The organism is Salinicola sp. CR57, from assembly GCF_003206585.1.
Classification (GTDB): Bacteria; Pseudomonadota; Gammaproteobacteria; order Pseudomonadales; family Halomonadaceae; genus Salinicola; species Salinicola lusitanus.
Map to the genome: position 1 here is coordinate 1 of NZ_PZJL01000006.1, position 114,367 is coordinate 114,367.

Below are 114,367 nucleotides of genomic sequence, written 5' to 3' on the forward strand. Positions count from 1 at the left end.
TGGGGTTTTTTTATGCTGGATTGATTTCGAGCAAGTATCAGGAGCGAGGTGGTTGTGAATCGAGTGCCCAATGAGTGGCTGCTGTATTGCCGAGCCGGTTTCGAGCCGGATCTCGCGGCCGAGGTCACGCAGCGCGCTTCCGAAATCGGCGAGTTCGGGCAGGTGGTCATGGCAGAGACCAATAGCGGTTTTATCCGCTGGCAAAGCCATGATTTTCAGCCCGCGAATGATATCCATCGCGAGCTGCCGCTGAGGTCACTGGTGTTCGCGCGACAGTCACTCGTCGCGTTCGAGCCGCTCGCCCTCTCTCGCGAGGACCGAATCTCCCCCATTGCGAATCTGGTCAAGGAGAGCGGATGGAATTTCGAATCGATCTGGCACGAGACCCCGGATACCAACGACGGCAAGGCGCTCGGGCGCTTGGCGAAGTCACTCAGTCGGCCGCTGGAGAGTGCGCTGAAGCGAGGTGGGGGCCTGCGCCGCAAGGCCGGCGGACGAAGGCTGCATCTGTTCTGGCTGGCCGGCGATTCGATCCAGGTGGGAATCAGCTTTCCGGGCAATCGGAGTGATCATCCGGGCGGGATCCTGCGTCTCCGCCATCCGGCCGATGCCCCGAGCCGCTCGACGCTCAAACTCGAGGAAGCCTGGCATACCTTCGTGCCGAAAGAGGCCTGGGAAGCGCGTCTGCACGACGGCATGCAGGCCGTGGACCTGGGCGCAGCGCCGGGGGGCTGGACCTACCAATTGGTGCGGCGCGGAATGTTCGTGTATGCCATCGACAACGGTCCCATGGCGCCAGGATTGATGGCGACGGGGCAGGTCGAGCACCTGCGCGAAGACGGCTTTGTCTGGGAGCCGCCGTACCGGCTCGACTGGCTGGTATGCGATATCGTCGACAAGCCGATGCGAGTGATCGACATGGTCGAACGCTGGCTGATCAAGCGCTGGTGTCGCGAGGCGATCTTCAACCTCAAGCTGCCGATGAAGAAAAGGTGGGAGGAGGTTCGGCGCTGTCTGATACGACTCGAGAATGCGTTGAAGGCGGCGGGCGTGAGCGCTAGCATCGCCTGTCGCCACCTGTATCATGACCGTGAAGAGGTCACCGTCCATGTGAGACTGGATGGATGAACGACGATAGCTTGCGCGAGGCAACCATGAACGACGCTAGGCTCCAGCAAGGGGAAATACTGGATACACGGGGGCTCTACTGTCCGGAGCCGATCATGCTGATGCACAACAAGGTGCGTGACATGGCAACCGGTGACATTCTGGAAGTGCTTGCCACCGATCCTGCGACGACCCGCGACATCCCCAAGTTCTGCAGTTTTTTGGGGCATCGGCTTGTCGACCAGAGTCAGGATGGCGACGAATACCGCTATCGCATCCAACTGGGATGAGATAGCGGTAGGGCAGTCCGGTCAGTCACTTTCCCCCTGATCGAGTCAGTTTCCCGGCATCACCATCAGTGCCAGCGCTTCCAATGTATCCGGGTCTTCGTTTCGGATGCGGTTGGCGATATTGCGCTGGAAGAAGTAGAGCGTGCGGTGGCGGCTTCGACCGGGATAGAGGCAGTCGTCCCCCAGCAGAACGGGAAGCGACGTGGCCCGTGTGTCGTCGGCCAGCATCGCATCGACTGCCCCATTGCTGTAGAGGTGCCACCCGAAGATCTGCTTGAGCTGCCAGGGCTTGCCATCTTCGTCCATGCACAGTGCGTGGGTGCCCTGGGTTTCCGGCAGTTGCTGAGTCAGCGAGACGTCCTGGGTTTCCTCATAATCGAAATAGGCCGCCGCATGCTCCAGCTCGGCAACCTTGTGCTCGGGCGCATCGTGGAATATCTCGTGGGTCTCGGGGTCGCGATAGCCGACGAAATGACCATATTCGGGATCGTCCAGCTCGTGGCAAGGCGCCAGCGATTCCATCCAGGGCACCAGGCCGACGACTTCGTCGTCCTCACGCAGGCCCCACGCCAGCAGCGGCAGGCCGTAGAGCGTATCCGGATCGGAGGCGAGGAAGTAGAGCATCTCCAGGCCGTCGAGTTCGGGCGATAGCCGGACCAACCGCTTCCTGGCTCTCAGCCGATGCCTCATGGTTTCCAGATCGATGATCTGCGCGGATCGAGGGGAAAGTGGGACACCCATGGCTACCCTCCTGGTCGGCAATGTCTCGGCTTGAGGCATGACGCCAGTATTAGCATAGCCATGAAGGGCATGTTAAGCCCCGCGATAGACTCAATGACGATAATTTCAGCTTTTCGCCAATCGGCGGCTGCCGACACGCCGTAACCGCCAGGCAAGGAGTCCCGCTGCTGTCGTCAAGCCCGCGTTGAGTCCGATCCAATAGCCATAGATCCCCAGCGCATCGAACGTACCCTCCATGCCGCGCCCCAGCAGATGGCCGCACCCCAGGCCGACGAGCCAGTAGGAGAACAGGGTGATGCCCATCACCACCCGGGTGTCCTTGTAGCCACGCAGAGCGCCAGCCAGGTTGACCTGGAGCGAATCCGAGATCTGAAACAGCATGGCCAGCAGAATCAGTGACATGGCCAAGGTGCGTACGTCGGCGTTGCTGGTATAGAGCGACACGGCCGGTGCCGCCAGCAGCCAGATCAGCGCGCTGTTGAGCACCGCCAATGCGAGGCCGACGCCGACACCGTTCCAGGCCACGAAACGTGCCTCGGCGGCATCGCCCGCCCCGAGTCGGTTGCTGACTCTGACGGTCAGGGCCATGCTCAATGACAGCGGCAGCATGAACAGTATCGACGTGACGTTGAGGGCGATCTGGTGCGCCGCCACGGTGATCTCGCCGAGGTAGGCGACCAGCAGCGTGATCACGGTAAATAGTGTGACCTCGAAGAAGATGGCCAGGCCGATCGGGAGGCCGATATACAAAAGCTCCGCGATATCCTGTCGACGCGGCGGGGTCGGGGAGGCCCATAGAACCACCGGGGCGTAGGCACGGCTGCGAGTGGTGTACCAGATCATTCCCAGGCACATGGCCCACATCGATATGGCGGTCGCGATACCACAGCCGAATGCGCCCAATGCGGGTAGCTGCTGCAGGAAAAGAGGGATCTCGTTGCCGAATAGCCCGACCAGCCCCGGGCCGCCATAGATCAACAGAAAATTGCCGGGGATATTGACCGCCAGACCGACGAGGCTGATCCACAGCGCCGGCCGGGTGTGATGCATGCCGTCGGAGAAGGCACGCAGCGCCTGGTATATCGCGATGGCAGGGATGCCAAAGGCCGCGGCATTCAGGTAGGCGGTAGCCAGACTGGCGACATCGGCGGGAATCTGCATCAGGCGAAAAATGACGCTGGCGCCCAGTGTCATGGCCAGAGCGCTGAGAACTCCCAGGACCAGCGCCACCCAGAGCGCCTGGTGGACCTTGCCACGGACCTGATCGTGGCTTCCAGCACCCATTCGATGGGCCACGATGGGAGTGAGCCCCATCAAGGTTCCGGTCATCAGCAGCATCAGCGGCACCCACAAGCTGGCGCCGACGGAGACCGCCGCCAGGTCGATGGCGCTGGCTCGGCCCGACATGATGACATCCGACGCACTCATGCCTGCCTGAGCCAATTGCGCGCCGCAGATCGGCAGGCTCAGACGCACGAGGCTTCCGGTTTCTCGGCGGCAGCGATGAAAACGGCTGACGGTCGACGACACGGGGTGCTCCTTGACCGAACGGACAGGGCGGCGATTCTAGCAGGAGTCGCGGGGGAGCGCTCGGCGGCAGGTGTGAACTTACGTATACTCCGGCGCAGTTCCGGAGGCCCTGATGACACATGACATCGAAGACCTGATCGCGCTGTTCGACGGCATCTTTGCCGATAGCCACCATACTCGACTGATGCGTGGCGAGGACGAACCCATCTATCTGCCGGCCGATGCCTGTCACGAATATCATCGGATCGTCTTCGCCCACGGTTTTTTCGCCAGCGCACTGCATGAAATCAGCCACTGGTGCATCGCCGGTGAGGCACGACGACAGCTCGAGGATTACGGCTACTGGTACGAGCCCGACGGACGGGATGCCGAGCGACAGGCCGACTTCGAGCGTGTCGAGACCGCGCCCCAGGCACTCGAGTCACTGCTCAGCGCCGCGTGTGGCAAGCCGTTCGAGGTCAGCGTCGACAATCTCGATGGGGTCGAAGTGGACCGGGAGGCGTTCAGTGCGAAGGTGGCGGCGAGGGTGGCACGATACCGAAGCGAGGGGATCCCCCGGCGAGCGCAGGCACTCATCGATGCGCTCGCCATCTGCTACCGCGAGGAGGGTGGACTTCAGACAGCCATCGCCGCGGGACGGCGACGGCTGGAGGCGGGAGGCGCTATGCGTCGCGTTGGACCAGACGCTGATGAAGATAGAGCATGACCTGGACTTCGTGCTCCGGGCGCAGGGGCTCCAGTCCCATCTCCCCGAACAGTTCGCTGCGAGCCCGTGACCAGTCACCCGCATCGAGCTCCGGGTAAAGATTCGCCGCCGGGGCAAGCTCGACGAAGGGATCGACACCGAAATCGTCGAACATCAGCGACAGCGCGGCTTCATCGTCCTGAACGCCCGCCGTGTAGAGCGTCTCGCTGAAATGGTCGTTCTCCAGCTCCCTGAGCACGTCCAGCGGGCTGATGCCAAGATGTCGAAGTTCGTCCAGATCGTAGCCACCGAGGGACAACAGTTCGTCGTTCAGCCATTCATCGTCCGGCTGAATCAGGGTGTGCTTGATCTGACCGTTGGGTAGCGCCCAGGCGATGGCCAATGGCAGCGAATTGTCGTCGCCGGTCTCGACGGCGATGAATCCCGGGTAGTCGGTCATTTGCCAGCGTCCTCGTTCAGCCGAAAGAAGCGCTTGGCCGTCAGCGTGGTTCGGTCTGCCAAATCGGCTTCACTCTCGCCGCGCCAGTGAGCCAGTTCTCTGACTATCCAAGGTAGCAGAGCCGGCTCGTGGCGGCGCCCCTTTATCTTTGCCGGCAGATTGCGCGGCAGCAGATAGGGGCAGTCGGTCTCCACCATCAGCCGCTCGGCGGGGATGTCGGCAACGAACTCACGGAGATGATGACCACGGCGTTCGTCGCTGAGCCAGCCGGTCTGGCCGATGTGCAGGTCCAGGTCGAGATAGCCGTGGAGCGTCTCTCTATCCCCGGTGAAACAGTGGACCACGGCATCGCTGAGGCGGTCTCGCCAGTCACTCAGGATCTCCAGCATGCGCCGGCCGGCGTCGCGCTCGTGAAGAAAGACCGGCAGGCCCGACTCCGCCGCCAGTGCGAGTTGCGCTTCCAGGGCGCGCTCCTGGTCCGCCGGCGAGGAAAAGTTGCGGTGGAAATCGAGACCGCACTCTCCCACGGCGACGACCGATTCGTGGCGATGGAGATGGCGCATGGCTTGCTCCAGCTCGGGACACCAATCGGAGGCATGATGAGGGTGCAGGCCGGCCGTCGAATGAAGGCCGGGGAATCGGGTCGCCAGCCGAGACGCCCTGGTGGCGCCGTCGAGGTCCGCACCGGTGATCACCAGGGTCGTGACATTGGCGTGGGCCGCCCGCGCCAGCGTCGCCTCGAGGTCCTGTTCGAAGCTCTCGTGGGTCAGGTTGGCACCGATATCGACCAGCGGTGACGGCGAGGTGATGCGTAGCGCTTCCGGCAGAGGGGATTCGACGCCGGCGGTTTGCTGCTGTGGCGTGTCGCTCACGCGGCACTCCTTTCAGTCGAGGGGAAGATTATCGGCACACATTGTAAAGCGCCCGGGGCCAAGGGCGAAGCGTGCGCCAATCCATTTCGGCGAGCGCGGGCTGGCAAGGTACAATACGGGCCGACGACAGGTTCAGCCAGAATAGCCACCGGGCTACCCACTTCCGTCATTTCGAAGACTCACGATCGCGAGGTTCCACGTGGCTCTGCTACGCCTTGAACAACTGCAACTGGCCTACGGCCACCATACGCTTCTCGATGGCGCGGACCTGGAGATCGAGAAAGGAGAGCGCCTGGCACTGGTGGGTCGAAACGGTACCGGCAAGTCCACCCTCCTGAAACTGATCTCGGGCGACAATCAGGCCGATGATGGCCATATCTGGCGTGCCCCGGGGCTCAAGATCGGGGTGCTCGAGCAGACCCTGCCGGATGCCGACGAGGCGACGATCTTCGAAGTCGTCGCCCAGGGGCTGCCCGAAACCGGGGAACTGCTGGCCGAGTATCATCGGCTGGTAGCGATGGCCGAACCGGACATGCGACGCCTGGAGACGTTGCAGACACGGCTGGAAGCGCAGGATGGCTGGTCCTTTCACCAGCGCATCGATACCGTCCTGACACGTCTTGGCCTGCCTGCCGACGCCATGATGAGCGGTCTCTCGGGTGGCTGGCGCCGCCGCGTGGCGCTGGCACGGGCGATGGTCTCGGGGCCCGACCTGCTGTTGCTCGACGAGCCGACCAACCATCTCGACATCGATACCATCACCTGGCTCGAGGAGCAGTTGCTGGCATTCGATGGGGCGGTGTTGTTCATTACCCACGACCGCGCCTTCCTGTCGAAGCTGGCGACCACCATTCTGGAGCTCGATCGCGGCCGGCTGGGGCGTTATCCCGGTGACTACGCCACCTATCAGGCCCAGAAGGCGCACGAGCTGGAGGTCGAGGCGCGCGAGCGGGCGGAGTTCGACAAGAAGCTGGCCCAGGAAGAGACCTGGATTCGCCAAGGGATCAAGGCGCGTCGTACCCGTAACGAGGGGCGTGTGCGAGCGCTCGAGAAGATGCGCAACGAGCGTTCCCAGCGTCGTGAACGCCAAGGCAAGGCATCGTTTCAGGTGGACAGCGGCGAGCGTAGCGGCAAGCGTGTCGTCGAGCTGCAGCATGTGACGCAGTATTACGCCGATGCCTGCATTATTCGCGATCTCTCGCTGGAAATTCAGCGCGGCGACCGTATCGGGCTGATCGGTCGCAATGGCGCCGGCAAGACGACGCTGCTCAAGATCCTGCTGGGCGAGCTCGAACCTAGCGAGGGCAGCGTGAGAATGGGCACCAACCTTGCGGTTGCCTATTTCGACCAGTTGCGGGCCGGGCTCGAGCCGAACAAGAGTGTCTATGACAACGTCGCCCAGGGCAGCGACAAGGTGACGGTCGCGGGCAAGGACAAGCACGTCATCAGCTACCTGCAGGATTTCCTGTTCACGCCCGAGCGCGCAAGGCAGCCGGTCAAGGCGTTGTCCGGCGGAGAGTCCAATCGTCTGCTGCTGGCCAAGCTCTTCACCCAACCGGCCAACGTGCTGGTCCTCGACGAACCGACCAACGACCTCGATGTGGAGACGCTCGAGCTGCTGGAGGAGTTGCTGCTCGATTTCGAGGGGACGCTACTGCTCGTCTCCCACGACCGCGCCTTCATGGACAATGTCGTCACCGACGTACTGGCTTTCGAGGGCGACGGCGTCGTGCGCAGCTACGTGGGCGGTTATAGCGATTGGGTGCGCCAGGGTGGCCGGCTTCCGCCGGCGCCCTGGGAGCTGGCCGAGGCCCGCAAGGCCCAGCAGAAACTGGCCGAGCGCCAGGCTACCCCGAACCAGTCGGTGGAGAAGGCCGACGGCGACAAGCGTCGCCAGAAGCTCTCCTACAAGCTGCAGCGCGAGCTGGATACGTTGCCCGCCACGATCGAGACGCTGGAGGCAAGGATTGCCGACTTCGAGTCCAGGATGGGAGCGCCGGACTTCTATCAGCAGGATAGCGAGACAGTGAGTCAGGCCATCGAAGCGCTGTCGGAGACCCAGGCGGAGCTGGATCGGGCCATGGAGCGGTGGATGGAGCTGGAAGCGATGGCGGAAGGCAGCGACTGACGGTTTGGCAGAGCGTCGGCTCACCGCNNCGGGCGGTGAGCCGAAGGCATCGGCCTTACTCTTCGGTTTCACCATCCTTGCCGACGCGGACCGCCAGCACGTCGCACTCGGCGCCGTGCAGCACGCCGGTGGACGTCGATCCCAGCAGCAGGGCGAAGCCGTGGCGGCCGTGGGAACCCACGACGATCAGGTCCACGTCGTGGTCCTTGGCGAAGCGCTGGATCTCGGTGTCCGGCATCCCGACCACGATATGCTGATCCTCCCGTGGGATGTCGTAAGGGTCCGAGATGTCGGCCAGACGCTGTGTCGCATGTTCGTCGAGCTGGTCCTGAATGCTCGTCAGGTCCATGGGGATGTCGCCACCATAGGCGAACCCCAGAGGCTCCAGCGTATGGATGATCGAGAGCTTGGCCTGGTTGCGGCGTGCGATGGGAATCGCTCGCTCCAGGACCTTGTGCGAATCCTTGGTCAGATCCACGGCAACCAGCACGTGATGGTATTCGTTGCTCATCGGGTAATCCCCCGTCCGGCGAATGAACATGGATAACTGTAAGCGTGCCTCATGAACGGCACAACGCTATTTTCGGCAACGCCTTGCGGTCAGGCGCCGCAGCCGATCATCAGACATGCGTTGGCGTGGTGCAACACGATGTCACCGTGAGAGCACGATGTATCGTTTGATGTTCGGGCTTATAGCGATCACCAAGAAGCCGAGCGCGAGAGAATAGGAGAATTTATGGCGGTACTGGGGTTTCTGTTGGTCGCGATCCTGCTGATGCTTTCGCCAATGGTGTGGCTGCGGCCAAGCCGCGGCGAAACACTGCGTGGGCAGCTACGTCGGTACGTCAAGGCCAATGGTGGAGAGTTGAACTTCACCAAGGCACCGCTGGCACTGCCGAACGTCGCTCTGACGGGCTATCGATTGCGTTACCCGGGCACGGCGTCGGGTAGTGACTTCACGCTGATACGCAATGACGTTGCCAGTGACGCGCTGGAGGCGGCAACCGCCCAGTGGCGGTGGCGTCAGGCACCGTTGCCGCCACTGGACGCCGAACGGCTGCGGTCGCTCGAGCAGTGGCTGGATGCCTTGCCGAAGGATGCGCTGATCGTCGAATCCGGTCAGTACACGATGTGCGTCTGGTGGCAGGAGGGGATGAGTCTGGAGAGTTTTCAGCAGGATTGGGCAAACTGGTTGGCCATGCGCGACAGGTTGGCCGGGAGCGGGAGGAAGGCCGAAGTGCCCACCAGGCCTCTATGACGGATGGCGCCACCCTCCCGGGTGGCATCGCGATATAGCGGCGCGCGAGCCATCTCGGCGCCGTTATCGAGTCGTCAACTGGCCTTGGCCTGCTCGGACTGGCGTTGCAGCTCCAGACCATTCTTCTCGATGCGGTCCAGCATGCCTTCGAAGAGGTCGATCTCGTCCGACGTGAAGCCACCAAGCATCTCGTCGCGCACTTCGTTGACGATCTTCTCGATCTCTTCCAGCAGCGGTGTCGCCTCGTGGGTCAGATGCAGTCGCTTGGTCCGGCGGTCCTCGGCGCATGGACGACGCTCGATCAGGTTCTGCTCCGCGAGTTGGTCCAGCGTCCGCACCAGCGAGGGGGCTTCCACGCCGATGGCACGCGCCAGATCGCACTGGGCCTGGCCTCCACCCATGTTGCGCAGATTCCAGAGTGTCACCCAGCGTGTCTGAGTCAAGCCCAGTGGTGCCAGGCGTTCATCGATGACGGCGCGCCAGAGTCGCGGCAAACGTGCCAATTTAAAGCCGATATGCTGTGCCATAGCGGATTACCTGAATCGTGAACGTCCTAACATTCTCCAAAGCACCGCAGGATAATGCAAGCCACAATGATTGGCGATTAGTCGTCCTGTTTACCGTCATTCCCTAATACATGGCGAATATTCCACCCGGGGATACCCGGCGGACGCTGAATCCTGCCATCCGCGATCGTCGCGCCGTCGTTCGCCGCCACCGTGAATCGCACGCTGCCGATACGCTGTCCGGTCTGCGTGATGACGTCCACCTGCCAGCGTCCTTCCGGTTCGCCGGAGAAATTCTGCTTGTGGGTCCAGGCCCGGTAGCCCTGATCACGTCCGCCATGGATGACCAGTGCGATGCGCTCGACGACCTGACCGTCATGACGCCAGACGTGATAGATCTTCTCGCGCAGCCCGCGCGGGGCCCGGATCGCCGTATAGACGTAAAGTCCTCGCGAGCGAAGCGCCTGGGGGGTCAGCGTCATGCTGCCGGTGGGCGTCCGGGCCGCCGTATCGAAGCCGGGGGAGAGCGCGCTGCCGGATAGCCACAGCGTCGCCGGCGGTATCCAGGTGCGCCCGGTCCAGGCGATGCCGCCCAGAATGATCAGCAATCCCGCCATGGCGAGCCAGCGAGTGATGCCGCCGGGTCTGATGAGCCCGAGGACGCTGGGCAGACTGAAGAACATCATCGCCAGGATCGCCAGTATCAGGCTCTCGCCGGTGGTCAGGCTCAGCATGATCGGCAGCGTGACCAGCATCACCACGAATACGCACAATGAGTGGAGCAGGAAGTAAAGCCATCGATGTCGATTGGAGAGTCCGAAGTACAACGGATCGAGAATGGCGAGGATCGAACAGACGATCAGCAGCCCGGTGAACACCGCCTGACCGCTGGTCCAGATGGTGGTGGCGAGAAAGAACGGCAGGCAGAAGAACAGGGTTTCCTGGTGCACCATCTGTGCGATGAAAGTCGCCGCCGCGCGAGGCAGGGCCGCGTTTCGCCCCCGTCGCGATAGCCATTTGCTGGCAATGCTCTCGATGATCAACAGGGTCCAGGTCAGCACCAGTCCCAGTGCCAGCAGCCCCCCCAGCCACTGTTGTCGATTGACCAGGAAGAAGCCGAGCAGCCCCAGCACGAACGCGATGGGCGGCCAGGCCCAGTGATAACGGCGTAAACGAGTGACAAGCGGTTCCAGCCGGGCCAGTATCGAGGGCGTCACGGTCTCTTTCACGGCCACGGTCCAGGCTCCTTCGAATCGATTCACGGGGCCGTCGGGTGAGGATCCGGAGAAGAAGTCCCCGGACCGCCGACGGGCGACACATTCTAGCGGTTGGGGATCGATTTTGCGCGACGGCGCCGAAAACGGGCTTCTCGCTCCCGGCAATGGCCGCGCCAACTTGGGGGGGAAGAGGATGGAGCGAGACTTTGGTTGAGCTTGACGAGCCCCGGCGCGCACCTCAAGCTCTCGATATTCAAACAGTCGTATGATTTGTCCTGTCGTCGATGGCGAAGGACATTTTCGCAGTCATGGCACGGAGGTTTCCCATGCTCTATCAAGGCGATGCCATCCGGGTCGAGGTCCAGGACGGCGGTATAGCGCTTCTGACGCTCGACCTCAAGGATGAAGCGATCAACAAGCTGTCGTCTTCGGTCATTGGCGAGCTGTCGCTGGCCGTCGACGCCCTGGAAGCCGAATCTGGCTTGAAGGGGTTGATCGTCGCCAGCGCCAAGGAGGTGTTCATCGTCGGTGCCGATATCACCGAATTTCATGGCATGTTCGCCAAGGACGAGGCGTTCCTGGTCGACATGAATACGCGAATCCACGCACTGTTCAACCGCATCGAAGACCTGCCTTTTCCCACCGTCACCGCACTCAACGGGCTGGCGTTGGGTGGCGGGTGCGAACTTAGCCTGACGACCGATTTCCGGGTCATGGCGGAAACCGCGCAGATCGGGCTGCCCGAGACCAAGCTGGGCATCGTGCCGGGTTGGGGAGGCTGCGTTCGCCTGCCGCGTCTGATCGGTGCCGACAATGCCATCGAGTGGATCGCGGGTGGCTCGCAGAACGATGCCGAAACGGCCTTCAAGGTGGGCGCCGTCGACGATGTCGTGCCTCAGGAAAGGCTGATGGCTGCAGCCCGGGACATTCTCGACAAGGCCAATGCCGGTGATTTCGACTACCGCGCTCGTCGTGCCGAGAAGGGGTCGCCACTCAAGCTCAATGCGGTCGAGCAGATGATGGCGTTCGAGACCGCCAAGGGCTACGTCGCGGGCAAGGCGGGGCCGCATTATCCGGCACCGATCGAGGCGATCCGGGTCATCCAGAAAGGGGCGGGCGAGGGCCGCGAGCGAGCACAGACGATCGAGGCTCAAGCGTTTGCAAAGCTTGCCAAGACCGATGTCTGCTACAACCTCGTCGGCCTGTTCATGAACGATCAGGCGGTCAAGAAGAAGGCCAAGCAGTACGAGAAGAGTGCCGTAACAGTGGCCCAGGCCGCCGTGCTCGGCGCCGGCATCATGGGGGGCGGGATCGCCTACCAGAGCGCCTACAAGGGCACGCCCATCCTGATGAAGGACATCAAGCCGGAGGCGATCGAGCTGGGTCTGAAGGAGGCTCGCAAGCTGCTGACCAAACAGCTCGAGCGCGGCAAGCTCAGCCAGACCAAGCTGGCGGAGGTACTGAGCAACATCCGCCCGACGCTCTCCTACGGCGATTTCGATCACGTCGACCTGGTGGTCGAGGCGGTGGTCGAGAACCCCAAGATCAAGTCCGCGGTACTGGCCGAGGTCGAAGCCAACGTCTCGGAGGAGACCATCCTGGCGTCGAATACTTCGACGATCTCCATCGACCGACTGGCAGCCGATCTCAAGCGGCCGGAAAATTTCTGCGGCATGCACTTCTTCAATCCGGTACACCGGATGCCGCTGGTCGAGGTCATCCGCGGTGCCAGAACCTCCGATACCGCCGTTGCCGCGACGGTCGCCTACGCTCGCCAGATGGGCAAGACGCCGATCGTGGTCAACGACTGCCCGGGCTTTCTGGTCAACCGTGTGCTGTTTCCCTACTTCGGTGGCTTCAGCGGCCTGGTCGAGCACGGCGTCGACTTCGAACGCGCCGACAAGATCATGGAGCGCTTCGGCTGGCCGATGGGCCCCGCCTACCTGCTCGATGTCGTCGGCATCGACACGGCCGTTCACGCCAGCGAAGTGATGGCCGAGGGCTTCCCGGATCGCATGGCCCACGAGGGCAAGTCGGCGATCCAGATCATGCTCGACAACCAGCGCCTCGGCCAGAAGAACGGCAAGGGCTTCTACGCCTACGAGGAAGACAAGAAGGGCAAGCCGAAGAAAGTTCACGATGACGAGGCGCACCGGCTGGTGGCCGAGGTCGTTCGGGAGACGCGTGAGCTCTCCGACGACGAGGTCATCGCACGGATGATGGTGCCGCTCTGCATGGAGACGGTGCGCTGTCTCGAGGATGGTATCGTCGGCTCGCCTGCCGAGGCGGACATGGCACTGATCTACGGCATCGGCTTCCCGCCGTTCCGCGGCGGCGCGCTGCGCTACATCGACGCGATGGGCGTGGCCGAGTTCGTGGCGGTGGCCGAACGGCTCGCCGACGAGCTGGGTGCGCTGTATGCGCCGACGGCCCGGCTCAGGGAGATGGCCGCCAGCGGCGAGCGTTTCTACCCCGACGCCAGCGATCGCTGAATCCACCACCAATCGGAGTCACAGTCATGAGTTTGAACGCTAGAGATGCCGTGGTGGTCGATGCCGTGCGCTCGCCCATGGCCAAAGCCAGGAACGGCGCCTTCCGCCACGTGCGGGCCGAGAATCTCTCCGCCGCGGTGATGCAGGCGCTGTTCACTCGCAACGACAAGCTCGACCCCGCGGGCGTCGACGATATTCTCTGGGGGTGTGTCAACCAGACCCTCGAGCAGTCGATGAACATCGCGCGCAATGCCGCCATCCTGACCGGCATTCCCCGCTCGGTGCCGGCGCAGACCATCAACCGCCTGTGCGGCTCGTCGATGAGCGCGCTGCATATCGCGGTGGCCAATATCCGTGCCGACATGGGCGATTGCTATCTGATCGGTGGCGTCGAGCACATGGAACACGTGCCGATGACCCATGGCGTCGACGTCAATCCGGCGGCCAGCAAGACGACCGCCAAGGCGGCGATGATGATGGGATTGACCGCCGAACTGCTGGGCAAGATGCACGGTGTCACCCGCGAGCAGCAGGATCAGTTCGGGTTGCGCTCCCATCAGCGCGCCAGCGAGGCCAATCGCCTGGGCTATTTCGACAACGAGATCGTGCCGATCGAAGGCCACGATGCGCAGGGTCTCCGTAGCTTGATCAAGCACGACGAAGTCGTGCGAGAAGACGCCACGCTGGAGCAGATGGCTTCGCTCAAGCCGGCGTTCGATCCCAGGAACGGCACCGTCACCGCGGGCACGTCGTCCGCACTCTCGGTCGGCGCTTCGGCGCTGATGGTGATGAGCTACGAGCGGGCCAAGTCGCTGGGGCTGAAGCCTCTTGCCAAGGTGGTATCGACCGGCGTCGCCGGATGCGATGCCTCGATCATGGGTTACGGCCCGGTGCCGGCGTCACAGAAGGCGCTGAAGGCGGCCGGGCTCCAGATCGGCGATATTCAGACGGTCGAGCTCAACGAGGCCTTCGCCGCCCAGTCGATCCCGGTACTCAAGGATCTCGAACTGCTCGACCGGCTCGACGACGCCGTCAACCTGCATGGTGGCGCCATCGCCCTGGGCCACCCGCTGGGCTGTTCCGGGGCACGTATCTGCACCACCTTGCTCAACGTGATGCGCCAGCAGGACACCACGCTGGGGCTGGCCACCATGTGCATCGGCATGGGACAGGGGGTCGCCACGGTCTTCGAGCGCGTATAGGGTCGAATTCGGGTAGGGTCTCCATCGACCACGGCCGCCTCGCCTATGCGAGGCGGCTTTTTTCTTTGGCCGCTACCCGCCGTTCAGGCGCCAAACTGCAGTTGACCATCGGCGATTCGGGCCGTGGCCCCATAGCGCCAGGGCAGGTTGTCACGGCCGTGGCCGATGGGCAGGCCGGCGTAGAGCGGCAGGCCACGGGGAGTCAGCCAGGTGTCGAACAGCGTCTCTACTCTCAGGTCCCCATAGGGCACGCACTCTTCGAAGGTGCCGATACAGACGGCAGCCGCCTCATCCAGCGCGCCGGCGTAAACCAGTTGCCAAAGGTCACGCTCGAGCCGGTAGAAGGGCTCGCCGACGTCTTCCAGAATCACGATGGCGCCAGGCGGTGCCCGGAACGCCAAGGGGGTGCCGGCAACGCTGGCCAGCGTCGAGAGATTACCACCCACCAGCGGCCCCTCGATGATGGCGGAAGCGGTGGCCGTGATGGGCGTCAACGCCACGCCGTCGGCAGGCCGGCCCTCGAGCAGCGCGAGCAGCGCGCTGAAATCGCGTTGGCTCGCGGCACGCAGGGCGGGGTCATCGGATGTGAGCTTCACGCCCTCCTTCATGACCGGGCCGTGAATCGCCGGCAGTCCATGGCGGTGGCACTGATCCAGCAGCACACTGAGGTCGGAGTAACCGATCAACGGCTTGGGCGCCAGCCGGCGCCAGTCGATCTCGGTGGCCAGATGCGCGCAGCCGTAGCCGCCGCGAACGGCCCATACGGCGTCGGTGTCGGGATCGGCGTAGGCCGCGTAGAGCGTCTCGAGGCGGTGGTCGACATCCCCGGCCAGGTAGCGGTGTCGCTTCTGCAATTGGGCGGGAAAACGCACCTCGATACCGAACTGCCGCAAGGCTTCCTCGGCCTGGTCCAGTATCTCGGGACGGGTGAACGATGCCGGGGCTATCAGGCTGAACGTCATTGACATGGGGAGCGTCGTCGCAGGTTCGTCGGAGGCAAATGGAGCCCGATACGTTACGTCACTGCTGCTCGTGAGGCTACCGGCTCGACCTCCTGAACCGAGTCCGCCTGGGTCACGATGCCGATCAGGGCAGGGTGGAACGCTTCGCCGAACTCGCGCACCTTCCACATCGGCCCCCGGGAAACCCTCGGCCTATCAGCGCAGCCTCTATCGCATGGCTTACGATCAGGTCCATCACAACATGGACATTCTCGAGCCGGGAATGAGTTATCGCGAGATCGCCGAACGGGCGTGGAAAATTCCGAAACGGTTTCTGGATCGCCGCTATCCGTCGATCATTCATGGCGTGGGCAGCCACGGCGAGACCCCGCTGGTCGCCCACCACATGGACTTTGACCGGTTCTCTAAGGACGGTATCCCCGAGCCAGGCATCATGACGTCGGTGGAGAGCGACATCAGGGGAGTGGGAGCAGCTGACGGGGTCAAGCTCGAGGAAGAGGTGCTGATCACCGACACGGGTATCACCGGAAGACTCGTTGCGCTATCGCTTTCAGCGACGCGCTATTGGCCGGGTAACAGCGTGGGCCAGATCGGAGCGGGGCGGCAGTGTCTCGTGTCACGGCCGCTCCGCCAGGCGCGCGATCAGTTGGTCCATGTCCATCGGGCGGCCCAGGAAGTAGCCCTGGTACTGCTTGACCCCCAGCGTCTGCAGCAGTTGCCACTGCTGCTCGGTCTCCACACCCTCGGCGACGGTTTCCATTCCGAGCAGGTTGCACAGGCCGACGATGCCCGCCAGTAGATGGCGTGAACGCTGGTCCGTCTCCAGGTCATGCATGAAACTGCGATCGATCTTGATGGTGTCGAAGGGAAGTCGCCTGAGATAGCCCAGCGAAGAGTAGCCTGCGCCGAAGTCATCCATTGCCACCCGAAAACCCTGGCGCCTGAGGTGCTCGATCCTGGCTTCCGGTGCCCGCGTGTTCTCCAGGAAGACGGACTCCGTCACTTCCAACTCGATCTGATCGGTGGTGATCCGGTGGCGCTGGCAGGCACGCCGTAGGGTGGCCGCCAAATCGTCATCCATGACATGCAGCGCAGAAATGTTGACCGCGACTGGCAAGGGGTTGCCGGTCGCGGCGAGAAGCGCAGCGTACTGGGCAGCTCTCTCGATCGCCAGATTCCCCAGCGATGACGCCATGCCGTTATGTTCCGCCAATGGCACGAACACGCTGGGTGGTACCTGGCCATACTCATCGGTGGTCCAGCGTGCCAGCAGCTCAGCGCCGATCACGCGGCTGTCACTGTCGAATTTGGGCTGAACGACGAAGTCTAGCGAATCCTTGGCGATCGCATCGCGCAGGCGCGAGAGCATCGATATCTGCTCCAGATTGTGATGCTTCAACTCCTGGTGATAGGCAACGATGGCGTTCTTGCCCCGGTCCTTGGCGGCGTACATGGCGACGTCCGCATGCTTGAGGAGGGTCTCGCCATCGCGACCGTTTTGAGGCGCATGGACGATCCCGATGCTGGCGGTGACACTGATCTGGTGCCCGCTGATGACCATGGGATGAGCCAGCGCCTCGAGCAGTCGCCTGGCGATCTTGTCGGCCAGTTGCCCATCGCTGCCCACATCGATCACCACCACGAATTCATCGCCGCCCCAGCGTGCGACCAGATCCTTGCTCCGTAGCGTGGCACGCAGGCGCTTGACCATGATCTTCAGCAGGGTGTCACCCGACTGGTGGCCCAGCGAATCATTGATGTGCTTGAAACCGTCGAGATCGACGAAGAGCAAGGCCAGGCTATGCCCCGGGGCGAGCTGGAGCAGGCGCCGATTCAGGGTTTGCTGAAGCGTCGCCCGATTGGGAAGCTGGGTCAGCGTGTCGATTCTGGCGAGATGCTCCAGCTCTCGCTCGGATCGCTTGCGGGCCGAAATATCTCGCAGGGCGGCGATGTAGTGGGTCTGCCCGGTATCATCCAGCGTGAAATGGCTGAGTGTCAGCTCGACGGGGACAGGGGGCTCTCCATCGACATGAAAGAGCCCTTCGTGATGCTGGGCCCGGTCGCTTCCCGCGATTGCCGCCGGATCGGCTCGCAGGACCTCGGCCTCGATGTAGCGCTGCAGCGCCTGGCCTTGTATCTCGCCTGTCGGTCGACCGCCTAGCTCGATGAAGGCGTCGTTGGTTTCCAGGATGCGCCAGCGCTCGTCCACCACCAGCATCGGATCACGTGACGCTGCGAAGGCGTGAGCTCTCACACTGCTTCGTGCCCGGTGGTCGTGAGTGTCGTCGATGATTTCCCAGGTGCCGGTGGCGATGAGTGGCGCGGCCTCTTCGTCTCTGGCGACCACCGCGCCGCGGACATGCCACCAGGTCTTGGGCTGGCGGGTGTCGGGGCGTATCAGCAGGTCGATCTCATCCTGCTCTCCGCCGTTGATGCGCCGCCAGAGCGTGACCACACGGCGACGTTCGGTCGATGGCATTGTCTTCAACAGCGACCACCAGTCGATCCGCATCTGCTCGTGCGCTTCGACGGTATCGCCCACGGCCGTGCCACACAGGAAGCCACTATCGGGAGAGGACCAGCGCCAGTAGGAGGTCCGAGCGGCTGTCATCGCCTCCAGCAGCCAGCGACGATGAGTCTCGTTCCCGGTCATCGCGCGTTCCGTCGTTACCGAGGTCTTCGGTGTCTCTCCGATCGTTTTTCCGGCATCGGGGAGTTGGTCACTCTGTGGATCGTCATCGATGGGCATGAATTGAGATCTCGATCGCGCTGAATGGCGAAATGCAATCCCGCGGCGTAATGGAGACCGTATCGGCGCATTCAGCGAGAACTTGAAGCCTGGGTGTAGCTCATGCGCTTTTGCCTCCACTCATGATCGCGAGTGCTCCCTTGTCGGGGGCGGACCCTAGAACAGTGCAATGGCGAACAGGCCGAGAATCGCGAGAAAACCCACCACGAAGATTGCCGAACGCAGGGTGGAAAGATCCAGTGCGTAGCACAGGCCGTGGCCGATCCGGGCCAATACGAAAACGATGCAGGCGACGTCCACCAACCAGCCGCCACCCCCCACCGTCGTGGCGGCCACGATGGCGGCGGTGAACAGGGCCAGGGCTTCCCAGGCATTCTGCTGTGCGGCCCACAGACGGGCGCCTTTGCCTTCGATCCGCGCGTACTGCTGGCGCGGGTGGTGGTTGTCAATCTGCCCAAATTCACGCCGTCTGACAGCGCTGCCCCAGAAGGCCAGCCAGAACGGCAGCAGGGCGGTTATCAGCAGGCACCATAGCGGCAGATTCATCACCATCCTCTCGATCGGATCCGACATGCGACGCTACTCCGTCGCTCCTAACCAAGGTAGCAGATCGCTTGCCGGCCGTTGTTCCAGTGTCATCACGATATCGAGAAGCGGATCCACTGCTTGCCGAGCACCTGCTCCGTCAACTGGCGATACCTGGTCCCGATTTCGGTGTCGCTGAGGGGATTGGTGGGATTGCCACGAGCCTCGCAGGGCTCGCTGGACAGCACCCGGCCATCGTCGAGCGTGACAGTGCCATGCGCCCAGCACTCTGCCGAGAATTTCGCATCGTAGTCGTCATGACGATGGACGTGAACGCCGGCCGCCACGGCCAAATGACGTCGATGGCGCACATCAGCCACTGGCCGGCGCTGTGGTGGCGGGAGGGTTGCCCTCCTCGACGCGGCCGAGGATGCCGGCGACATCCGCCAAGGTCGATGTATCGAGTCGGCCGACGGCTGCATCGAGATAGGTACGATCCTTGAGATAGAGACATAGCGTCTCGACCAGGCGGATGCGCAGATCGTAGAGCGAGGAGCGCGCATCGAGTACGTCGACCAGGTCCCTCAGGCCCAGCGACTCGCCTCGGATCGCCGCCTGCAGGAACAGGCTGCCCGATTCCACCGAGCGTTGCAGGGCCTCGATCTGGCGCAGGTCGCCTTGCATGCTTCTCAGGCGTTTGCGGACTTCCTGCTTGGCCAGGCGGCTCTCGTTCTCCATCGATGCCGTACCGGCAAGCGCCGTCAGTTCCCCCTGGCGAATGCTGGCGGTCGTATATCCGCCCTGGTAGAGCGCCAGGTTCATCTCCACGCTGGCGGTCAAGTCGCTGCTGGTTCGCAGCGCATCGTTACTATCGACATCGCTGTAGCCGACCACCAGGTTGAGCTCGGGATAGCGAGAGGCGCGACGCACGTCGGTGTCGATTCTGGCGACGCGCTGACGCTCGGCGGCCAGCTGGACCTGGGGGTTGTCGCCGGTCAGCGCCAGCCAGCCCTCCAGGGGCATCGACTCCGGAGCGATGGAGAGGTTCTCCGGCGTCTCGATCAGCACCGGATCGAATACCAGTGGCGTGCCCGTCAGGCGTTCGAGATCGCTCGACGCATTGGCCAGGTCGTTCTCCGCGGAGGTCTGGTCGGCAACGGCCTGATCCAGGCGCGACTGGGACTCCAGCAGGTTGATACGGTCGCCGATACCCAGGTCGTAGGCACGCTGCGCCTGACGCTGCTGAAGCACCAGCGATTCCCGCTGCGCGATCAGCAGCCCCAGCTTGCGCGATGCCTGATAGGCCTCGAGATAGGTCTCGATGACCTTGACCGCCAGGTCCCTCTCGGCGACGGCTACCTGCAGCGTCGCGGCGTCCATCTGCGCGCGGGCCTTGCCGACCCGGCGCCAGCGCTCGAGACTGAACAGCGGCTGTGTCATGCGCAGTTCCCAACTGGTATCCCGGGTCTTGCCGGCCACGCGGTCGTCGTAGACTTCGTCCGGATAGTCGTCAGGGTTTTCGGTATAGATGTTGTCGGCATCCGTGTAGCGATAGGCGGCCGTGGCGTCGAGTCGCGGGCGCAGCCCGGCCTCCGCCATCGGCACCTCCTGCGCCACCGACTGGCTGTCCAGACGCTGGCTCTGCAGGCCGCTGTCGTAGCTCAGCGCCAGGGCGACGAGTCGCGGCAGCGACGGTAGCGGCGTCGGGACGGTGGCGGCCGAAGCGCCGGTCGACGGCGTGGTCTCCAGTGGCTGGGCATGTGTCGGCGTGGCCAGAGCGGCGAGGCATCCGGCCAGGATCCAGGGTCGTATGGATGACATCACTCTTCTCGCATCGCTCTTGCCAGCATGTCGCTGAACGGTTTGAACATGTAGCTGGCAAAGGTGCGATCCCCTGTCTTCAGCATCACTTCCGCCGGCATGCCGGCCAGCAACTGCATCGAAGAGGTCATCTTGGCATGCCCCACGTCGGTCACTCTGATGCGTGCCTTGTAGTAGTGCGTCCGCGTTGCCTCGTCTTCGAAGCTATCCGCCGAGACATGGCTCACTTCGCCCTCGATGACGTTCGAGAGACGCTGGTTGAAGGCGCTGAATCGAATCTCGGCGGGCTGGCCGGCGTGGACATTGTCGATGTCGCGATCGGGAATTCTCGCTTCGACGACGAACGCTTCGTTGGCCGGGACCACCTCCAGGATCGTATCGCCGGAGCGAATGACCGCGCCCTGGGTGTGAACCTGCAGGCCGACGACGGTGCCCGAGACAGGGGCCACGATGGCGGTCCGCTGCACCTGGTCGCGCAGGGCGGTTACCCGCTCCTCGGCATCCGTGACCTGGGACTGTACGTCCTTGAGATCCTCGCCCACGCTCTGGTGGTAGTCCTGCAGGCGAATCTCCTTCTGGAAGCCGTTCTCGCTGATCTGCGAGCGCAGCTGCGCCACCTCGGCACTGTGCTGTGCGTTTTCCCCTTGGTACTGGAGCACCTGACGCTCGAGTTCGCGCAGGCGCTGATTGTCCCCCAGCCCCTCCTTGAACAGTGTCCGGTAGTCGGCGGCTTCCCCGGACAGCGAGTTGATCTTGGATTGGTTCACCTGCCGCAACCGCTCGAGTCCGGCAATCTGCTCCTGCATCTGATGGGCCTTTTCGTCGAGCGCGGAGAGCGCATCCTTCAGCGACTGGCGACGAACCTGGAACAGTCGTTTCTGGACATCGACCACCGCCTGGACGCGAGGAGAGACGTCGCCTAGCAGGGCGTCGGGGAACGTCATGGTGTCGCGATCGCTCTGCTCGGCCAGCAGTCGGACCTCGCTGGCCAGGGCAATGCGGTACTCCGATTCGGCGATGGAGAGTTTGGCCAGCGGCTGGGTATCGTCGAGCACGATCAAGGGATCGCCGGCGCTGACGTGATCGCCATCCGCGACCAGGATGCGCTTGACGATGCCGCCCTCGAAGTGTTGCACCTTCTTGGTCGAGGTCTCGACGGCAACCGACCCTGGTGCCACGACGGCAACCGCGAGGTCGGCGGTCAGCGACCAGAGCACAAAGCCGCCAAGCGCGAACACCAGGATTCCCAGACCCCATCGGCGGCTGGCATCGTCATGGGTCGGCAACTGGGCCTTGGGGGCGCCGAGCGAGATCGGTGTGGAAGAGGCTGGCGTCATGGCGTCGGCGGCTCCGGTGACAGGGGCGGGAGAGAAGGAGCGTCGCCGGCGTTGCCGCGGGCGCGCATCCGGATCGAGTGGACGGCGGCGCTGCCCGCCTGCTGGGCGTCCGGGGCTTTCGCCACCGGTTTTCGCGATGGGGCGCAGGAGACCATGCGGCCCTCCTGGAGGACGAGCACACGATCGACATGATCGAGAATGGCCGGCGCGTGGCTGATGATGAATAGCGTGGTGCCCTGGGACTTCAGTTGGCGCAGGCAGTGCAGCAGCGCACGCTCGCCACTGGCGTCGAGATTGGCATCGGGCTCGTCGAGCACGACCATAACCGGGTTGCCGTACAGAGCGCGGGCCAGACCAAGGCGTTGGCGCTGCCCGCCGGAGAGCACACCGCCGCTGCCGCTGATCTGGGTGTCGTATCCCGCCGACTGGCGAAGGATCATGTCGTGCACGCCGGCCTTCTGCGCTGCCTCGATGACGCGTGTCGGGTCGATGTCACCGAAGCGCGCGATATTCTCGCTGATGCTGCCGTCGAACAGCTCCACGTCCTGCGGCAGATAACCGACGAATGGCCCCAGCCGTTCTCGCGGCCATTGACCGATGTCGGTCCCCCCGATCCTGACGCAGCCGCTCTGAACCGGCCAGACGCCCAGCATGACGCGGGCCAGCGTCGATTTCCCGGCGGCGCTGGGCCCGACGATGGCGATGTGCTCGCCAGGGTTGACCGTCAGGCTGAGCTCCCACAGCGTCGGTAGCGTGTCGCCGGGCGGGGCGGCTGTCACCGCTTCGAGCGCGAGCCGCCCGACAGGAGGCGGCAGCGGCATGCGCTGGGGGTCGGCTGGCACCGCGACGAGTAGCGCCTGGAGTCTGGCGTGTGCCGTGCGTGCCGCGACGAAGCCTTTCCAGCCGCCGATCATCTGGTCGATGGGCGCCAGGGCCCGGCCCATCAGGATGGAGCCGGCGATCATCATGCCGCCGGTCAGGCTGCCCTCGATCACCAGCAAGGCGCCCAGCCCCAGAATCAGCGATTGGAACAGGACCCGCAGCGTCTTCGACACGTTGCTGAGGACACCGGCCCGATCACTGGCGCGTGATTGGTTGACGAGATAGTCGTGGTGCTTTTCCCGCCAGCGGGCGAGGAGGTGGGGGAGCATTCCCATGGCTTGGAGCACCTCGGCGTTGCGCAGGTTGCTTTGGGCCAGATCCTGGGACTGCACGTGTTCGCGATTGGCTTCGTTCAACAGTGACTGGGTGCTCTTCTCGTTGATCCAGGCCAGGGCCAGCAAGATGCCGGCGGCGACGGCGGCAAAGATGCCGAACCACGGATGGAAGAGTGTCAGAATGGCGATATAGACCGGTATCCAGGGCGCGTCGAAGAACGCGAACAACCCGTTCCCGCTCAGGAACTGGCGTAGCGTCGTCAGGTCGTTGAACGGCTGGGCCGAGGGCTTGCCCGGCACCAGCAGGGCTCTCTTGAACGTAGCCTGATAAAGACGTTCATTGATCTGCATGTCGAGCCGGTTGCCAACGCGTACCAGGATGCGCGAGCGCACCAGGTCCAGCGAGCCCATCACGACGAACAGAAACACCACGACCAGCGTCAACATCAGCAGGGTTTCGGGACTACGCGTCGTGATGACTCGATCATAGACCTGCAGCATATAAATCGACGGGGCGAGCATCAGCAAGTTGATGAACATGCTGAACAATAAGATGTAAAGAAAGGCGCGGCGACTATTGGAGAGTGCCTTTTGAAGATCGGTCTTGTCGTCGGGTTGGGCCACGGTGTTGTCTCTTGTAACGTCAATTTGGAAAGTGGCATCGAAAGGTCCTGTCACTTTTAGCATGCGGAAATTGTGAACAAGTTTACAAGCGCGGTCTCGGCCGGCGTCTCCCGGTTAAATTTGGTTTCTGGTCCGTTTTTTTCTAGTTTTATGTATTTGTTTCAGTTAGTTATTGGTTCCCTATCTGGCTTTTTCACGTATTCTTTAAAATATGGATCAATAAAAATGGAAATGTTAACCGGCGGGGGCTGCGCATTTTTCATGACAGGCTGGCGTCTGGATTTAATACCTTTTTCTGATATTTCTGGTTGTTGAAAATTTTTGTAATTTCCACTGTTATAGGGCGGCAGGCGAGAAATTGGCAAGTCGATGAAAGTGCGCTGGAAATAGACCGTCGCCAGTGAAAATGCCACGTCTTTCTCGTCAAACTCGTTTCCGGAGTTTGAGAAGTTTCAACTTTGCGCGGACAGCGAGAAACGATAGCTTGCGACCGATAAGACTTTGGTCCTGAGTCTCGTTATTCATATCAACCACGACAGGAACTTCCCGTCAGTCAATTGACGGGACGCCGGCATCGTGTCTGCACGCGCCTGGCGAGCTCCGGTCATCCGAGGCTCGTCACATAACCACCATCACAACGCGTAGGGGCTCTATACATGTTCACGTTATCCATCATCGATGCCCAGACCGGAGCTATCGTCGAGTCGTTGGGGCAGGGTGCGGCCGTGACTCGCGCTCTCCTTGGCGAGGACCACTGGCTCGAGGCGACGCCCATCGGCAGCAGCAGCTTCGATGCCAGCGACGTCGCGGCCGTCTCGCTGACGATAACCGACTCCACGGGCACTCCACTGGAATTGATGGCCACCGAGAGCCCCTACCGGTTCCTCCTGCCCTCGGACCTGGAGCGGGGGCTGACCAATCTGATGCTGGATGCCCAGGACATCGACGGTCAGTTGCTGGCCGGTAGCGAGCAGTCGACGGATATCGAGATCGTCAACGAGCAGGGGTGGTCGGGCAACGTCTTTACCTTGCAGGGTGAGTCGCTGATACCCGACGATGGCACTTCGGTCGCCGATACCGTGATTCGTGACCCAGCCAACCCCGAAACCACGGCCGCCGCCGGGCCCGATGGATTATGGAACGGGTCGAGCGGCCCGGGCTATCTCGACATGGGGGGACAGATAGGGGATGCCGCCCAGTTCGAGGTGCAGGTCGAGACGGCCGGTACCTACGAGCTGGATGTCCGGTATGCCGGCAGCAGTGCCAGCGGCGCCTCGCGTCCGATGTCGGTGCTCGTCGATGGCGTCGCGCAGGGGAACTTGACGTTTCCCTCTACCGGCTCGGGCGTCGCGGGGTGGGAAAACTGGCAGCACGCCACGCTGACCCTGAGTCTGGAGAGCGGGGCCAATGTCATCCGCCTGCAGAACCTGGTGGGGGGTGGGCCCAATATCGATAGCCTGACGCTCACGGCGATAGCCGGGGACGATGCACCGGCGTCACTGATCATCCAGGCTGAAGATACGGAACGGGTTTCCATCGTCGACAGTGGCTCCACCAGCAGCAGCTCACTGACACGAGTGGTGGATAGCGAGCACCCCGATGCGCTCGGCAATGTGGGAGCGGGGGCCCTGGGTGGGGGCTATGTCGATTTTGGCACCGACGCCGGGGACGCGGTCACCTTTCATGTCGAGCCGGATGAGGTCGGCGTCTATAACGCCACCATTCGTTACGTCAACGGCGGCACGGGGGATCGCCCGCTGCTGGTATCGGTCAATGGTGCGGAGCCGACCCTGGTGTCGTTTCCGCCGACCGGTTCCTGGTCCAGCTGGAGCGAGGTCAGCCTATCGGTACCTCTCTCGCAGTCAGACAACACGCTGACCTTGACGCTACCGTCGGTAGCGCAGGGTGGCGTAGCCAATGGCCCCAATATCGATCAGATCAGCTTTGACTATGTCGAAGCGCTCCCGGCGGATCCCACACTGGTGTTCTCGATCGAAGGTGAGGCATTGACGATCGACGACGGTTCATCGGCCGCCGATACCGTGGTACGCGATGCCAGCAACCCCGAGCCGACAGGTGGCGGGGCCGACCGGCTCTGGGGGGATTTTACCGGAACCGGTTATCTGGACATGGGCGGCCAGACCGGCGATGCAGGATCGTTCACGGTCAATGTCGCCAGTGCGGGTACTTACCTGCTGACGATTCGCTACGCGGCAAGCGGTGCGAACGACAGGCCGATGGCGCTATCGGTCGATGGCGATTTGCAGGGCACCATCGCTTTTCCGTCAACGGGACTCAGTAGCGCGGGCTGGGAGAACTGGACGGAGACCACGGTCCAGATCGAACTCGGTGCGGGAGACAATCTGGTTCGGCTCGCCAACATCGGCAATCTTGGGCCCAACATCGACAACCTGTCGATTCATACGCTGCCCGACAGCGGCGATCCGGTTCCGGAGCCGGGAGACCGGTTCGAGGTCAAGATCAACTTCCAGCCCAGTGGGGCGGCAACACCGGATGGCTACATCGCCGATACCGGGCAGGCCTTCGGGCAGCAGGCCTTGCAGGTCAACGGACAGACGTTTCAGTACGGTTGGGTAACCGCGGCATCGATCGCCGACGGGACCGCCAACGGCACGACGCCGATGGCGATCGCCGGGCAGGATGCCGATGCCCTCGGCAACCGTGTCGGCACGCTGCCCGGGGTCGACCCGCTGCAGGCGACCTATGCCGGCTTCGACAAACCCGGATATAGCCAGGCCGCCGGCTGGGAGATCGAACTGGAAGATGGTTACTACGAGGTCACGATCTCCATCGGCGACAGCGGTGGCGCCTACGACAGCGTCAACCTCATCAATGCCGAGGGCGAAGCGTTCAACACGCCCTTCGCCTCGATGCGACCGGACGGCTTCCCGGCGGACGGAGATCCGACCAACGACAGCGACGGCTATCGCTCCAGCCTGGTCACGCGGATCGTTCAGGTGACCGATGGCCGTCTGACCCTGGATTCGATCGGTGTCGGCAGCGACAACACCGAGATCCAGTACATCGAGATTCAGTCCCTGCCGGATCTGACGCCCGGCGACGATCGTGAAGCCCCGGCGGACTATGCCTTCTTCACCGATCCCAGAGCGGTGGCCGGGGTCGGGCAGCAGCAGGTGGAGGTTCATCTCCAGGCCGACGATGGCACCCTGCCGGTCGGTATCGACCCCACCTCCGACTTCTTCATCGGTATCTCGGTCGTGGAAGGGCGCGGCGGTGCACTGCTGGAGAGTCTCAATGACGGTTCGGTGAAGCTCTTCAACACCGTGACCGGTGAGGCGGTGGCCTTCAACATCAACACCACTGGCGGCTTCGACTCGCTGACCATCTCGCCGGTGGAGGCGCTGGACGAGTACACCAGCTACACGCTGGTGATCGATGGCTTCCAGGATCGCGGCGACAACGAGGATCCCAGCGCCCCGACGCGGGAGTTCCAGAAGTTCACCACGACCTTCGTCACCGGCGCCGAACCTGTCGTCCAGGACAGCGAGGTAGGCTTCGATACGAACGTCGAACTGAACGGTGCCGAAGACGGCGCCTATCTGTTCAGCTCCATTACCATGTCTCCCGACTACAGCAAGATCTACGTCTCGACGCTGGGCGGCGAGGTCAAGCGATTCGACGTCGACCCCATCACCGGCGGGCTCTCCAACGAACAGACCCTGGCGCTGGACTATTTCCAGACGGACGCCGGCGCCCGCGGCATCGTCGGCCTGAGCTTCGATCCCACCGATCCCAACGTGCTGTGGGTGACCGACAACTATCCCATCCCGCTGACCGGGCGCGACAACGGCGTGCCGGACTTCAGCGGGCGAGTCAGCAAGATCACGATCGACGACACCGACGCGACGTTCTCCGGTTCGGCGGAAACCTATATCACCGGACTGCCGCGCTCCAACGGGGATCATGTCACCAACAGCCTGGTGTTCCATGCCAACCCGGCGTTCGATGCGGTGACCAACCCCGATGTGCCGCCTTATCTGATGTATGTCTCGCAAGGGGCCAATACCGCCATGGGGGGCGATGATAGCGCTTGGGGGAATCGTCCGGAGCGGCTGCTGAACGCGGGCATACTCGAGATAGACCCCTATCGTGATGCACCGGCGGGGGGCTTCGACGTATCGACCGAGCCGCTGCCGACGGACGGCTCCAACACCCGCTACGACGACGACGACGGCGACCTCAAGAACGGCCCCATCGATATGGGGGGCGGCCAGTTCCTGGTCTTCGCCGAGAACGGTACCGCGACGATGCAGGACGCCAATGGCAACGTACTGATCGACTATTACGATCCGTTCGCTTCGGACGCCGTGCTCAAGATCTATGCGACCGGCATCCGCAATGCCTACGACCTGGTCTGGCACTCGAACGGCAACCTGTATGCGCCGACCAATGGCTCCGCCGCCGGTGGCACCACGCCGGACGATCCCTCTACCGCCTACAACGAGGGGCTGATCAACGTCGGTATCGAGGACGATTGGCTGTTCCGCGTGGAGCAGGGCGGATACTACGGGCACCCCAATCCGCTGCACGATGAGTACATCCTCAACGGCGGTAACCCGACCGCCGGCACTGATCCCAACGAGACGGACGAGTACGTCGTCGGCACGAACCCCGACAGCAATTACCGACTCGACGACGCCTACTCCTTGGGTACCAATCGCTCGCCCAACGGGGCGATCGAGTACACCAGCAATGTGTTTGGCGCAACGCTCGATGGCAGCCTGCTCTTCGTAGAGTACTCCGGGGGCGACGACATTCGATGGATCTCGCTGGATGAGAACGGCAACGTGTCGAGCGACAACGTGCTACGGGACGTGAACGGCAATGTCATCAAGTATGTCGATCCGCTGGACATCATCGAGAACCCGCTGACCGGCCAGCTCTACCTCATGACCCTCAATCGCAGCACGGGTGAGAGCCAGGTCGTGCGCCTGGATCCAGTGCCTGGCGATATCATTGATCCCGGTGAAGGAGATGTCGAATTGACTACTATTGCCACCATTCAGGCCGAGGACGACTCCCTGGCCGTCATCGCCTCCGGCGCCGGTGCCCAGATCGTGATTCGTGATGGAGACACGCCGGAACCCACTCCCACCAACCCACCCTACGGCATCCGGCCGGGCGCCTTCGGGATGGACGGCAATACCGACTATAGCGACGGCACCGTGGGCGGCTACGCCGATTTCGGTTCGACCACGGCCGATTTCATCACCTTCAACGTCGATGTGAGTGCCGCCGACGCTGGCGATGCCGTGCTCAGGGTGCGCTACGCCAACGGCGGAACGGGAAACCGGCCACTGGAAGTCTTCGTCAATGACGAGAGCGTGGGGATCTTCGCCTTCGCGCCGCCGGTCGGCGTCAGCGGCAACGCGGCCTGGAATACCTGGCAGACGCTGGACATTCCGGCCGAACTGCTGGCTGGTGCCAACTCGGTCCGCTTGCAGGCGATCACCAATACCGGCCCCAACATCGATCAACTGGAAGTCCTGATCGAGGACACGACCCCCGGGTACGCGGTCTACGAGGCCGAGACGGCAGTGCTGCAGGGCGGCGCCATCGTCGTGCCCGAGACCCAGACGGACCGCGATGCATCCGGCTCCGGTTTCGTGGACTTCGTCGGCAGCGGTGACCAGAGCATCACCTGGAACGTGGATGTCGACCAGAGCGGTATCTACGAGGTGGCTTTCCGATACTCGCTGACCACCGGTAAAGCCGACCGTCCCTTGGGATTGACGGTCAATGGCGTCAACTATCCGACCGTCAACTTCCCCGCGGAGAGCCAGACGGTGAGCGATTGGGTCTATCAGACGGTCGAGATCAACCTGGCGCAAGGCAGCAACTCGATCACGGTGATCGCCCCCAACGGCGTCGGGCCGGACATCGATTCGCTGGAGGTGCCCGACGAGCCGCTGGCCAATGCCGGCAATGGCGAGATCAGTGTGGTCAGCACCGACCCCGCCTTCTTCAGCGACCGCATCGCCTTCAACTATCTCGAGGACAACGATGCCACCAGTTCTTCGCCGGTACCCCGCGAATACAAGGACAGTGGCTCGGTCATCATCACCAACAACGGCACCGGCGAGCTGTCGATCGGCAGCGTGACGCTGAGTGGTCCCTTCATGCTGGCGGACGCGGATGCGCTGGACGATCTCCGACTGGCACCGGGACAATCCGTCGAAGTGGGCGTGCTCTTCAATCGCGCCGCCTACACGCCACCGGCCAGCAACGCTGCCGACGGCGTGTTCGAAGGCGTGATGACCATTGCCTCGGACGACGTCGACCAGCCGGTGACCGAGATACAGCTGGCCGGTTTCTGGGCCGCACGGGACGAAGGTGGCTGGGAGCCCAACCTCAACGAGATCTGGAGAGTGTTCGGTTTCGGCAATCACATCGATGGACTGTCGACGCTGGATGGCGGCGGTCAGTCGGTATTGCAGAATTTCGATCTCTATCAGGCCGTCAACGACCAGGAAGTGCTCTCTCGCTACTGGCAGATCGCCGACGGTGTGGAATCGGCAACGGTCACCCAACTGGCGGCATTGCACGGGTACAGCGGGGCGCTGCTGGCGCTGCACGCGCCTGGCGACAAGTCGGCCCGGACCGCGCTGAGCAATCACGATAGCCTCTACAGCCAGTCGTTCCTGCCGCAAGTTGCCAATGGCGACTACGCGACGGCGACTTTCAATCGGGGCCGGATCCCCGATGGCTGGGCCGGCGACGACATCTTCGGTATCTCGGTCGCCAACCTCTCGACCGATCCGTCGCTCAACCCATCCGGTGGCGGCACGCCGCCGGCGGAGGATGCCGGCATCGAGCGTGGCTACACCGTGCGCGTGTTCCAGGCCTACGACACCGCGGGTAACGCCATCGCCAACACCTATTTCGTGGCCATGGATTACACCGGTATCAACTATGACTATAACGACAACGTCTTCCTGATCGAGGGCATTCAGCCGGCAACCCGAACCCCCTTCAACGAGACCGGTACGCCATGGGCCGTCGATCAGGACGGGCTCACGCTGGATGCGGCGCTGTTCGACGAGGGCGCGCCTCATCTGACCTACGAAGATTCCAGCGAGGTCCAGATGGGGACCAATTTCCGCGAAGGCGGGGTGGACATTCGCGGCAATGGCGATGCCATCGGCTGGATCGAGAATGGGGAGTGGGTCGAATACACGCTGGAAGTGGACCAGGCCGGCGTCTACGATCTCTCTTTCCTCTCGGCACTGGGGGCCCAGACCGGCGCGGCACGATCGATCACGGCCACCTTCGACAACGGTGCCGGCGTCTACGAGGTCGCTACCATCGGTGTCGACTTCACGGGGGGCTGGAACACCTTCGCCCCGACCGACAGCCAGCAGGTGGCGCTGGAAGCCGGTACCCAGACGCTGCGACTGACGTTCAATGGTGGCTCACAGAACCTGGAGTCGTTCAGCCTCGCGCCCGCCGCCCAGTCTGCCTTCAACGCGTCGGGAACGCCGTGGGCCGTCGAGGATGGGCTGACCCTGAACGCCGGGCTCTACGATGATGGCGGCGCCGAGGTTGCCTACCACGACAGCAGCGAGGAGCAGTTGGGCGTCAACGCCAGGAACGAGGGCGTCGACCTGCGCGACAACGGCAACTCGATCGGCTGGATCGCCGACGGCGAGTGGGTGGAGTACACCATCGACGTCGCCGCTGCGGGGACTTATCAGCTCTCGTTCGCGGCTGCCACGATGTCCAACGGCCGCACCGTCACGGCCAGCGTCGAGCAGGACGGCGCCACCTATACCAGTGCCGCCCCCCATGCCGTGACCAACACCGGCGGATGGAGCAACTATCAGGCCAACAACGGCATCGAACTGGATCTGGCGGCCGGCGAGCAGACGCTCCGGCTGACCTTCAATGGGGGCGCCATGAACCTGCAGTCATTCACGCTGACCCCGGAGAACACGGTGGCGACCGCTTCCCCCATGGCTACGAGGATGGCGAGCGAGGACGATTCGAGCCTGATGCAGACCATGGAGTTCGAAGGGTTCGTCTCCAGCGACGACGTCGCCGTGGCCGGTGTCGACCACCCGGATACGGTGGGTGTTGCCTGACGCGCTCCCCGGGACGCCGACAGGCCGGGCACTCGCCCGGCCTGCGGTGGCTAGCCGGGCCGATAGGCGTGGGGCATCTCGGCCAGAATGCCGCGACCGCCGGACAGGGTGAGGGCTAGATCCTGGAGACAGTCCCAGATGGGGAGCGCAATGGCACCCTTGATGGCCAGGTCGATACGCTGGGAGAACAGCAGCAATTTGTGCAGGCGTCGTTGCGGCAGCCGTTTGAGTGCCTGCTGATAGCCGGGACGGCGCTTCTCGGGAATCATCGGTCGTTGAGCCTTGCAGGCGTGCTCCAGGCTCTGGCCCTGATCCAGGTGCTGGAAGATCGACAGCAGAATCCTCAGCTCTCGTGTCAGCGCCCATAGTATGACGGGCGCCTCGATCCCTTCCTGACGCAGCCCGCGGACGATCCGCACGACTCGATCGCGATCGCCCTTCAGGCAGGCGTCGGAGAGCGTGAAGACGTCGTAACGCGCGCTACTCTCCACCCCATTGGCGATGGCGGCGGCATCGAGACGGGCATTGGGGGGCAGCAGCAATGCCAGTTTCTGCAGCTCCTGGTCGGCGGCAAGGAGGTTGCCTTCGGTGCGCTCGCCGAGCAGGCGGGCCGCCTCCATGTCCATCGTGAAGCCATAGCGGTTGGCCCGGTCACGCATCCAGAACCCCAGGCGCTGATGATCCACCGGCCACACCGGAACGAAAAGCCCCAGCTTGTCGAGCGTCTTGAACCACTTGCTCGACTGCGCCTTGCGATCAAGTCGCTGACTGGAGAGCAGCAGTATGTTGTCGCTGTCGCCGGCCTGCTCGGCGTAGGCCTCGAGCGCCTTGCCGCCTTCCTGACCGGGGGACTGTCCTCCGAGTCGAAGTTCGATCAGCTTGCTCGAGGCGAACAGCGAGAGACTGGATGCGGACTCCAGCAACTGCGTCCACTGGAAGCCGGACTCGACGTGCATGACTTCGCGCTCCTCGACGCCTCGCTCGCGGGCGACTCGGCGCACGGCATCGCACGCCTCGAGGTGTATCAGCGGTTCGTCTCCGGCGATCATCACCACCGGCGGCAGGCGCTTGTTAAGCGACTCTTCCAGCTTGTCGGGAAAGACCTTCATGGTATCTCGAGTGCGTCCAGCCGGTCGATCAACTGAGTGGCCGCGTCGCGTCGCAACTGCTCGATGGCATCGGTGCGCGCCTCCTCCCCGGAATAGATGTCATCGGTGGATAGCAGTACCGTCGTCGACACTTCGAGCTGCTGCTGATTGAGCAGGTAGGCGCTGTCCGAGACGCGCTGTACCGAGAACGGGGCGGTCAGGGTGATCGAGGTCTCCCGGCTGCCGGAATCGGATCGCGTCAGTCGGTTCTCGCCGATCCTCTCGTCGCCGAGGTTGAGGCGCAGGTCGGCATTCTCGACAACCCGCGTGCCAGCGCTCTCGAGCGAGCGGCGGACTTCCTCGCTGAACGGGGAGATGTTGGCGTTGAGGCTCAGCTCCTGGATACCCAGGGCCGGCTGATGCAGTCCGCGGAGCTGGAAGCCGCAGCCGGCCAGTACGGTCAGCGATACGGCCATCAGGCCGGCCAGAGCGGTGCGACGCATCATGAAAAGCTCCTGTTTACATGGCGGCACTGCCTTCGCAGTGCCGGATAGGGCCTAGTGTCGCCCCGCGGGGCAGCCGACGCTATCGGAATAGCAGCCGGCGACACTTCAGTTGGCAACGATATTGACCAGTTTACCGGGGACGACGATCACCTTGCGTACGGTCTTGCCTTCGATATGACGCTGGACGTTCTCCTCGGCCAGGGCCATGGACTCCACGCGAGCCTTGTCGGCGTCGGCAGGCACGTCGAGACGCGCCCGGAGCTTGCCGTTGACCTGTACCACCAGCTCCACGCTGGCCTTGACCAGAGCGTCCGCGTCCACCTTCGGCCAGGCCGCGTCGATGACCGGCTCCTGGTGCCCCAGTGATAGCCACAAGGCATGACAGGCATGCGGTGCGATCGGCGCCAGCAGCAACACGCAGGCTTCGATGGCTTCGCGGGTGACGGCGAGGCCCTGTGGCGAAGTGTCGTCGAAACGCCCCAGCGCGTTGGTCAGCTCCATCACCGCGGCGATGGCGGTATTGAAGGTGGTCCGGCGGCCGATGTCATCCCCGGCCTTGGCGATGGTCTCGTGGGTCTTGCGACGCAGGTCCTTCTGGGTGTCGTTCAGCTTGCCGATTTCCAGCGGCTCCGGCGTTCCGGTCGCCACGTGATCGGCGACCAGTTTCCACAGCCGCTTGAGGAAACGGTGCGCCCCCTCGACGCCGGAATCCGACCACTCCAGGGATTGTTCCGGCGGGGCGGCGAACATCATGAACAGGCGCACGGTATCGGCGCCGAAACGGTCGATCATCGCTTGCGGATCGACGCCGTTGTTCTTCGACTTGGACATCTTCTCGATGCCGCCCATCTCGACCGGCTCGCCGTCGCTGGGCAACCTGGCCCGGATCGGCCGGCCCTTGTCGTCACGCTCGACCTCGACGTCTGCCGGGTTGAACCACTCCTTGCCGCCATTCGCGGTGTCGCGATAGAAGGTCTCGGCGATCACCATCCCCTGGGTCAGCAGGCGCTGGAACGGCTCGTCGCTGTGGACCAGCCCCTCGTCGCGCATCAGCTTGTGGAAGAAGCGGGCGTAGAGCAGGTGCAGGATCGCGTGTTCGATACCGCCGATGTAGAGATCCACCGGCAGCCAGTAGTCGGCACGCTCGTCGAGCATCGCTTCCGGGTTGTCGGCGCAGCAGAAGCGGGCGTAGTACCAGGACGACTCCATGAAGGTGTCGAAGGTATCGGTTTCCCGCGTCCAGCCGTCCCCGAGATCGTAGAATGCCGGCATCTTCTTCAGCGGAGAGCCGGAGGCGTCGACCTCGACTTCCAGCGGCAGCGCCACCGGCAATTCGTCGTCGGTCAGCGGCACGGTCTGCCCCTCGGGGCCGTACTTGACCGGAATCGGCGCCCCCCAGTAGCGCTGGCGGGCGACGCCCCAGTCACGCAGGCGGTAGTTGATCTTGGTCTTGCCACGGCCCAGCGATTCCAGCCTGGCCGCGATGGCATCGAACGCGGCTTCGAAGTCGAGCCCATCGAACTCGCCGGAGTTGATCAGTTTGCCGTGCTCGACGAAGGCGACGGCGGAAAGATCCGGTGCCTGTCCTTCGGCGTCGGCGATGACGGGCTCGATCGGCAGCGCGTACTTGGTGGCGAACTCCCAGTCGCGCTGGTCGTGGGCGGGCACGGCCATGACGGCGCCGGTGCCGTACTCCATCAGCACGAAGTTGGCGACGAAGATCGGCACGCGGCGCCCGGTCAGCGGATGAATGGCCTGGAAACCGGTGTCGCGGCCGCGCTTCTCCATGGTCGCCAGCTCGGCTTCGGAGTTGCCGCCCTGCTGGCACTCGAGCAGAAACTCGGCCATGGCCGGATCGCCCCCGGCGGCCAGCTTGGCCAGCGGATGGCCGGCGGCGACGGCGACGTAAGTCACACCAAACAGGGTATCGGGGCGCGTGGTGTAGACATCCAGGTGCTGGTCGAGGCCGTCGACGTCGAAGGAGAGCTCGACGCCGCGGGATCTGCCGATCCAGTTGCGCTGCATGGTCTTGACCTGCTCGGGCCACTCGACCTCGTCGAGATCGGCCAGCAGTTCATCGGCGTAGTCGGTGATCTTCAAGAACCACAGCGGTATCTCCTTGCGCTCGACCCGAGCGCCGGAGCGCCAGCCGCGGCCGTCGATCACCTGCTCGTTGGCGAGCACGGTCTGGTCGACCGGATCCCAGTTGACCGTGGACATCTTCTTGTAGACGACGCCTTTCTCCACCAGCTTGGCGAAGAACCACTGCTCCCAGCGGTAGTAGTCGACGTCGCAGGTGGCGAACTCGCGGTTCCAGTCGTAGGCGAAGCCGAGCGCCTTGAGCTGGCCGCGCATGTAGTCGATGTTCTCGTAGGTCCACTTGCCCGGCGCGACGCGGTTCTTGATCGCCGCATTCTCGGCGGGCATGCCGAAAGCGTCCCAGCCCATCGGCTGCAGCACGTTCTTGCCCTGCATGCGCTGGAAGCGGGTCACCACGTCGCCGATGGTGTAGTTGCGCACATGGCCCATGTGTAGCTTGCCGCTGGGATAAGGGAACATCGACAGGCAGTAGAACTTCTCACGCGCCGAATCCTCGACGGCCTTGAAGCTCTGATGCTGGTTCCAGTATTGCTGGGCGGCGTTTTCGATCGCTTGCGGGTTGTACTGTGCGTCCATCGGTTCGGTCAGGCACCTTGCGTTCGGCGTGTGGGAGCGCCAGAGTCCCCGCGAAAAGCTATACTCATCGCAGACGAAAAGCGCGGGGCCGGCTTGATTTTTCAGGCCCACAAGCATACCCCAGACCCGCTGTTGCAGGTAGGGTCTGGGGGCGAGGCGCTCGCAACGAGGTTCTGCAGCACGCAGCACGGCGTTCGACTGACATCGAACTCCGCCAACGCCAGAGAAGGGGATAGCCATGGATGAGCAACAGCCACGACCCGAATCACGTTCGCGTCTCAGTGAGGCCTACGAACGTATCCTGACTCGCCTCAAGGATGGCGGAGGGGAGCTCTCCTGGGAGAGCTTCCAGCACGAGCTCGACGAGGCGGTGGCGTTCGAGTCCGAATTCGAGGAGTTCACCAAGGACGAGATGGCGCTGCTCCGGGCCTGGGTCGAGCGCGACATGCGCGACTTCCGCCAGTTCCTCGCCAAGGGCGGCGAAGGTGTCGCCACCTGGCTGGGCATCGATCTCGACGTGTTGTCGCGGCGGGTCAGCGAGGCGCTGTTCTCGATCGCCGATCGCACCACCATCGACCGGGAGCGCTTCGACGACGACCTCGAAGCAGCCCGCGCCGACTACACGGCCGGCGAGGTGGCGCTACCGGGACGCATGAGCTGCGTCCACTGTGGCGCGGTGGTCCTGCTCGACCAGGTGTCACGGCTGGATGCCTGCCACGCCTGCGGCCACCGCTACTTCCAGCGTGATTCGGTGGCCGCCCAGTCCGACTCCGATCAGCGGCAGCCGTAAGGGAAGGGGCATCGCCGTACGGCTGGCGCGAAACCGGGGGGCCGGGGAACATTCGGCATCGGCATGAGTCGTAACGGCATTCGACGCTGAAATCGACGAGAGGCCGGATCGTGCCGAAGTCACTACTCAAGTGGCAGCGGGGCCTGCTGACGGTAAGCCTGTTGGCCGGGGCTTGCGGCCCCCTGCAGGCCGATGAGTTGGCCCGGGACGCTGAATCCATGGCGAACGCCGACTGCCCTGGCTGGTTGCCCGAGGCGACGCGCTGCTTTACCGGCAAGGATACCCATGGTGCCTATTACTGGATCGCGATCCCCGACCGCTGGAACCACAAGCTGGTGCTACACAGCCATGGCGGTCCGCGACCCAATGCGCCCCGGCCCGACGATCCGCTCGATATCGATCTACGCCAGTACGACGTCATGGTCCGGGAGGGTTATGCCTGGGCCGGCTCCAGCTACCGGCGGGGTGGCTACGGCGTGCGAATGGCGGCCGAGGATACCGATTACCTGCGCCAGCTTTTCGTCGAGCGCTTTGGTCAGCCCGATCGTATCTACCTTCACGGGCAGTCGTGGGGAGGCAACGTCGCCGCCAAGGCGATGGAGCTCTACGGCACGGATGAGGCGGGCCGGCACCGTTACGATGGAGCCTTGCTGACCAGCGGCGTGCTGGGCGGCGGCACCCAGGCCTACCAGTTCCGCGCCGACCTGCGGGCAGTCTACCAGTACTACTGCGCCAATCATCCCTATCCCGGAGAACGGCAATATCCCTTGTGGGAGGGATTGCCGGAAGGCAGCGACATGACCCCGGAAGCGCTCAATGCCCGGGTCGACGCGTGCACCGGCGCCGGGCTGCCGGCCGAGCAGCGTACCCTCGTTCAGCAGCAGACGCTGAACAATATCGTCGATGTCGTGCGGATCCCGCCGAGCACGCTGAAGGCGCACATGCGTTGGTCGACGTTCCTGTTCCAGGACATGGTCGAGCAGCGGCTCGACGGGGCAAGCCCGTTTTCGAACCGCGGCGTGCGCTACCGCGGCTCCAGCAACGACGATGCGCTCAACGCGGGAATCTCCCGGTTCGACGAGGATGCCCGGGCGGTCGAGAAGCTGGGCGAGGATGCCGGGCTCACCGGGATGACCGATATTCCCACGGTGACCATGCACGCGATCGACGATCCGATCATCTTCGTGGAGAACGAGTGGCTCTATCGGCGGGCACGCGAGGCTAGCGGGACCGCCGACAGCCTGGTCCAGATCTACACCGACGAAGCGGTGCACAGCAAGCTCTCGACGCCACAGTACGCCGCCGCACTGGAGGCGCTGGACCGCTGGGTGGAGCGCGACCGCAAGCCCACTCCCGAGGCGATCGCCCGCTACTGCGAGACGCGGGAAGCCAGTGTCTACGATGGAGGCTGCCACTTCGATACGGATTATGAAGTGGCTGACTGGCGGGCAAGAGTCTATGCCCGCCAGCCGTGAGCGCGCGCTTGCGAGCGAGAGGTCTAGAGGGCGGGTTGCGCGTCCGGCTTGGGGGTTCGCTGCCATTCGGCCTCGTCGGCGTCCAGCGCCCGGTGCGAGGATTCCGGCAGGCGCAGCCCGCCCCACATCGCCAGTAGCGTAATCGCGATGAGATAGAACGCGGGCGACAGGTTGTTGCCGGTGCGCTCGATCAACCAGGTTGCCACCAGCGGCGCGGTACCGCCGAAGATCGTGTAGGAGACGTTGTAGCAGAGCGCCGAGGCGGTATATCGAACGCGCGTCGGGAACTGCTCCGACAGCAGCACCGCCGTCACCACGCCGCAGATCACCGCGCCCACCGCCATCAGCATCGCCCCGATCAGCGACGCCCACCATTCGCCACTGCCGGCCAGGGTGTAGGCGGGGAAGACCGCGCCAATAAGGCACGCCCCGGCGGTCAGGATCGTCCTGCGACGTCCGACCCGATCGGCGTAGCGCCCGACGAACGGACACAGCGCCGCGGCAAACAGCAGCGCGACGAGGCTGGCCAGCAGTGCGACGGTGCGGGAGGCGTCACCGACCACCTGCATGTAGGTCGTGAAGTAGGTCGTGAACATGTAGAACGACAGCGCCGTCACCGAGATGAAGGCGCTGAGGCTGACGATGGTGGCGCCGTGGGTGCGGACGGTCTCCTTCAGCGGTGCCTGCGGCACGGCATGATGGGCTTTCAGGGCCTGGAAGGCGGGGGATTCATCCAGGCGCAGGCGCATGTAGAGTCCCACCAGCCCCAGCGGCGCCGCGATCAGAAAGGGGACGCGCCAGCCCCAGGCGTTGAGGGCCTGCTCGGACAGCAGGGCACTGATGGCGTAGGTGAGCGCCGCCGCGGTAGCGAAAGCGAGAAAGGTCGAGACCGGCACGAAGCTGCCGTAGCGGGCCTTGCGGGTGCGCGGCGCGTGTTCCATCACGAAGGCGCAGGCGCCGGCATATTCGCCGCCGGCTGAGAAACCCTGGACGCAGCGGGCCAGTGCCAGCGCCAATGGGGCGAACAGCCCGACGCTGGCGTAGGTCGGCAATACCCCGATCAGGGTGGTGGCGCCGGCCATCAGCAGCACGGTGACGGAGAGGATACGCTTGCGTCCGATCCTGTCGCCGAGCATGCCGAAGAAGATGCCGCCCAGCGGACGTAGCGCAAACGAGACCGCGAATACCGCGAATGTCTGCAGCAGTGCCAGTGAATCGTCGCCGGGGGGGAAGAAATGCTGCGCGATGACTACGGCCAGAAAGCCGTAGACGGCGAAGTCGAACCACTCGACGAAATTGCCGATCGCCGATGCCGCGATCACCTTGCGTAGGGTGGCCAGATCGACCTCGGTCGAGGCCGAAGCGGTCGCGTTGTTGTTATTGACCGTTGCCATTGCCAGTCTCCATGGGTTTCGAGCGAAGCTCTCAGCCTAGGGTGACCGGCGAATGGCTATCGCCATTCAGGCGACGAGAACTGTTCTGGCCACGACGCCTCCTGTGCGGTGGCCCTCACGCCTCCAACCCCAGCTGTTGCCGGACCCGCTCCAGCGAGTCCGCCTGCAGCCGGCCATAGAGCTCGAACTGGTCGTGGACCGGCCTGCCCAGCGCCAGTTCGAAGGCGCTCTGGTTGGATTCGCTGGCATAGGCCTGATGCTGTGCATCGCCCAGGTTCGACTGAAAGATGCCGGCAGCGCTCACCGGCAGGAAATCCTCGTAGGTGATCGGCGTGGCGTCGATCCAGTCGGCTGCCATGGCGGCGTCGAGCGAGGCGGGCACCGGTTCGCCGCCGGCCAGTCGCTGGCGGCCGCTCTCGCTGACGCGGTATCGGAAGTAGGCGAGGTCATCGCGTCGCAGTGTCTGCAGGTCGTCGGGAAACGCCGAGAAGCACTCGCTCAGCTGACGCTGATGCGCCGTATTGTCGGCCGCGGTCGGTGCCTGCCGCGAGCGGGTCAGCAGCTCGTCGTAGAGGGCCCGGCCCTTGGGCGTCAGCGCCGCACCGCGCTGCTCGATCTCGCCGAAGCGGGCGGTATGGGTGCCATTCTCGTCGCTGGCGGCGAAACGCACCGGCTCTTCCAGTGCCTTGAAGCTGGTCTGGCGCAGCAGGATGGGGCACTCGCGCCGTGGCGGGCCTTCGATGACCGCCTTGGGCGTGATGCCGTAGCTCGGCATCGCGGCCTGGGCGGCGTCGATATCCAGCGTTCGCGGGGTGAGGTGATTGATGTGCGGGCCGCGAAAGCAGACCACGTCGGCCACCAGACGGTGCGCGTCGTGTAGCGCCCGGTAGGTGTCTTGATCCACGGTCGCGTCGCGATGCCAGCGGAACGTCTCGAGGATTTCGCCGACGAAACGTTCGGCCTGGTCACGGTCGAAACCGCCCTGGCGTTCGCCGATGGCGACCAGCTCCCTGGCACCGGGCGTGAAGATGTCGCGCTCGGCCAGAATCGCGGCGGCCCGACGGCGCAGCCCGTCCTCTTCGATCAGTTCCAGGCGCAGCAGCGAGGTGAATACCCGGAACGGGTTGCGCTTGAGCGAAGCCTCGTCGATGGGCCGGAATGCCGTGGAGTGCACCGGTACGCCGGCCGCCGACAGATCGTAGTAGCTCACCGGGAACATCCCCATCAGTGCGAAGACGCGCCTGAGCATCGACAGCTCGTCAGCGGTGCCCACCCGAATCGCGCCGTGGCGCTCGACGTCCAGGCGAGAGGTCTCGTCGTGGGCACCCAACTGGGCGGCCAGCGCCGGGTCCGCCTCGAGGGTCCTGCGGTTGATGTCGGCGACCAGTTCCAGCAAATCGCCATACTGCGGTACCTCTTGGCGATACATGTCGGACATGGCTTGCGAGAAGGCGCTGCGGATATCGTCGGGAGAGACCAGTGGCAGTGTCATGACGGACTCGATGACCGGAAGTGAAGACCTCCATCCAACGCTATCGGTCTGCCGGAGGCAAGTGGTAGGCGTCGGCTCGGAACCAATCGATAAACGTGCGTCGCATATTGGAAAAGCGGAAGCGAGTGTAGGGGGGAAGAGAAAAGAGGGAAGCGCGGAATGGCTGGTGCGGGGGATCGTGTCGAAAAGACGACGCCGCCAACCACCNNCCGGTGGTTGGCGGCCTCGCCGACAGATCGCCTCAAGATGGCTGGCGGGTCCTCCAGACCAGCGCCGGTGCCAGCAGCAGCAGCGAGAGTAGCCAGGTCGGCCAGCTACCGGTGCGCGTGAACGGCGTCAGCCCGGTCATCGGGACGATCTCGCCGACGACGCTGGTAGCCTCGAACTGCGGTGCGTGCTCCCGCAGATGGCCCTGATCGTCGATGATCGCGGTGACGCCGTTGCTGGTGGCGCGGACGACGTAGCGACCGTTCTCGAGCGCTCGCAGGCGTGCCATCTGCAGGTGCTGCAACGGACCGATCGAGCGGCCGAACCAGGTATCGTTGGAGACCGTCAGCAGGACGTTGGCATCTCGCGCTCGCTCGGCGACCAGGTCCGGGTAGACGATTTCGTAGCAGATGGCGCTGCCGATGGCGACGCCATGGGTCAGGATCGGCGGCTGGGAGTCGGCACCCGCCGCGAAGTCCGACATCGGCAGGTCGAAGAAGTCGATGATTCCGCGCAGCAGGAAATCCAGCGGCAGGAATTCGCCGAACGGCACCAGATGGCTTTTGCGGTACTCGCCGCGGACATCGCCGACGCCGGTAATCGCGTTGTAGTAGCGCCCTGCCTCGTCACGCTGGACGATACCCGTGAGCAGCGAGGTCTGCGGTGGCAGCGTCGACTGCAGGCGGGCCATGAACGGGCGGGCCTGGCGCTCGAACATCGGCAGCGCGGTCTCGGGCCAGACGATGATGTCGACATCGTCGGGTTGCTGGCGGGTCATGCGGGTATAGGTGTTGACGGCGTTGCGCTGCCCTTCGGCGCTCCATTTGGAAAGCTGGGGTAGATTGCCCTGCAGCAGCGCCACCCGCAGCGGATCCGCCGCCGGCGCGGTCCACTGGCCGGGCAGCGCCAGCGGGGCCAGCCAGAGCAGGGCGATGGGGGCGATCGCCCACCAGCGCCGACGGCAGAACTCGACCAGCAGCGTTCCCGTCAGGGCGATGATCAACGACAGCAGGTAGACGCCGCCGACAGGCGCCCACGGCGCCAAGGGGGAGTCGACCTGGGCACTGCCCAGCAGCAGCCAGGGGAAGCCGGTGAAGGCCCAGCTGCGGAAGGCTTCCCCCAGCACCCAGACGCCGGCGAAGCTGAGAAAGGCGAGTCGGGGCGCGGTGAAGCGGCGATAGAGACCGAAGACGAAGGCGTGGAACAGCGCCAGCGTGGCGACGAACAGCGCCGTCAAAAACAGCGCCAGGGGCACGCCGGTGTAGCCGTAGTCATGGATCGAGACATAGACCCAGGAAGTGCCGGTGCCGAATAGCCCGACGCCGAACAGCCAGCCGCGAAGTGCCGCCTGGCCGACGCTCAGGCGATGCTGGCCGAGGTACATCAGGGCCACCGCGATCGGTCCCAGCCACCACAGATGGAAGGGCGCGAAGGAGAGCGTCGAGAACCCGCCGGCGACCAGTGCAGCGAGATAGCCAGGCCACGGCCGGCGGGCGGAAATCAACGGCTTGGCTTGCGGCATGTCAGGGGCACTCCTTGTGAAAAGTGCCCCTTATATCAAAGTTGCCGCCCAAATGCGCCAGCTGGTTGCGACCCGCGAAAGCGGGATCGATCAGCTCTCTATCTGGCGCGAGGGCTCACTCTCGACCTCGGCCGGCACCGGCTTGGCTTGCAGCAGCCGGATGCGACGGTTGTCGGCATTGAGAACGGTAAACCGCCACGCGCCGAGGTCGGTGTGTTCGTTGCGGCCGGGGAGGTGGCCGAAACGCTGCATGATCAGTCCGCCGACGGTATCGAACTCATCATCGGAGAACTCGGTATCGAAGTGGTCGTTGAAGTCCTCGATCGGCGTCAACGCGCGCACGGCGTAGGTACCGTCGCCCATGTCGCGGATGTCTTCCTCTTCATCGGTATCGTGCTCGTCCTCGATATCGCCGACGATCTGCTCGAGGATGTCCTCGATGGTGACGATGCCGGCGGTCCCGCCGTACTCGTCGACCACGATCGCCATGTGGTTGTGGGTATCGCGGAACTCCTTGAGCAGGCTGTTGAGCCGCTTGGACTCGGGTACGAACATCGCCGGGCGCAGCACGTCACGCAGCTCGAAGGCTTCGCGTTCCTGGCTGTTGCCCTTGAGCAACGGCAGCAGGTCCTTGACCAGCAGGATCCCGAGCACGTCGTCGAGATTGTCGTCGGTCACCGGATAGCGAGAGTGGGCGGTTTCCAGGATGACCGGCAGGCAGTCTTCCGGTCGCTGCGCCACGCTGATGGCGGTCACCTGGGAGCGAGGAATCATCACCTCCCGCACCTGCTGGTCGCTGATCTGGAAGGCGCCCTCGATGATGGTCAGTGCATCCTGATCCAGGTTGAGCCGGGGGCCGGCCTCGCGCAGGAAGGTGAGTAGCTCCTCGCGGGAGCTGGGTTCATCGAAATCGCTGGAGAAGGTACTGATGAGTTTTTCAAGCCAGGATCGACTGCCCTGGCTACTCGATCGGTCTTCGCTCATGACTGTGGTCTCTTGTCCTCGGATGACGCACGGAAGGGGGAAGTAATATCGCTCCGGGGTGTCCGGCTGGGTGATGAAGACGCCACGGCACGCGCGCACCCGATGACGGGAGGCGTCGAATCGATGATCGATATCCAGAGGGGGCCGTCCGCAATCCGGAGGCGGCCAGGCGGAGGCTCGTCGGGCTGTTCGGCCGTCGGGGCCGGGGTCTCGCTTGATCGTTCCCAGTGAGGGCAGGAAGATCTCGTCGGTGTCGGCATGGCACTGAGTGTCGGAGTTGGGTGTCGAAATCTAGGCATCGGGTATCGGATCGGTGTCGCGATAGGGGTCCGCAATGCCGAACCGGGCGAGTAGCGCACGCTCCAGCGCCTCCATTCGCTCGGCTTCCTCGTCATCTATATGGTCATAGCCGAGCAAATGCAAGCCGCCATGTATTACCAGATGGGCGTAGTGGTCATGGGTTGACTTGCCCTGTTCCCGCGCTTCACGCACCACGATCTCGTGGCAGATGACCAGATCGCCGAGCAGCGGGAGCTCGATCCCGGGAGGGGCTTCGAACGGGAAGGAGAGCACGTTGGTCGGGCTATCCTTCCCTCGGTAGGCGTGATTGAGCTGCCGGCTCTCGTCGCATTCGACGAAGCGGACGGTCAATTCGCTGCGCGAATCCGCCTCGTGCTCGAGCACTGCCGTCATCCAGAGCTCGAGGTCGGCCGCCTCGGGCAATTCGGTTTCGGCCTCGTCGCCGACGGCGACCTGGCGGTCGATCTCGAGGGTCATGAGTCGTCGTGATCCCGCTGGGTCTCGGCATCGAGACGCGCCTGGCGGCGATCCTCGCGACGCTGTCGCTGGGCCGCTTCCTCCGTCGCCTCGTGGATGTCGTAGGCCTCGATGATCCGCTGCACCAGCGGATGGCGGACGACGTCCTTGGGCGCGAACTGGGTGATGCCGATACCGGCGGTATCGCGCAGCACCTCGAGGACGTGGATCAGCCCCGAGCTCGAACCACGCGGCAGATCGACCTGCGTCGCGTCGCCGGTGATGACGGCGGTCGAGCCGAAGCCGATGCGCGTCAGGAACATCTTCATCTGCTCGCGCGTGGTGTTCTGGCTCTCGTCGAGGATGATGAAGGCGTTGTTGAGCGTGCGTCCGCGCATGTAGGCCAGCGGCGCGATTTCGATGATCTGGCGCTCGATCAGCTTGTTGACGTGCTCGAAGCCCAGCATCTCGTAGAGGGCGTCGTAGAGCGGGCGCAGATAGGGATCGATCTTCTGGGCCAGGTCGCCGGGCAGGAAGCCGAGCTTCTCGCCGGCCTCGACGGCCGGGCGTACCAGCAGGATGCGCCTCACTTCCTGGCGGTTCAGCGCTTCGACCGCCGCTGCCACCGCGAGATAGGTCTTGCCGGTGCCTGCCGGGCCGATGCCGAAATTGATGTCGTGGCGGCGAATGCTGGCGACATAACCCTGCTGGTTGAAGCCGCGCGGCTTGATCAGCGTCCGCGGCGTGCGAATCAGCAGGCCGCCGGCTTCGATATCGCCGGTCTCCTCCTCCATCGCCTCGATGCCCGATTCCTGCAGGTAGAGGTGGACCGTGTCCGGCGTCAGCTCGTCGGCTTCGGTCTCGCGATAGAGATGCTCGAGCACGTTCGCCGCCGCCTTGACGCCGGCATCCGGGCCGGCGAGCTGAAAGACGTTGCCGCGATTGCGCAGGGTCACGCCCATGCGCGCTTCGACGAGCTTCAGGTGCTCATCGCGCTGGCCACAGAGATTGGCCAGACGCATGGGGTCGTTGGGTTCGAGTGTCAGGGACACGATGCGGTTGTCGGACTGCTGGTCTTGGGTCAACGCAAAGAGATCCGTTGGAGTGGGAAAGTGTCGTCAGCTTACTGCGCCGCTTCCGGTCGGGGCAATGATCGTGATCAAGTCGGTTCGATATCGCTCGGCCGGGATGATGCGGAGCGACGGGCGATGCGAGAACGGCGGCCGGGTCGAGGAAAGGCGGGGCAGCCGCGCCTTTCCTCCCATCGGGTCAGTGTCGCTGAGGGGAAGCCAGCTCGCCGCGCAGCGAGTTGGGCAGTGCTTCGGTAATGGTGACATCGACGAAGTAGCCGATCAGCGAGGTCGGATCCTCGGCCCGGAAATTGACGACGCGGTTGTTCTCGGTCCGTCCCGACAGTTGCCCGGGGTCCTTGGGCGAGAAGCCGGTCACCAGAATCCGCTCGCGGTTGCCGACCATGCGCCGGCTGATCTGCTGGGTCTGCTGGTTGAGTCGGTCCTGCAGGATCGCCAGGCGCTGCTTCTTGGTCTCCTGCGTCGTCTCGTCCGGCAGGCTGGAGGCGGGCGTACCGGGACGTTTCGAGTAGATGAAGCTGAACGACGCATCGAAGCCGATCCGATGGATCAGGTCCATGGTGTCCTCGAAGTCGGCGTCGGTCTCGCCGGGGAAGCCGATGATGAAGTCCGAGGAGAAGCTGATGTCCGGGCGCAGGGCGCGAATGCGCTCGAGCTTGTCGATGTACATGTCTCGGCCGTGCCCGCGCTTCATCGCGGCCAGGATACGATCCGAGCCCGACTGCACCGGCAGATGGAGGTGGCTGACCAGCTCCGGGATCTCGCCGTAGGCCTCGATCAGGCTGTCGGAGAATTCGACCGGGTGCGAGGTGGTGAAGCGGATGCGGTCGATGCCGTCCACCGCCGCCACGCAGGCGATCAGTTCCGCCAGATCGATCTCGTCGCCACTCGCGTCGAGTCCGCGGTAGGCATTGACGTTCTGGCCCAGCAGGTTGATTTCGCGAACGCCCTGGTCGGCGAGATGCACGACCTCTTCCATCACCGACTCGAAGGGGCGCGAGACCTCTTCGCCCCGGGTGTAGGGGACGACGCAGAAGGTGCAGTACTTGGAGCAGCCTTCCATGATCGAGACGAAGGCGGTGGCGCCGTCGGATTTCGGCTTGGGCAGGTGGTCGAACTTCTCGATCTCGGGGAAGGTGACGTCCACCGTCTGGATCGGCGTCGCGCTCTTGCTGCGCGCGTCGAGCATCGTCGGCAGCCGGTGCAGGGTCTGGGGGCCGAACACCATGTCGACATGCGGTGCGCGCTTGCGGATGTTCTCGCCTTCCTGGCTGGCCACGCAGCCACCCACGCCGATGACCAGGTCCGGATTCGCGGCCTTCAGCTTTTTCCAGCGCCCGAGCTGGTGAAACACCTTCTCCTGGGCCTTTTCGCGAATCGAACAGGTGTTGAGCAGGATGACGTCGGCCTCGCCCTCCTTGTCGGTGAGTTCCAGACGATGAGATTCGCCGAGCAGGTCCGCGATCCGGGCGGAGTCGTACTCGTTCATCTGACAGCCGTGGGTCTTGATGAACAGCTTCTTCGTCATAGGTTGCGTTGCTGCGGCCATGCGCGCGTCACCGATGCCCCGTGGAGGATGAGAAAAATAAGTCGCCGGAACCGGCTGCCGGCGTGGAGTCGCTGCCGGGCCGTGCTTCCTCGAGAACGCGGCATTATACGGGCGATGGAGCGATACAGCCAACCCGTGTCGCTCGCATGGTGTAGCGGCTGTGGTACCCTTGCGCCTATTTGCGACGCCATGGTCCGGGAACGAATGCTCGTGAGCGTGGCCGATGTTATCGAGAGAGCCGTTCGTCTATGCCCAGCAAGCCGATCTATCGGGTAGTGTTTCACAATCAGGGTGAGGTGTGGGAACTCTACGCCAGGGAGATCTTCCAAAGCGATCTGTGGGGATTCATCGAGGTCGAGTCTTTCGTGTTCGAGGATCAGTCCAAGGTAGTGGTCGATCCCGGCGCGGAAAAACTGCGCCGAACCTTCGATGGCGTCAATCGCAGCTACATACCCTACAGTGCGATCGTGCGTATCGACGAGGTGGAGCGAGGAGGCGTGGCCAAGGCGGTCAAGGCCGAAGGCAACGTGACCGAGTTTCCCCGGCCCATGGCCTGGCCGCCCAGGGACGATGGTTGAGACGGCAACTCGAAACCTCATGAATTGGTTAGTTTTTCATCAGTTTGTCGCGAATGCCGGGGTAGCCGGCGAATGGCGCCACTGTTACGCAAGTTGTCCAAATGGTTATCCACAGAAAGTGTGGATGACTGAATCACCGCCCTCGCAGGACGCGAGGTGTGGTCTCATCGTCGCCCGATTCATCGTTGCGTGAAGAGATGCCCAACCGTTATCGATTAGCCACTTAAGATCACGACGATATGTTGAAAATCCGAAATCTAGTCATGGGCTGTGCCTTGAGCGCCGCCCTGTTCTCCGCTTCCGCCATGGCGCAGGATGGCCATTGGGTCAGCGATTCCCTGACCACTTTCGTGCGCAGCGGCCCGACCGACGGCTATCGTATCGTCGGGACGCTCACCAGTGGCGATCCCGTGACGGTGCTGCAGACCCAGGGGGACTACACCCAGGTCCGCGGGCCGGATGGCGACGAGGTGTGGGTACAGTCCCAGTTCATCCAGGATCAGCCCAGCGCCCAGCAGCAACTGCCGGCGCTGCAGAAGAAGGTCGATCAGTTGACCACGCGTCTCGACGGCATCGACGACGAGTGGAACCAGCGGGTCGCCGATATGCGCAACGACCTGAAGGACCGCCAGGCGCAGGTCGATGAGCTTCAGGCTACCAACAACCAGCTCAACCAGGCCTACTCCCAGGCGGAAAGCAAGATGCGCGAGATGCAGGCGCGTCTGGATACCCAGGAGGAGGATCTGCTGATGCGCTACTTCATGTACGGTGGCGGTGTCGCCGGGGCGGGCCTGATTCTGGGGTTGATCGTCCCGCATCTGCCGCGCCGCCGTCGCAAGCGCGACCGCTGGTTCTGAGTTTCCGAAGGGGAACGGCATGAGTGGGGCGGACTGGCTGGAGCGCTGGCGCCAGGGACGCATCGGATTCCATCTCCAGGCGCCGCACCCGGCACTGGAGGGGTTCTGGGGTCGGCTCGAGTTGCGTGCCGGCGCCAAGGTGCTGGTGCCGCTGTGCGGCAAGAGTCAGGACATGCGCTGGCTGGTCGAGCGCGGCTATCCGGTGCTGGGAATCGAGCTGTCGCCGCTGGCCATCGAACAGTTCGTGGCGGAAGAGCCGTGCAGCGCGGGGAAGAGGCGGACGGCGCTACGCTATCGCCAATCCGGCTTCGAGTGTACCCGCCTGGGGCGTATCGAGCTGTGGTGTGGCGATTTCTTCCATTTCCAGGTGGAGCAGGCCGCCGAGCTCGCCGGCTTCTACGACCGGGCCGCGCTGATCGCGCTGCCACCCGCCACGCGTCAACGCTACGCCCACCATCTGGCGCAGCTGTTGCTGCCCGGCACGCGCGGGCTGCTGATCACCCTGACCCATGACGATCCCGACCGCGGCCCGCCATTCAGCGTGACCCACGCCGAGGTCGAGGCGTTGATGGCGCCGAACTTCGAGCTGGTGCTCTGCGATGTCGCCACCGCCGCCGATGGCCTGGTCGAGAGCGTCTGGCAACTGACCCGGCGCGGCCCTGTCCGTCAGGCGCATTCCAATCGCTCCCGCGACGAACACCCGTAAACGACGAACCGCCTGCCACGTTACCGTGACAGGCGGTTCGTCGTTCCGGCCGCCGCTGAGGCGCTCTCCCGGGGAGGGTCAGCGGGCCAGCAGGTTGGCCAGCTGCTGGTCGCGGAACGTCCGGTCCAGGGCATTGCTCAACAGCTCGCTGACCATGCGATTGTTGGTATCCCAGTCCGGCTTGAGCGCGTAGCTCTGTGAGCGCTTGGCGGTGTAGCGACCGGTGTAGGTGTTGCCACCGTTATCGACTTCCGCCTGGATGATCGCCTGCAACTGGGAGGCGCCCAGCAGCGGCTGCTCGGCAGTGCCGCGAGCGTAGTTCAGCTCCGACAGGGTCAGCGTCAGGGCAGGGCCGCCGCTGTTCTGGCTGGTCGGGTTGAACCCCATGCTGCGCAGGGCGTTCTCGGCCTGAGCGCGAATCTTGGGAATCACGTCGTGGGCTTCGACGGTGATCGTCGAGGTCGCCGAGGCCGTTCCCGAACGGGTGCCGATGACGCTACTGTCTCGTCCGTCGACCACTTCCAGGGCGACCGACTGCCCGTTGCCGGTGTGCGGGAAGTCTCCGCTCACCTTGGGATTCACGGACAGGATCTGGGGACTCTGCGCGCACGCCGTCAGCAGGCCGAGCAATAGCATGGTGGCCGTGCACTTGAGTGCAAACCATTGACGCATAACGGTGAACCTCTCGAATCATGGGAACGGACAGGCCCATTATAGACACCGCTCGTCCGTTTCCGGAACGCCAGTGGACGCATCTCGGCTCGCCGGTCCGATTCAGGAAGTCGCCAGCGGTGCCAGGGTCTGCGGTCGTGGCGTATCGAAGCGATGCAGGCGGCTGGGCTGGGCGAAAAGGCGTTTGCCTCGTTTCACGTCCAGGCGCTCGAACTCGGCGTGACTAATGGTGGCCAGCCAGGGTTCGCCGAGCCAGTCGGCCTCCAGCTCGAGACGGACTTCCGCGCCGACCGGAACGACAGCCGTGACGCTGACCGGAAGGTGGGCGCGGGCATCAGGCTGCTCTCCCAACTGGATCTCGTGAGGTCGGAGCAGCAGTTCCTGGCGGCCATTCTCGACGCCGGGTACCGCAACGCGAGCGTCGCCGCAGGTCAGGACTTCGGCTTCGACATCGCCTTCGAGCCGGTTGACGTCGCCCAGGAACTCGAACACGAACTGGTTGGCGGGGTGGCGATAGAGGGTATCCGGCGTGGCGATCTGCTCGACCCGACCGTTGCTCATCACCACCACCCGATCCGACAGCTCCAGCGCCTCTTCCTGATCGTGGGTCACGAACAGGCTGGTGAAGTGGAGTTCTTCATGGAGGTGACGCAGCCAACGGCGTAGCTCCTGGCGGACCTTGGCGTCCAGTGCGCCAAAGGGTTCGTCGAGCAGCAGCACGTCGGGTTTCAGCGCCAGGGCGCGGGCCAGCGAGACGCGCTGTTGCTGGCCGCCGGAAAGCTGCGCCGGGAAGCGCTGGGCGAAGTCCTGCAGCCGGACCATTTCCAGCAGCTGCATGACCCGGCTACGGATCTCGCCGCTGGAGGGGCGCCGGGATCGCGGCATGGCGGTGAGACCGAAGGCGACGTTGTCGAACACGGTCATGTGGCGAAACAGCGCATAGTGCTGGAACACGAAGCCGATGCGCCGGTCGCGCACGTGAACCCGGGTCACGTCACGGTCGCCGAAGTGGATCGAGCCGCCATCGGCCTGTTCCAGGCCGGCGACGATGCGCAGCAGCGTGGTCTTGCCGGAACCGGAGGGGCCGAGCAGCCCGATCAACTCGCCATCGTGGATGTCGAGATCGATGGGTTCCAGGGCGCGGGTTTGCCCGTAGCGCTTGTCGATCTGTGAGATGCGAATACTCATGTCGCGGTCTCCCGGCGCGCGGCGCGCCATTCGAGTGCGGCCTTGGCGGCCAGCGTCAGTAGTGCCAGCAATGCCAGCAGCGATGCGCTGGTGAAGGCACCGACGGTGTTGTAATCCTGGTAGAGCTGTTCGACCTGTAGCGGCAGGGTGTTGGTCTGGCCACGGATCGCCCCGGCGACCACCGACACCGCGCCGAACTCGCCGACGGCGCGGGCGTTGGTCAGGATCACGCCATAGAGCAGGGCGTGGCGGATGTTCGGTAGCGTGACGCGACGGAAGATCGTCCAGCCGGAAGCGCCGAGTGTGACGGCGGCTTCTTCCTCGCGCGACCCTTGCGTCTGCATCAGCGGGATCAGTTCGCGAGCGACGAAAGGGCAGGTGACGAACAGCGTCACCAGCACGATACCCGGCCAAGCGAACATGATCTGGATGTCGTGGGCGTCGAGCCAGCCGCCAAGCCAGCCGTTGCGGCCATAGAGCAGCAGGTAGACGAGACCCGCGACCACCGGCGAGACCGCGAACGGGATGTCGATCAGCGTCTGCAGCAGGCGCCGGCCGGGAAAGTCGAAGCGCGTCACCAGCCAGGCCAGAAACACCCCGAAGACCAGGTTGACCGGCACCGTGATCGCCGCGACCAGCAGCGTGAGGCCGATGGCGGAGAGGGTGTAGACACTGCTCAGATTCTGCCAGTAGACGTCGATGCCGCTCATCAGCGCCTGGGCGAAGATCGCCACCAGCGGCAGCAGCAGGAACAGCGCGGTCAACGTCAGCGCCGTGCCGATCAGCAGGCGGCGGACACGCGGTGCATCACCGATACGAATCATCAGCCGCGCCCTCCATGCAGTCGCTTGATGAAGCGGCCCTGCCACAGGTTGATCGCCAGCAGCAGTGCCAGCGAAGTGGCCAGCACGATCGACGCCACCGCCGAGGCACCGGCGTAGTCGTACTCCTGCAGCTTGACGAAGACCATCAGCGAGGTGATCTCGGTTTCGTAGGGCTTGCCGCCGGCGATGAAGATCACCGCGCCGAATTCCCCCAACGAGCGCACGAAGGCGAGCCCGGTGCCGGTGACCAGCGCCGGCCACAGGTAGGGCAGGATGACGCGCCGAAAGGCGTGCCCATCGCTAGCGCCGAGCGTCATCGCGGCCTCGTCCACCTCGGCGGGAAGATCCTCCAGTACCGGCTGCACGGTGCGAACCACGAAGGGAATGCTGGTGAACGCCATCGCCAGGGCGATGCCGATCCAGGTGTAGGAGACCGAGATACCCAACGGTTCCAGCAGCCGCCCGATCCAGCCGTTACTGGAGTAGAGCGTTGCCAGGGTGATGCCGGCCACCGCCGTGGGCAGCGCGAACGGCAGGTCCATCAGCGCGTCGACCAGGCGTTTGCCGGGAAATTCGTAGCGCACCAGCACCCACGCCATCAGCAAGCCGAACGCTGCGTTGAACAGCGCCGCGACGCCGGCGCCGAACAGCGTGACGGCGTAGCTCGCCAGCAGCCTCGGGTCGGTGATCAGGAACCAGTACTGCGACCAGCTCAGCTGCGAAAGCTGCCCCACCAGACTGGTCAGGGGCAGCAGCAGGACCAGCGAAACGAAGGTCAGCGAGACGCCGAGGGAGAGCCCGAAGCCGGGGAGCACCCGGCGTTCGCGGCGCCGCATGAGGGCCTGGGCGATCATCGGCGTTGGAGCTGATCCAGTTCACCGCCGCTCGAGAAGTGCGTCTGCATCGCCTCGGGCCAGCTGCCGAAGACATCTTCGACGCGCAGCAGTTCGGTTTCCGGGAACTGGTCGCTGAACTCGGCGGCGACCTTCTCGTCGTTGACGCGGTAGTTGAATCCGGCCAGCAGGCGCTGCGCTTCCTCGGTGTAGAGGTAATCGAGATAGCCCTTGGCCAGATCTTCATTGCCGTTGCGCTGGGCGTACTCGTCGACCACCGCCACCGGGAATTCGGCCAGGATGCTGACGGGGGGCACCACCACCTCGTAGTCGTCCTTGCCGTACTCGTTGCGGATATTGTTGACCTCGGACTCGAAGGTGATCAGGACGTCGCCGATTCCGCGCTCGACGAAGGTCGTCGTGGCGCCGCGGCCGCCGGTGTCGAACACCTCGACGTTGCCGAGGAACGTCTTCATGTAATCCTCGATCTTGGCCTCGTCGCCATCGAAGGCCTGGTCGGCGTAACCCCAGGCCGCCAGGTAGGTATAGCGGCCGTTGCCCGAGGTCTTGGGGTTGGGGAACACCAGCGAGACGTCATCACGGGCGAGATCGTCCCAGTTCTCGATCTGCTTGGGGTTGCCCTTACGCACCAGGAACGCGGTGGTGGAGTAGTAGGGCGAGGCGTTGTTCGGATAGCGCTTCTGCCAATCCTTGGCGACCAGGCCTGCGTCGGCGAGCACGTTGACATCGGTGACCTGGTTGAACGTCACTACATCGGCGCGCAGCCCCTGCATGATCGAACGGGCCTGGGTCGAGGAGCCGCCATGGGACTGCTTGATGCCGACGGTTTCGTCGTGCTGCTCCTGCCACCAGTCGATGAACTTCGGATTGATCGCGGCGAACAGCTCGCGGGCGATGTCATAGGAGGAGTTGAGCAGTTCGCGCGGCTGATCCTGGGCCTGGGCCGGCGACAGGGCGCCCAGCGTCAAGGCCAGGCCAAGAGTGGATGCCGCGAAGAGTGAGCGAGGTCTGGAGAGCCCGAGCATGAGTCTGTTCCCTACGGATTATTAGCGATGCCGGCAAGGCTAGATAAATCCTAATGGAATGACAATTCGTTTACTTAGAACGTTTTTTTATAACTTTGCGCGGTAACTCTATAAGCTCCCGCGGGGGCGAATCGACGACCCGTCGCTTACCACGGGTGGCGGCACCACGCTCATCCCCGGCCGGATGGCTGACCCAAGCGTCGCAAACCGATCAGCCCCAGCAGCGGACCGGGCAGCAGCCACCACGCGATCGTCGCATCCAGCGCAGGGAGCCAAGGGACCAGCAGGCCGATCGAGAGGGCGGAGATGGCGAAGCCGATGGCGTTCTGGAGCGTCAATGCGCTACCGACCAGCCCGGGCGGGCAGGCGTTGGCGGAGAGGGCGGAAAACTGGGGGGAGTCGATCACCGCGAGCAGGCTCCACGCCGCCAGGTACGCGCTCAGGGCGCCGAAACCGAGATGGGGCGCCAGCCACGGATATAGCGCGCAACCCACCGCCGAGCCGGCCAGCCCCAGGGTCGCGACCCGACGGCTGCCGAGGCGCTGACTCATCCAGCCGCCGAGCCAGCAGCCGGGGGCGCCGACGGCGATCAGGGCGAACGCCAACAGCGACAGTGCCCGCGGGGAGAGCTCGGGGTTCGCCGCCACCAGTAGCAGCGGAATCAGCGTCCAGAGCGTGTAGAGCTCCCACATGTGCCCGAAGTAGGCGCTGGCGGCGCGGCGGAAATCGGCGATGCCGAAGGCGGCCAGTCCGGCCAGGCGCGATCTCGGCGGTGGGGCACTCCGTCCGTGGGGAGCGGCATCGCCCAACTGCCAGACGATGGCCGCCGCCAGCAGCGCGAGCAGGGAAGCGAGCCACAGCGTCGCCCGCCAGCTGCCTCCCCACTCGATCCCGGCCAGCAGATGGGGCATCGCGGTGCCCAGGACCAGCATGCCGACCAGCCACGCCAGCCCGAGCCCGGCTCGTCCTGGCGCCCAGCCCACCATCAGTTTCATCCCGATGGGGTAGATGCCGGCCAACGCCAGCCCGGTCACCACGCGCAACCCCACGGCTGGCCAGAGCCCGCCCGCGTAAGGCAGCAGCGCATTGGAGAGCGCGCCGATCAGGCACGACAGCGCGAACAGGCGGCTGGCGGGGGCGCGGTCGGCAAGCCCGCTCAGGCCGATCCCGAGCGTACCGGCCAGGAAACCGATCTGGACCGCGCCGGTCAGCCAGCCCAGGTCGGCCGGCGCGAGATTCCAGGCGGTCTGAAGGTCGCCGATCACGGCGTTGGGCGTGAACCACAGGGCGGTACCGAACCACTCGGCAATGGCAATCAGGACGATGGGCATCGGGAACGCCTGTCGAAGCGGCTAGTCGCTGCCTTGAGAATCATTGGCGGCACGGTCATCTCCGGCACTGTCATCAACCGCATCGCCACCGTCATCAGCCGTCTCCTCGTCAACCTCGTCGTCATCGGCTTTGGCCTTCTGGCCGTAGACGACGGCCCCGGGAATCGCGAATTGGCGCATGCCGGTATCGATCTGGTAGTGATCGCCGATCTTTCTGGCGATGTAATCCGCGCCGGCATTACTGCCATTACCGCTGTCACCGCCATGATTGATTGCGGTCACCATGCCGGTCTCGAACAGGATATGCAGCGACTCTTTCGAGTCCTGGCCTGGAGGCATGGCGATCCAGATGCCCGCATTGCCGGGACCGTCGCGAATCACGCCGAAGGGGCAGCGCTGGGCGGGTTGGCCCGGTTCCAGCACGCAGTCGACCGTACCCGTGGCGTCGAAGTCGTGGTCGCTGCTGTTCAGGCCTTCAAGTTCGGTGTCGCCTCTCGAGGAGCTCGACGCCGATGGCTGGCTTCCTTCGACCAGAAATCGCCCGGCGGCCCAGCCGCGGAGCCCCGAACCCGCGGCGCGAACGTGGCACCAGCGATCGGCGCCGCTCAGACGGCAGCCAAGATTCTCTAGGGTTTCGCCATTGGCCAACTGGCCGGCAATGGCGTACTGCCGGCCAGGACCCGACCGGACGTTGAGCCTGGTCGTCGCGTCTTCCAGCTCCACCTGCCAGTATTTCGGCCCGTCCATTGCCTCGGGTCGGTGGGTTCCTGCGGGCTTGGCGCTGTCCCTGTTCGCCTCGGCCGTCGGGGCCTCGCCCGCTTCGCCGACACCGATGGTCAGCGTGTAGCTCGCCTGTTCGTCACGCCGTGCGGCCGCGCGGACCAGGAACACCTGAACGAGATAGTCGCCGGTTTCCGGCAGGGCGACATCCGCGACGTTGCCCGCCATCATCCCCGCGAACAGGAACTCGCCGCCGTCGTTCGACTTGATATTGAAGTAGACGCTGTCGCGGGAGGCATCCAGATCCACTGACAGGATCTGACCCTGCTTTGCGGCGACGCGATACTCGGCGGTCTGGTCGCCGCTTAGCCGAGCCTCGATCACGCGTTCGGGTTCGCTGGCGGCGAGCGTGATGCGCTCGCCGCTCGTCGATTGGGCGGCGGCGCCGAGTGGCATGACGGCGATCGCCAGCAGGCAGAGGATGTGCCGAGCGGGCGCGGTCAGCATGGCCACCGCCCGGCGTCATCCGCTCGGTGCTGTACGGAGCCGATCCGGGACTTGATATCTCTCATGACTCAAATGCCCATCGCCGACGAGGTCGAGCGTCGCGGGTCGGCACCGCCGGTGAAGGTGCCGTCGTCCTCGATCATGATCGACTGTGCCGCGCCCATCGCCTCCTGCTGGCTGACCTTGTGGCCCATGGCCTCGAGCAGGGCGATGGTATCCGGGCTGATGCCGTCCTCGATGCGGATCTCGTCCGGTAACCACTGGTCGTGGATCCGGGGTGCGCTGACCGCGCTCTGAATGTTCATGCCATGGTCGATCACGTTCATCACCACCTGCAGCGTGGTGGTGATGATGCGCGAGCCCCCCGGGCTGCCGGTCACCAGAAAGTTCTTGCCGTCCTTCTTGACGATGGTCGGCGTCATCGAGGAGAGCATTCGCTTTTCCGGTTCGATCTTGTTGGCTTCCCCGCCGATCAGCCCGTAGGCGTTGGGGGTGCCGGGCTTGGCGGAGAAGTCGTCCATCTCGTTGTTGAGCAGGAAGCCGGCGCCGTCGACGACGATGCCCGAGCCGTAGCTGAAGTTGATGGTGTAGGTGTTGGAGACGGCGAGGCCGCTGTCGTCGGCGATCGAGAAGTGGGTGGTCTCGTTGGACTCGTACGGCAGCGGATCTCCCGCGGCGATCTCGCTGCTGGGCGTGGCCCGGTCGAGGTCGATCTGGTTGCGCAGTTCCTCGGCGTAGGCCTTGGATGTGATGCCTTCGAGCGGGACATCGACGAAATCGGTGTCGCCCAGGTATTCGGCGCGGTCGGCGTAGGCGCGCTTCATCGCCTCGCTCATGACATGGATCGTGCGCGCCGAGTTGAAGCCCATGGCGTGAATGTCGTAGCCCTCGAGGATATTGAGCATCTGCACGATATGCGCGCCGCCGGAGGAGGGAGGGCTCATCGCATAGACGTCGTAGCCGCGGTAGTTGCCGTGGACGGGTTCGCGAATCGTCGGCTGGTAGTCGGCGAGATCCCGTGCCGTCATCAGGCCGCCGTGATTCTGCATCTCGGCGGTGATTAGGCGTGCCGTCTCGCCCTCGTAGAACTCCCGCGGACCGTTCTCGGCGATACGCTTGAGCGTCGCGGCAAGATCGGGCTGGCGAAACCGCTCGCCGGGACGATAGAGCGAGCCGTCCGGCTTGTAGAACACCTTGCGCGTCGACTCCCACTGTTTTAGTCGATCCTGGGACTGCTCGAGCCCCTCGGCGAAGCGTGGCGGGATGATGAACCCTTCCTCCGCCAGCTGGATCGCGGGCGCCAGCGCCTCGGCAAGCGTCATCGTGCCGTACTGGTCCAGCGCCATCGCCAGGCCGGCCACGGTGCCGGGCACGCCGGAGGCGTTGTGGGTATAGCGCGAGAGTTCGGAGACGGCCTCGCCCTGTTCGTTCTGGAACATGGTCTCGTAGGCCGCGGCGGGCGCCTTCTCGCGGTAGTCGATGGCGATGACCTTGTCGCTCTTTTCGTCGGAGATCAGCATGAATCCGCCGCCGCCGATATTGCCCGATCGGGGCTGGGTCACTGCCAGCGCGAAACCGGCGGTGACGGCCGCATCGACCGCGTTGCCGCCATCCTCGAGAACCTCGTGAGCGATCTGTGAGGCGAGGTAGTGACTGGTGGCGACCATCCCGTGCTCGCCGACCTGGGGATGGAAACGCTCGCCCTCGAGAATGGCGGCCTGACCCAGCGAGGCCACCGAGTAGGCGAAGGTCAGGCAGAAGACGCAGAGTCCGGCGACCCGGCGAGGATAGTTCTTGGCGGGGGTGAGTCTCGGCATGCGGTTACCCTCGAAATGCGATTGTTGTCATGGCTGAGCTGAATCGTGAAACCTGTTGAGCGCTCGATTAACGCCTTGGGCAGTATAGAAATTTTTCGTCATGAATGTCGTTTTCGGGTATTTGATTCCCGTGCTAAGCAGTTTTAGGTGTGATAATTTGTCGCATGTCATTCAGAGGAATTAACAAATAACTGGCGGTTATGAACTGCCCGAACAGCGGCGCCTGACCGCCGTTGGTCGATAACAAGGCTCGGAGCCAACGAGCCGAACGCTGTGCTTCACCCGGACTGTGAAGGAGATAACCATGAGCTCAGAGCTCAAGAACGCGTCGCGTCGGGGGTTCATCAAGGGATCGCTGATGATGATTCCAGCGGTGACCGTCGGCAGTGGCGTATCGCTGACCGCCGCGGCCGCGGAGCCCGCCGCCAATCTCGACGCCTATCAGCCGACGTTTTTCGATGCCGACGAGTGGCGATTCATTCTGGCCGCCTGCGATCGCCTGATCCCCAGCGATGGCGAAGGTCCGGGGGCGCTCGAGACCAATGTGCCGATCTTCATCGACCAGCAGATGGAGGGCAAATTCGGCCATGCGACGGACTGGTACATGAAAGGGCCGTTTCACCCGGACGTTTCGCCGCTGTTCGGCTATCAGTCGCCACTGGTGCCGCGGGAGGTCTATCGCAAGGGGATCGCGGCAACGGGGCGCCATTGCCAGGACAATCACGGCAAGGGGTTCGCAGCGCTCGACGCCGACACCCAGACCCAGATACTGACGCAGTTGGAGAAAGGGGAGATCGAGTTCGACGATGTCTCTTCCGGGCAGTTCTTCGCGTTTCTGCTGCAGAACACCAAGGAAGGCTATTTCGCCGACCCGATTCATGGGGGCAACAAGCACATGGCGTCGTGGAAGTTCATCGGCTTCCCCGGCGCGCGTGCCTCATACCTGGAGTGGGTCGAACAACACAACAAGGCTTATCCGCTCGGTCCGGTCAGCCTTACCGGAGAGAGGGGGTAGATCATGGCCAAGACCAACCCGCATGTGGATGTCGTACTGATCGGCCTCGGCTGGACCAATTCGATCATGGGCATGGAGATGACCGATGAAGGTCTCAGCGTGCTGGCGCTGGAGCGCGGCCCGGATCAGGATACCGTGCCCGATTTCGCCTATCCCAAGATGGCCGATGAGCTGACCTACGGCGTTCGCTATCAACTGATGCAGCGCCCGGCCAAGAGCACGCTCACCGTCCGCCATGGGGTCCGGGATCTGGCGGTGCCGTATCGTAGCCTGGGATCGTTTCTGCCGGGCAACGGCGTCGGCGGTGCCGGGACGCACTGGAACGGGCATACCTGGCGTCCGCAGCCGCAGGAGCTGCGGTTGAAGAGCTACGTCGAGGAGACGTTCGGCGCGGATACCATTCCCGAAGAGATGGCCATCCAGGACTTCGGGGTCAGTTACGACGAGCTCGAGCCGCATTTCGACTTCTTCGAGAAAGTCGCCGGCATCGCCGGCAAGGCCGGCAACCTCAACGGCGAGATCCAGGAGGGTGGCAACCCCTTCGAAGGCTGGCGCTCCGACGAGTATCCCATGCCGCCGATGAAGCGGACCCTCAACGACACCCTGTTCCGCGACATGGCTGCCGAGCAGGGGCTGCACCCGTTCCCGATGCCTGCGGCCAACGCCTCCGAGGCGTACACCAACCCCTACGGCATGCAGCTGGCACCATGCAACTACTGCGGGTTCTGCGAGCGCTACGGCTGCCTCAACTACTCCAAGTCGTCGCCGCAGACCTGCGTGCTGGGCGCGCTCAAGCAGCGCAAGAACTTCGCCTATCGCGCCAACTGCGAGGTGATGAAGGTCAATCTCGCCAGTGACGGCAAGACCGCCACCGGTGTCACCTACATCGACGAGAACGGCGACGAGGTGATCCAGCCGGCCGATCTGGTGATCATGGGCGCCTATTCGCTGCACAACGTGCATCTGCTGCTGCTCTCCGGCATCGGCAAGCCCTACGACCCCATCAGCGGCGAAGGGGTGGTCGGCAAGAACTACGCCTACCAGATGAACGGCGGCGCCACGCTCTACTTCAAGGACAAGGAGTTCAACCCGTTCATCGGCGCGGGGGCCAACGCCGAGGTGCTCAACGATTTCGGCGTCGAGCAGATCGATTTCGGTCAGGCGGGGTTCATCGGCGGATCCTACTTCAGCGCGGCCATGACCAACGGCCAGCCGATTCGCAACATGCCGTTGCCCAAGGGCGCTCCCAGCTGGGGCGCGCAATGGAAGCAGGCGGTCCAGGAGACCTACGGTCATACCATGACCATCGGCTCCCACGGCAGCAACATGTCCTATCGCGACTGCTACCTGGATCTCGATCCGACCTACACCGACGATCACGGTCGCCCGCTGATGCGCATGACCTTCAACTGGAAGGACAATGACGTGCGCATGACCCAGTTCATGAAGCAGAAGATCGATATCCTCTCCAAGGCCCTGAAGCCGGACGACTACAAGCTGTCGTTCAAGGATTTCGACTCCCAGTACGACGTCCGGCCTTACCAGACCACCCACAACGTGGGCGGCGCGATCATGGGGACCGACCCGACATCCAGCGTGCTCAACCGCTATCTGCAGACCTGGGACGTTCACAACGTCTTCGTGATGGGTGCCAGTGCCTTCCCGCAGAACATCCAGTACAACCCGACCGGGCTGGTCGGCGGGCTGACGTACTGGGCGGCCAAGGCGATCCGCGAGCAGTACCTGCCCAATCCCGGACCACTGGTTCAAGCCTGAGGAGTGCGATCATGATTCATCGATACTGGATGCCCGCACTCATCGGGTGCGGTGTGCTGGGAACGGCGACGATCGCCATGGCGGCACAGCAGAGCGAGGTCGAGCGTGGGGCGTATCTCGCGCGAGCGGGTGACTGCGTGGCCTGCCATACGGCGCCGGAAGGCAAGCCCTTCGCCGGCGGGCTGAAGATCGAAAGCCCGTTCGGCACGATCGTCTCGACCAATATCACCCCCGACCCGGAAGCGGGCATCGGCAACTATTCGCGGGACGAGTTCGCCGCCGCGCTGCGCGAGGGCAAGCGCGCCGATGGCGCCAACCTGTATCCGGCGATGCCGTATCCCTCCTACGCCAAGTTGACCGACGACGATATCGACGCCCTCTATGCCTACTTCATGCAGGGGATCGAACCTGTCGCCGAGAAGGCGCCGGAGAGCGATGTCAGCTTCCCGTTCAACCAGCGCTGGGGCATCAGCCTGTGGAACTGGATGTTCGCCGACGCCGACACCTTCGAGCCCGAGCCGGGTCAGAGTGAGCAACTCGCGCGCGGCGCCTATCTGGTCCAGGGGCTGGGTCACTGCGGCAGTTGCCACACGCCTCGCGGCCTGCTGTTCCAGGAGAAGGCGCTGGATGACAGCGACGATGCCTATCTGACCGGCGAGACGCTGGAGGGGTGGTGGGCGCCCAACCTGCGTGGCGGTGGCGGTGACGACAATGGCGGACGAGGGCTGCAGAACTGGAGCGCCGACGACATCGTCGCCTACCTCGCCACCGGGCGTAACGATCACAGCGCGGTGACCGGCGAGATGACCTCGGTCGTCGCCAACAGCACGTCGCATCTGAGCGACGAGGATCTGCATGCGATGGCGGCCTATCTCAAGTCTCTGCCGCGTGCCGCCGACGGTGAGAAGTCGACCCGCAGCGAGACGACGCCGGAACAGACCGAGAAGATGCTCACCGCCGCCGATGTCGAGGGCAAGCCGGGTGCGCGGCTCTATCTGGATAACTGCAACGCCTGTCACTTCGCCAACGGTCAGGGCGCGCCACAGGTCTTCCCCTCGCTGGTGGACAACGAACTGGTCAACGCCGACGATCCCACCGGGCTCGTTCATGTCATCCTGGCCGGGGCGCGTCTGCCATCGACGCCCGACAAACCGGAAGCGCTGGCGATGCCGGACTTCGGCTGGCGGCTCTCCGACGAGGAGGCCGCGCAGCTGGCGACCTTCGTTCGTGGCGCCTGGGGCAACCACGGCGGCGAGGTGACCGCCGATCAGGTCGCGGAGGTCCGCAAGTCGTTGCCGGAGGATCGCCAGAGCAGCAAGCCCGACTTCGTGGATTGAATCCTCGCCGACAGCTCGATCGAGCCGCCTCGCTGGTGTCGCCAGCGAGGCGGTTTTGCGTCCCGCCCGCCAAACGTCGAGATACGTGCGCTAGAATGGGCGGCAGAAGCCAGCCAGCACAAGGATCCCCCGCTCATGCGCGATTTCAAGATTGCCCCCTCGATTCTCTCCGCCAACTTCGCCTGCCTGGGGCAGGAGGTCGATGACGTGCTGGCGTCGGGGGCCGACATCATTCATTTCGATGTGATGGATAACCACTACGTGCCCAACCTGACGATGGGGCCGATGGTGTGTGAGGCGTTGCGCAAGCACGGCATCACCGCGCCAATCGACTGTCATCTGATGGTCAAGCCGGTGGATCGGTTGATCGGCGACTTCATCGACGCCGGTGCCAGCTACGTGACCTTCCACCCCGAGGCTTCCGAGCACATCGACCGCTCGCTGCAGCTCATCCGCAGCCACGGGTGCAAGGCGGGGCTGGTGTTCAATCCGGCCACGCCGCTCTCCTACCTGGACTACGTGATGGACAAGGTCGACATGATCCTGATCATGAGCGTCAACCCCGGCTTCGGCGGCCAGTCCTTCATCCCCGCCGCGCTGGACAAGCTCAGGGAGGCGCGCCGGCGTATCGACGCCAGCGGATTGCCGATCCGGCTGGAGGTCGATGGTGGCGTGGGGCCGGACAACATTGCCGAGATCGCCGGGGCGGGGGCCGACACCTTCGTTTCCGGCTCGGCGATCTTCAAGGCCCGCAGCCTCGATGATGCCCATCGCTACGACGGCGTGATCGGCAGTATGCGCTCGGCACTGGCCGGGCACTGAGCACCAGTGTCGATGCCAGCCGACCCGGCAACGGACGCGCCGTCACGACAGTGGTATCTCTATCTCGTCGAGATGGCCAACGGCTCGCTCTATACCGGCATCACCACCGATATCGAGCGGCGTTTCGCCCAGCACGTCAACGGCAAGGGCGCACGTGCGCTGCGTGGCAAGGGGCCATTGACCCTGCGCCACGCCCAGGCGGTCGGCAGTCACGGTGACGCGCTCAGGCTCGAGGCGGCGATCAAGCGACTCAGCGCCGCCGGCAAACGGCGCTGGCTCGAGCGTCAGGTGTTGTCATCATCTTGTCATCGAAACGTCATCTCCGTGGATCCGCCCACCCCGTAGAATCCGAGACACTATCCGGCGACTCAGGGAAATGTCTCGATCATGAAAGTGGTGGCCCTGCATAATTTCAAAGGCGGCGTCGGCAAGAGCTCGGCCGCCGTCAATCTGGCCCGGGAAGCCAACCGCGACGGTCTGCCGGTTCTGTTGTGGGACCTCGATGCGCAGGGTGCCGCCACCTGGATACTCGGCGGGGAAAACGGCATGAGCCGCAAGGTCGGCAAGCTGCTGGCGGGGAAATCCCCGCTGGGCGAGCAGGTCCAGCACACGCCGTGGGAGCGGTTCGATCTGTTGCCGGCGGATATTCGGCTGCGTGATCTCGATCGCCTGCTCGATGACAACGCCGATGGCGGCAAGCACCTCAAGCGGCTGATCGCGCCGTTCAGCGAGGAGTATGCGCTGATGGTGCTGGACTGCCCGCCCGGGCTTTCCACGCTGGCTGAACAACTCATCCGTGCCGCCGATCGTATCCTGGTGCCGACCATTCCCAGCCCGCTGTCGGTCCAGGCCTTCTCGCGCATGGTCGATCATCTCGACCTCAAGAAACGCCAGCGCCAGCGGCTCACGCCGTTCTTCAACCTGGTCGACCGACGTCGGACGCTGCACCGCGAGTGGCTCGAGGCACCGCCGGCCGCCATCGGGACGCCGATGCAAACCTGGATTCCCTACGCCAGCGACGTCGAACGCATGAGCCTGGAGTGCAGTCCGCTGGCCGACCTGGCGCCACGCAGTCGCGCCACCCACGCCTACCGTCGTCTCTGGCAGGAGCTCAAGGCGGGGCTGGGAGAGTAATAGGCTGCAAGACTTCGAACGGCAGTGACAGGTCTGTATACTTAGCCAGTGTTTTGAGTCCGACACTGGGGACGCCATGGCGCTGCCGACGCTCGAAGACCCGCTCTACTATCTCGCCAATTTCCGCCGCGTGCTCGACTGGCTGACGTCGCGTTACGCCGACGTGCTGAGTGTCGACGAAGCCGCTTTCATCGATGATTTCGAACGCCTGCCCCAGCCTTCCCAGGCGCTGCTGGTCAGGATGATCATGCGTCGGGGCGTCGATTTCCGCGCCAGCCGCCTCGACTATGCCGAGATCGGCGATACGCCGGCGGCGGCCGGGCCGCTGATCGCGGCCGGCTGGATCGAGGAGGGCGCGCCGCTGTCGCCGGAGGTGCTGTTCGCGCTGACGACCCGGCCGGAGATCGCTGCGCACCTGGGCGGCTGGCTGGCGAGCCTCGGTGTCTCCCGGAGCGCCGCCAAGGGGGCATGGCTGACGGCGCTGCAGGCGGCGTCTCCCGAGCCTCGCCCCCTGGCCGAGTGGGCCCCCGAGCTCGAGGACCGTCACTACCGGCTGGGCGTCGATGCGATGTGCGAGCGTTTCCGGCTGATGTTCTTCGGCAATCTGCGCCAGCAGTGGTCGGAGTTCGTGCTGGCGGAGCTCGGCGTCTACCGTTTCGAGACCGTCGAGCTGGAGGCAACCTCGCGGGCGTTTTCCCGACGCCAGGAACTGGAGGCCTATCATCACCTGCACCGCTGCCGGGAGCGCTTCGAGGCCGATGAGGCGATGGCGTCGCTGCTGGCCGATATTCCACGCGAGCCGTTTGCCAATGAGTGGCTGGAGCGGCGCCGGGGGCGGTTGATCTACAAGCTGGCCTACCGCCTCGAGCGCCAGGGTGAGCTCGACCAGGCGCTGAGTCTCTACCGGGAAAGTTCGGCACCGGAGGCGCGGCTTCGCCAGGTTCGGGTGCTGGAGGCGCAGCAGGCGACGGCAGCGGCGCTGGCGCTGGCGGAACGGGCGGCAGCCGACCCCGTCAGCGCGGCGGAGCATCAGGCGCTGGAACGGGTGCTGCCCCGGCTTCGTCGCAAGCTCGGTCAGGCGCCGGGGCGCCGGCCGGAAGCGGCAGAGCCGCCACGTCTGGACCTGGTGTTACCTCGCGCCGCCAGCGTCGAGCGGGCGGTGGCCCGGCATCTCTGCCGTGACGAGGCGCCGGTCTGCTACGTCGAGAACGCGCTCGTCAATGGCCTGTTCGGGCTGCTCTGCTGGGATGCGATCTTCGCGCCACTGCCAGGGGCCTTCTTTCATCCGTTTCACTCGGGGCCGGTGGATCTGTTCGAGGCGGACTTCCAGGCGCGCCGGCGCGACCGGTTCGACGACTGCCTGGCAGCGCTCGAGACGGGCGACCACGCCGCGATCATCCGTCGACGCTACCGCGAGAAGTGGGGGACCCAGTCGCCCTTCGTGTTCTGGGAGGCGCTCGACGAGCACCTGCTGGAGCTGGCCCTCCAGTGCATCCCGGCGCGCCACCTGCGGCTCTGGTTCGAGCGGCTGCTCGGCGACGTCCGTGCCAACCGCGCCGGGATGCCGGACCTGATCCAGTTCTGGCCGCAGGGCGGGGATCCCTCCCAGGCGACGCAGGACGCCACCGCGCCGGCTTATCGCATGATCGAAGTGAAGGGGCCCGGCGATCGCCTGCAGGACAACCAGAAGCGCTGGCTGGAGTTCTGCGCCCGACACGACATGCCGGTCAGTGTCTGCTACGTCAGTTGGGACCCCGAGGGCGATATCGAGGCGCCAGGCCTGTCCGGTTCCGATACGGCCGTCGCCGGGGGCGACTCTTGAGCTATCGGATCGCCGTTCGGGCGCTGTGCGAGTTCGCTGCCAAGCGAGGTGATCTCGATCTTCGCTTCACGCCGTCGCCCTCGGCACAGGAGGGGATCGCCGGCCATCAACTCGTCGCGGAGCGCCGCGGGGAGCGTTACGAGCGCGAGATTGCCTTGGCCGGCAGCTATCATCACCTGGAGGTACGCGGGCGTGCCGATGGCTACGATCCCGACGCCAATCGGCTGGAGGAGATCAAGACCCATCGCGGCGATCTCGCCCGTCAGCCGGCCAATCAGCGCGCGCTGCACTGGGCCCAGGCCAAGACCTATGGACACCTGCTGTGTGCCGAGCGCGGGCTGGATCAACTCACGGTGACGCTGGTCTACTTCGACATCGTCAGCCAGCGCGAGACGGCCCTGAGCGAACCATGCTCCGCCGGGGCCCTGCGGGCCGAGTTCGAGACCCACTGCCAGGCTTTCCTGGCCTGGGCGCAGCAGGAGCTGGCGCACCGCCGCCGCCGGGACGACGCCCTGAGGTCGCTCCGCTTTCCTCATGCCGGTTTCCGCCAGGGCCAGCGGCCGTTGGCCGAATCCGTCTACAAGGCCATTCATACCGGCCGCTGGCTGATGCTGCAGGCGCCCACCGGCATCGGCAAGACCCTGGGGACACTGTTCCCCCTGCTCAAGGCGATGCCCGGCGAGCCGTTGGACAAGGTCTTCTTCCTGACGGCGCGCAATACCGGGCAGCGACTCGCCCTCGAGGCATTGCAAACGCTGGGCGTGGACCATCGTCGCCACGGCGCAGCCGGGTCGAGTGTCGCCGCGGCCGCCGAGAGCGGGGCGCTGCCCCTGCGGGTGCTGACGCTGACGTCTCGTGACAAGAGTTGTGAGCATCCCGACAAGGCCTGTCACGGCGACGCCTGCCCGCTGGCCGCCGGTTTCTACGATCGCCTGCCCGCGGCCCGCGCAGCGGCGGTCGAGCGCGGCTGGCTCGATCGTGCCGGGCTGCAGGATACCGCGCTCGCCCACGACATCTGCCCCTATTACCTCGGTCAGGAGATGGCGCGCTGGGCCGATGTCGTGGTCGGCGACGTCAACTACTGGTTCGATTTCCACGCCATGCTCTATGCCCTGAGCCAGCAGCAGCAGTGGCGGGTGGGCGTGCTCGTCGACGAGGCTCACAATCTGGTGGCGCGCGGGCGCGGCATGTACAGCGCGACGCTGGATCACGGCGCCTTCAGGCGTCTGAAGCCGACGTTGCCGGCGCCGCTCAAGCGGCCGTTCTCGCGGGTGGCCACCATCTGGCAGGCGCTGGCGGACGAGAGCGACGCCGACTACCGGGTGATCGAGACGCTGCCCGGCAAGCTGATCGGGGCGCTGCAGCAAGCGGTGTCGCAGGTCGTCGAGTATCAGAGCGAGCAGCCGATCGCGCTCGACAGTGAGCTGCAGCGATTCGCCTTCGATGCCCAGCATTTCTGCCGGGTCGCCGATGTCTTCGGCGCGCATTCGATCTGCGACGTGACCCGTCAGGCGCCCCGCGGGCGCCAGCGACGCGCAGGGGCGGAGGTGACGTTACGCAATGTGGTGCCGGCACCGTTTTTGGCGCCGCGATTCGCCGCGGCCCATGGCGGTACCCTGTTCTCCGCCACGCTGGCGCCGGAAGCCTACTATCGCGATCTGCTCGGCGTGGCTCCGGAGGCGCCGTGGCTATCGCTGGGTTCGCCGTTTCACGACTCCCAGCTCGAGGTGCAGATCGCCGCCCGCCTATCGACCCGTTACGCTGACCGGGAGTCATCCCTGACCCCGCTGGCGGACCGTATCGCCGCCCAGTTCCGTCAACGACGCGGCAACTACCTGGCATTCTTCTCGAGCTTCGCCTATCTCGAGCGGGTCGCCGATCGCGTGGCCGAGCGCCATCCCGACTTGCCGCTGTGGCGACAGGCCGCGCGGATGAATGATGCCGATCGCGAGGCGTTTCTGGCACGTTTCGAGAGCGGCGGAGTGGGGGTGGGGTTCGCGGTGCTCGGTGGGATCTTCGGCGAGGGCATCGATCTACCCGGCGATCGCCTGATCGGCGCCTTCGTCGCGACCCTGGGACTGCCCCAGGTCAACCCGGTCAACGAGCAGATGAGAGCCCGCCTGCAGGCACTCTACGGTCGGGGTTACGACTACGCCTACTTCTTCCCCGGCATGCAGAAGGTAGTGCAGGCCGCCGGACGCGTGATTCGCTCGCCCCAGGACGAGGGCGTGATCCACCTGCTGGACGACCGCTTCGCCCGGCGCGAGGCCCGGGCCCTGCTGCCGGACTGGTGGCCGCCGGCCAGCCTCGACTAGTCGCCGAGTCGGGCGGACTGCACGGCGGTACACTTGATTTCGACCAGTAGCCCGGGATGAGCGAGATCGGCGATCCCGATGACCGTCCAGGCGCAGGTGCCCCGGGGAAATGCCGCGTCTTTCACTTTTCGGAACACTTCCATGTGGCGGTGCAGGTCCACGTGGTAGGTCGTCATGTCGACGATGTCGTCGAACGTACAGCCGCCGGCGGCGAGGACACTGCGCAGATTCTCCCAGCACGCCTGGAACTGGGCTTCAGGGTCCGAGATAACCTCCAGCGCCGGCGTTCGTCCGACTTGGCCGGCGCGTAGCCCGCCCGCTCTGCCAATCGCTCCATGCCCGGCGGGATGATGATCTCCAGGTCGGCGGTCGATTCGACTTCAGGCATCTCGGTCATGGGTCAACGCCTCGAACACTCTCGCCACGGCTTCGGCGCCGGGGTCGACGACACCCTTGAGCGCGCTTTCCGGCACATAGGCGGAGCGACCGGCGTTGGCGCGGACGAGCCGGGCGGTAGCCTGGGCGCCATCGCGAGCGGCCTGCGCTGCCTGGGACAGCGTTTCTCCCCGCTGCAGCGATTCGATGGCGGGCACCAGGGCGTCGAGCATGGTGCGATCGCCGGGCCTGGCGCCGCCGTAGGCCTGCATCTTCTCGACACCGGCGGCCAGTGCCTCCTGCAGATCGCCGCGCTGGTCCAGCGAAGCCGCCGCTGCAGTGAACAGGATCGACAGCAGGACGCCGCTGGAACCACCCATGTCGCGGGAAAGGAGCTGGCCGATACCGGCGAACATCAATGGCAGGGCTTCGGTGTTGAGCCGCCGGGTCGATAGCGCCTTGGCGATCGACTCGGCGCCGCTTTCCATGCTGGCGCCGGCGTCGCCGTCGCCGCTCTTGGCATCCAGCGCATCGAGTTCCGCGCGTGATTGGCGCAGGGTCGCGATGACTCGCTCCAGAAGGGCGGAAGTGGCGGGATCCTGCGGGGCCTCGTCGGCCAGCGCCTCATGATCCTGTCGGGTATCCGGCGAAAAGCGGGCGGGAACCCGGGCGGCGTGCAGCCCGGGCCAGGCCGGCGCCGTCGTCGGAGCCGTCAGTGCCTCCACCAGATCGTCGTCGGCCGGCAGCAGCGTGAGCGAGAAGCCGTGCATGTCCAGCGAGGTCATCAGCGGCGCCGGGCCGATCAGATGGGCTATCTGATCGACGCCCAGTTGGTTTAACAGGCTGGCGGCGAGCACCCCCATCTCCTGGGTGGAGCAGCTCCCCAGGTCGTTGAGCATCGCGATCCAGGGGCCGGACAACTGGCGCTCGGACAGTGCGTCGCGCAGCGGCTCGAGCACTAGTTGCATCGCCTCGTCGGCGCTGTGCGGGTCGACCTCCCGCGTGCCGGTCTCGTTGTGAATGCCCAGGCCCAGCTCCGGCGAGCGTTCGGCCGCCGCCTGGCCCGGTTGGGCCGCGGCGCTGAGCGCCATGCCCAGCGACCCCATGCGCTGGCACAGGGCTTCGGCCCGTTCGCGGATCACGTCCAGCGGCAGTTCCCGGCTCGCCAGATGACCGCTCAGCTTGTGCACCAGCACGGTACCGGCGATGCCTCGGGGCTGGGGGGCGTCCTCGATGGCGACATCGTCGGCGACGATGACCATGGCGACGTCCAGCCCCTCGCCCCGGGCCCGCTCGGCGGCGAGACCGAAGTTGAGGCGGTCGCCGGTGTAGTTCTTGACCACCAGCAGGCAGCCGGCCGCGCCGCAAACTTCGCGAATGGCCGCGAGTACTGCCTCGACGCTGGGCGAGGCGAACAGGCTGCCGGAGATCGCGCCGGTCAACATGCCTTCGCCGATATAACCGGCGTGTGCCGGCTCGTGACCGGCACCACCACCGGACAGTATCGCCGCCTGGCGTCGGCCCTGATCCGCCTTGTCCCAATCGCGCCGGATCAGGATCCGCAGGCCGCTTTCCGGCTCGGCGACCCGCACTGGGGCGGTCGCCGCCACCGCCCGTAGAATCTCGTCGACGACGTCGCCCGGGGCGTTATAGAAACGATCCATGATCTCTCTCCGCTGACGTTTCGGGGTCGATGCCTCAGTGCAATTTCATCTTCGGCCTGATGTAGCGGTTGAGGCCATCGACGATGACCGTCATGCCTGTCTTGAAGATGCCGTGAATCGCCATCTGGTGCATCCGGTAGAGGGAAGCGTAGAACAGTTTGGCCAGCCGGCCCTCGATGAACAGGCTGCGCGCTGAGGCGCCACGCATCAGGCTGCCAACCGCCTCGAAGTGGGCCAGCGAGATCAGCGAGCCCCGATCGCGGTAGACGAACGGCTTGAGGGGCTTGCCGTCCATGGCGGCACGCAGATTGTGGTAGCAGTGGGTCGCCTGCTGGTGGGCCGCCTGGGCCCGGGGTGGCACGCGCTTGTCGCCGGGCTGCGGGCAGGAGGCGCAGTCACCGAAGGCGAAGATGCGCTCGTCGTCGAGGCTCTGCAAGGTCTCGTGGACCTTGACCTGGTGGTTGCGCTCGGTGGCGAGCCCCAGCTGCGACAGGAATTCCGGCGCGCGAATGCCGGCGGCCCAGACGCTGAGGTCCGTCTCCAGCGGCTCGCCGTCGGCGGTAATGAAACCGTGGGCGTTGGCCTCGGTGACCCGGGTATCGACATGGATCTTGACCCCGAGCCGCTCGAGCTCGCCGTGAACCGCACGGCTGATCCGCTCCGGCAGGGCCGGCAGGATGCGCGGTGCCGCTTCGATCAGGTGGACTTCGAGCTTGCCGCTGTCGAGCGCCGTGAACCCGTAGCTGTGCAGCATCCGGGAGGCGCCGAAGAGTTCGGCGGCCAGCTCGACGCCGGTGGCGCCCGCGCCGACCAGACCGACGGTCAGCTTGGGGTGTGTCCGGCGCTCCGGATCGCTGTAGCGCAGGAAGGTATTGAGCATGTTGCGGCGAAAACTCTCCGCCTGCTGCGGGCTGTCGATGAAGTGGCAGTGCTTGGCCACACCGGGCGTGCCGAAATCGTTGGAGACGCTGCCGACGGACAGCACCAGGTAGTCGTACTCGAGCTCACGGGCCGGCAGCACGACGGCGTCGTCCTGGTCGTGGATCGGCTCCAGCGTGAGGGTGCGGTTGTCACGATCGATGGCACTCAGCGTACCCCGCTGGAAGCGGTAGCCGTGACTCTTGGAGTGGCCCTGGTAGGAGACCTCGTCGAGCCCCGAGTCGAGGGTGCCGGTGGCGATCTCGTGCAGCAGCGGCTTCCAGATGTGAGTGGGATTGCGGTCGACGAGGACGATGTCGGCGCGCTGGGACTTGCCGAGCTTGCGACCCAGGCGGGTTGCCAGCTCGAGTCCGCCCGCGCCGCCACCGACCACGACAATGCGTGGTGTGGTCATGGGGAAACTCCAATCGAGAAATCGGAAAAATGAGAAGGGTACAGCCGGGGAAACCGGGATCGTCGTGTCGGGTGTTTCGAGGGGGCTCGGAGAGGATGGCTGGTGAAAGGCAGGCACACCGAGAGCCGAGTGATGACGACATCGGATTGCGAGACTGCACGTTCACGGAAATGAGTACCCGTCGATGCGACGAAAGATGTGCCCGAGGATACGCCGATCGTCGACACTTGGCATCCGTGGGTTGCGTAAACTTACGCCATTTTGGGTAAGCTGCTGCGCGATGTGTCATCTTTCCAACCGTTCACTCGAGGATTCCGTCATGCACCCATCGCTTCAGGACATCCGGTTGGTCGCCTTCGATCTCGATGGCACCTTGATCGATTCCGTGCCCGATCTGGCGGCGGCGGTGGACACGATGCTGAGCGAGCAGTGCCTAGTGCCGGTGGGCGAGGCCAAGGTGCGCGACTGGGTGGGCAACGGCTCGTACAAGCTGGTCGAGCGGGCGTTGGCCAGCGTGCTGGGCGAGGAGCCGGCCCCGGACCGGGTAGCGGCTAGCCATGACGGCTTCCTGCGGGCGTATCACGCCGCGCCCTGTGAGCGCACCCGGGTGTATCCCGGTGTCCGCGAGGCCCTCGAATCCCTCGAGGCGAAGGGAATCATCGTCACCCTGGTCACCAACAAGCCCGCGGCGTTCATCGACCCGATTCTCGACGCGCTTGAGCTGCGTCGCTATTTTCGCCTGACGCTGGGCGGGGATTCGCTGGCGGAGAAGAAACCCCATCCCGCGCCACTGCTCCATCTGGCGGCGCAGTTCGGCGTCGCCCCCGGGCAGTGCCTGATGGTGGGGGATTCGCGTCACGACGTGGAAGCGGGAAGGCGGGCCGGTTTCCGCACGCTGGCGGTGCCGTATGGCTACAACCATGGCGAGCCGGTGGCCTCGAGCCACCCGGATGGCGTGGTTGAATCGCTGGGGGAACTCGTTTAGGGTTTCCTGAACGGCGCCATGGCGGTTGTGGCGCCGTTCTTGCGCACCTCCCGATCTTTCCGTTTTCCCTCGACCGAGCTTTGACATGCGACCGGATATCCAACGTCTTTCCAGCCCCAGCGTGTTGATACGCCACGTGACGCGTTGGCGATGGTGATCGTCAGTCGAACCGTTTCGTTTGCCGATTGCTGATTCTCACTGCTGGAGCCCGGTCCCATGATGACCCCCGATCGCTTTGCCGAGCTGGCGCAAGCCGGCTACAACCGTATTCCGGTCACCCGCGAGGTGCTGGCCGACCTGGATACGCCGCTGTCGACCTATCTCAAGCTGGCCGATGCGCCCTGGACCTTCCTGCTCGAATCGGTGCAGGGAGGGGAGAAGTGGGGGCGCTACTCGATCATCGGGTTGCCGAGTCGGGAGCGTATCGAGGTGCGGGGCCTGACCGTCAGACACATCGTCGATGGCGAACAGGTCGGCGCCAGTCAGGTCGAGGACCCGCTGGCCTGGATCGAGCGGTTCCAGGCCAAGTTCAAGGTGCCTGACCTGGACGACCAGCCACGATTCGACGGCGGCCTGGTGGGCTACTTCGGCTACGACACCATTCGCTATATCGAACCGAAACTGCGCACCGCGCTCGCTGCCGAGAAGCCCGATCCCATCGGCGTGCCGGACATCCTGCTGATGGTGTGCGATGACCTGGTGGTCTTCGACAATCTCTCCGGCCGGCTCCAGTTGTGGACTCATGCCGACCCGGAGTCGTCCCACGCCTATGCCGACGCGGTCGAGCGACTCGAGACCCTGGAGTTGAAGCTGCGCAGTGCCACCTTCAACACCTTGAGTCCGGGTACCGGTCGTGCGGACGTCGCCGAGGACGACTTCCACGCCAGCTTCAGCGAGCAGGGCTACAAGGACGCGGTGGCGACCATCAAGGAGTACGTGCTGGCCGGCGACGTCATGCAGTGCGTGCCGTCCCAGCGCATGTCGATTCCCTATAAGGCGCCGCCGCTGGATCTCTATCGGGCGCTGCGCAGTCTCAATCCGTCACCCTACATGTTCTTTCTGAATCTCGATGACCATCACGTGATCGGATCGTCGCCCGAGATTCTGACCCGTCTGGAGGGGGGCGAGGTGACCGTGCGCCCGATCGCCGGCACGCGCCCCCGCGGCGCCACGCCCGAGCAGGACAAGGCGCTGGAGGAGGAGCTGCTGGCCGATCCCAAGGAGATCGCCGAGCACCTGATGCTGATCGACCTGGGCCGCAACGATATCGGCCGCATCAGCGAAATCGGCACGGTCGAGCTCACCGACAGGATGGCGATCGAGCGTTACTCCCATGTCATGCACATCGTCTCCAACGTCACCGGCAAGCTGCGCGAAGGCATGTCGGCGATGGACGTGCTGCGTGCCACCTTCCCGGCCGGCACGCTCTCCGGTGCACCCAAGATCCGGGCGATGGAGATCATCGACGAACTGGAGCCGGTCAAGCGTGGTGTCTATTCCGGTGCCGTTGGTTATCTCTCCTGGCACGGCAACATGGACATGGCGATCGCGATCCGCACGGCGGTGCTGAAGGATGGCGAGCTGCACGTCCAGGCCGGCGGTGGCATCGTCGCCGATTCCAATCCCGACGACGAGTGGAACGAGACGCTCAACAAGCGCCGGGCGCTGTTCCGGGCCGTGGCGATGGCCGAGAAAGGGCTCGACAACCTCGAGTAAGCGGCCGCGGGAGGGAGCTTGGATCTTTCCCGCGCTTGTCATCGATCCTTCATCGAAACCCGATTAGATTGGGAGCATGCGACGCGCTCCCCTCTATTCCCCTCGATTTCATGCCGGTTCGTCACCACGCCCCGGCCGTCGCTGGTGGCTCCGGGTGTCGGCGCTATTCGGATTCGTCACGCTGACCGCAGGCTTCGTGGCCTGGGCTGGGCTGTCACTCGAGTCGCTGGAAACGCTGCATCCACTGCCGCTGCTGGCGGCGATGATACTGCTGCCGGCCCTGGGCCTGCCGATGACGCCGTTCTACGTCATTGCCGGACTGCGGTTCGGCATTCCCGTCGGGCTGGCATTTTCCGCCATCGCCACGCTGCTCAATCTCCTGCTCTGCTACGCCGTTGCCCATGGCCGCCTGCGGCCGACTCTGAGTCATGCCATCGAACGGCGCTTCCCGGCACTGGCGGCTCTCGATCAGGCCCGTGGCGATGCCTGGCGAGTCACCTTCCTGATCAAGCTGGTGCCCGGGGTCCCGATGTTCATCAAGCACTACGCCCTGGGGATCGCCGGCGTTCCCCGATCGATCTACCTGACGGTGGCATTGATGACGACCGGCCCATACGCCGTGGCGTTCGTGGTACTGGGCGAGTCGGCACTGGAGGGGAATATCGGCCAGATACTCGTCGCGATGGCGCTGTTGGCGCTGGTGGTCGTGACGCTGAAGGTGGCGGTAGGCTACCGGGAGCGGCGCAGAGCTTCGCGGCCCGCAGGCTCCTGACCGGGCCGGAAAGAATCGGAGTGAAGCGCCAGGTGCCGCGACCCACGATGGATCGCGGCGTTTTTCCATCGGGGCGTCAGGCGACCCGACCCAGCAACAGGAACTCGATCAGCGCCTTCTGGGCATGGAGGCGATTGCCGGCTTCCTGCCACACCACAGCGCGTGGGTCGTCGAGCAAGGTGGTGCTGATCTCCTCGCCGCGATGCGCCGGCAGGCAGTGCAGGAAGATCGCCTCCTCGTTGGCCTGATCCAGCAACGCTTCGGTGACCTGGTAACCGGCGAAGTCCCGCTCGCGCTTGGCCTGTTCTTCCTCCTGACCCATGGAGGCCCAGACATCGGTCGTGATCAGGTCGGCACCGCTGATGGCCTGGCGTGGGTCGCGCAGGATCGTGACCCGGTCGCCGGCGGCCGCGACGATATCCTCGCGCGGCTCGTAGCCCTCGGGACAGCAGATGCGCAGCTGGAAATCGAACTGCCGGGCGGCGTTGATCCAGGAGTGACACATGTTGTTGCCGTCACCGATCCACACCGCCGTCTTGCCCTTGACCGGCCCACGGCACTCGGTCCAGGTCATGACGTCGGCCAGCAGCTGGCAGGGGTGATAATCGTCGGTCAGGGCGTTGATCACCGGCACGGCGCTGGCGGCGGCAAACGCCTCGAGGCCGGCATGAGAGAAAGTCCGGATCATCACCGCATCGACCATTTCCGACAGTACCCGCGCGGTATCCGCGATCGGCTCCCCGCGGCCGAGCTGGGTATCCCGCGATGACAGGAAAAGCGCATGGCCGCCGAACTGTGCCATGGCGGTTTCGAACGAGACCCGGGTTCGCGTCGAGGACTTCTCGAAGATCATCGCCAGGGTACGATTGCTGAACGGCGTGTAGACGGGGCCGTTGGTCTTCAGCCGGTTCTTGATCGTGATCCCGCGCTGGATCAGGTAATCGAGCTCTTCGGCGGAAAGATCCAGAAGGGTCAGAAAGTGGCGTGCGCTCATGGGTGGATTCCTGTCGTGTCTTGACGTTGAGACATGGGCTTCAAGGCATGCGGCATCATCCCGGCGCGCCGCACTGAAAACTCGATCGGTGGCCATGCCCGCCATGGCGACTGCCACCAGAAAAAGAAAAAAGCGCCGCGGGCGAAGCGCCCGGTGGGGCGTCTCGCTAGACGGCGCCAGGATCGATGCGATGGGAAAGCCGCGCCCTGGGCGGGCGTCGGTGGCCAGCGTCGATCCGTGCGAAAGCCAATCATCCTAACCAGACCCCGTGAGCGGCGCAACGCCGCGGAATGCCTTCACGGGTCGGCGGGGGTGTTTTCGGTCGGTGTCATCAGTAGAATGGTCTTACGGTCTTTTATATTCGCGCACACGCGAAGGGTGGGCCAGCGGCTCTCTCTTCCCGCTACAGGACGTCTCATGAGCGATACCATCGAAGCGATCAAGCAGCAGATCAGTGACAACGCCATCCTGCTCTACATGAAGGGATCGCCCCAGCTGCCCCAGTGCGGCTTCTCTGCCCAGGCGGTCCAGGCGCTGATGGCATGCGGCGAGAAGTTCGCCTTCGTCAACATCCTCGACAATCCGGATATCCGGTCGGAGCTGCCCAAGTACGCGAGCTGGCCGACGTTTCCCCAGCTGTGGATCGACGGCGAGCTGGTAGGCGGCTGCGACATCATCGTCGAGATGTACCAGAACGGTGAACTGGAGCCCATGGTCAAGGCCGCTGCGGCCAAGGCTGCCGAGGCCTCCAGCGACAGCTGATTCGGCACGTCGACGATTGTCGTTGCCGTGAAAGGCGCCCGTCCCAGGACGGGCGCCTTTCGTTTCAGCGCTCAGACGTCGTCGAGACCCTGCTCCTTCATCGCCAGATTCCAGCCGCCCAGATCCTTGAAGCGGTTGACGATGGCGCAGAACAGCTCCGCCGTGCGTTCGGTATCGTAGCTCGCCGAGTGGGCCGAGGAGTTGTCGAATTCGATACCGGCTGCCTGGCAGGCCCGCGCCAGGACCGTCTGGCCGTAGGCCAGGGCCGACAGCGACGCGGTGTCGAAGCTGGAGAAGGGGTGAAAGGGGTTGCGCTTGATATTGCAGCGATTGACCGCGGCGTTGAGAAACCCCTGGTCGAATGAGGCGTTGTGGCCGACGAGGATGGCCCTGGAGCAGTCGTGGGACTTGATGGTCTTGCGAATCGGCTTGAAGATTCCGTCCAGCGCTTCACGCTCGCTGACGGCGATCTGCTTGCGGAAGGCGCTGGAGAGGTCGATGCCGGTGAAATCCAGGGCGGACTGTTCGACGTTGGCCCCCTCGAAAGGCTCGACGTGGAAGGCGATGGTATCCAGTGGCAGCAGGTTGCCCTGGTCGTCCATCGTCAGCGGCACGGCGGCGATTTCCAGGATCGCATCCGTTGCCGAATTGAACCCGCCGGTTTCGACGTCTACCACGACCGGGAGATATCCGCGAAAACGCTGCGCCATCAGCTCTTTCGTGCTGGCGTCCGACATGCAATGACTCCCATTCCCTTGGTGTGGTAGTGGTACTGTGTAGAGGAAACCGTGGTCCTGAAACCGCGTAGAGTCTAGCAGTTTCGGCCATTGGCGTCCCGTCGCTCGGTGTTCGTGGCGGGCCGGGAGCGTTATAATTTCCGACCGCACCGTTCGCCGATTGCCGCACGTCAACGAACCACATACCTTGCTCATCAATTCAAACTTGCTAAGGAGCTGTCGCATGTCCGATGTCAAAAAGGTCGTCCTCGCCTATTCCGGCGGCCTTGACACTTCCGTGATCGTGAAGTGGCTGCAGGAAACCTACGCTTGCGAGGTGGTCACCTTTACCGCCGATATCGGTCAGGGCGAAGAGGTCGAGCCGGCGCGAGCCAAGGCGCAGGCGCTCGGGGTCAAGGAGATCTACATCGAGGACCTGCGGGAAGAGTTCGTTCGCGATTACGTCTATCCGATGTTCCGGGCCAATACCATCTACGAGGGCGAATACCTGCTGGGCACCTCCATCGCGCGCCCGCTGATCGCCAAGCGTCTGATCGAGATCGCCAACGAGACCGGCGCCGACGCCATTTCTCACGGGGCGACCGGCAAGGGCAACGACCAGGTGCGCTTCGAGCTGGGCGCCTACGCGCTCAAGCCGGGGGTCAAGGTGATTGCGCCGTGGCGCGAGTGGGACCTCAACTCCCGCGAGAAGCTGATGGCGTACTGCGAGGACAATGACATCCCGGTCGATTTCTCCAAGAGCAAGAAGAAGTCACCGTACTCGATGGATGCCAATCTGCTGCACATCTCCTACGAGGGCGGCATTCTCGAGGATCCGTGGGCCGAGGCGGAAGAAGAGATGTGGCGCTGGAGCGTGGCGCCGGAAGCCGCGCCTGACAAGCCGACTTACATCGAGCTGACCTACGAGAAGGGCGATGTCGTCGCCATCGACGGCGAACCGCTGAAGCCGCACGAAGTGCTGGCCAAGCTCAACAAGCTGGGTGGCGACAATGGCATCGGCCGTCTCGACATCGTCGAGAACCGCTATGTCGGCATGAAGTCCCGCGGTTGCTACGAAACGCCGGGCGGGACCATCCTGCTGCGCGCGCATCGCGCCATCGAGTCGTTGACGCTCGACCGGGAGGCGGCACATCTCAAGGACGAGCTGATGCCCAAGTACGCCAAGACCATCTACAACGGTTACTGGTGGAGTCCGGAACGGCGCATGCTCCAGGCTGCCATCGACGAGACCCAGACCTTCGTCAACGGCGTGGTGCGGATGAAGCTCTACAAGGGCAGCGCGACGGTGGTCGGGCGCAAGTCCGAGCAGTCGCTGTTCGACGAATCGATTGCCACGTTCGAGGATGATGCCGGCGCCTACGACCAGAAGGACGCCGAAGGCTTCATCAAGCTCAACGCGCTGCGTCTGCGGATCGCGGCCGGTAAGGGCCGCTCCGCGAGCTAGCGCTGTCCGACCCAACCCCCGATGCCGATATCTGCGATGTCGGCATCCGAATCGGGAGCAACGTATGTTCAAGAAACTGTTTTCCGGGCTGCTGGGCGGTGGCGACGCCAGATCCTCCACGCCCAAGCAGGAGCGCGAGCCGGTCGAGTACAAGGGGTTTCTGATCGTGCCCGAGCCGCAGGATGCCGGTGGCCAGTATCGGGTCAGTGGGTGGATTCGCAAACCGGTCGAGGGCGGCGAGACCCTGGAGCGACGCTTCGAGCGTTCGGACGTGGTACCGGGCGAAGATGGTTGCGTGGAACTGACCATCACCAAGAGTCAGCGCTATATCGATGACGTCGGTGACGAGATGTTCGAGCAGCAGCACTGAAGACCTTCCATCGATCTCGATGACGGCGCCTGCAGGGCGCCGTTTTCGTCAGTGGCGGCTTCAACGATAACTTCCTATGGTTAAGAGCGTTCCCGGAGGCCGCTGAGAACCCAGGCGGCCGGGAGAGTCGAAGAAACCGGCAAGGAAGCGTTGACATGATCACTGTTCACCACCTCGAAAATTCCCGGTCGCAGCGTATCTTGTGGCTGCTGGAGGAGCTGGGTGTCGAGTATGAGGTCCGAACCTACCGACGCGATCCCAAGACCATGCTGGCGCCCGCGGAGCTGAAACGGATCCATCCGCTCGGCAAGTCGCCGGTCATCACCGATGATGCCTACACCGTCGCCGAATCCGGCGCGATCATCGAATATCTCGTCTCCCGCTATGACGGTGACGCCCTGGTACCGGAGGCCGGTACGCCGGAGCGACTGCGTTACACCTACTGGTTACATTACGCCGAAGGCTCGGCGATGCCGCTGCTGGTGATGAAGCTGGTTTTCTCGAAGTTGGGCAAGCCCCCCGTACCCGCGGTCATTCGTCCCATCGGCAGGCTTCTGGCCAATGGGGTCCGACAGAAGTTCCTCGACCCCCAGCTCGAGATGCATCTCGATTACTGGGAGAGTGAACTGCGTCAGCACCCGTGGTTCGCGGGCGATGAATTTAGCGCGGCGGACATTCAGATGAGTTTTCCGTTGCTGGCGGCTGAAAGTCGTTCAGACCTCTCCGGACGTCCAAATATCAAGAAAACGCTGCAGAATATGCGCGACCGCCCGGCCTATCAAAGAGCGATCGAGAGAGGCGGCGAGTTTCGGTTGTGAAACCTTCCGGCTCCCCGTCGGGTGAGACGGGATGATCGGCTCGGTACTTCCCGCGCGAATTGGCGGTCCTGTCCGCGGTTCGTGCATTGCCATGCGGTGAGGAGTGTCTATGCGTGTTTTTACCTGGAAGTTCGCCGTCGTGGCGGGGTTGAGTAGTGCTTGCCTGGCATCGTCGCTCGCTTGGGCCCAGGCGCAGCAGGGCGATTCGCCGTTCGACCAGCAACCCGAGACGCGCTTGGCCTGCGAAAGGCTCAAGGCACAGATCGATCAGACCATCCGCGATAATGGTGCTCGCCACTTCCTGCTCGAGATCGTCGACAACGCCCAGGTCGATGATGGCGTGGTGAAGGAGGGGGAGGCCTTCGCTGGCGCCGAGGTGGTCGGCAGCTGCGATGGCGGCACACGCAAGATCGTCTACAGCCGTGAAGGGGCGACCGAAATGAGCGTCACGGCCCCGGAAGCGGAGACATCCTCTGCCCCGGACGATGCCGCGAACGGCGATGGCAGCAGCTTGCCGGAGGCCGCGCCTACCGCGCCCGAGTCCATGGGCGAGGAGGCGGTGCCGACACCGGAGCGGGAAAGCGTGGACAGCGGTCAGGAGCCGGAATCGAGCCCCTGACCGCCGTCATCGGTACTAGCCGATCTCGACCTTGTCGGGATACTCGCACAGATCCTCGATCACGCAGCTACCACAGCGAGGCTTGCGCGCCAGACAGGTGTAGCGGCCGTGCAGGATCAGCCAGTGGTGGGCATCCTTGAGATAAGCCTTGGGAACATGGCGCAGCAGCTTCTGCTCCACTTCGAGCACGTTCTTGCCCTTGGCGATGCGAGTGCGGTTGGCGACGCGAAAGATGTGCGTGTCGACCGCCATCGTCAGTTCGCCGAATGCGGTGTTCAGAATCACGTTGGCGGTCTTGCGTCCCACGCCGGGCAGCGCTTCCAGCTCGGCGCGGGTGCGCGGGATATCTCCCGCGTAGCGCTCGGCCAGGATGTGGCAGGTCTTCATCAGGTTCTCGGCCTTGGTGTTGTAGAGGCCGATGGTCTTGATGTGGGCCTTCAGCCCGTCGAGCCCGAGGTCGATGATCGCCTGCGGCGTATTGGCCACCGGGAACAGCCTTGCCGTGGCCTTGTTCACGCCCACGTCCGTCGCCTGGGCCGACAACAGTACCGCCGCCAGCAACTCGAACGGCGTCGACCAGTTCAGCTCGGTGGTCGGTTCGGGGTTGTGCGCCTTGAGGCGAGCAAAGATCTGCTCTCGCTTGGTGGCATTCATGAGCTCGTTCCATGATGGTCGCCCGCGTCAGTGGCAGGCTGGTTGGCGGGCGATCGGCTGGCCAGGGAGATCAGCCGTTCCGCCTCGCGTATCTTGTCCTGGGCCTCCGCGATGCCCGCCTGGTCGCCCTGACGTCGGTAATGCTCCAGCTCCTGTCGCGCCTTGCGCAGCGCCTGTTCCGCTGCCGCCAGGGCGATATGACGGTGATCACGTGCGGCGTGTCGATTCGGTGATGGCGCGGTTTCGAGTTGCCGCTTCAAGGTGTCGAGCTGTTCCTCGAATCCCGCCAGGCGCTCGAGAAGCGCGGGGCGCCGTGCCTCTTCGGCGTTATCCAACTGGCGCTGCAGTCGCTTTCGACGCGCGGTCAGGGTCGCTACCTGTGCCTTCAGAGCAGTAACGTCGATATCGGCAGGTCGTTCACGTGATGTCGCGGGCACCTCGGTCACCTGCCGTGCCGCAGCGGCGCGGCGCTGCTCGCGCCTGTGAAGTTTCCGTTCGGCCTTGAGGGTCAGGCGCCGGTTGCGGGCCTCGAAGCGTTGGCGCCCGTTGCGGGCGCGCCAGTCCAGATACTGCTGCCGTTCGGCATCACCGTTCGCCTCCGCCCAGCGTGGATGTTCGACGAGGTCGATACAGTCGACGGGGCAGGGCGCCACGCACAGCTCGCAGCCGGTGCATTCCGATTCGATCACCGTATGCATCTGCTTGGCGGCGCCGAGAATCGCATCGACGGGGCATGCCTGGATGCACTTGGTGCAGCCGATGCACTCGGCTTCTCGAATCACGGCCAGCAGCGGAGTCTGTGGCGGCTCGATCAATTCGAGAGGCGGACGGCCGGTGAGCGCGGCCAGTCGATCCCGTGTCGCTTCCCCGCCGGGCGGGCAGCGATTGACGGCCTCTCCCTCCACGATCGCCTCGGCATAGGGACGACAGCCGTCATGGCCGCATTTGCCGCATTGGGTCTGCGGCAGTTCGGCGTCGATAAGCTCGACGGTGATCGTGGCGGGGTGAGACAAGCGATGACTCTCCATTGGCACACATGGCCTGCTCACCGCCTCGGATGGGCGGCGCGGGGCGCTCGAAGCCGGCCATTATAGACGCTCGAAGTGGCCGCTCCCAACCTCGGCCATCTCGCAACAACAGACGACTCGTCCGTGATCAACGCAAAGCGCGCGACCGGGGTCGCGCGCTCGTGGGCAAGTGTCACGCTGGACGGGATCCGGTCTTCAGGTCACACGCTGACCCGGTTTGGCGCCGCTGTCCGGGGAGAGGAGATAGATGCCCCCGTCTTTCTGGTCAGGGGCATCGCCGGCGGCCATCACCATGCCTTCGGAAACGCCGAAGCGCATCTTGCGCGGCGCCAGGTTGGCGACCATGACCGTCAGCCGGCCTTCGAGCGCTTCCGGCGCGTAGACCTTGCGGATGCCGGAGAACACGGTGCGGATCTCGCCACCGAGGTCCAGGGTCAGCTTGAGCAGCTTGCTGGAGCCTTCGACCTGCTCGGCCTTCTTGATTTCGGCGATCCGCATGTCGACCTTGATGAAGTCGTCGAACGCGATCTCGTCGGCGATCGGTTCGATAGCGGGCGCGCTGCCTGACTCGGCATCGGCGGGCGCTTTTCCAGTCAATTTCTTCTCCTCCTCGAGCACTTCCTTGGAAGACTCGATCATCGAATCGATCTTGTCGCCCTCGACCCGGGTCATCAGCGGCTTGAACTTGCCGATGGTGTGACTTTCGAGCACCTGCTGGCGACTCTCCCAGTCCAGGCTGTCGACCTGCAGGAAGACGCGAGCCTGCTCGGCCATCGCCGGCACCACTGGCTGCAGGTAGACCATCAGTGTGCGGAACAGGTTGATGCCCACCGAGCAGATATCGATCACCTCCTGCTCGCGGCCGCCCTCCTTAGCCAGAACCCAGGGCGCCTTGTCGGCGATATAGGTGTTGGCCTCGTCGGCGAGTTCCATCACCTTGCGCATGGCGCGGCCGAATTCACGCGCTTCGAAGTCGGCGGCGATCTCGTCACCGGCAGCGATGAACCTGGCGGCGAGCTCCGGCTCCGCGCAGGTCGCCGAGAGCTGGCCGTCGCCCAGCTTGTTGATGAAGCCGGCACAGCGGCTGGCGATGTTGACCACCTTGCCGACCAGGTCGGAGTTGACCCGCGCCGCGAAATCCTCGAGGTTGAGGTCGAGATCGTCGACCCGGGAGGTCAGCTTGGCGGCGAAGTAGTAGCGCAGATACTCCGGGTTGAGATGCTCGGCGTAGGTCTGGGCCTTGATGAAGGTGCCGCGGGACTTCGACATCTTGGCCCCGTTGACGGTCACGAAACCGTGGCAGTTGACCCCCGTCGGCGTGCGCAGGCCGGCGCCCTCAAGCATCGCCGGCCAGAACAGGGCGTGGAAATAGACGATATCCTTGCCGATGAAGTGGTAGACCTCGGCCTCGGAGTCCGCCTTCCAGTAACTGTCGAAATCGAGACCTTCACGGTCGCAGAGATTCTGGAAGCTCGCCAGGTAACCGATCGGCGCGTCCAGCCAGACGTAGAAGTACTTGCCCGGCGCATCGGGAATCTCGAAGCCGAAGTAGGGCGCATCGCGGGAGATGTCCCACTCGTTGAGCCCGGCCTCGAACCACTCCTGCAGCTTGTTGGCGATTTGCGGTTGAACCCGGCCGGAACGCGTCCACTGCTTCAGGAAGTCTTCAAAATTGGGCAGCTTGAAGAAATAGTGGGTCGAGGTGCGTACTTCCGGCGTCGCGCCGCTGATCGCCGACACCGGATTGATCAGCTCCGCCGGCGTGTAGGTACTGCCGCAGACTTCGCAGTTGTCGCCGTATTGGTCCTCGCTGCCGCATTTCGGGCAGGTGCCCTTGATGAAACGGTCGGCCAGGAACAGCCCCTTGACCGGATCGTACATCTGCTCGATGTCGCGGGTACTGATATGGCCGGCATCGCGCAGTGCGGTGTAGATGCGCTCGCTGTGGAGGCGGTTCTCTTCGGAATGGGTCGAGTGGTAGTTGTCGAAAGCCACGCCGAATCGGGCGAAGTCCGCCTGGTGCTCCTCGCTGACCTTGGCGATCAACTGCTCGGAGGTGATCCCTTCCTGCTCGGCACGCAGCATGATCGCGGTGCCGTGGGCGTCGTCGGCGCAGACATATTGGCACTCATGGCCGCGGCTCTTCTGGAAGCGCACCCAGATATCGGTCTGGATGTACTCCAGCAGGTGGCCCAGATGGATCGAGCCGTTGGCATACGGCAGCGCGCTGGTGACGAGGATCTGGCGCGAAAGCGAGGCGTTGTTCGACATGGCGACTGGAACATTCCCGTAACGAAACCCGCGGCGAACCGATGGCATCGACGCCGCGGGATGGATAGGCTGAAAACTTGGTCGCCGATTGTAGCATCGATGGCTGGGGCTTTGCGTCCGGTGCGCGCGAGGGGATGGGCATAGCCACGGTTGTCCGCCGATGGACGCCTCCGGGGCGGGTGTGATCGTTTCTGTTCTATGCTGCCGGTAACGAGCCGTTTTTCCGTCTGACTTCTTACCCTTTCATGGAGGTGCTTCCCATCGCTCTCGATCGTCCTGGCTGGCGCACTGCCGGGCTCTCTCTCGTCTTCCTCTGGTTCGCCATCGGCGGCATCGGTCATTTCGTGATGCTGGACGCCTTCGCATCGATCATTCCACCGGGTTTGCCCTGGCCCGAGGCGGCGGTGCTGATCAGCGGGTTCTTCGAGCTGCTGGGCGCCGTCGGTATCTTGTTGCCACGCTTTCGTGCGTTGGCTGGCTGGGGGCTGGTGGTACTGACGATCTGCGTGACGCCGGCCAACGTCTACATGTGGCTGCACCCCGAGCTTTTTCCTCAGGTCCCGGAGTGGGTGCTGTTCTGGCGGCTGCCGTTCCAGGTGTTCCTGCTGTTCTGCATCGTGGCCTCGACGCAGAAGCGTCTGACAGGCTTCACCACCCAGACGCATCGCCAATGACCTTGGCCCGCTCTGGTCGTCGAGCCGGCATGCGGGGTGGTCGCCAGGCGTCGTCGATCGGCTTGGTGATCCTGTTGCTGAGTGTCGCGAATCCCGTGATCGCGATGCGATGCCAGGGTGGGCTGACCGCCAACGGCGATACCCCCGAACAGGTCCTGCAAAAATGCGGAGCACCGGCGTCGCGTGTGATCGAACTGCCGCAGCGCCGCGGCGGCCATCTCATCGAAGGCGCGGTAACGGTCGAGCGCTGGGTATATGGCCCCAGGCACGGTGCTCGCTACCATCTGCGATTCGTGGCGGGAAAGCTGGTCGACGAGCGTCTCGAGCTCAGCCCCTGATGGCTGGCGTGGCCGGCGTTCGACCCCTCGCTCTGGGCCGACCGACGATGCCTTCCAGTGTTACAGTTAGCGGCCAAATCGTTACCGCCGACTGTCGCTAAAGGAATCCCGGATGGCCGAAATCGATCTTTCCCAGTCACTCTGGATGCTGCTCTTCTTCGTGGCGCTGGGTTGGCTGGCGGCACGACGGTTGAGGGTCGATCCGCGGCCGATAGCGACGCTGCTCGTCTACATCATTTCACCGCTGACTTTCTTCCATGGCCTGACCCAGGGGCAGCCCAGCGCCGACAAGCTGGTCCTGACGGCCAGCGTGCTGTTGCTGGCGACTTGCCTCTGCGTCGTGGTCAACAGGGTGGCCAGCCGCTTTTTCGCCGACCAGGAGCGGGCGCTGCTGGCCTTTTCCGCCGGCACTGGTAACACCGGTTACTTCGGATTCCCGATCGCGCTGGTGCTGCTGCCGCCGGAGGGGGTGACGCTCTATCTCTTCTGTATGCTGGGGGTTTCGCTCTACGAGTTCACGGTGGGTTTCTATGTCAGCGCCCGGGGACGTTTCTCGGTGAAAGAGAGCCTGGCCCGGTTGGCAAGGCTGCCGCTGATCTACGCCTTCGCGGCCGGCATGCTGGTCAGCGCGCTGGGCTGGCAGGTACCGGATGTCGTTGCCGATGGGCTCGACTACTTCAAGTACTGCTTCACGGTGCTGGGAATGATGATCATCGGCATGACGCTTGGACGCGTGACGTGGCGGGAGTTCGACCTGCGCTTCGTTGCCGGTTGCGTGGGGGTGCGCTTTGTCGTCTGGCCCCTGGCGACACTATTGATGGTGCTGCTGCTGCGAATGAGCGTGGGAATTTCGGACTCGCTGGCGCTGGCCTTTCTGCTCATCGGCGCCGTCCCCATGGCCGCCAATGTCGTGGTCATCGCCATGGAACTGGAGATTCGCCCCGAGAAGGGTGCCATCGCCGTGCTGATCACCACACTGGCCGCACCCTTGCTGATACCGGTCTATCTCGGGTTCGCGCTGCCGTGGGTGCTCTCCTTCTGAGGGCTCCTCGAACGGAATGGGACGGATGTCGACCGACGTGCAATCGAACAACGTGACTCAACAGGGCTTCATCCTGACCCGGCATTGGCAGGATACACCGGCCGGCACCGAGGTATCGCTTTGGCTGGCCACCGATGATGGACCTAAATGGGTGCGGCTGCCGCCACAGACATCGGTGGCTTTCCTCCCGGCCGATCAGCGCGAGAGGGCCGAACGCTCGATTCGCCATGAGCGCGATGTCGAACTGCGTGAACTCGATCTCAAGGACTTCGAGTCTCGGCCGGTGCTCGGCCTCTATTGTCGACAGCATCGTCAGTTGATGAACCTAGAGCGACGTCTCGCCGATGCCGGTGTCGAGCTGTTCGAGGCCGATATCCGGCCACCGGACCGCTATCTGATGGAGCGCTTCATCACCGCACCGGTCGAGGTGATGGCGACCCAGACGGTCGACGGCTCCCTGATCGATGCCCAATTGAAGCCGGCGCCGGCCTATCGGCCGCAGTTGAGGCTCTGCTCGCTGGACATCGAGACCAGCGAGCGCGGTGAGCTCTACTCGATCGGCCTGCACGGCTGCGGCCAGCGCATCGTCTACATGCTTGGCCCGCCGGCAGGGGCGGGCAGCGAGGCGGATCGCGAGCGCGACTTCGAGCTGGTCTACTGCGACTCCCGCGCCGACCTGCTGCATGCGCTGAATGCCTGGTTCGCGCGCTTCGACCCGGATGCGATCATCGGCTGGAGCGTGATTCAGTTCGACCTGCGTCAGTTGCAGCGTCACGCCGACCGCCTGAATGTCGCCCTGCGGCTGGGGAGAGGCGGAGCGCCGGTGGAGTGGCGGGCCCATGGCCACCAGCCCAATCACTATTTCGTCACCATTCCGGGGCGGCTGGCGATCGACGGTATCGAAGCGCTACGCTCGGCGACCTGGAGCTTTCCCTCCTTCAGCCTCGAGAACGTTGCCCAGACCCTGCTGGGCGAGGGCAAGGCGATCGACAACCCCTATCAACGCATGGCCGATATCAACCGCATGTTCGCGGAGGACAAGCCGGCGCTGGCGCGCTACAACCTCAAGGATTGCGAGCTGGTGACGCGGATCTTCGCGCATACCCGGATCATCGACTTCTTGCTCGAGCGGGCCAGCGTCACCGGGCTCTCCGCCGATCGCAGCGGAGGCTCCGTCGCCGCATTTTCGCACCTCTACCTGCCGCGCATGCATCGGCTCGGCTTCGTTGCCCCGACCCTGGGCAGTCGCGACGGCGACGACAGCCCGGGTGGTTATGTGATGGATTCGCGCCCGGGGCTCTACGACTCGGTGCTGGTGCTCGATTTCAAGAGTCTCTACCCCTCGATCATCCGCTCGTTTCTGATCGACCCGGTGGGGCTGGTCGAGGGGCTCGCCGATCCCTCTCCCGAGCAGGCCGTGCCCGGTTTCCTGGGAGCCCATTTCTCGCGCACCCGGCATGCGCTGCCAGCGATCGTGGCGCAAGTGTGGGAGGGGCGCGAGGCGGCCAAGCGCGAGGGCAACGCGCCGCTGGCCCAGGCGTTGAAGATCATCATGAACGCCTTCTACGGCGTGCTCGGCTCGCGGGGCTGCCGCTTCTTCGACCCTCGGCTGGCTTCGTCGATCACCATGCGCGGCCACCAGATCATGCGCCGTACCCGGGAGTTGATCGAAGCCGAGGGTTATACCGTTATCTATGGTGATACCGACTCGACGTTCGTGTGGTTGGGCGGGGCGCACGAGGCCGACGCCGCCAACACGATCGGCACTCGACTGGTAGCCAGGGTCAACGCCTGGTGGCAGCACCATCTGCAAGAGGCGTTCCAGCTCGACAGCGCTCTGGAACTCCAGTTCGAGACGCACTTCACACGCTTCCTGATGCCGACCATTCGTGGCACAGAAGAGGGCAGCAAGAAACGTTATGCCGGCCTGGTCCGCGAGGCGGACGGCAGCGAGCGACTGGTGTTCAAGGGGCTGGAGTCGGTGCGCGCCGATTGGTCGCCGCTGGCGAGGACATTTCAGCGGGAGCTCTACCGGCGGATTTTCGCTGGTGAACCCTACCGCGATTACGTGCGCGAGACCGTGCAGCAGACAATGGCCGGAGAGAACGACGATCAACTGGTGTATCGCAAGCGACTCAGGCGCAAGCTGGACGACTACCAGCGCAATGTTCCGCCCCACGTGCGCGCGGCACGCCTGGCAGACGAGTTCAACCGCCAGATGGCGCGTCCGCTTCAATATCAGAATGGCGGGTGGATACGCTACGTGATCACGGTTGCCGGACCTGAGCCACTGGAGAATCGGCGTTCGACGATCGACTATGAGCACTACGTCGGTCGCCAGTTGCAACCGGTCGCCGACGGCATCCTGCCGTTCGTGGGGGAGGATTTCGAAAAGCTCATCGGTCGCCAGCTGGGGCTTTTCTGAACGTTCTCGATGCTCCATCCCTGTCGGAGGCCGTTGACGCCAGATGCTAATTGACAGCCTTCGGCCGCGGTGCTAAATACGCGCTGCCGGTAATCGTGCCGGTGCTGCGCCAGGCAACCGGGCACGTGGGTGCGCGGTGCCGGGTGCCCCTCGAGGATTCATGCAAGATGGCATTTCGCCGTATTCTGATGGCGTCCGGTTTGGTCGTGGCGATGGCCGGTTGCGCCTCCAACACCTTTGCGCCCAATTACCAGTCGAACAATACCGATGTCCTGCGAATCGGTGGCGAGCGCCCCGACGCCGCTGCCCCAGCCGTCGAGGATCTTGGCTCGTTCTGTGTCCAGACCATCCAACAATGGAACGATCAAGGCAAGACGCCGGACGGTCAGCGTCTGTGGGTGAAGAGCACGCTGCGCCAGGCGGTGGCGTGTCGCTGAGCCACTGAGTCCTCGGCCTTCGGTCGGCTGCCCGCGGGGCGTCGTCAGCGGCACGGTAAAAGAGGCTCGAACCGTAACGGGTTCGAGCCTTTTTTTGGCCTATGCTGAGGGGCGTGTTCGATCGGTGGATCAAGCTCGCCCGGGGTTGTCTGCCGACGATCGCGTCGCCATGTACCCAATAGCTGGCACGCACGCGAACGGTGCCGAAAAGGGGAGGGAAACGGATGACCTACGAGCTCTACTACTGGCCGGGCATTCCCGGTCGTGGCGAATTCGTCCGCCTGGCGCTGGAGGATGCCGGCGCGGATTATATCGATGTCGGCAAGCGATCCCCCGACAAGGGGGGCGGCGCGGGTGCCGTCAGCGAATTCATCCACGGTAGCGACCTGGGACAGCCACATTTCGCGCCGCCGGTGTTGAAGGCCGAAGGGCTCGTCATTTCCCACGTCGCCAACATCCTGCAGTTTCTCGGCCTCCGGCTGGGGTTGGTGCCGGAGGATGAGTCCGCCCGTGTCTGGGCCAACGGACTGCAGTTGACGCTGACGGATTTCGTCGCCGAGATCCACGACACCCACCACCCGGTCGGCAGTTCGCTCTACTACGAGGATCAACAGGACGAGGCGAAGCGGCGTTTCCGGGTCTTCGTGCAGGAGCGTCTGCCCAAGTTTCTCCACTATTTCGAACGTGTGTTGGCGACCAATGCCGGTGACGAACCCTATCTGGTGGGAACGGCGCACAGCTATGTCGATCTGTCGCTGTTTCAGGTGGTGACGGGGCTGCGTTATGCGTTTCCCCGAGCCATGGAGAGATTGGAGCCCGAAATACCGGAAGTGACCGCACTGGTCGATCGTGTCGGTCAACGACCGACGCTCTCCGCCTATCTCACCTCTGATCGGCGGCTCGATTTCAACCAGGGCGGCATATTCCGTCACTACCCCGAACTGGACGGGTGAGCGCGTGGCGCCGGCGCATGACAGCGCCGGTTAGCGTGCTAAAGTAGATACCTGTCCGGACACGTCAACAAGGAGGCAAGGTATGCCATTACTCGACAGCTTCATGGTCGACCACACCAAGATGAATGCACCGGCGGTGCGTGTCGCCAAACAGATGAAGACGCCGGGCGGTGACGACATCACCGTCTACGATCTGCGCTTCTGCATTCCCAATGAAGAGATTCTGTCCGAGCGGGGCATTCACACCCTCGAGCATCTCTTCGCGGGGTTCATGCGCCAGCATCTCAATGGCGACGGCGTCGAGATCATCGACATCTCGCCGATGGGCTGCCGTACCGGGTTCTACATGAGCCTGATCGGACAGGTCGACGAGGCGACCGTGGGCGCGGCCTGGAACGCCGCGATGGAAGACGTGCTGGCGCTGACGGACCAGAAGTCGATTCCCGAACTCAACATCTATCAGTGTGGCACGGCGGAGATGCACTCCCTCGATGAAGCGCAGCAGATCGCCAGGAACGTGACCACTCGCGGGATCGGCGTCAACTCCAACAGCGAACTCAAGCTGACCGAGGAGTTCCTCGCCGCCCACGGGGCGTGACGAGCCCGGCATCCAGGCCGTCGCGAGAGTGCTGACGACGTATCGGACCCGCAGCCCTGGCTGCGGGTTTTTTTCGTCGGCGCGGCCCGTCTGGAAGAACCTTTGAGGCAATCGGTGTCAAAACGTTACCCGATTGTTCGCCGTTCACCGCAGGGGGATTGATCAATGCTCGATACCGTTCAGCAGTTCTTTCAACGCGTTCTCGCCACGCCGCAGTCCGACAGCCGAGACGTGATCACGACGCAACTGGCGGTCGCCGCGCTGTTGAGCGAGATTCTTCGCGCCGACTACGAAACCGATCCCGAAGAGCTGGCCATGTTGCGTCGGATGCTGATGACGCAGTTTTCGCTGGACGAGGTCGCTGTCGACGAACTGGTCGAGCAGGCGCAGCGGCAGGTCGATGAGGCCGTGGACCACTTTCAGTACGTCTCGCTGCTCAACGAGCGCTACGACTACGATCAGCGCGTCGCACTGATTGCTGCGATGTGGCGTCTGGCCTACGCCGACCATGAGCTGGCGGCGCTGGAGGAGCACCGGATTCGCCGCCTGGCCGATCTGCTCTACGTGACCCACAGTGACTTCATTCGCACCAAGCTGGCGGTGCAGGAGGAACTGAAGCGGGGGTGACCGACGTTCAGTGGTCTTCCGCAAAGCCCTCCTGCGCCAGTACGCCGCTGGATTCGACCGCGCGGCCGATGGCCTGGAAGGTGCGCTCGGCCTCACGCCGCGAGGGCGCGCCCCGCAGGCAACTGACAATGACGACCGCCCCCGGCGTCCCGGGGGCGAGGATGCCGGCATCGCAGAAGCGTGAATACTGGGTTCCGGTTTTCTGGGCAAAGGGCCACGGCCGCTGGAACCCGGCGGCCAGGCGCCGATGGCCCGTGTCGGCGCGCTGCATGATCGACAGCAGGGTGGCGGTGGCTGCGGCGGGCAGCGCCTCGCCCTCGTCGATCCTCTCCAGCATGTCCGCGTAGCGATCCAGCCGACCCGAATTGAGCCCGGTGGCGTAATAGCGCTGGTAGGCTGCGGCGAGATCGAGCGGTGGAAATTGCTCCCGTCGGCTATCGGTCAACTGGGCGAGCCGGATCAGGCGCGGTTCGCCCAAGTCGGCCTGTCGCAGGTCGATCAGTTGCCTGCCGGTCAGCGATTGCGCCCTGGACGTGAAGACGCCGTAGAGATGTCGCCTCACGTCGATCAGGGTGGTAATCGGGCCGATCCCTTCGTCCATCAACGATCTCGCCCGGCGATTGACCGCTTCCAGTCCCACTCGTCGCATCAACATGTCGGTCGCGGTATTGTCGCTGTCGATCAGCATTCGCTCGAGCAGGGTCCGCAGGGGGATCCTGGTGTCGGGCGCGGCCCAGTTGGTGGCGCCCGCGCCGTCGACGTAGTCGCTGGCGTGAAGTGTCATGGTGTCATCGAGATCAGCACCGTCCCTGGAGATCCGGTCGAGCAACTCCACCGCCACCGGGACCTTGACCAGCGAGGCCCAATACCAGCGCTCCGCGTCGCGCCATCCGGCTCGTTCTCCGTCATCGAGTCGACGAACGTGAACGCCGATCTCCCCGGTGCCCGTGCGTTCGCGATAGCGCTGATCGATCACCGCTAGCTGCTTCTCGAGCCGAGCCTGCCAGGCGTCGGCCAAGGTCGGTGGCGCCCAGAGCAGGACGCTGAGGCACCCGATCAGTACCAGTCGTCGGCGATGAGGGATCATGAAGCGCCCCGTCTCGATGTCAGGAAGTGGACGAGTTGGATCCAGCCGGCCGTGGCGACGATCAGGGCCAGCGTCAGGCCGAGAGCCGTCGAATAGTCGATGTTGTGCCAATAGCCGAGCGCGATGCGGAACAGCAGGAAGATCACGCTGATATGGAAGATGAACGCCTGCAGGGCATCGCTGCCGATCAGGGTCACCGGCCTTAGCCATGTCGCCAGCGTCTTTCCGCCGACCACGGCGATTGCCAGCAGTGCCAGGGCCCCTCCCAGGCTGAACAGCATGAAGTCGAGCGCCGGCGGGTGCTTCCCAACGTTACGGGCCAGGGCCGCAAGGGTGTCGTCGAGGGTGGGCAGCGCGAGCCAGAAGAACAGCGCGAACAGCGTCGCGGAGGTGGCGAAGAGCGAGGCGATCAGAACCCGTCGGACAGCGGGGCTGGCGAAGCCGTAGAGCATCCACTCCCCGATCAGCAGTCCCAGCAGCACCAGGGGGCCGCGTGTCAGTTGTCCCCAGACGTAGTAGTCCGGGTGCTCGACCACCAGCGCCTCAAGCTGCGGCAGCTCCCAGAAATCGAACTCGCGAGCGAGCCAGAGGCCGAACCCGGCCATCAGGACCGGGCTGGCCAGTCTGAGCCACCCGGGAAATCGCTTCCATGCGGAGAGGAACCACGGCATCCAGAGCAGGACGATGGCGTAGAAACCGAGTATCTCGACGAAGCTGGGAAAACGCTGGTACCGAAGCGCGTCGAGGATATCCGCTGTCGGATAGAGATGGCTCATCTCGACGATCGTGAGGATCTTGTACCAGATCCAGACGACCACGCCCCGCTTGATCAGGCCCCAGCGTCGGCGCGGCCAGTCCGGCTCCCCCACGCGGGGCAGGAAGACCACGGCCATGGCGATACCGAACACGATCACGAACAGCGAGGAGGAAAACTTGGTGATCAGATGGATCGGCACGATGCCCCAGTCGGGAAACTGATCGAACGGCAGCAGCCCCTTGATGCCGTGGCTCAGAATCATCAGCACGACGGCGAAACCGCGGGCCAGGTCGATGGCGTCGATCCGGCCGCCGGCCCTTGGCGCCGCGAACGGGGCGCGCCACCAGGGAGTGGCGGGCGAGGGCATCACGGCGGAAGAGGTCGCGGTGGCGTGAGCCGCGGATTGGCCGGCGAGCGTCGTGGGGCACATCCCTGTGTCTCCAGGCTGTCACGGGGCGCCCGAGCGCGGGCGGGTCTCGGGTTACTCTACCACCTGCCCGCAGGTACTGCTGGCGTGGCGCGCCAGCAATTCCGACCGCGCCACTAGGGTATCGGCCCCACGTCTCGTTATACTGGGCGCCAAATCATGGTGTGACCGTTGCAAGGAGAGATTCGTGATCGAGGGCATCAAGCATATCGTGGCCGTCGCTTCCGGCAAGGGCGGGGTCGGCAAGTCGACCGTCACCGCCAATCTGGCGCTGGCCATGGCGGCGGAGGGCTACCGCGTGGGCCTTCTCGACGCCGATATCTACGGTCCCAGCCAGGCCCGAATGCTGGGCCTGCCGGAAAACACCCGACCCGAAGTGATCGACGAGAAGAGCATGAAGCCGGTGATGGCGCACGGCATCCAGGCGATGTCGATGGCGTTCATGGTCGATATCAATCAGCCCATGGTGTGGCGGGGGCCGATGGTCTCCGGTGCCTTCCAGCAACTGCTCAACCAGACGCTGTGGGACGATCTCGACTTCCTGTTCATCGACATGCCGCCGGGCACCGGCGACATTCAGTTGACGCTGGCGCAGAAGGTGCCGGTGGATGGCGCGGTGATCGTCACCACGCCGCAGGACATCGCGCTGCTCGACGCCCGTAAGGGCATCGAGATGTTTCGCAAGGTCAATGTACCGGTGCTGGGCGTGGTCGAGAACATGAGCCTGCACACCTGTTCGAACTGCGGCCACAGCGAGCCGATCTTCGGTGCCGGTGGGGGCGAGCGCATTGCCGAGCAGTACGACACCCAACTGCTGGGCCAGCTTCCGCTGCAGTTGTCGATCCGAGAGCAGGCCGATGGTGGCAAGCCCAGCGTGGTGGCCGAGCCGGATGGTGAGGTCGCCGCCACGTTTCGTGCCATGGCGCGCGCGGTCGTCAGCGGTGTCGCCGGGCAGGATACCGGTGGGCCCTCGATCTCGTTCAGCGACTGATCCCGGCCAGCGCACGGGCCGTCGCCAGCCTCGTTCGGACGGGGTTGGCGCGCGCCGCGGAGACGCGTCTTGCCGCCATTTTTCGCGGCCGGCCAGCCTGAATGCTGTTTTCGGACGCGTCGTTTCCTTCACGGAAGCGGGCCGCTATCATGTCGCCCACCGAGAAGTTTCCCCCGATGATTTCATGACGTCGTGACGACGTCTGCCCCTGTCTCAAGGACGCCTGCATGAGCATTAAATCCGACAAGTGGATTCGCCGTATGGCGGAGCAGGAGGGCATGATCGAGCCGTTCGAAGCCGATCAGGTCCGCCACGTGAACAACCAGCGCGTGATCTCCTACGGCACGTCCAGCTACGGCTACGACGTGCGCTGCGCCGACGAGTTCAAGGTGTTCACCAATATCCACTCGGCGATTGTCGATCCCAAGGCGTTCGACGAGAAGAGTTTCGTCGATATCAAGGGCGATGCCTGCGTGATCCCCCCCAACTCGTTTGCCCTGGCGCGTACGGTGGAGTATTTCCGTATTCCACGCAGCGTGCTGACGATCTGCCTGGGCAAGTCGACCTACGCGCGTTGCGGCATCATCGTCAACGTGACGCCGCTGGAGCCGGAGTGGGAAGGGCATGTCACCCTGGAGTTCTCCAATACCACCAACCTGCCGGCACGGATCTACGCCAACGAAGGCGTGGCGCAGATGCTGTTTCTGGAATCCGACGAGGTCTGCGACGTCTCCTACAAGGATCGTGGCGGTAAGTACATGGGGCAGCGCGGCGTAACGCTACCGCGCACCTGAAAGAACTACCTGCGTTGACAATACTGCGTCAAAAACGGCCTTAAAATGCTCATTTACAAACTCGTAAACTGCGCTTTTTCGGCCGTTTTCTCCTTGTCTTGCCTGCCTCGCTGACGTTCTTCGGTAGTTAGTTGATTATCATGAGGCCGAGCGGTCATCGGTGCGGTTCTTGATGGTCTCACCGAAGCCATCCAGGAACGGCTTTTCGGCCGGATCGAGGCGATCCATGCCGGAGACCACCCGATGCCAGTAGGGATAGAGCGGTGCCGGGCGGGTCAGCCGTTCGAGGCGCTGGTGCTCCTCCTGGCTCAGCTCGAGGTCGGCGGCGGCGAGATTGTCGCGCAGGTGCTCCTCGCTGCGGGCACCCACGATCAGTGAGGTAACGCCGGGGCGATCCTTGAGCCAGGCGAGGCAGGCGCGCGGGATCGAGCAGTCGTGGGCCTCGCCGATGGCGGCCAGTGCCTCGATGATGTCGTAGGCGCGCTCCATGTCGTGGATGTAGGGCTCCGGCCAGCCGTTACCCTGGCGCGTATCCGGTGGCGTCTTCTGGCCGCGACGGACCTTCCCGGTCAGAAAGCCTTCGCCCAGCGGCCCCCAGATCAGCGAACCAACGTTCTGGTCCAGCGCCAGCGGCATCAATTCGTACTCGGCTTCACGAGATTCCGGCGTGTAGTAGATCTGCTGGCTGATCGGCTTGTTGAAGCCGTGGAGTTCGGCCTTGCCGAGGGTCTTCATCATCTGCCAGCCGGTATAGTTGGACGTGCCCCAGTAGCGGACCTTGCCGCTGGAGACCAGATGGTGCATCGCCTCCAGAGTTTCCTCGATGGGGGTGACGCCATCCCAGTTGTGCAGTTGATAGAGATCGATATGGTCGGTGCCGAGCCGTTGGAGGCTGGCTTCGACGGCGCGAATCAGGTGGTAGCGCGAGGCGCCGCTGGCGTTGGGATCGTCGCCCAGCGGGCTCCTCCCCTTGGTGGCGAGGATGATGTCGTTGCGCTTGCTGCCAAGCGCCTTGCCGGTGATCTCCTCGGCCAGGCCCAGCGAATAGAGATCGGCGGTATCGATCAGGTTGACGCCGGCATCGAAGGCGATGTCGAGCAGTTTCTTGGCACCCTTGACGTCGACGCTCGCTGCCTTTTCGAAACCGTTGGCACCGCCGAAAGGCACCGTGCCCAGGGTCAACGTCGATACCATCAGACCTGAATTGCCCAGCGGACGATAATCCATATCGCTTCTCCTCCTTGGTTGCTGAAAGCTTCGCTGACGGAAATGAGAGTCGCCCGGCAGTGGGCCGGGCGCTGCAGGGTATCAGTCTGGCAAAGATTGGCGTCAGGGCAAGCCTAGGAGAGAGGCCGGTGGCAACGGCATGACTCGCGCGCGCCGGCATCCGGCGCGCGCGGGCTCAGTCGTCGAGGTCTTCGTCGAGCTCTTCGGCGGCATCGGCATGGGACATGCGCAGACCGGTGGGCGGCAATGGCATGTTGTCCAGCGTCACCTTGCCGTCGGCCGACAGCTTGATTCGGCCTTCCAGGAACCAGCGTACCGCGATGGGATAGATCAGGTGCTCGCGGGCATGGACCTTCTCGATCAGCGCGTCGATGTCCTGATCCGGCGTGACGTCGACCACGGCCTGGATCACCACCGGTCCGCCATCGAGTTCCTCGGTGACGAAGTGCACGCTGACGCCATGCTCCGAAACGCCGTCCGCCAGCGCGCGCCGGTGCGTGTCCAGGCCCTGGTAGGCCGGCAGCAGCGAGGGGTGGATGTTGAGCATGCGCCCACGGTAGTGATCGACGAAAGCCGGCGTGAGAATACGCATGAAACCCGCCAGTACCACCAGGTGCGGTTCGTGACGGTCGATCACCTTGATCAGCGCGGCGTCGAAGGCTTCGCGGGAGTCATACTCACGGTGGGGCAGGGCAACCGCGTCGACCCCGGCATCCTTGGCTCGCTTGAGCCCGTAGGCATCGGCCTTGTTGGCGACCACGGCGACGATTTCGCCGCCACCGAGCTCCTCGTGCTGCTGGGCGTCCAGCAGCGCCTGCAGGTTGCTGCCATTGCCGGAGATCAGCACCACCACCCGCGGCTTCTCGGCCGCGGCGGCCTCGAAGTCGTTCAACGTGTCGTGCTGTTGTGAAGGATAGTCACCGCTCATGCCGGCAGGTTCTCCAGCTGCACGGCCTCGGCGCCGTCACCGCGAGTGACGATATCGCCCAGCCGATAGACCGTTTCCCCGCTGGCTTCGAGATGGGCGATGGCCTGGTCGACCTGGTCGCGGTCGACCGCGATGACCATGCCGATGCCGCAATTGAGTACCCGGTACATCTCGCGCTCTTCCACGTTGCCCTGCTGCTGCAGCCAGTCGAAGATGGCCGGACGCTGCCAGCGGGTGACGTCGATCCGGGCCGCCAGATCGTCCGGCAGCACGCGTGGCACGTTCTCGAGCAGGCCGCCGCCGGTGATGTGGGAGAGGGCGTGCACGTCGACGCCGCCGGAGCGGATCAGCGACAGCAGCGACTTGACGTAGATACGGGTCGGCGCCATCAGCAGGTCCGCCAGCGGCTTGCCGTCGAGGGTCTCGTCGAGCTTGCCGCCACCGACCTCGAGGATCTTGCGGATCAGCGAGTAGCCGTTGGAGTGCGGTCCCGACGAGGCCAGCCCCAGCAGCACGTCGCCTTCGCCGACCTTGCTGCCGTCGAGGATCTCGGACTTCTCGACCACGCCCACGCAGAAGCCGGCCAGGTCGTAGTCGCTGCCTTCGTACATGCCTGGCATCTCGGCGGTCTCGCCGCCGACGAGCGCGCAGCCGGCCTGGCTGCAGCCCTCGCCGATACCGGTGACGACATCGGCGGCGATATCGACGTCCAGCTTGCCGGTGGCGTAATAGTCGAGGAACTGCAGGGGTTCGGCGCCGGCGACGATCAGGTCGTTGACGCACATGGCGACGAGATCGATACCGATGGTGTCGTGTCGGCCCAGGTCCATGGCGAGACGCAGCTTGGTGCCGACGCCGTCGGTTCCGGATACCAGTACCGGCTGGCGGTAGCCGCTGGGAATTTCACACAGTGCGCCGAAGCCGCCGAGGCCACCCATGACTTCCGGACGCGATGTACGCTTGGCGACGCCCTTGATTCTCTCGACCAGCGCATTGCCGGCATCGATGTCGACGCCGGCGTCACGATAGGTCAAGGAATGCCGGCCAGACGAACCGGGCGCGTTCGGAGTGTCGGAAGAGGAGCGCGTCATGGGAGGACCTTTCTGAATGGGGATGATGTTCGGCGGGGCGCATTGTAGCATTGCTTCATTGAGGGAACAGCCGAAGGGCGACGAGAGCGCGATGACAACACTGCAAATCTGGAGCGTGATCGGGATCGTGCCGGCGATCTGGCTGTCTGCCCTGCCGGAGCCGGTCTCCCCGCCGGCGTGCGTTGGTGCGATCGGTGGAATCGTCGCTGCCGCCATGGGGGCCCCGTTGCCGCTTCGTGGTCGGGCGAGAAGCGTCCACGTCGCCCGGGGCCCGAGCGGGGGGAGTGGATCCGCATGAGCGTCGGGCCGTCACAACTCCCGCTGGGGGTCGGTCTTCGCGATGATGCGACGCTCGCCAACTACCTGCCTGGCGACAATGCGTCGCTGGTGTCGCACCTGACCGGACAACTGCAGGAGGGTGGTGAGTCGTTCCTCTACCTGTGGGGCGGCGAGGGCGTGGGTTGCAGTCACCTGCTGCAGGCGGCCTGCCACCAGGCGGATGCCCAGGGCAAGCGCGCGCTCTATCTGCCACTGGATACGCTGGGACACTTCCCGCCCGACATTCTCGAAGAGCCGGAACGGCTCGATCTGCTGGCCATCGATGACCTGCAACTGGTGGTGGGGCGCAAGCGCTGGGAAGAGGCGCTGTTCCACGGTTTCAACCGCTTGCGCGATGCCGGCAAGCGGCTGGTGATCGCTGCCGACCGCTCGCCGCGCCAACTCGAGGTCAAGCTGCCGGACCTGGCTTCCCGCCTGAGCTGGGGGATGGTGTTCCATGTCCAGCCGCTGGACGACGTCCAGCGGCTGGCCGCTCTCCAGCTCCGGGCCCGGGTTCGCGGGATGGAACTGCCGGCGGAAGTGGGGAGGTATATCCTCCATCGCGGGCCGCGCCAGCTCGACCCACTGTTCGAGATTCTCTCGCGGCTCGACCGCGCGTCGCTGTCTGCCAAGCGCAAGCTGACCATTCCTTTCGTCAAGCAGGCGCTGGAGTGGTGAGCCTGCCCGCGCGGCCGGCGTCCCGTAGCGCCCACCTCTGACACCAACACCGGGCCCCGGTAGCGGGTATTCGACTCAAGGATCCATCATGGCTCGTCGTCGTTTTGCGCTGGACCCGCCCGGGATCGCCACCGCCATGCGCGCGGTCTGGCGTGAAGGCTACGGCATCGCCGATCTTCGCAAGGATGTGATGGCGGGAATCACCGTCGGCACGGTAGCCGTGCCATTGTCCATGGCGCTGGCGATCGCCACCGGCGTGGCTCCGCAGCACGGGCTCTACACGGCGATCGTCGCCGGTGCCGTCATTGCCCTGACCGGGGGCGCCCGTTTCAGCGTATCCGGACCCACCGCCGCTTTCGTCGCCATTCTGTTCCCGATCGTCCAGCAGCATGGCTTGGGCGGCCTGCTGATCGCCTCGATGATGGCGGGCATCATTCTGATGATGCTGGGTGCGCTCCGCATGGGGCGGCTGATCGAATTCGTCCCCTATCCCGTGGTGCTGGGCTTCACGGCGGGCATCGCGGTGGTGATCGCGATCCTCCAGATTCCCGACTTCCTGGGTCTCTCCGCCGCCGGGCTGGGTGAACATTTCCTCGAGAACGTGGGCAGAATCGCCCGCTCGATACCGAGTCTTGACCCGTTGGAGACGGGGATCGGCATCTTCACCCTGGCGGTCATGCTGCTGTGGCCACGCGCCGGGATCCCCGTTCCCGCGCCATTGATCGGTCTCGTCGCCGGCGCGCTGGTGGCCTATTGCGCCAATCGCTGGGCGGGTGCCGACGTCGAGACCATCGCCTCACGCTTCAGCTGGTCAGCGAACGGCGCAAGCGGAAGCGGGATTCCGCCCATCGCGCCTTCGTTCGCGCTTCCCTGGCTGCTGCCGGGCGCCGATGGCGAACCCCTCGACCTGAGCTTCGACCTGATCCGCTCGCTGCTCGGACCGGCGCTCGCGATCGCCATGCTCGGCGCGATCGAGTCGCTGCTCTGCGCGGTGGTGGCGGATGGGCTGACCCGAAGCAAGCACGACCCCAATGCCGAGCTGATCGGGCAGGGGATGGGCAATATCGTGGCGCCGCTGTTCGGCGGAATCACGGCCACGGCCGCCATCGCGAGAACGGCCACCAACATCCGCAGCGGTGCGCGCTCCCCGATTGCCGCGCTGGTGCACGCTGGCGTGGTCCTGCTCGCGGTGATGGCACTGGCGGGGCTGCTCGGGCTGGTGCCGATGGCATCCCTGGCCGCGCTGCTGTTCGTCATCGCCTGGAACATGAGCGAGGCCCGACACGTCCTGCGGGTGCTGCGTTCGTCTCCCCCAGGCGACGTCGCCATCCTGGTCGTCTGTTTCGCGCTGACCGTCCTCTTTGACATGGTACTGGCGGTGGCGGTCGGCATCGGGCTGGCGGCGGCGCTGTTCATTCGCCGAATGGCGCTGCTGACGCATACCGATCGTGTCGATGTCGAGAACCATCCCGCAACCCTGGGCCTGCCGTCCGAGATCGCGGTCTATGACATCGACGGCCCGCTGTTCTTCGGGGTTGCCGAAAAGGCGCTGACCTCGTTGCATCGCGTCGATCCCAAGGTGCGCATCGTCATCATCGACATGGGGGGCGTTCCAAGCATGGATGGCACCGCCATCGTGGCATTTCAGGCCCTGGTCGAAGCGATGAGACGCCAGCAGGTCGCCATCATTCTGGTCGGCCTGCCTGCGCGTATCATCCTCAAGCTACGCCGCGCCGGCATCCGCAGAACCGGAACGCTGACGTACTGCCGGGATCTCCCGCGGGCCAGGACCGTGGCGCTGCGCTGGCAACGACGGCTGACGGAGGCGGAGGCGAGTTCGGCCCCCGTTCAGAGCGTCACATCCCGGTAGTGGGTCGGCGTCCTGGCCTGGCTCTCGCCATCGGCGGCCTTGCGCTCGCGGATCAACTGATGAAGCGTGCTCATCAGCTTCGCGGCACCGGGTGACATGCGTCGTTCGCGCAGGCTGATCAGGCCGAACGGCTGGACGCTGATGGCATCCGTCGACGGCAGGATCGCGAAACGGGGCTGAGTGCACAGCAGATCGGCGACCTCCCGGGTCGTGACGGTGACCGAATCCGACTTGTCGACCATGGCGAGCGCCATGTAGATATCCGGCGTATTGATGATGCGCTGGGGGGGAGCCACCTTGTGGTGCAGGAAGAGGTGCTCGACGCGCTGGCGCATCAGCGCCCCGGGGGGCTGGAGCACCCATGGGTAGTCCAGCATCGACGCCAGATCGAAGGTCTCACGGGCGGTGAGCGGGTGATCCGCCCGGCACACGAAACACAGTGCTTCCTCCCCGATCTCCTCGAACACGAAGTCGCCGGCCGGCATTCCGCTGGGGATCCGGGCGATGGCGAAATCGAATTCGCCATCGCGCAACCGCGGTACCAGGTTGCGGCTGACGTCGACATCGATATTGACCTCCAGGTGCGGGCTGTCGCGGTGGACGCGCTCCACCGCGCTGGCCAGCAGCGTCACGGCCGGCGCGAGAACCGTGCCGATGGAAACCGTCCCGGCGTTGCCGTCATTGAGCGCATTGATCTCCTCGCTGGCCTGGGCCAGCGAGGTCAAAATGCCGCGGGCATGACGAATCAGGCTCTCCCCGTACCAGTTGGGCGTCACCCCCCGTGAATGCCGGTCGAACAGCGAGACGCCGAGCAGGTGCTCCAGATCGCCCAGCAGCTTGGACGCCGCCGGTTGGCTCATGCCCAGCCGTTCGGCGGCACGATGCAGGTTGCGGCAGTCGTCGAGGGCGACGAACAGCTGGAGATGACGGAACTTGAGCCTGACGCGCAGGAACCAGTCCGGTGGCAGCAATTCGCTGGAGTGAGACTTCATGCCGCCATCCCGCGCATGGATTCGACGTTTTTATAAGGCATGTTGCGCTGTTCTCGCATAGTCAGATCGGGGCGCCCGGTCTAGGGTGTAAACGATCGTGTCGGCGGAAAGGAGCCGGCCGGAACGTCAGCAACGACAATCGGGACGTGAAGCTCAAATGGAAGACAGGAGTTCACTATGACTCGCCATCTCTCTGCTGTTCACCGATGTCTCGGCATCGGCCTGCTGGGCATGATGATCGGCCCGGCCTTTCTGCAAGCCCAGGCACAAACGGTGTCCACCACCTCGTCTTCGGCCATGCCGCCGGGAATCGAGCGCTCCTCGTTCGGCCAACTGCCGGATGGCCGCGAGGTCGACTGCTACCGCATCACCAACGACAACGGCATCGAGATGCGGGTCATCAACTACGGCGGCATCATCGTGTCGCTGAAGACCCCCGACCGGGCCGGGCGGATGGATGACATCGTGCTGGGCTTCGATTCGATCGGCGATTATCTCTCCGACACCTATCGTCAGGCCAACCCCTACTTTGGTGCCTTGATCGGGCGCTACGGCAACCGCATCGCCAACGGTCGCTTCACGCTCGACGGGGAGACCTATCATCTGCCGACCAACGATGGACCGAATACGCTGCATGGCGGCGATGTCGGATTCAATCAGCGGCTGTGGCACGCCGAGCCTTTCTCCTCCGCCGAGGGGCGAGGCTTGGTGCTGACCTATACCAGCGCGGACGGCGAGCAGGGCTTTCCCGGACGGCTCTCGACGCGGGTCAGCTACACGTTGACCAACGACGACGAGCTGGCCATCGATTATCGCGCCAGGACGACACGCGCCACGCCGGTCAACCTGACCCAGCACAGCTATTTCAACCTGAAGGGCGAGGGCAGCCCCAGCATCCTGGACCACCAGTTGATGATCAACGCCAGCGCCTACACGCCGATCGATGAAACCCTGATCCCGACCGGCGAGATCGCCGACGTCAGCGGTACGCCCTTCGATTTTCGCGAGCCTACCGCGATCGGCGCACGCCTGGGTCAGAAGAATACCCAGTTGGCCTATGCCAAGGGTTACGATCACAATTTCGTGCTGAGCAAGAATCCCGGACAGGACGATCTGCCGACGCTGGCGGCCAGGGTCATCGAACCCCGCAGTGGCAGGGTGCTCGAAGTGGCCACCACCGAGCCTGGCCTCCAGTTCTACTCGGGCAATTTCCTCGACGGAAGCCTCACCGGCAAGAGTGGACGTCCCTACACCCATCGTTCCGGTCTGGCACTGGAGACGCAGCACTTCCCCGACTCTCCCAACCAGCCGAACTTTCCCTCGACGATCCTGAGGCCCGACGAGACCTATCACTCCCAGACCATCTATCGCTTCTCGACGACCGCATCGGAAAACCAGCTCGCCGCAGATTGAGTCCCGCCCGGAGAGTCGGCCGCGACTCTCCCATGGGTCCCGCCAGAGCCGCCGCCATGGCGGCTCTGTCGGACTAAAACGCCTGTTTTAACCAAAGTCGAAAAACGACTTTAGTCGGCCCGGCGGGTTCGTCCGCTGTGGTTCGCCCCGCCTGCCTGTTGTCCTCCCGGTTTGCTGATAGCAAATCATATATCGGTTTGCCGTTGGATCGTTATTAGCCGGTTATCGAACAACGGCTTAGTGTCACGACAGCCATGTCGTGGCAAACGTCATCCAACAACAAACCCGATGTCCCCCGAGGGGCTGGAGGCCGCCAATGATTCGCTTTCTAAAATCGTCACTCTTCGTACTCGGCGTGACCGGCCTGGGGGTCGCCTCCGCGCCGCTCCTGGCCCAGGACGAGGTCAAGATCGGGTTCATCGTCAAGAAGCCCGAACAGGCGTGGTTCATCAACGAGCAGGATGCGGCGACCAAGCTGGGCCAGGAGGAGGGCTTCGAGGTGGTGCGGCTGGCCGGCGAGGATGGCCAGCAGGTACTCAGTGCCATCGACAACCTGAACTCCCAGGGCGCGCAGGGATTCGTGATCTGCCCGCCGGACGTGCGACTCGGGCCGGCGATCGTCAATCGCGCCAAGCAGTACGGCATGAAGGTCGTGACCGTCGACGACCAGTTCCTCGGCGCGGATGGCGAACCCATGGCTTCCGTCCCGCACCTGGGGATGTCGGGCTACAAGATCGGCCAGCAGGTCGGCGAGACGATCGCCAAGGAGATGAAGGCGCGGGGTTGGGATCCGCAAAGCGTGGCTGCCCTGCGCATCAGCAACAACGAGCTGCCCACAGCCAAGGAGCGCACCGACGGCGCCACCGACGCGCTGCTGGAAGCCGGCTTCGTCAAGGACAACATCTTCGACGCGCCGCAGCAGAACACCGACACCAGCAGTGCCTTCGCGGCGGCGTCTCCGGTGCTGTCGAAGAACGGCCGCTTCGAGCACTGGGTGATCTTCGCGCTCAACGAGGAGAGCGTGCTGGGTGGCGTCAGGGCGAGCGAGCAGTACGGCTTGTCTCCCGACCAGGTCATCGGCGTCGGCATCAACGGCTCCGGCGCGGCCTTCGCCGAGTTCTCCCGCGAGAAGCCGACCGGCTTCTACGGCACGATTGCCGTCAGCTCGACCATGCACGGTCGCCAGAGCGCCGAGAATCTCTATACCTGGATTACCGAAGACAAGGAGCCGCCGGCCAACACCGAGACCACGGGCACGCTGATGACGCGCGACAACTGGCAGCAGGTTCGCCAAGAGCTGGGCCTGTAGGCCCGTTCGCGAGGCCGCGTTCCCATCGCTGAGGAGACTGGAATGGCGGAAGCTTATCTTCGCATCGACGGCATCACCGTCGAATTCCCCGGCGTCCGGGCGCTGGATGGTGTCAGCTTCGCCGCGCGGGGAGGGGAAGTCCACGCCTTGATGGGCGAGAACGGGGCCGGCAAGTCGACGCTGCTCAAGGTGCTGAGTGGCGTCAACCGGGTCACCAGCGGGCAGCTCTGGATCGATGGTGAGCCGATCGTTTTCGCCAACGCGCGGGAGGCGTTGCGCCGTGGTGTCTCGATCATCTACCAGGAACTGACGCTGTCGCCCAATCTTTCGGTGGCGGAGAACCTGCTGCTGGGGCAACTGCCGGTCAAGCACGGCTTTCTCGACCGGCGTCGGCTGCGCGAACGGGCGATGACGATCCTGGAGGAGCTGGGCGAGGGGAATATTCACCCCTCGACCAAGGTGCGGGATCTCTCGATCGGCCAGCAGCAGATGATCGAGATCGGCAGGGCGCTGCTGCGCGATGCCCGCATCATCGCCTTCGACGAGCCGACCAGTTCGCTCTCGGTCCAGGAGATCCGGCATCTCAAGCGGATCGTCTCACGGCTGCGCGACGAGGGGCGCGTAGTGCTCTACGTGACCCACCGCATGGAAGAGGTGTTCGAGATGTGCGATGCGGTCACCGTGTTTCGCGATGGTCGCCACATCCGTACCCACGACACCCTCGAAGGGCTCGATCACGACACCCTGGTCAGCGAGATGGTGGGTCGCGAGATCGAGGATGTCTACGGCTACCGCCCGCGGGAACGCGGCGAGGTATTGATGCGCCTCGAGGGGATCGAGGGGCGAGGCGTGAGGGCGCCGGTCACTCTGGAGGTGCATCGCGGCGAGGTGCTGGGACTGTTCGGACTGGTCGGCGCGGGTCGCAGCGAGCTGATGCGACTGGTTTGCGGTGTCGAGCGTGCCACGGCCGGCCAGGTCTCGTTCGACGGCACCAGCCGCCGGTTCGGCTCGGCCCGGCAGGCGATCCGTGCCGGCATCGCGATGTGCCCGGAGGACCGCAAGTCCCAGGGCATTTTCCCCGTGGCCAGCGTCTCCGACAATCTCAATATCAGCTGCCGGCGCTTCTTCAAGCGCTGGGGAGGCTTTCGCGACCCTGCGCGAGAGACCCGCAACACCCAGGACTACATCCGCCAGCTGCGGATCAAGACGCCGGGGCCCAAGACCCCCATCGCCAACCTCTCCGGCGGCAACCAGCAGAAGGTGATCCTGGCGCGCTGGCTGGCGGAGGAGATCGACCTGTTCGTGATGGACGAGCCGACCCGCGGGATCGATGTCGGCGCGCGCCGGGATATCTACTCGCTGCTCTACGACCTTGCCGAGCGCGGCAAGGGCGTGCTGGTCATCTCCAGCGATCTGGCGGAGGTCAGCTCCATCTGCGATCGCGTCGGGGTCATGCGGAACGGTGAACTCATCGACATCGTCCCGCGTGAAGAGGCGACGCCCGAGCGTCTGCTGGGCCTGGCGCTGCCGGCCTGAGAGTGGCCACGGATTTCCACGAGAGTCTTGAATCGCAAGAGGATTCGACAACATGAACGACAAAGTTGCCGCCCAGTCGACGCTGCCCGCCGCAGGGCGCAGGGGACTTCCCAAACCGCTGCGAACGCTGCTGGACACATCGGGGCTGATCGCCGTCTTCATCCTGCTGTTCATCGGCCTCTCGGTGCTGGTGCCGGACTTCCTGACCGGGCGCAACATCGTGGGCCTGCTGCTGTCGGTGACGCTGATCGGCACCATTGCCACCACCATGATGATGGTGCTGGCGCTGGGGGAGGTGGACCTGTCCGTCGCCTCCATCGTCGCCTTTTCCGGCGTCGTGGCGGCGATGGTGACATCCACCAGCGGCAGCGTGGCGATCGGCGTGCTGGTGGGGATCGCGGCGGGCGCCGCCGTCGGCGCCTTCAACGGCTTCGTGGTCGCCCGCTTCGGCATCAACTCGCTGATCGCCACCCTGGCGGCGATGGAGTTCGTGCGCGGCCTGGCCTACATCACCTCCGGCGGCGATGCGGTAATGATCACCGTGCCGGGGTTCTTCGACCTCGGCAGTGCATCGTTCCTGGGGCTGACGCTGCCGGTGTGGACGATGATCGGCTGCTTCCTGGTCTTCGGTGTCGTTCTGAACATGACGGCATTCGGCCGCAACACACTGGCGACCGGGGGCAATTCGGAAGCGGCCAGCCTGGCGGGCGTCAACGTGCGGCGCCTGAAGATCATGGTATTTGCGCTCCAGGGGCTGGTGGCGGGTATCGCCGGCGTTCTGCTCACCTCGCGAATGGGGCTGGGCGATCCCAATACGTCGCAGGGTCTGGAACTGGCCGTCATCTCGGCCTGTGTACTGGGTGGCGTCTCGCTCTCCGGCGGCGTCGCCTCCATCACCGGGGTGCTGGTCGGGGTGCTGATCATGGGCTGCGTGCAGAACGCCATGGGGCTGCTCAACGTGCCCACCTTCTACCAGTATCTGGTGCGCGGGGCGATTCTGCTGCTGGCGGTCATGTTCGACCGCTGGAAGCAGACGCGTCGCGCTGGTGGCTGACGGGGCGGTCGAGCGAAAACTGCAACTTTGGTCGGGTCGCCTGAACCGCCTTGCGTGATGAACCCGGGACGCCACGCTCGAGACGCGCCTTTCGATAACCATATGTATATCGATATCGCAGAATTTTGGCATTTCCTGGTTATCGGATCTTGGCGCTAACGTAGCGGCACCCCACGGCGAGCGTGTCAGGCTGGAGCCGTGGCAGGAGTCAGGAGGACGCCATGCAAGACACGACACAAGCGGCGGCCGGTCTCCCCACCATGGGTTTGCTGGGGATTGCCGTTGCCGCCATCACGATTCTGCTGATCTTGATCATCCGGGTGCGCCTGCATCCCTTCTTCGCCCTGGTCATCGTCAGTATCGGCACCGCGCTGGCGACCGGCATTTCGGTCGCCGACCTGCTGCCGACGCTGCTGGGAGGATTCGGCAAGACGCTCGGCAACGTGGCGTTGCTGATCGGGTTCGGGGCCGTACTGGGCCGCCTCGTCGCCGTGTCGGGCGGCGCGCGCGTTCTGGCCGATACGCTGATTCGCTTCTTCGGCAGCAGGCGGGCGCCCCTCGGGCTGTCGATCGCCTGTCTGCTGTTCGGTTTTCCGATCTTTCTCGACGCGGCCTTCGTGGTAATGCTGCCGGTGATCTACTCGGTGGCTCGCGAACTGAAGGCGTCGCTGTTGCTCTATGGCCTTCCGGCCGCGGGGGCGTTTCTGGTCATGCACGCGTTGATGCCGCCGCATCCCGGCCCTGTCGCGGCCGCCGTGTTTCTTCATGCCGACATTGGCCAGGTGCTGTTCGTCGCCCTGCTGGTGGGGCTGCCGACCTGGTATGCGATGGGTTATCGGCTGTCGCTGCTCCTGGCCAATCGCTCGCCGTTCCAGGCGGTGCCCAACCTGATGGGTGGGGAGAGCGAGGAGATCCCGCCGGAGAAGCGCCCGGCCTTCGGCACCGTACTGCTGGTACTGCTGCTGCCGCTGGCGCTGATCTTCCTCAACACCGGGCTGTCGACGCTGGACCAGGGGGGCGTCATCGATGGCGACAACCCGTTGGTCGCCGCGCTGATGGTGATTGGCGAGACGCCGATCGCGCTGCTGATCAGCACCTGTATCGCGATGTGGCTGCTGGTCATTCGGTCCAGCGAGCGCGGTGCGATGGACTCGATCAACGAGATCGTCGAGCAGGCGTTGTCGCCGGTCTGCAGCATCATCCTGATCACCGGCGCCGGCGGCATGTTCGGCGGGGTGCTGACGGCGAGTGGTATCGGCGATGCGCTGGCGGATAGCCTGCAGGCGTTCGGCCTGCCGGTGATCCTCGCCGGCTATGTGATCGCCTCGGTGATTCGGATCGCCCAGGGTTCGGCAACGGTCGCGGGGACTACGGCAGCGGGGATCATGGCGCCGGTTGTGCTGGGCGATCCGGCCCTGGCCGGGCTGCCCGCCGCCTGCATCACCGTGGCGATCGTCGCGGGCGCGATCGGCTATTCCCATGTCAACGACTCCGGGTTCTGGCTGGTCGGTCGCTTCCTCGGTGTCGATACCAAGACCATGCTCAAGACCTGGACGGTGATCTCCACCGGTATTTCGCTGATGTCGTTCGGGTTGGCATGGCTTCTGTTTTCCCTGCTGTGACGCTGCCCGACTGGCGGTTGGCAACATCCTGGACGACTGCCGTGGCCGTCATCCACTGACTAGGGTTCGAGGAGAGAGAGATGAGCGATTCATCGGATAGACCCCACAACAAGCGCCGTCTGCGCTCGGCCCAGTGGTTCGGTACCGCCGACAAGAACGGTTTCATGTACCGAAGCTGGATGAAGAACCAGGGGATTCCGGACCACGAATTCCAGGGCAAACCGATCATCGGCATCTGCAATACCTGGTCGGAGCTGACGCCCTGCAATGCGCACTTCCGCAAGCTCGCCGAACACGTCAAGAAGGGCGTGCTCGAGGCCGGCGGCTATCCGGTGGAGTTCCCGGTGTTCTCCAACGGCGAGTCCAACCTGCGCCCCACGGCGATGTTCACCCGCAACCTGGCGAGCATGGACGTCGAGGAGGCGATTCGCGGCAATCCCATCGATGGCGTGGTGCTGCTGGTGGGCTGCGACAAGACCACCCCGGCGCTGCTGATGGGCGCGGCGAGCTGCGACATTCCGACAATCGTGGTGACCGGCGGGCCGATGCTCAACGGCAAGCACGAGGGCAAGGACATCGGGTCGGGAACCGTGGTCTGGAGACTCTCCGAAGAGGTCAAGGCCGGCAAGATATCGATTCATGACTTCATGGCCGCCGAGGCCGGCATGTCGCGTTCGGCCGGTACCTGCAACACCATGGGCACGGCCTCGACCATGGCCTGCATGGCGGAGTCGCTGGGGGTCTCGCTGCCGCACAACGCCGCGATCCCGGCGGTGGATTCCCGGCGCTACGTGCTCGCCCATCTCTCCGGCAACCGCATCGTCGAGATGGTCGACGAGGACCTGAAACTGTCGAAGATACTGACCCGCGCTGCATTCGAGAACGCGATACGAACCAATGCCGCCATTGGCGGCTCGACCAATGCGGTGATCCATCTCAAGGCGATCGCCGGGCGTATCGGGGTCGACCTGCCACTGGACGACTGGACCCGAATCGGTCGCGGCACGCCGACCATCGTCGACCTGCAGCCCTCTGGGCGCTTCCTGATGGAGGAGTTCTATTACGCCGGCGGTCTGCCGGCCGTGCTGCGCCGGCTGGGCGAAGCCGACCGACTGCCCCACAAGGACGCGCTGACCGCCAACGGCAGGACGATCTGGGAAAACGTGCAGGATGCCCCGCACTACAACGACGAGGTGATTCGCCCGCTGGACAAGCCGCTGCGCGAGGACGGCGGCATCTGCATCCTGCGCGGCAACCTGGCGCCCAACGGCGCGGTGCTCAAGCCCTCCGCGGCCAGCCCCGAACTGATGAAGCACCGAGGTCGCGCGGTGGTGTTCGAGAACTTCGACGACTACAAGGCGCGCATCAACGATCCCGAGCTCGAGGTCGAGGCCAACGACATTCTGGTCCTGAAGCACTGCGGCCCGCGGGGTTATCACGGCATGGCGGAAGTCGGCAACATGGGTCTGCCGCCCAAGATCCTCGAGCAGGGCATCACCGACATGGTGCGTATCTCGGACGCCCGCATGAGCGGTACCGCCTACGGCACTGTGGTCCTCCACGTGGCCCCGGAGGCGGCAGCGGGCGGACCGCTGGCGGCGGTCGAGAACGGCGACTGGATCAGCCTGGACTGCGACAACGGCAAGCTCGAGCTGGAGGTCGACGACGCCGAGATCGCGCGGCGCCTGGCTGCGGCCGACCCGACCGCGGCATCGAGCCAGATCGCCACCAGCGGCGGCTATCGCCAGCTCTATATCGAGCGCGTGCTGCAGGCCGACGAGGGCTGTGACTTCGACTTCCTGCGCGGCTGTCGCGGCGCCGAGGTGCCACGGCACTCGCACTGAGGTGCTAGCGCGGCGGTCGTCACTCGCCCGTCAGGGTGGCGGTGATCCGGCGCGCGCCGCCGTGCTGGCGGTGCTCGCCGAGCCAGATGCCCTGCCAGGTGCCGGTGAGCAGGCGGCCATTGTCCACGGCCACGGTCAGTTGGGTGCCAAACAGGCTGGCCAGCACGTGGGCGGGCATGTCATCGGGGCCCTCGAGGGTGTGGCGCAGGCCATCGAGCCGCTCGGGGGCGATCCGGGCGGCGAACAGCGCCATGTCATGGCGCACGTCGGGGTCGGCGTTCTCGTTCAGGGTCAGCGAGGCCGAAGTGTGCATCAGTTGGAGATGGAGCAGGCCGGTACGGATCTCGGCCAGCCGTGGCAGGGCCGCCAGGACCTCGTCGGTGACCAGATGAAAGCCGCGCGGGCGTGCGGTGAGCGTGAATGGCTGACGATGCCACATGGCTGGGACTCCTCGGTGAGTGTGCTGAGAGCGGGCGTGACCGGCCTGGACTGGCCTGAGGCGGGGGCTGCTGCCTGGGACCAAAGTCCGCTGGTCACGCCGTTTGGCCTTGTCCTACTCTGACACGTCCGGTCGCCCGGCTGCGAGCGTCGATGCCGCTCGCGAGTATCAAAACCCTCCGCCGTGCTCGCACCGCGGTCAGTGGCAATGTCGTCTTCATTTGGTCAAACCAGGAGTGCGTCATGACTACCCCACGTCTTTACATGTTCCAGACCGGCACGCTCAAGTGCCGGGTGTGCAATATCAAGATGAATGCGGGGCTGGATGAGTACGAGATCCCCGTACCCTGGTATTTGATTACGCACCCGGAGGGGAACGTCGTCATCGATGGTGGCTGTGCCGTCGAGTGCGCCAGCGATCCCGAGAAGCACTGGGGCGACATCACTGCGGTCTATTGGCCCGTAATGCGTGAGGAGGAGGGTTGCGTCCAGGCACTGAAGAACTTCGGCATCGAGCCCGAGGACGTTCGTTATGTCCTGCACAGCCATCTGCATCTGGATCACACCGGGGCGACCGGCCGCTTTCCCAATGCCACGCATATCGTGCGGCGATGCGAATACGAGTATGCGATGGCGCCGGACTGGTTCTCCGCCGGTGGCTATATCCGCGCCGATTTCGATCGCCCCGGACTGAAGTGGCATCTGCTCGAGGATGGCGACGACGGTTACGACGTCTTTGGCGACGGTAGCATCCGCTTCGTCTTCACTCCTGGGCACGCCCCCGGCCATGCCAGCTTCCTGCTCCAGCTACCCGAGACCGGTCCGGTGCTGCTGGCGGTGGATGCGGCCTACACCACCGATCACTGGGATGAGAAGGCGCTGCCGGGCTTTCTTGCGTCGACGGTGGATACGGTGCGCTCCGTGCGCAAGCTGCACGCGCTGGCCGAGAAGACCGGGGCACTGGTGGTCACCGGGCACGACCCGGAAGCGTGGCCGACCTTCCGTCATGCGCCCGAGTACTACGCCTGAGAGACCGAGTACTACGCCTGAAACGCTGAGTACCGGGCCTGAAATACCGAGCACTGCGCCTGGCACTCGAATGCCAACCGGATCCGATGCGATGAGGCGTGCCGGATCGATCCACTGTGAATAGGGAAGTCGCGATGAAAATGCATGCAGCCGTGATCCACGAAATGCAGAAGCCCCGCCCGTACCGGGAGTCGCAGCCGCTGTCGATCGAGGAGGTCGAGCTCGACCCGCCCGGGCGCGGCGAGGTGCTGGTACGGATGCGCGCCGCCGGGCTGTGCCACTCGGATCTCTCCACCATCAACGGCGATCGGCCGCGGCCACTGCCGATGGTGCTGGGGCACGAGGCTGCCGGCGAGGTGGTCGAGGTCGGTGATGGCGTCGAGGATCTCGCGCCCGGCGACCACGTGGTGTTCTCGTTCGCGCCCAGCTGCGGGGGCTGCCCCTCCTGTCTCTCGGGACGCGCGGCGCTGTGCGCGCCGGGGCAGGTGGCCAATGGCGCCGGGCACCTGCTGGGAGGTGGCATGCGCCTGCACAAGGGCGGGCAGAAGATCTATCACCATATCGGCGTCTCCGGCTTCGCCGAGTATGCGGTGGCCTCGCGGCGGTCGCTGACGCGGATCGACGCCGATCTGCCGTTCCATATCGCCGCGCTGTTCGGCTGCGCCGTGCTCACTGGGGTCGGTGCGGTGGTCCATACCGCCGGCCTGCGT

The 114,367-nt window shown here is 64.4% G+C and carries 98 protein-coding genes and 1 pseudogene (1 of these 99 cut by a window edge); 51 read left to right on the forward strand and 48 right to left on the reverse strand.

Annotation, left to right across the window (positions count from 1 at the left end; translation table 11 throughout):
* The first annotated feature begins 48 nt into the window (after positions 1-48).
* Both rlmM and tusA read left to right on the forward strand, forming a co-directional pair.
* A complete protein-coding gene (gene rlmM, locus DOM56_RS10070) occupies positions 49-1,128 on the forward strand; it encodes a 23S rRNA (cytidine(2498)-2'-O)-methyltransferase RlmM (protein ID WP_198655748.1) in 1,080 nt (359 codons plus the stop codon).
* A 26-nt stretch (positions 1,129-1,154) separates the two neighbouring features.
* A complete protein-coding gene (tusA, locus tag DOM56_RS10075) occupies positions 1,155-1,397 on the forward strand; it encodes a sulfurtransferase TusA (RefSeq protein ID WP_110600366.1) in 243 nt (80 codons plus the stop codon).
* Between the two features lie 45 nt (positions 1,398-1,442).
* On the opposite strand, the gene DOM56_RS10080 is transcribed toward tusA, so the two are convergent.
* Both DOM56_RS10080 and DOM56_RS10085 read right to left on the reverse strand, forming a co-directional pair.
* Positions 1,443-2,138, reverse strand: coding sequence for a hypothetical protein (locus DOM56_RS10080; protein WP_110599046.1), 696 nt, complete (start codon positions 2,136-2,138; stop codon positions 1,443-1,445).
* Between the two features lie 105 nt (positions 2,139-2,243).
* Positions 2,244-3,668: an MATE family efflux transporter gene (locus DOM56_RS10085; protein WP_232822248.1), complete on the reverse strand. Its 1,425-nt coding sequence runs from the start codon at positions 3,666-3,668 to the stop codon at positions 2,244-2,246.
* Between the two features lie 112 nt (positions 3,669-3,780).
* On the opposite strand from DOM56_RS10085, the gene DOM56_RS10090 reads away from it, so the two are divergent.
* Positions 3,781-4,374 (forward strand): elongation factor P hydroxylase, encoded by a 594-nt coding sequence (locus DOM56_RS10090; protein WP_110708663.1) that lies wholly within the window; start codon positions 3,781-3,783, stop codon positions 4,372-4,374.
* On the opposite strand, the gene DOM56_RS10095 is transcribed toward DOM56_RS10090, so the two are convergent.
* The gene (locus DOM56_RS10095) at positions 4,331-4,813 is read right to left on the reverse strand and encodes a hypothetical protein (RefSeq protein WP_110599050.1); all 483 of its coding nucleotides are present in this window, start codon (positions 4,811-4,813) and stop codon (positions 4,331-4,333) included. The genes DOM56_RS10090 and DOM56_RS10095 overlap by 44 nt on opposite strands.
* Entirely contained in the window at positions 4,810-5,685 is an 876-nt protein-coding gene (locus DOM56_RS10100; RefSeq protein ID WP_110708664.1) for a TatD family hydrolase, read from the reverse strand. Before DOM56_RS10100 ends, DOM56_RS10095 begins: the two co-directional genes overlap by 4 nt.
* Before the next feature lie 199 nt (positions 5,686-5,884).
* Here DOM56_RS10100 and DOM56_RS10105 point away from each other — a divergent pair, with 199 nt between their 5' ends.
* The gene (locus DOM56_RS10105; RefSeq protein WP_110708665.1) at positions 5,885-7,813 is read left to right on the forward strand and encodes an ATP-binding cassette domain-containing protein; all 1,929 of its coding nucleotides are present in this window, start codon (positions 5,885-5,887) and stop codon (positions 7,811-7,813) included.
* 55 nt (positions 7,814-7,868) lie between these two features.
* On the opposite strand, the gene DOM56_RS10110 is transcribed toward DOM56_RS10105, so the two are convergent.
* Positions 7,869-8,324: a universal stress protein gene (locus tag DOM56_RS10110; protein ID WP_110599056.1), complete on the reverse strand. Its 456-nt coding sequence runs from the start codon at positions 8,322-8,324 to the stop codon at positions 7,869-7,871.
* Positions 8,325-8,549: 225 nt separating this feature from the next.
* Here DOM56_RS10110 and DOM56_RS10115 point away from each other — a divergent pair, with 225 nt between their 5' ends.
* A complete protein-coding gene (locus tag DOM56_RS10115; protein WP_110708666.1) occupies positions 8,550-9,071 on the forward strand; it encodes a preprotein translocase subunit YajC in 522 nt (173 codons plus the stop codon).
* A 74-nt stretch (positions 9,072-9,145) separates the two neighbouring features.
* Here the strand turns inward: DOM56_RS10115 and slyA are convergent, their stop codons facing one another.
* Positions 9,146-9,598 carry a transcriptional regulator SlyA gene (gene slyA / locus DOM56_RS10120; protein ID WP_110708667.1) on the reverse strand — a complete coding sequence of 151 codons (453 nt, stop codon included), beginning with the start codon at positions 9,596-9,598 and terminating at the stop codon, positions 9,146-9,148.
* A 77-nt stretch (positions 9,599-9,675) separates the two neighbouring features.
* Positions 9,676-10,812 (reverse strand): DUF5924 family protein, encoded by a 1,137-nt coding sequence (locus tag DOM56_RS10125; RefSeq protein WP_348627107.1) that lies wholly within the window; start codon positions 10,810-10,812, stop codon positions 9,676-9,678.
* Between the two features lie 308 nt (positions 10,813-11,120).
* On the opposite strand from DOM56_RS10125, the gene fadB reads away from it, so the two are divergent.
* Positions 11,121-13,286, forward strand: coding sequence for a fatty acid oxidation complex subunit alpha FadB (fadB, locus tag DOM56_RS10130; RefSeq protein ID WP_110708668.1), 2,166 nt, complete (start codon positions 11,121-11,123; stop codon positions 13,284-13,286).
* 26 nt (positions 13,287-13,312) lie between these two features.
* The gene (fadA, locus tag DOM56_RS10135; protein ID WP_110708669.1) at positions 13,313-14,488 is read left to right on the forward strand and encodes an acetyl-CoA C-acyltransferase FadA; all 1,176 of its coding nucleotides are present in this window, start codon (positions 13,313-13,315) and stop codon (positions 14,486-14,488) included.
* Positions 14,489-14,571: 83 nt separating this feature from the next.
* Here fadA and DOM56_RS10140 read toward each other — a convergent pair whose 3' ends face one another.
* A complete protein-coding gene (locus DOM56_RS10140; protein WP_110708670.1) occupies positions 14,572-15,456 on the reverse strand; it encodes an LD-carboxypeptidase in 885 nt (294 codons plus the stop codon).
* Positions 15,457-15,664: 208 nt separating this feature from the next.
* Between DOM56_RS10140 and DOM56_RS19930 the strand changes: the two are divergent.
* A pseudogene (locus DOM56_RS19930) lies at positions 15,665-15,904 on the forward strand (aminopeptidase P family protein); the annotation flags it as partial.
* Positions 15,905-16,066: 162 nt separating this feature from the next.
* On the opposite strand, the gene DOM56_RS10150 reads toward DOM56_RS19930, so the two are convergent.
* From DOM56_RS10150 to DOM56_RS19680, 7 genes are all read right to left on the reverse strand, one after another.
* Complete coding sequence (locus DOM56_RS10150; protein WP_198655749.1) at positions 16,067-18,103, reverse strand: EAL domain-containing protein; 2,037 nt, start codon at positions 18,101-18,103, stop codon at positions 16,067-16,069.
* A 252-nt stretch (positions 18,104-18,355) separates the two neighbouring features.
* Positions 18,356-18,772, reverse strand: coding sequence for an MAPEG family protein (locus DOM56_RS10155; RefSeq protein ID WP_110708672.1), 417 nt, complete (start codon positions 18,770-18,772; stop codon positions 18,356-18,358).
* 65 nt (positions 18,773-18,837) lie between these two features.
* A complete protein-coding gene (locus DOM56_RS10160; protein WP_157958205.1) occupies positions 18,838-19,095 on the reverse strand; it encodes a hypothetical protein in 258 nt (85 codons plus the stop codon).
* A gap of 1 nt (position 19,096) precedes the next feature.
* Positions 19,097-20,545, reverse strand: coding sequence for a TolC family protein (locus DOM56_RS10165; RefSeq protein WP_110708674.1), 1,449 nt, complete (start codon positions 20,543-20,545; stop codon positions 19,097-19,099).
* On the reverse strand, positions 20,545-21,882 hold the full coding sequence (locus tag DOM56_RS10170) for an HlyD family type I secretion periplasmic adaptor subunit (RefSeq protein WP_110708675.1): 1,338 nt from the start codon (positions 21,880-21,882) through the stop codon (positions 20,545-20,547). Before DOM56_RS10170 ends, DOM56_RS10165 begins: the two co-directional genes overlap by 1 nt.
* Entirely contained in the window at positions 21,879-23,663 is a 1,785-nt protein-coding gene (locus tag DOM56_RS10175) for a type I secretion system permease/ATPase (RefSeq protein ID WP_110708676.1), read from the reverse strand. Before DOM56_RS10175 ends, DOM56_RS10170 begins: the two co-directional genes overlap by 4 nt.
* 161 nt (positions 23,664-23,824) lie before the next feature.
* On the reverse strand, positions 23,825-24,076 hold the full coding sequence (locus DOM56_RS19680) for a hypothetical protein (RefSeq protein ID WP_157958206.1): 252 nt from the start codon (positions 24,074-24,076) through the stop codon (positions 23,825-23,827).
* A gap of 243 nt (positions 24,077-24,319) precedes the next feature.
* Between DOM56_RS19680 and DOM56_RS10180 the strand changes: the two genes are divergently transcribed.
* Positions 24,320-31,786 (forward strand): carbohydrate-binding protein, encoded by a 7,467-nt coding sequence (locus tag DOM56_RS10180; RefSeq protein WP_110708677.1) that lies wholly within the window; start codon positions 24,320-24,322, stop codon positions 31,784-31,786.
* A 50-nt stretch (positions 31,787-31,836) separates the two neighbouring features.
* Here DOM56_RS10180 and holA read toward each other — a convergent pair whose 3' ends face one another.
* The 3 genes from holA to leuS all read right to left on the reverse strand — a co-directional run bounded on the left by holA (position 31,837) and on the right by leuS (position 36,056).
* Positions 31,837-32,895 (reverse strand): DNA polymerase III subunit delta, encoded by a 1,059-nt coding sequence (gene holA / locus DOM56_RS10185; RefSeq protein ID WP_110708678.1) that lies wholly within the window; start codon positions 32,893-32,895, stop codon positions 31,837-31,839.
* Complete coding sequence (gene lptE / locus DOM56_RS10190; protein ID WP_110708679.1) at positions 32,892-33,380, reverse strand: LPS assembly lipoprotein LptE; 489 nt, start codon at positions 33,378-33,380, stop codon at positions 32,892-32,894. The genes holA and lptE overlap by 4 nt, the downstream gene beginning before the upstream one ends.
* 105 nt (positions 33,381-33,485) lie before the next feature.
* Positions 33,486-36,056 carry a leucine--tRNA ligase gene (gene leuS, locus DOM56_RS10195; protein ID WP_110708680.1) on the reverse strand — a complete coding sequence of 857 codons (2,571 nt, stop codon included), beginning with the start codon at positions 36,054-36,056 and terminating at the stop codon, positions 33,486-33,488.
* A gap of 238 nt (positions 36,057-36,294) precedes the next feature.
* Between leuS and DOM56_RS10200 the strand changes: the two genes are divergently transcribed.
* Complete coding sequence (locus DOM56_RS10200; protein ID WP_110708681.1) at positions 36,295-36,846, forward strand: zinc ribbon-containing protein; 552 nt, start codon at positions 36,295-36,297, stop codon at positions 36,844-36,846.
* A 110-nt stretch (positions 36,847-36,956) separates the two neighbouring features.
* A complete protein-coding gene (locus DOM56_RS10205; RefSeq protein ID WP_157958207.1) occupies positions 36,957-38,321 on the forward strand; it encodes a hypothetical protein in 1,365 nt (454 codons plus the stop codon).
* A gap of 23 nt (positions 38,322-38,344) precedes the next feature.
* On the opposite strand, the gene DOM56_RS10210 is transcribed toward DOM56_RS10205, so the two are convergent.
* The 7 genes from DOM56_RS10210 to miaB all read right to left on the reverse strand — a co-directional run bounded on the left by DOM56_RS10210 (position 38,345) and on the right by miaB (position 47,295).
* Entirely contained in the window at positions 38,345-39,715 is a 1,371-nt protein-coding gene (locus DOM56_RS10210; protein WP_110708683.1) for an MFS transporter, read from the reverse strand.
* Between the two features lie 115 nt (positions 39,716-39,830).
* Positions 39,831-41,207, reverse strand: coding sequence for a VOC family protein (locus tag DOM56_RS10215; RefSeq protein ID WP_110708684.1), 1,377 nt, complete (start codon positions 41,205-41,207; stop codon positions 39,831-39,833).
* A gap of 241 nt (positions 41,208-41,448) precedes the next feature.
* Complete coding sequence (gene lnt / locus DOM56_RS10220) at positions 41,449-42,936, reverse strand: apolipoprotein N-acyltransferase (protein WP_110708685.1); 1,488 nt, start codon at positions 42,934-42,936, stop codon at positions 41,449-41,451.
* 90 nt (positions 42,937-43,026) lie between these two features.
* A complete protein-coding gene (locus DOM56_RS10225; protein ID WP_110708686.1) occupies positions 43,027-43,920 on the reverse strand; it encodes a transporter associated domain-containing protein in 894 nt (297 codons plus the stop codon).
* A gap of 291 nt (positions 43,921-44,211) precedes the next feature.
* A complete protein-coding gene (ybeY, locus tag DOM56_RS10230; protein WP_110708687.1) occupies positions 44,212-44,697 on the reverse strand; it encodes an rRNA maturation RNase YbeY in 486 nt (161 codons plus the stop codon).
* The gene (locus DOM56_RS10235) at positions 44,694-45,698 is read right to left on the reverse strand and encodes a PhoH family protein (RefSeq protein WP_110709312.1); all 1,005 of its coding nucleotides are present in this window, start codon (positions 45,696-45,698) and stop codon (positions 44,694-44,696) included. Before DOM56_RS10235 ends, ybeY begins: the two co-directional genes overlap by 4 nt.
* 247 nt (positions 45,699-45,945) lie before the next feature.
* A complete protein-coding gene (gene miaB, locus DOM56_RS10240) occupies positions 45,946-47,295 on the reverse strand; it encodes a tRNA (N6-isopentenyl adenosine(37)-C2)-methylthiotransferase MiaB (RefSeq protein WP_110599123.1) in 1,350 nt (449 codons plus the stop codon).
* A gap of 269 nt (positions 47,296-47,564) precedes the next feature.
* On the opposite strand from miaB, the gene DOM56_RS10245 reads away from it, so the two are divergent.
* The 3 genes from DOM56_RS10245 (at position 47,565) to DOM56_RS10255 (ending at position 49,457) form a co-directional block, all read left to right on the forward strand.
* Complete coding sequence (locus DOM56_RS10245) at positions 47,565-47,894, forward strand: DUF1820 family protein (protein ID WP_110599125.1); 330 nt, start codon at positions 47,565-47,567, stop codon at positions 47,892-47,894.
* A 239-nt stretch (positions 47,895-48,133) separates the two neighbouring features.
* A complete protein-coding gene (locus DOM56_RS10250) occupies positions 48,134-48,751 on the forward strand; it encodes a TIGR04211 family SH3 domain-containing protein (RefSeq protein WP_110599127.1) in 618 nt (205 codons plus the stop codon).
* Between the two features lie 19 nt (positions 48,752-48,770).
* The gene (locus tag DOM56_RS10255) at positions 48,771-49,457 is read left to right on the forward strand and encodes a thiopurine S-methyltransferase (protein WP_110599129.1); all 687 of its coding nucleotides are present in this window, start codon (positions 48,771-48,773) and stop codon (positions 49,455-49,457) included.
* A 78-nt stretch (positions 49,458-49,535) separates the two neighbouring features.
* On the opposite strand, the gene DOM56_RS10260 is transcribed toward DOM56_RS10255, so the two are convergent.
* The 8 genes from DOM56_RS10260 to ggt all read right to left on the reverse strand — a co-directional run bounded on the left by DOM56_RS10260 (position 49,536) and on the right by ggt (position 58,395).
* Positions 49,536-50,129, reverse strand: coding sequence for a YajG family lipoprotein (locus tag DOM56_RS10260; protein WP_110599131.1), 594 nt, complete (start codon positions 50,127-50,129; stop codon positions 49,536-49,538).
* Positions 50,130-50,231: 102 nt separating this feature from the next.
* Positions 50,232-51,317 (reverse strand): TOBE-like domain-containing protein, encoded by a 1,086-nt coding sequence (locus DOM56_RS10265; RefSeq protein WP_110708688.1) that lies wholly within the window; start codon positions 51,315-51,317, stop codon positions 50,232-50,234.
* Complete coding sequence (gene cysW, locus DOM56_RS10270) at positions 51,314-52,141, reverse strand: sulfate ABC transporter permease subunit CysW (RefSeq protein WP_110599136.1); 828 nt, start codon at positions 52,139-52,141, stop codon at positions 51,314-51,316. Before cysW ends, DOM56_RS10265 begins: the two co-directional genes overlap by 4 nt.
* Positions 52,141-52,977: a sulfate/thiosulfate ABC transporter permease CysT gene (gene cysT / locus DOM56_RS10275; RefSeq protein WP_232822249.1), complete on the reverse strand. Its 837-nt coding sequence runs from the start codon at positions 52,975-52,977 to the stop codon at positions 52,141-52,143. Before cysT ends, cysW begins: the two co-directional genes overlap by 1 nt.
* 14 nt (positions 52,978-52,991) lie before the next feature.
* Positions 52,992-54,020, reverse strand: coding sequence for a thiosulfate ABC transporter substrate-binding protein CysP (gene cysP, locus DOM56_RS10280; protein WP_110708690.1), 1,029 nt, complete (start codon positions 54,018-54,020; stop codon positions 52,992-52,994).
* Positions 54,021-54,190: 170 nt separating this feature from the next.
* A complete protein-coding gene (locus DOM56_RS10285; RefSeq protein ID WP_110708691.1) occupies positions 54,191-55,351 on the reverse strand; it encodes an MFS transporter in 1,161 nt (386 codons plus the stop codon).
* Between the two features lie 21 nt (positions 55,352-55,372).
* A complete protein-coding gene (locus tag DOM56_RS10290) occupies positions 55,373-56,578 on the reverse strand; it encodes an SH3 domain-containing protein (RefSeq protein ID WP_110708692.1) in 1,206 nt (401 codons plus the stop codon).
* A gap of 68 nt (positions 56,579-56,646) precedes the next feature.
* Entirely contained in the window at positions 56,647-58,395 is a 1,749-nt protein-coding gene (gene ggt, locus DOM56_RS10295; RefSeq protein ID WP_110708693.1) for a gamma-glutamyltransferase, read from the reverse strand.
* A 304-nt stretch (positions 58,396-58,699) separates the two neighbouring features.
* Between ggt and DOM56_RS10300 the strand changes: the two genes are divergently transcribed.
* From DOM56_RS10300 to DOM56_RS10335, 8 genes are all read left to right on the forward strand, one after another.
* Positions 58,700-59,410 (forward strand): gluconate 2-dehydrogenase subunit 3 family protein, encoded by a 711-nt coding sequence (locus DOM56_RS10300; protein WP_198655750.1) that lies wholly within the window; start codon positions 58,700-58,702, stop codon positions 59,408-59,410.
* A gap of 3 nt (positions 59,411-59,413) precedes the next feature.
* Positions 59,414-61,186 carry a GMC family oxidoreductase gene (locus tag DOM56_RS10305; protein WP_110708694.1) on the forward strand — a complete coding sequence of 591 codons (1,773 nt, stop codon included), beginning with the start codon at positions 59,414-59,416 and terminating at the stop codon, positions 61,184-61,186.
* 11 nt (positions 61,187-61,197) lie between these two features.
* Positions 61,198-62,523, forward strand: coding sequence for a cytochrome c (locus tag DOM56_RS10310; RefSeq protein ID WP_110708695.1), 1,326 nt, complete (start codon positions 61,198-61,200; stop codon positions 62,521-62,523).
* Between the two features lie 135 nt (positions 62,524-62,658).
* Positions 62,659-63,345, forward strand: coding sequence for a ribulose-phosphate 3-epimerase (gene rpe, locus DOM56_RS10315; protein ID WP_110708696.1), 687 nt, complete (start codon positions 62,659-62,661; stop codon positions 63,343-63,345).
* Positions 63,346-63,357: 12 nt separating this feature from the next.
* Positions 63,358-63,690, forward strand: coding sequence for a GIY-YIG nuclease family protein (locus tag DOM56_RS10320; RefSeq protein WP_110708697.1), 333 nt, complete (start codon positions 63,358-63,360; stop codon positions 63,688-63,690).
* Positions 63,691-63,732: 42 nt separating this feature from the next.
* A complete protein-coding gene (locus DOM56_RS10325) occupies positions 63,733-64,479 on the forward strand; it encodes a ParA family protein (protein ID WP_110708698.1) in 747 nt (248 codons plus the stop codon).
* A 76-nt stretch (positions 64,480-64,555) separates the two neighbouring features.
* Positions 64,556-66,301: a VRR-NUC domain-containing protein gene (locus DOM56_RS10330; RefSeq protein ID WP_110708699.1), complete on the forward strand. Its 1,746-nt coding sequence runs from the start codon at positions 64,556-64,558 to the stop codon at positions 66,299-66,301.
* Positions 66,298-68,616: an ATP-dependent DNA helicase gene (locus DOM56_RS10335; RefSeq protein ID WP_110708700.1), complete on the forward strand. Its 2,319-nt coding sequence runs from the start codon at positions 66,298-66,300 to the stop codon at positions 68,614-68,616. Before DOM56_RS10330 ends, DOM56_RS10335 begins: the two co-directional genes overlap by 4 nt.
* Here DOM56_RS10335 and DOM56_RS10340 read toward each other — a convergent pair.
* Genes DOM56_RS10340 through DOM56_RS10350 form a run of 3 tightly spaced genes read right to left on the reverse strand, consistent with a single transcriptional unit; the run spans position 68,613 to position 71,988 of the window.
* Positions 68,613-68,990 carry a RidA family protein gene (locus tag DOM56_RS10340; protein ID WP_198655761.1) on the reverse strand — a complete coding sequence of 126 codons (378 nt, stop codon included), beginning with the start codon at positions 68,988-68,990 and terminating at the stop codon, positions 68,613-68,615. The genes DOM56_RS10335 and DOM56_RS10340 overlap by 4 nt on opposite strands.
* Before the next feature lie 6 nt (positions 68,991-68,996).
* Entirely contained in the window at positions 68,997-70,655 is a 1,659-nt protein-coding gene (locus tag DOM56_RS10345) for a dihydroxyacetone kinase subunit DhaK (RefSeq protein WP_110708701.1), read from the reverse strand.
* Between the two features lie 34 nt (positions 70,656-70,689).
* Entirely contained in the window at positions 70,690-71,988 is a 1,299-nt protein-coding gene (locus DOM56_RS10350) for an NAD(P)/FAD-dependent oxidoreductase (RefSeq protein ID WP_110708702.1), read from the reverse strand.
* 319 nt (positions 71,989-72,307) lie between these two features.
* On the opposite strand from DOM56_RS10350, the gene DOM56_RS10355 reads away from it, so the two are divergent.
* From DOM56_RS10355 to DOM56_RS10365, 3 genes are all read left to right on the forward strand, one after another.
* On the forward strand, positions 72,308-72,973 hold the full coding sequence (locus tag DOM56_RS10355) for a phosphoglycolate phosphatase (RefSeq protein WP_110708703.1): 666 nt from the start codon (positions 72,308-72,310) through the stop codon (positions 72,971-72,973).
* A 219-nt stretch (positions 72,974-73,192) separates the two neighbouring features.
* Complete coding sequence (gene trpE, locus DOM56_RS10360; RefSeq protein ID WP_110709316.1) at positions 73,193-74,689, forward strand: anthranilate synthase component I; 1,497 nt, start codon at positions 73,193-73,195, stop codon at positions 74,687-74,689.
* A gap of 76 nt (positions 74,690-74,765) precedes the next feature.
* Entirely contained in the window at positions 74,766-75,461 is a 696-nt protein-coding gene (locus DOM56_RS10365; protein ID WP_110708704.1) for a VTT domain-containing protein, read from the forward strand.
* Positions 75,462-75,537: 76 nt separating this feature from the next.
* Here DOM56_RS10365 and argF read toward each other — a convergent pair whose 3' ends face one another.
* A complete protein-coding gene (gene argF, locus DOM56_RS10370; RefSeq protein ID WP_110708705.1) occupies positions 75,538-76,455 on the reverse strand; it encodes an ornithine carbamoyltransferase in 918 nt (305 codons plus the stop codon).
* Between the two features lie 417 nt (positions 76,456-76,872).
* Between argF and grxD the strand changes: the two genes are divergently transcribed.
* Positions 76,873-77,217: a Grx4 family monothiol glutaredoxin gene (grxD, locus tag DOM56_RS10375; RefSeq protein ID WP_110599175.1), complete on the forward strand. Its 345-nt coding sequence runs from the start codon at positions 76,873-76,875 to the stop codon at positions 77,215-77,217.
* 71 nt (positions 77,218-77,288) lie between these two features.
* On the opposite strand, the gene rnt is transcribed toward grxD, so the two are convergent.
* Positions 77,289-77,954 (reverse strand): ribonuclease T, encoded by a 666-nt coding sequence (rnt, locus tag DOM56_RS10380; RefSeq protein WP_110599177.1) that lies wholly within the window; start codon positions 77,952-77,954, stop codon positions 77,289-77,291.
* 223 nt (positions 77,955-78,177) lie between these two features.
* Here rnt and DOM56_RS10385 point away from each other — a divergent pair, with 223 nt between their 5' ends.
* From DOM56_RS10385 to DOM56_RS10400, 4 genes are all read left to right on the forward strand, one after another.
* A complete protein-coding gene (locus DOM56_RS10385; RefSeq protein WP_110708706.1) occupies positions 78,178-79,398 on the forward strand; it encodes an argininosuccinate synthase in 1,221 nt (406 codons plus the stop codon).
* Between the two features lie 64 nt (positions 79,399-79,462).
* On the forward strand, positions 79,463-79,768 hold the full coding sequence (locus tag DOM56_RS10390; protein WP_110708707.1) for an HlyU family transcriptional regulator: 306 nt from the start codon (positions 79,463-79,465) through the stop codon (positions 79,766-79,768).
* Positions 79,769-79,923: 155 nt separating this feature from the next.
* Positions 79,924-80,586, forward strand: a complete 663-nt coding sequence (locus DOM56_RS10395; RefSeq protein ID WP_110708708.1) for a glutathione S-transferase — start codon at positions 79,924-79,926, stop codon at positions 80,584-80,586.
* A gap of 109 nt (positions 80,587-80,695) precedes the next feature.
* Entirely contained in the window at positions 80,696-81,205 is a 510-nt protein-coding gene (locus DOM56_RS10400; RefSeq protein ID WP_110708709.1) for a DUF1161 domain-containing protein, read from the forward strand.
* A 15-nt stretch (positions 81,206-81,220) separates the two neighbouring features.
* On the opposite strand, the gene nth is transcribed toward DOM56_RS10400, so the two are convergent.
* From nth to metG, 3 genes are all read right to left on the reverse strand, one after another.
* Positions 81,221-81,859, reverse strand: a complete 639-nt coding sequence (nth, locus tag DOM56_RS10405) for an endonuclease III (protein ID WP_110599186.1) — start codon at positions 81,857-81,859, stop codon at positions 81,221-81,223.
* A complete protein-coding gene (locus DOM56_RS10410) occupies positions 81,856-82,872 on the reverse strand; it encodes an RnfABCDGE type electron transport complex subunit B (protein ID WP_110708710.1) in 1,017 nt (338 codons plus the stop codon). Before DOM56_RS10410 ends, nth begins: the two co-directional genes overlap by 4 nt.
* Before the next feature lie 210 nt (positions 82,873-83,082).
* Positions 83,083-85,158 carry a methionine--tRNA ligase gene (gene metG / locus DOM56_RS10415; protein ID WP_110708711.1) on the reverse strand — a complete coding sequence of 692 codons (2,076 nt, stop codon included), beginning with the start codon at positions 85,156-85,158 and terminating at the stop codon, positions 83,083-83,085.
* A gap of 245 nt (positions 85,159-85,403) precedes the next feature.
* Between metG and DOM56_RS10420 the strand changes: the two genes are divergently transcribed.
* From DOM56_RS10420 to DOM56_RS10455, 8 genes are all read left to right on the forward strand, one after another.
* Entirely contained in the window at positions 85,404-85,832 is a 429-nt protein-coding gene (locus DOM56_RS10420) for a hypothetical protein (protein WP_110708712.1), read from the forward strand.
* Positions 85,833-85,861: 29 nt separating this feature from the next.
* Positions 85,862-86,170 (forward strand): DUF2845 domain-containing protein, encoded by a 309-nt coding sequence (locus tag DOM56_RS10425; protein WP_157958208.1) that lies wholly within the window; start codon positions 85,862-85,864, stop codon positions 86,168-86,170.
* A 112-nt stretch (positions 86,171-86,282) separates the two neighbouring features.
* Positions 86,283-87,212, forward strand: coding sequence for an AEC family transporter (locus tag DOM56_RS10430; protein ID WP_110708714.1), 930 nt, complete (start codon positions 86,283-86,285; stop codon positions 87,210-87,212).
* Between the two features lie 25 nt (positions 87,213-87,237).
* Entirely contained in the window at positions 87,238-89,637 is a 2,400-nt protein-coding gene (locus DOM56_RS10435) for a DNA polymerase II (protein ID WP_110708715.1), read from the forward strand.
* A gap of 167 nt (positions 89,638-89,804) precedes the next feature.
* Positions 89,805-90,074 (forward strand): hypothetical protein, encoded by a 270-nt coding sequence (locus DOM56_RS10440; protein WP_110708716.1) that lies wholly within the window; start codon positions 89,805-89,807, stop codon positions 90,072-90,074.
* 224 nt (positions 90,075-90,298) lie between these two features.
* Positions 90,299-91,027, forward strand: a complete 729-nt coding sequence (locus DOM56_RS10445; RefSeq protein ID WP_110708717.1) for a glutathione S-transferase — start codon at positions 90,299-90,301, stop codon at positions 91,025-91,027.
* A gap of 82 nt (positions 91,028-91,109) precedes the next feature.
* Positions 91,110-91,625: an S-ribosylhomocysteine lyase gene (luxS, locus tag DOM56_RS10450; protein WP_110599205.1), complete on the forward strand. Its 516-nt coding sequence runs from the start codon at positions 91,110-91,112 to the stop codon at positions 91,623-91,625.
* Between the two features lie 165 nt (positions 91,626-91,790).
* Complete coding sequence (locus DOM56_RS10455) at positions 91,791-92,252, forward strand: TerB family tellurite resistance protein (protein ID WP_110708718.1); 462 nt, start codon at positions 91,791-91,793, stop codon at positions 92,250-92,252.
* A gap of 7 nt (positions 92,253-92,259) precedes the next feature.
* Here DOM56_RS10455 and DOM56_RS10460 read toward each other — a convergent pair whose 3' ends face one another.
* Both DOM56_RS10460 and DOM56_RS10465 read right to left on the reverse strand, forming a co-directional pair.
* On the reverse strand, positions 92,260-93,339 hold the full coding sequence (locus DOM56_RS10460; protein WP_110708719.1) for a serine hydrolase: 1,080 nt from the start codon (positions 93,337-93,339) through the stop codon (positions 92,260-92,262).
* On the reverse strand, positions 93,336-94,526 hold the full coding sequence (locus DOM56_RS10465; protein WP_232822250.1) for a heparan-alpha-glucosaminide N-acetyltransferase domain-containing protein: 1,191 nt from the start codon (positions 94,524-94,526) through the stop codon (positions 93,336-93,338). Before DOM56_RS10465 ends, DOM56_RS10460 begins: the two co-directional genes overlap by 4 nt.
* Before the next feature lie 142 nt (positions 94,527-94,668).
* On the opposite strand from DOM56_RS10465, the gene apbC reads away from it, so the two are divergent.
* Positions 94,669-95,514, forward strand: a complete 846-nt coding sequence (gene apbC, locus DOM56_RS10470) for an iron-sulfur cluster carrier protein ApbC (protein ID WP_110600387.1) — start codon at positions 94,669-94,671, stop codon at positions 95,512-95,514.
* Between the two features lie 227 nt (positions 95,515-95,741).
* The gene (gene dcd / locus DOM56_RS10475) at positions 95,742-96,308 is read left to right on the forward strand and encodes a dCTP deaminase (protein ID WP_110708720.1); all 567 of its coding nucleotides are present in this window, start codon (positions 95,742-95,744) and stop codon (positions 96,306-96,308) included.
* Positions 96,309-96,446: 138 nt separating this feature from the next.
* Here dcd and DOM56_RS10480 read toward each other — a convergent pair whose 3' ends face one another.
* The 3 genes from DOM56_RS10480 to purM all read right to left on the reverse strand — a co-directional run bounded on the left by DOM56_RS10480 (position 96,447) and on the right by purM (position 99,554).
* Positions 96,447-97,535 (reverse strand): aldo/keto reductase, encoded by a 1,089-nt coding sequence (locus DOM56_RS10480; RefSeq protein WP_110708721.1) that lies wholly within the window; start codon positions 97,533-97,535, stop codon positions 96,447-96,449.
* A gap of 175 nt (positions 97,536-97,710) precedes the next feature.
* On the reverse strand, positions 97,711-98,463 hold the full coding sequence (purN, locus tag DOM56_RS10485) for a phosphoribosylglycinamide formyltransferase (protein ID WP_110708722.1): 753 nt from the start codon (positions 98,461-98,463) through the stop codon (positions 97,711-97,713).
* Complete coding sequence (gene purM, locus DOM56_RS10490) at positions 98,460-99,554, reverse strand: phosphoribosylformylglycinamidine cyclo-ligase (RefSeq protein ID WP_110709320.1); 1,095 nt, start codon at positions 99,552-99,554, stop codon at positions 98,460-98,462. The genes purN and purM overlap by 4 nt, the downstream gene beginning before the upstream one ends.
* A gap of 91 nt (positions 99,555-99,645) precedes the next feature.
* Between purM and DOM56_RS19685 the strand changes: the two genes are divergently transcribed.
* The 3 genes from DOM56_RS19685 (at position 99,646) to dauA (ending at position 102,420) form a co-directional block, all read left to right on the forward strand.
* Positions 99,646-99,852 carry a hypothetical protein gene (locus DOM56_RS19685; RefSeq protein WP_157958209.1) on the forward strand — a complete coding sequence of 69 codons (207 nt, stop codon included), beginning with the start codon at positions 99,646-99,648 and terminating at the stop codon, positions 99,850-99,852.
* A complete protein-coding gene (hda, locus tag DOM56_RS10495) occupies positions 99,849-100,550 on the forward strand; it encodes a DnaA regulatory inactivator Hda (RefSeq protein ID WP_110599217.1) in 702 nt (233 codons plus the stop codon). Before DOM56_RS19685 ends, hda begins: the two co-directional genes overlap by 4 nt.
* 88 nt (positions 100,551-100,638) lie before the next feature.
* Positions 100,639-102,420 carry a C4-dicarboxylic acid transporter DauA gene (gene dauA / locus DOM56_RS10500; protein ID WP_110708723.1) on the forward strand — a complete coding sequence of 594 codons (1,782 nt, stop codon included), beginning with the start codon at positions 100,639-100,641 and terminating at the stop codon, positions 102,418-102,420.
* On the opposite strand, the gene DOM56_RS10505 is transcribed toward dauA, so the two are convergent.
* Positions 102,399-103,412 (reverse strand): LysR family transcriptional regulator, encoded by a 1,014-nt coding sequence (locus DOM56_RS10505; protein ID WP_110708724.1) that lies wholly within the window; start codon positions 103,410-103,412, stop codon positions 102,399-102,401. The genes dauA and DOM56_RS10505 overlap by 22 nt on opposite strands.
* 177 nt (positions 103,413-103,589) lie before the next feature.
* Between DOM56_RS10505 and DOM56_RS10510 the strand changes: the two genes are divergently transcribed.
* From DOM56_RS10510 to DOM56_RS10535, 6 genes are all read left to right on the forward strand, one after another.
* On the forward strand, positions 103,590-104,825 hold the full coding sequence (locus DOM56_RS10510; protein ID WP_110708725.1) for an aldose epimerase family protein: 1,236 nt from the start codon (positions 103,590-103,592) through the stop codon (positions 104,823-104,825).
* Between the two features lie 316 nt (positions 104,826-105,141).
* Positions 105,142-106,134: an arabinose ABC transporter substrate-binding protein gene (locus tag DOM56_RS10515; RefSeq protein ID WP_110708726.1), complete on the forward strand. Its 993-nt coding sequence runs from the start codon at positions 105,142-105,144 to the stop codon at positions 106,132-106,134.
* A gap of 42 nt (positions 106,135-106,176) precedes the next feature.
* A complete protein-coding gene (gene araG, locus DOM56_RS10520) occupies positions 106,177-107,670 on the forward strand; it encodes an L-arabinose ABC transporter ATP-binding protein AraG (RefSeq protein WP_110708727.1) in 1,494 nt (497 codons plus the stop codon).
* A gap of 52 nt (positions 107,671-107,722) precedes the next feature.
* The gene (gene araH / locus DOM56_RS10525; RefSeq protein ID WP_110708728.1) at positions 107,723-108,724 is read left to right on the forward strand and encodes an L-arabinose ABC transporter permease AraH; all 1,002 of its coding nucleotides are present in this window, start codon (positions 107,723-107,725) and stop codon (positions 108,722-108,724) included.
* A gap of 221 nt (positions 108,725-108,945) precedes the next feature.
* Entirely contained in the window at positions 108,946-110,346 is a 1,401-nt protein-coding gene (locus DOM56_RS10530) for a GntP family permease (RefSeq protein ID WP_110708729.1), read from the forward strand.
* An 80-nt stretch (positions 110,347-110,426) separates the two neighbouring features.
* The gene (locus DOM56_RS10535; protein WP_110708730.1) at positions 110,427-112,190 is read left to right on the forward strand and encodes an IlvD/Edd family dehydratase; all 1,764 of its coding nucleotides are present in this window, start codon (positions 110,427-110,429) and stop codon (positions 112,188-112,190) included.
* Between the two features lie 19 nt (positions 112,191-112,209).
* Here DOM56_RS10535 and DOM56_RS10540 read toward each other — a convergent pair whose 3' ends face one another.
* On the reverse strand, positions 112,210-112,629 hold the full coding sequence (locus DOM56_RS10540) for a secondary thiamine-phosphate synthase enzyme YjbQ (protein WP_110708731.1): 420 nt from the start codon (positions 112,627-112,629) through the stop codon (positions 112,210-112,212).
* Between the two features lie 242 nt (positions 112,630-112,871).
* Between DOM56_RS10540 and attM the strand changes: the two genes are divergently transcribed.
* Complete coding sequence (attM, locus tag DOM56_RS10545) at positions 112,872-113,657, forward strand: N-acyl homoserine lactonase AttM (protein ID WP_110708732.1); 786 nt, start codon at positions 112,872-112,874, stop codon at positions 113,655-113,657.
* Positions 113,658-113,791: 134 nt separating this feature from the next.
* A protein-coding gene (locus DOM56_RS10550) for a zinc-dependent alcohol dehydrogenase family protein (RefSeq protein ID WP_110708733.1) crosses the window boundary here: on the forward strand, positions 113,792-114,367 show its 5' portion. Its footprint extends 552 nt past the window's final position; 576 of the gene's 1,128 nt are visible here — the first part of the coding sequence; its start codon is at positions 113,792-113,794; the stop codon falls past the right edge of the window.

What these genes read in the sequence shown, in the direction of transcription:
- DOM56_RS10090 (WP_110708663.1), top strand. Translation starts at nt 3,781, where the DNA reads ATGACACATGACATCGAAGACCTGATCGCGCTGTTCGACGGCATCTTT.
- cysT (WP_232822249.1), bottom strand. Translation starts at nt 52,977, where the DNA reads ATGCGGCGCCGCGAACGCCGGGTGCTCCCCGGCTTCGGGCTCTCCCTC.
- DOM56_RS10455 (WP_110708718.1), top strand. Translation starts at nt 91,791, where the DNA reads ATGCTCGATACCGTTCAGCAGTTCTTTCAACGCGTTCTCGCCACGCCG.
- DOM56_RS10245 (WP_110599125.1), top strand. Translation starts at nt 47,565, where the DNA reads ATGCCCAGCAAGCCGATCTATCGGGTAGTGTTTCACAATCAGGGTGAG.
- DOM56_RS10260 (WP_110599131.1), bottom strand. Translation starts at nt 50,129, where the DNA reads ATGCGTCAATGGTTTGCACTCAAGTGCACGGCCACCATGCTATTGCTC.
- DOM56_RS10265 (WP_110708688.1), bottom strand. Translation starts at nt 51,317, where the DNA reads ATGAGTATTCGCATCTCACAGATCGACAAGCGCTACGGGCAAACCCGC.
- metG (WP_110708711.1), bottom strand. Translation starts at nt 85,158, where the DNA reads ATGTCGAACAACGCCTCGCTTTCGCGCCAGATCCTCGTCACCAGCGCG.
- tusA (WP_110600366.1), top strand. Translation starts at nt 1,155, where the DNA reads ATGAACGACGCTAGGCTCCAGCAAGGGGAAATACTGGATACACGGGGG.
- DOM56_RS10505 (WP_110708724.1), bottom strand. Translation starts at nt 103,412, where the DNA reads ATGAAGTCTCACTCCAGCGAATTGCTGCCACCGGACTGGTTCCTGCGC.
- DOM56_RS10170 (WP_110708675.1), bottom strand. Translation starts at nt 21,882, where the DNA reads ATGACGCCAGCCTCTTCCACACCGATCTCGCTCGGCGCCCCCAAGGCC.
- dauA (WP_110708723.1), top strand. Translation starts at nt 100,639, where the DNA reads ATGGCTCGTCGTCGTTTTGCGCTGGACCCGCCCGGGATCGCCACCGCC.
- cysP (WP_110708690.1), bottom strand. Translation starts at nt 54,020, where the DNA reads ATGCTCGGGCTCTCCAGACCTCGCTCACTCTTCGCGGCATCCACTCTT.
- DOM56_RS10165 (WP_110708674.1), bottom strand. Translation starts at nt 20,545, where the DNA reads ATGTCATCCATACGACCCTGGATCCTGGCCGGATGCCTCGCCGCTCTG.
- DOM56_RS10140 (WP_110708670.1), bottom strand. Translation starts at nt 15,456, where the DNA reads ATGTCAATGACGTTCAGCCTGATAGCCCCGGCATCGTTCACCCGTCCC.
- DOM56_RS10350 (WP_110708702.1), bottom strand. Translation starts at nt 71,988, where the DNA reads ATGACCACACCACGCATTGTCGTGGTCGGTGGCGGCGCGGGCGGACTC.
- DOM56_RS10460 (WP_110708719.1), bottom strand. Translation starts at nt 93,339, where the DNA reads ATGATCCCTCATCGCCGACGACTGGTACTGATCGGGTGCCTCAGCGTC.
- rpe (WP_110708696.1), top strand. Translation starts at nt 62,659, where the DNA reads ATGCGCGATTTCAAGATTGCCCCCTCGATTCTCTCCGCCAACTTCGCC.
- grxD (WP_110599175.1), top strand. Translation starts at nt 76,873, where the DNA reads ATGAGCGATACCATCGAAGCGATCAAGCAGCAGATCAGTGACAACGCC.
- DOM56_RS10510 (WP_110708725.1), top strand. Translation starts at nt 103,590, where the DNA reads ATGACTCGCCATCTCTCTGCTGTTCACCGATGTCTCGGCATCGGCCTG.
- DOM56_RS10400 (WP_110708709.1), top strand. Translation starts at nt 80,696, where the DNA reads ATGCGTGTTTTTACCTGGAAGTTCGCCGTCGTGGCGGGGTTGAGTAGT.
- DOM56_RS10390 (WP_110708707.1), top strand. Translation starts at nt 79,463, where the DNA reads ATGTTCAAGAAACTGTTTTCCGGGCTGCTGGGCGGTGGCGACGCCAGA.
- DOM56_RS10210 (WP_110708683.1), bottom strand. Translation starts at nt 39,715, where the DNA reads ATGGCAACGGTCAATAACAACAACGCGACCGCTTCGGCCTCGACCGAG.
- DOM56_RS10255 (WP_110599129.1), top strand. Translation starts at nt 48,771, where the DNA reads ATGAGTGGGGCGGACTGGCTGGAGCGCTGGCGCCAGGGACGCATCGGA.
- DOM56_RS10320 (WP_110708697.1), top strand. Translation starts at nt 63,358, where the DNA reads ATGCCAGCCGACCCGGCAACGGACGCGCCGTCACGACAGTGGTATCTC.
- slyA (WP_110708667.1), bottom strand. Translation starts at nt 9,598, where the DNA reads ATGGCACAGCATATCGGCTTTAAATTGGCACGTTTGCCGCGACTCTGG.
- DOM56_RS10440 (WP_110708716.1), top strand. Translation starts at nt 89,805, where the DNA reads ATGGCATTTCGCCGTATTCTGATGGCGTCCGGTTTGGTCGTGGCGATG.
- rnt (WP_110599177.1), bottom strand. Translation starts at nt 77,954, where the DNA reads ATGTCGGACGCCAGCACGAAAGAGCTGATGGCGCAGCGTTTTCGCGGA.
- cysW (WP_110599136.1), bottom strand. Translation starts at nt 52,141, where the DNA reads ATGATTCGTATCGGTGATGCACCGCGTGTCCGCCGCCTGCTGATCGGC.
- attM (WP_110708732.1), top strand. Translation starts at nt 112,872, where the DNA reads ATGACTACCCCACGTCTTTACATGTTCCAGACCGGCACGCTCAAGTGC.
- DOM56_RS10425 (WP_157958208.1), top strand. Translation starts at nt 85,862, where the DNA reads ATGCGGGGTGGTCGCCAGGCGTCGTCGATCGGCTTGGTGATCCTGTTG.
- purN (WP_110708722.1), bottom strand. Translation starts at nt 98,463, where the DNA reads ATGAGCGGTGACTATCCTTCACAACAGCACGACACGTTGAACGACTTC.
- DOM56_RS10305 (WP_110708694.1), top strand. Translation starts at nt 59,414, where the DNA reads ATGGCCAAGACCAACCCGCATGTGGATGTCGTACTGATCGGCCTCGGC.
- DOM56_RS10285 (WP_110708691.1), bottom strand. Translation starts at nt 55,351, where the DNA reads ATGCCCATCGTCCTGATTGCCATTGCCGAGTGGTTCGGTACCGCCCTG.
- araG (WP_110708727.1), top strand. Translation starts at nt 106,177, where the DNA reads ATGGCGGAAGCTTATCTTCGCATCGACGGCATCACCGTCGAATTCCCC.
- holA (WP_110708678.1), bottom strand. Translation starts at nt 32,895, where the DNA reads ATGAAGGTCTTTCCCGACAAGCTGGAAGAGTCGCTTAACAAGCGCCTG.
- DOM56_RS10290 (WP_110708692.1), bottom strand. Translation starts at nt 56,578, where the DNA reads ATGCTGACCGCGCCCGCTCGGCACATCCTCTGCCTGCTGGCGATCGCC.
- DOM56_RS10200 (WP_110708681.1), top strand. Translation starts at nt 36,295, where the DNA reads ATGGATGAGCAACAGCCACGACCCGAATCACGTTCGCGTCTCAGTGAG.
- DOM56_RS10110 (WP_110599056.1), bottom strand. Translation starts at nt 8,324, where the DNA reads ATGAGCAACGAATACCATCACGTGCTGGTTGCCGTGGATCTGACCAAG.
- fadB (WP_110708668.1), top strand. Translation starts at nt 11,121, where the DNA reads ATGCTCTATCAAGGCGATGCCATCCGGGTCGAGGTCCAGGACGGCGGT.
- hda (WP_110599217.1), top strand. Translation starts at nt 99,849, where the DNA reads ATGAGCGTCGGGCCGTCACAACTCCCGCTGGGGGTCGGTCTTCGCGAT.
- DOM56_RS10310 (WP_110708695.1), top strand. Translation starts at nt 61,198, where the DNA reads ATGATTCATCGATACTGGATGCCCGCACTCATCGGGTGCGGTGTGCTG.
- DOM56_RS10430 (WP_110708714.1), top strand. Translation starts at nt 86,283, where the DNA reads ATGGCCGAAATCGATCTTTCCCAGTCACTCTGGATGCTGCTCTTCTTC.
- DOM56_RS10420 (WP_110708712.1), top strand. Translation starts at nt 85,404, where the DNA reads ATGGAGGTGCTTCCCATCGCTCTCGATCGTCCTGGCTGGCGCACTGCC.
- ggt (WP_110708693.1), bottom strand. Translation starts at nt 58,395, where the DNA reads ATGCCGAGACTCACCCCCGCCAAGAACTATCCTCGCCGGGTCGCCGGA.
- DOM56_RS10215 (WP_110708684.1), bottom strand. Translation starts at nt 41,207, where the DNA reads ATGACACTGCCACTGGTCTCTCCCGACGATATCCGCAGCGCCTTCTCG.
- lnt (WP_110708685.1), bottom strand. Translation starts at nt 42,936, where the DNA reads ATGCCGCAAGCCAAGCCGTTGATTTCCGCCCGCCGGCCGTGGCCTGGC.
- DOM56_RS10365 (WP_110708704.1), top strand. Translation starts at nt 74,766, where the DNA reads ATGCGACGCGCTCCCCTCTATTCCCCTCGATTTCATGCCGGTTCGTCA.
- DOM56_RS10515 (WP_110708726.1), top strand. Translation starts at nt 105,142, where the DNA reads ATGATTCGCTTTCTAAAATCGTCACTCTTCGTACTCGGCGTGACCGGC.
- DOM56_RS10300 (WP_198655750.1), top strand. Translation starts at nt 58,700, where the DNA reads ATGAGCTCAGAGCTCAAGAACGCGTCGCGTCGGGGGTTCATCAAGGGA.
- DOM56_RS10395 (WP_110708708.1), top strand. Translation starts at nt 79,924, where the DNA reads ATGATCACTGTTCACCACCTCGAAAATTCCCGGTCGCAGCGTATCTTG.
- miaB (WP_110599123.1), bottom strand. Translation starts at nt 47,295, where the DNA reads ATGACGAAGAAGCTGTTCATCAAGACCCACGGCTGTCAGATGAACGAG.
- DOM56_RS10150 (WP_198655749.1), bottom strand. Translation starts at nt 18,103, where the DNA reads ATGACCGGGAACGAGACTCATCGTCGCTGGCTGCTGGAGGCGATGACA.
- DOM56_RS10180 (WP_110708677.1), top strand. Translation starts at nt 24,320, where the DNA reads ATGTTCACGTTATCCATCATCGATGCCCAGACCGGAGCTATCGTCGAG.
- DOM56_RS10330 (WP_110708699.1), top strand. Translation starts at nt 64,556, where the DNA reads ATGGCGCTGCCGACGCTCGAAGACCCGCTCTACTATCTCGCCAATTTC.
- lptE (WP_110708679.1), bottom strand. Translation starts at nt 33,380, where the DNA reads ATGATGCGTCGCACCGCTCTGGCCGGCCTGATGGCCGTATCGCTGACC.
- dcd (WP_110708720.1), top strand. Translation starts at nt 95,742, where the DNA reads ATGAGCATTAAATCCGACAAGTGGATTCGCCGTATGGCGGAGCAGGAG.
- DOM56_RS10535 (WP_110708730.1), top strand. Translation starts at nt 110,427, where the DNA reads ATGAGCGATTCATCGGATAGACCCCACAACAAGCGCCGTCTGCGCTCG.
- DOM56_RS10530 (WP_110708729.1), top strand. Translation starts at nt 108,946, where the DNA reads ATGCAAGACACGACACAAGCGGCGGCCGGTCTCCCCACCATGGGTTTG.
- luxS (WP_110599205.1), top strand. Translation starts at nt 91,110, where the DNA reads ATGCCATTACTCGACAGCTTCATGGTCGACCACACCAAGATGAATGCA.
- DOM56_RS10225 (WP_110708686.1), bottom strand. Translation starts at nt 43,920, where the DNA reads ATGAGCGAAGACCGATCGAGTAGCCAGGGCAGTCGATCCTGGCTTGAA.
- argF (WP_110708705.1), bottom strand. Translation starts at nt 76,455, where the DNA reads ATGAGCGCACGCCACTTTCTGACCCTTCTGGATCTTTCCGCCGAAGAG.
- DOM56_RS19685 (WP_157958209.1), top strand. Translation starts at nt 99,646, where the DNA reads ATGACAACACTGCAAATCTGGAGCGTGATCGGGATCGTGCCGGCGATC.
- ybeY (WP_110708687.1), bottom strand. Translation starts at nt 44,697, where the DNA reads ATGACCCTCGAGATCGACCGCCAGGTCGCCGTCGGCGACGAGGCCGAA.
- leuS (WP_110708680.1), bottom strand. Translation starts at nt 36,056, where the DNA reads ATGGACGCACAGTACAACCCGCAAGCGATCGAAAACGCCGCCCAGCAA.
- araH (WP_110708728.1), top strand. Translation starts at nt 107,723, where the DNA reads ATGAACGACAAAGTTGCCGCCCAGTCGACGCTGCCCGCCGCAGGGCGC.
- DOM56_RS10250 (WP_110599127.1), top strand. Translation starts at nt 48,134, where the DNA reads ATGTTGAAAATCCGAAATCTAGTCATGGGCTGTGCCTTGAGCGCCGCC.
- DOM56_RS10445 (WP_110708717.1), top strand. Translation starts at nt 90,299, where the DNA reads ATGACCTACGAGCTCTACTACTGGCCGGGCATTCCCGGTCGTGGCGAA.
- DOM56_RS10540 (WP_110708731.1), bottom strand. Translation starts at nt 112,629, where the DNA reads ATGTGGCATCGTCAGCCATTCACGCTCACCGCACGCCCGCGCGGCTTT.
- DOM56_RS10385 (WP_110708706.1), top strand. Translation starts at nt 78,178, where the DNA reads ATGTCCGATGTCAAAAAGGTCGTCCTCGCCTATTCCGGCGGCCTTGAC.
- DOM56_RS10345 (WP_110708701.1), bottom strand. Translation starts at nt 70,655, where the DNA reads ATGGATCGTTTCTATAACGCCCCGGGCGACGTCGTCGACGAGATTCTA.
- DOM56_RS10155 (WP_110708672.1), bottom strand. Translation starts at nt 18,772, where the DNA reads ATGTCGGATCCGATCGAGAGGATGGTGATGAATCTGCCGCTATGGTGC.
- DOM56_RS10235 (WP_110709312.1), bottom strand. Translation starts at nt 45,698, where the DNA reads ATGCGTCTGGCCAATCTCTGTGGCCAGCGCGATGAGCACCTGAAGCTC.
- DOM56_RS10325 (WP_110708698.1), top strand. Translation starts at nt 63,733, where the DNA reads ATGAAAGTGGTGGCCCTGCATAATTTCAAAGGCGGCGTCGGCAAGAGC.
- DOM56_RS10355 (WP_110708703.1), top strand. Translation starts at nt 72,308, where the DNA reads ATGCACCCATCGCTTCAGGACATCCGGTTGGTCGCCTTCGATCTCGAT.
- nth (WP_110599186.1), bottom strand. Translation starts at nt 81,859, where the DNA reads ATGAATGCCACCAAGCGAGAGCAGATCTTTGCTCGCCTCAAGGCGCAC.
- purM (WP_110709320.1), bottom strand. Translation starts at nt 99,554, where the DNA reads ATGACGCGCTCCTCTTCCGACACTCCGAACGCGCCCGGTTCGTCTGGC.
- DOM56_RS10115 (WP_110708666.1), top strand. Translation starts at nt 8,550, where the DNA reads ATGGCGGTACTGGGGTTTCTGTTGGTCGCGATCCTGCTGATGCTTTCG.
- DOM56_RS10080 (WP_110599046.1), bottom strand. Translation starts at nt 2,138, where the DNA reads ATGGGTGTCCCACTTTCCCCTCGATCCGCGCAGATCATCGATCTGGAA.
- DOM56_RS10435 (WP_110708715.1), top strand. Translation starts at nt 87,238, where the DNA reads ATGTCGACCGACGTGCAATCGAACAACGTGACTCAACAGGGCTTCATC.
- DOM56_RS10465 (WP_232822250.1), bottom strand. Translation starts at nt 94,526, where the DNA reads ATGTGCCCCACGACGCTCGCCGGCCAATCCGCGGCTCACGCCACCGCG.
- fadA (WP_110708669.1), top strand. Translation starts at nt 13,313, where the DNA reads ATGAGTTTGAACGCTAGAGATGCCGTGGTGGTCGATGCCGTGCGCTCG.
- DOM56_RS10480 (WP_110708721.1), bottom strand. Translation starts at nt 97,535, where the DNA reads ATGGATTATCGTCCGCTGGGCAATTCAGGTCTGATGGTATCGACGTTG.
- DOM56_RS10095 (WP_110599050.1), bottom strand. Translation starts at nt 4,813, where the DNA reads ATGACCGACTACCCGGGATTCATCGCCGTCGAGACCGGCGACGACAAT.
- trpE (WP_110709316.1), top strand. Translation starts at nt 73,193, where the DNA reads ATGACCCCCGATCGCTTTGCCGAGCTGGCGCAAGCCGGCTACAACCGT.